The sequence below is a fragment of the Streptomyces sp. NPDC048288 genome, assembly GCF_043201555.1.
Lineage (GTDB): Bacteria > Actinomycetota > Actinomycetes > Streptomycetales > Streptomycetaceae > Streptomyces.
In genome coordinates, this window is sequence record NZ_JBICZD010000003.1 from 255,422 (window position 1) to 363,488 (window position 108,067).

A 108,067-nucleotide genomic window follows, 5' to 3' on the forward strand; every position below is an offset into this window, starting at 1 on the left:
TCAGCTCGATCTCGGCGCCCAGCTGGTGCTCGGCGCAGAAGTCGAGCATCTCCTGGGTCTCCTGGATACCGCCGATGCCGGAGCTGCTCAGCGTGCGGCGGTTGCCGAACACGGAGGACAGGAGGATGTGGACCGGCTCCTCGGGGATGCCGACGTTCACCATGGCGCCGTCGGTGCGCAGCAGCGACAGGTAGGCGTCGAAGTCGAGGGGGGCCGAGACCGTGTTGAGGATGATGTCGAACGTGCCCTTGAGGTCCTCGAAGGTCTTCGGGTCGCTGGTCGCGCGGTAGTCGGTGGCGCCCAGCTTCAGGCCGTCGTCCTTCTTGCGCAGGGACTGGGAGAGCACGGTGACCTCGGCGCCGAGCGCCGCCGCGATCTTCACGCCCATGTGGCCCAGGCCGCCGAGGCCGACGACCGCGACCTTCTTGCCGGGGCCGGCGTTCCAGTGCTTGAGCGGGGAGTACGTGGTGATGCCGGCGCACAGGAGGGGGGCCGCCACGTCGAGGGAGAGGCCGTCCGGGATGCGGACGACGAAGCCCTCGTCGACGACGATCTTCTGCGAGTAACCGCCGTAGGTCGGCTGCCCGTCCTTGCCGACGCCGTTGTACGTCCAGGTGGGGCCGCCGCCGGTGCAGTACTGCTGGAGACCGGCCCTGCAGTTGTCGCACTCGCGGCAGGATTCGACCATGCAGCCGACGCCCACCCGGTCCCCCACCGCGTACTGGGTGACACCCGGGCCGACCTCGGAGACGACGCCCGCGATCTCGTGACCGGGCACCATCGGGAAGATCGCCGTGCCCCAGCCCTCGCGGGCCTGGTGGATGTCGGAGTGGCAGATTCCGGCGAACTGGATGTCGATCAGGACATCGTGTTCGCCGACCGCGCGCCGCTCGATCGTGGTCCGCTCCAGCGGAGCCTTGGCGGCGGGCGCGGCGTAAGCAGCAACAGTGGTCATGAGGGGGGTTCTCCTAGAGGTGTCTTCGCGCCCGGTCGCCTTCTTCCGCCCCGGGCACGTCTACAGACTCCTCCACGCTACGTCCGTCACCCAGCCCCCGCCTCTGCGTACGTCCGCCGTTCCTACCACTGGCGGGGTCAGGTACCTGTACGTACGACCGTGAATACTGGATGTATGGAAGACCATCCCCTGCCCTCCTCCGAACCGGCGTCCCTGGACCGGCGTGCCGAGCTCAGCGAGTTCCTGCGCACCCGCCGGGCCCGGCTGCTCCCCTCGGACGTGGGGCTGCCGGACTTCGGGCGGCACCGCAGGGTGCCCGGGCTCCGGCGCGAGGAGCTGGCGCAGCTGGCCGGGGTGTCGGTGGCGTACTACACGCGCCTGGAGCAGGGCAACGGCCGCAACGTGTCGGCGGAGGTGCTGGACGCGATCGCCCGTGCGCTGCGGCTCACCGACGCCGAGCACGCGCACCTCATGCACCTCGCCAAGGGCAAGCAGCACAAGAAGAAGGGGCCGGCGCGGCCGCAGCAGGTGCGGGCCGCGCTGGCGCAGCTGCTGGAGGCGATGGACGGCGTACCGGCCTACATCGTGGGGCGCCGCTCGGAGATCCTGGCGTGGAACCCGATGGCGGCGGCGGTCTTCGGTGACTGGGGGGAGCTGCCGGCCGCGGAGCGCAACTGGGCGCGGCTGACGTTCCTGCGCCCCCAGTACCGGGAGCTCTTCGTGGACTGGGAGCAGAAGGCGATCGACATCGTCTGCCAGCTGCGGATGGACGCGGGCTGCTATCCCGACGATCCCCGGCTGTCCGCGCTGGTCGGCGAGCTCTCCGTGAAGAGCGAGGAGTTCCGCCGGCTGTGGGCGACGCACGACGTCAAGGAGAAGAGCCACGGGCTGAAGCGGATGCGGCACCCGCTGGTGGGTGAGCTGTCGCTGAACTTCGAGTCGTTCCGGATGCCGGACGACGCGGACCAGGCCCTGGTCACGTACCACGCGGAGCCGGGTTCGGCGTCGGCGGACGCGCTGCGGCTGCTGGCCAGCTGGGGCACGGACGCTACCCGGGTCGCCGCCACGCCCTGAGCCACGCTCCGCACCACGCCCCGGACCCTCGGACATGGGGAACGGCCCGCCGGAAGCCGCGCTTCCGACGGGCCGCTCGCTGGGGGTCTACTCAGCGGTCGACGCGCTCACTTGGCGTAGTACGCGTTGTAGATCGAGATCGTCGACTTGTTGCCCTTCTTGTCGGCGATCTTGGCGTGGAACGAGATGGCCTTGCCCTTGGCCGGGTTCTTGACGGTGATCTTGCCGTGGCTGACGGTCAGCTTCTTCCAGGTCTTGCCGTAGTCGTACGACACGTACACCGAGAGGGACTTCAGGTTGCGGCCGGCGGCCGCGCCCTCGACGGTGACCGGGAACGTGACCTTCTTGCCCGCCTCGACGCGGCTGTCCAGGCCGGTCTTGGCACCGAAGTGGACGGTGGAGGCCGGGAGCTGGGCCGGGATCAGGCCACTGGGCTTCTTGGAGTGGAAGGTCCAGCTGGCGTCGATCCGGGTGGAGGCGGCGGCGACCTTGACCGAGCGGATGACCGAGGTGGTCAGCTTGTACTCCGCGTCGGCGGACGGCACGGTGAACGCCTCGCCGCCGAACAGCGGGTCCTTGTTGGAGCCCACCTTGGTGCCGTTGCGGTACAGGGTCGTGTTCACCGACAGGAAGTCGGAGGACCCGGGGTGCTTTGCGCTGTCGGAGAACAGCGGGACCACACCGTAGATCTGGTTGCCGTCGCGGAAGAGACCGAACTCGGACGACAGGTGCGGGCCGAAGACCGCCTCGTTGAACGTGTTCTTGTAGGTCTGGCCCGCCTTGTACGTCTTCGGGTCGCCCAGCGTGTAGAAGGCGTCGGCGACCGGGAAGCCCTGGGCGTCGTGGCCGGAGTACTGGGCGACGTCGAAGGCCCACTGGGCGCCGTCGACGGTGGAGACGTGGAAGGTACGGGTGCCGGGCAGCTTCTGCTCCACCGCGTCGCCCACGACGAAGTCCTCGCCGACGATGCCCCACGGGCTGACCGCGCCGGTCTTGTTGGAGGCGGAGGCGCCGACGGTGTTCTTCACCGTGGCGAGCTCGGAGGTCTTGAAGTGCCGGACCTTGCCGCCCTGGAGCTTCTTGACCTGGGCGCTGGTGGCGACGTCGTACTCCTCCTTGTCGCCCTTGGTGAACTGGCCGCTCCAGGTCTGGGTCAGACCGCTGGCGACCTCGCCGCCCAGACCCGCGACCCGGATCTTCTCGAAGGAGTCGAAGCCGATCCCGAAGCCGATGCCGGCCGGGTCGTACATGTAGTCGATCACCGCGGTGCGCGGCTTCGCCTGGGTGTCCGGCACGGTGATGTCGGCCGCCTTGGTGGTGCGGGCGTCGATCGTGACCGTGAGGTCCTGGGTGACGCTCAGCTTCGGCTGGACCAGCCAGTCGAGACCGCCGTCGAAGGTGGTGAAGTCCTTCGCGATCCAGGCGTCGAGCAGGTACGTGCCCTTCGGCACCCGGATCGTGGTGGTCCCGGAGTCGGTCGGCGGGACGTTGATGGCCTGTCCGTTGCCGATGCCCGAGTACCCCATCAGGGCGGTGTTGTAGACGCCCGTCGGGTTGCCGTCGCGCCCGATGTGCTTGACGGTGACGCTGTACGACTGCACCTCACGCTGCACGGCGGCGGCGGTGCGGACGGTCTGGCCGCCGCCGGTCGCCGTCACGTACGCCGAGTAGCCGCCGTCGAGGGTGCCGCCCAGCTTGGTGTTGACGGTGACGTCGACGGAGGCCGTGCCGCCCGCCGGGACGGTCACCGTGCTCGCGCCCAGCGTGAAGAAGCCGGCCGGGGCCGCCGCGCCCTTGGGGTCGGTGGCGGTCGACTTCAGGGTGAGCGTCACATCGGAGGTGCCGAGGTTGCGGTAGGTCAGCTGCTTGGTGACCGGGGTGTCGTCGGTGTGCGGCCACTGCTGCACACCGAAGTTCACCGACGACGGGTCGGCGAGCACGGTCTGCTTGATGGCCTTGTCGACGGCGATCCGGCCGGAACCCTGCTCGAACGGCGTGTACTTGCCGCCCTTCGCGGAGCCCGTCAGGGCCGACTTCAGCTGCTGGTAGCCCCAGTCCGGGTGCTCCTGCTTCAGGATCGCCGCCGCGCCCGCCACGTGCGGGGTCGCCATCGACGTACCGGAGATGGTCAGGTAGCCGTCCGGGTTCTCGCCGACCTCCTGGTCGATGACGCTGCCCTTGGCCGCGGCCGCGGTGATGTCGACGCCGGGCGCGGTGACGTCCGGCTTGATGGAGCCGTCGGCGGCCGGGCCCGTGGAGGAGAAGTCCGCCAGCTTGTCGTTGCCGTCGACGGCGCCGACGGTGAGCGCGGACTCCGCGCTGCCCGGCGAACCGATCGACTGGGGGCCCTCGTTGCCCGCGGCGATCGCGAACAGGATGCCGTTGTCCTTGGAGAGCTTGTTGACCTCGGCTTCCAGCGGGTCGATCTCCGGGGTGTCGTAACCGCCGAGGCTCAGGTTGACGATGTCGGCGCCCTGGGCGGCCGCCCACTCCATGCCGGCGAGGATCCCGGAGTCGTCACCGGAGCCGGTGTCGTCCAGGACCTTGCCGTTGAGGATCTTCGCGCCGGGCGCGACACCCGTGTACTTGCCGTGCGACTTGGCGCCGGTGCCCGCCGCGATGGACGCGACGTGCGTGCCGTGGCCGAAGTGGTCCGTGGCGTCGGCGGCCGAGGTGAAGTTCTTGGACTCGATCACCTGGTCCTTGAGGTCCGGGTGGGTGGCGTCCACACCGGTGTCCAGGACGGCGATCTTCACGCCCTTGCCGTTGTAGCCGGCCGCCCACGCGGTGGGCGCGCCGATCTGCGGCACGGACTTGTCGAGGCTGGCCTTGCGGACGCCGTCGAGCCAGACGTGCGCGATGCCGGAGGCGGCCTTGTCCCCGTTGGTGACCGCGTCCCACAGCTCGGGCGTGTCCTTGACCGGGGTCTGCACGGCGTCGGCGTTGAGCGTCCTGAGGCTGTGCCGCAGGGTGCCCGCGTCCCGGACGTCGGCCTTGGTGGCCGCGGCGGCGCCGGTGTAGCCGACGATGACCTTCAGGCCGTTCTGCTGCGCCTTTCGGGTCGCGGACTTGTTCAACTCCGTGACGTCGAACAGGCGTTGGTCCAGCTTGCCGGAGGCGACCAGCTGGACGGCGTCGCCGGGGACGACGAGCGTGTGCCCGTCGACCTTGCTGATCCGGAACGGTATGTGCTCGCGCCCCTTGGCCCGGTCCAGGCCGACGACCCGGCCCTTGGCGTCGAGGGCGACCCGGTCGCCGGTGATCAGGGTGACGTGGTGCTTGGCGGTGAGCGAAGAGGCGGCCGCGGCGGTCGCGGCGGCACGCTGTTCCGGCTTCGCCGAGGCCGGGCTGGTCATGCCCGCGGCGAGGGCGACGGCTGCCGCCGTGGCCACCGTGGCCGCGGCGGCTCTTTTCACTTGTCTGCGCAAGACTCCCCCTGGAGACGGTGTGCCGGGCGAATTCCCCGTTCACCCGGCCGGGGGCAGCCTCGTACGCACATGCGTCAACCCCCCGGTATACGGAGTATGCCGGGGGGTGATCAGCGGGCTCAAGAGATGAGAGGCCGGTAAGAAGAGTGCGTGAGAACTGTTACGCGCCGGGGTGAACACCGTTACACAACCGCGCGGTCGTGCGCGAGGGTTCGATGCTATGCGCCGGCGTTCTCCTTGACGGTGATCTTGCCCTTGCGGATGGTCGCCAGACGCGGGGCCTTCTTCGCGATCGCGGAGTCGTGGGTGACCATGATGAAGGTCAGCCCGTGCTCCTTCCACATGCGCTCCAGTACGTCCATGATCTCGTCGCGCATGCCCTCGTCGAGGTTGCCGGTGGGCTCGTCGGCGAGCAGCACCTTGGGCTGCTTGACCAGGGCCCGGGCGATGGCGACACGCTGCTGCTGGCCGCCGGACATCTCGCCGGGGAGGTGACCGAGGCGCTCGCCGAGACCGACCGACGTCAGCGCCTCGGCGGCACGTTCGCGGCGTTCCTTGGTCTTGACGCCGAGCGGGACGAGGGCGGTCTCGACGTTCTCCTGGGCGGTGAGCGTCGGGATCAGGTTGAACGACTGGAAGACGAAGCCGATGTTCTCGCTGCGGACCGACGTGAGCTTCGCCTCGGAGAGCTTGGCCATGTCGGTGCCGTCGAGCACGACTTCGCCGGAGGAGGGGCGGTCGAGCCCGCCCAGCATCTGCAGGAGGGTGGACTTGCCGCCGCCGGTCGGGCCCTGGATGACCAGACGGTCGCCGTCGGCGATGGTGAGATCGATGCCGTCGAGGGCACGGATCGTGTCCTTGCCCCGTGAGTAGAGCTTGGTGACGTTTCTGAGTTCGTACATGGTGGCTCCTGGAGGGTTTTTGGGGTGGGGCGGTTACGTCGTCGGCCGCGGGCGGGTGGGGGTTGGTCGCGCAGTTCCTCCCCCAGCCTTCGGCCGGGGGGACCCCCAGCGCCCCTGACGGGGCGCTGCAATCGCCGCAGCTTCTTAGCTGCGGGCATGCGTGCCGCTAGGGGCGGCACGGGTGGGCGCAGCGGCACCCGGCCAGCGCCGGTAAGCGTCCCCACCCCCGCCCCCACCGGACGTCGGCTACTCGACGCGCCGAAGTGCGTCCGCCGGCCGCAACCTGGACGCGCGCCAGCCGCCGAAGGCGCCGGCGATCAGGCCGCCGGCCACGGCCAGGCCGACCGCCACTCCGATGGTGGTGATGCTGACCGGAGCCGTGAGGGCGACCTCCAGGGTCTTGGCGGCCTGCCGGCCGGGGCCGCCGAAGCCGCCACCGCCACCCGGGCCGCCGCCCGTGTTGCCGCCACCGCCGCCGCTGCCGAGGGAGGCCTCCAGGGTGGGGCTGATCTCGGTGACGACGTACGCGCCCGCGAGGCCGAGCGCGATCCCGAGCGCACCGCCGACCAGGCCGTTGACCATGGCCTCGCCGACGACCTGCCGGGTGACCCGGCCGGACTTCCAGCCCAGCGCCTTCAGCGTGCCGAACTCGCGGACCCGGCGGGAGACCGCCGAGGAGGTCAGCAGACCGGCGACCAGGAACGCGGCCACGAGCACCGCGATGGACAGCCACTTGCCGACGTTGGTGGCGAGCGAGGACGCCGTGGACAGCGAGCCGGAGACGGTGTCCGCGAGGTCGGCGGAGGTGGTGACCGTCGTACCCGAGACGTTGCTCTGGATCGTCTTCTTCACCGAGGAGATCTGCTTGGAGTCGGTCGCCTTGACGTAGATCGTGGTGACCTTGTTCTTCTCGTCGGCGAGCGTCTGCGCCTGCTTCAGCGGCATGTACAGGTTGGCCGCCGCGTCACCGCTGTCGGCGGTCGCGATGCCGACGATCTTGAACTTGACCTTGTTGATGGTGACGGTCGAACCGACCTTGTACTTCTTCTCCTTGGCGTAAGCCGAGTCGGCCACCAGTACCTTGGCGTCGGTCTCGGTGGTCTTGAAGGTACGGCCACTGGTGATCTTCGAGGAGGTCAGCGGGCCGATGCCGGTCTGGGTGACGTCGGTTCCGTAGATCGAGTACGAGTTGACGTCGAAGTTGGCGCCGCCGCCCTGGACCTCGCCCTGCGGCTGGCTGTTGCCGCCGCCCTCGGGTCCGCCCTGGCCGCCGCCGGAGTTCCCGTTCCCGTTCTGCTGGAACTGACCGCGGGTGAACTGGCCGCTGATCTTGACGACGTTGAGGTTCAGCCCGCCGACCGCGGTCGCGACGCCCTTCTGGTCGCCGACCTTGGTGACGGTGGAGGAGGCGAGGGTGGTGAACCCCTGCACCATGACGCGGTCACTGCTCTGCGTGCTCGACGAGCCGTTGTTCTGCGCGTCGAAGTTGAAGCGGGGCCGCTGGGACGCGCTCGTGGACGCCGACGCGGCCTTGGTGACCGTCATGTCCGTACCCAGGCCGTACAGCGACTGGAGAACCTTGTCCTGTGCCTTCCCCATGCCGTTGGACACGGAGTTGACCACGATGACCAGCGCGATTCCCAGCGCGAGGCCGGAGGCGACGACGAGAGCCGCCTTTCTGCGGCGGCGCAGTTCGCGCCTCAGGTAGGTGAAGAACATGACCGCAAGTTAGGGACGCACCGTGATGGCTCGATAAGGCCCAAATAAGAGATGCATGAGAAGGCTGTACGGAGGCCAGGAAAGTCCCCGCACCGAGCTGTCAGCGCCGGCCCGGGACGGGTGGAGAGCCGGGCGGGGCGGGGGAGTTGCCGCCCCGGGCCGCTCACCCGGTCCGTCTCGGCACCCGGTCCGTCGTCTCGGCGGCCGGCAGCAGGTGCCGCAGCAGCGCGAGGCCGGGCAGGAGCACGACCAGACCGCAGACGCCGTTCCAGCCGAAGGCGGAGTACGCGCGCACGCCCAGCCAGGAGCCGGCGCTGCCACCGAGGAACGCACAGGTCATGTAGGCGGTGTTGAGCCGGGCGCGGGCCTCGGGGCGGAGGTGGAAGATACGGGCCTGGTTGGCGACCTGGCCGGACTGCACGGCCACGTCGAGCAGGAGCATGCCCGCGGCCAGCCCGGCCAGGCCGACGGCACCGCCGAGCCGGCCGGTCAGCAGCAGGGCGCCGGCGGCGACGGCACCCACCATGCACACCAGGTTCACGGCGTCGGGCCCCCGCCGGTCGGTGCGGCGCCCCGCGACCGGTGTGGCGAACATGCTGGCCGCCCCCACCAAAGCGAGCACGCCGACGGCCGGGGTGCCCAAGTGGTAGGCCGGGCCGGTGAGATAGAGGGCGAGGGCCGTCCAGGCGGCGCTGAAGGCGGCGAACACCAGTACCTGGTACAGGGCCGAGCGGCGCAGCAGCGGCTCGGTGCGCAGCAGGCGCACCGAGGCCGCCAGGAGGGCCGGGTAGGGCTGGTCGGTGCTCGGTGTGGTGGCCGGGAGCGCGGCGGCCAGCGCCAGGGCGAGGACCAGCACCAGGCCGGCGGCCACCAGGTAGGGGGCGCGCCAGCCCAGCCACTCGCCGAGGGTGCCGGAGAAGGTGCGGGCCAGCAGGATGCCGCCGATCAGGCCCGACAGCAGGGTGCCGGTGACCGCGCCGCGGCGCTCGGGGGCGGCCAGGCCCGCCGCCATCGGGATGAGGATCTGCGGGACCACGGTGGTCAGGCCGACCAGCGCGCCGGCGACGGCGAGGACGGGCAGGGAGGTCGCGGTACCCGCGAGGACGAGTCCGGCGCAGGTCAATAGGAGCAGGGTGGTGACCAGGCCGCGGTGGCGCAGCCGGTCGCCGAGCGGGACCAGCAGGAAGATGCCGGCCGCGTAGCCGAGTTGGGCGCAGGTGACCACGACGGCCGCGGACTCCGGGGACACCCGCAGGTCGTCGGCGACGAGCGGGCTGATCGCCTGCGGGAAGTAGATGTCGGCCACCGCGACACCGCAGGCGACGGAGAGCAGCACGAGCAGACGCCGGCTCGGCGCCGGCGCGGCAGTGGAGGAAGGTCCGGCGGACACGGCACACCTCTCGCCAGGAAGGGGAGGAAGAGGGAGGAAGAGGGAGGAAGCACACAACTTCAGGAACCGCTTTAACCGGTTCCCGACGGTACCAGTAAAACCGGTTCCCCAGTAGGGTGGTTGGCATGCCCGACGCGCCCGTGCCCGTGCCCCCGGCCCCCCGCTTCCGTACCGGCGCCGGCCGGATCTGCCTGGACTTCATGCGCACGCTCCGGCTGCGCGGCGCGGCGGACGCCACCGAGGAACTGGACACCCCCGGGGCCCTGACCGCCTGGGTCGCCCAGCTGGGCCCCTACCCCGACGGCACGGCCGTCCCGGCCCCGGCCGAGGAGGTGCTCCACCGGGCGCGGGCGGTACGGGAGGCGGTGCACGCCCTGCTGACGGCGGCCCGCTCGCCCGCCGGACCCGGCGGCTGCCCGGCGGACGAGCGGAGACTGCTGAACGAGGCCGCCGCCGCGGCACCCCCGGTGCCGGTGCTCGACGCGGACGGCACCGTGACGTACACCGCCGCGGATCCGGTGGGCGCGGTGCTCGCCGACATCGCGCGCGACGCGCTCGCGCTGGCGACCTCCCCCGCCCTGGACCGGGTGCGCGCCTGTTCGGGAACCCACTGCGCCGCCTGGTTCCTGGACACCTCACGCCCGGGAAACCGCCGCTGGTGCTCGATGGAGACCTGCGGCAACCAGGCCAAGAAGAGCACCTGGCGCACCAGGCACGCCTCGGCGCACGGGACCGCGGCCCCGAACGCGTGAGGCGGCCGCCCCGGGAGGGGCGGCCGCCTCAGGCGCGTGCGGGCGGAGGGCTCAGACGGCCGAACCGGCCTTCCAGTCGGCCCAGTTCATGTTCCAGCCGTTGAGACCGTTGTCCGGGGAGACGGTCTTGTCGCCGGTGTTGGAGACGACCACGACGTCACCGACGATCGAGTGGGTGTACATCCAGTAGGCGGGCGTGCTGGTGTCGTTGGCGCCCTTGGTGTCGGACAGGCCGACGCAGCCGTGGCTGGTGTTCACCGCGCCGAAGACGGACTTGGCGCCCCAGTAGTTGCCGTGCAGGAAGGTGCCGGAGCTGGTGAGGCGGATGGCGTGCGGCACGTCCTTGATGTCGTACTCGCCCTTGCCGTCGCTGTCGGTGAAGCCCACGGTCGCGCCGTTCATGCGCGTCTCCTTGTACTTCTCCGACATCACCATGATGCCGTTGTACGTCTTGTTCTCGGGCGAACCGGCCGAGATCGGGATGGTCTTGACGACCTTGCCGTCCTGGGTGATCTTCATCTGCTTGGTCTTGGCGTCGACGTAGGAGATCTGGTTGCGGCCGATGTGGAAGGTGACCGTCTTCTGCTGCACGCCGTAGACACCGGAGGCGCCCTCGACACCGTCGAGCGACAGCTTCAGCGTGACGGTGGAGTTCTCCTTCCAGTAGTCCTCGGGGCGGCAGTCCATGCGCTGGGTGGAGAACCAGTGGCAGGCGACCTCCTGGCCGCTGCTGGAGGTGACGGTGACGGCCTTCTGGACGGCGGCCTTGTTGGTGATCGCCTTGTCGAAGTTGATCGACACGGGCATGCCGACGCCGACCGTGGAGCCGTCGTCCGGGGTGAAATAGCCTATGAAGCTGTTGGACGGCGAGACCGTGGTGAACGAGGCGTTCTCGTGGGCGACCAGGCCGGCGGAGTCCTTGGCCTCGGCGGCGACCTTGTAGGTGGTCGACCGCTCCAGCTGGGCGGAGGGCTTCCAGCTCGTCTTGTCGGCGGACAGCGCGCCGGCGACCGTCTTGCCGTCGGCGGCGGTCATGGTGACACCGGTGAGGGTGCCTTTGCTGACCGTGACCGCGGCGGAGTTGTTGATGGACGCGCCGCTGGAGCCGTCCTTGGGTGTGATGGTGATCTGCGCCTGGGAGGACTTCTTGGCCGCGGCCTCGTCCGCCTGGGTCTGCGAGGTCTCACCGCTGCCGGACGCCTTGTCGTCGCTGCCGGAACACGCCGTGAGCACCAGAACACCGCCGAGCAGTGCGGACGCGGCCACCAGGCCCTTGCGCCGCTTACTGTCCGTCATCACACGCTTCTCCATCGTTGCCGAGTCCGCGAACACACCGGAAATCCCCGTCAAGAACCTTCAACGCCACGACCGTGCCGTCCCGTTCCACATTCTTCGGATCTGTGGGGCACACCACGTCCGCCGGGGCGGCTGGTGCGGCAGGGACCGGTCCGTGCGTCCTCCGAGACGACGAAACCCCGGACGGCGGTTGCCGTCCGGGGCCACAGGTTCCCCGGATCGCTCAGCCGATGCCGACCTCTTCTTCGTCGTCGCGCTCGTCATCATCCTCGTCGAGATCCCAGTCCGGCGAATCCGGATCGTAGGAAATCCGCTCGCTGGACCAGGAGGCCTGCTGGAGATCGACTCCCGGCACCTCGCTGACCAGGTCGAACGGATCGACGAGATAGGCGAGGGCCTCGGCGGTGTCTTCCGTCACAGCGGCCTCGGCCTGGGCCCGCTCCTCGCCCGGCAGGTCGGGGTCGTCGGCGATCCGCAGCAGCGCCGCCTTGGTGACCGCGTCGGTGTCCTCCACCTCGACGACCAGCTCCACCCGAAGCCGCACAAAACGTGATGTCTCTGGAGTGCTCATGCCCGGAGCGTACGACTGAAACCTCCCGTGACTTTCCCGTGACCCGCGACTTTCACTAACATCGCCTCACACGGCCAATTCGCCAGCGTCACAAGGGGATCGATATTCCGTGTCATCCGCTCGCCGCCCGTTGCTGACCGCCACCGCCGCAGGCACGCTCCTGTGCGCGCTGTGGTTCGTCCCGTCCGCCAACGCGTCCCAGGACTCCACGGCGAGAACCGGCACGTCGGAGAGTACGGCGGCCACGGTCACCCAGCAGGCCAAGGCACTGTCCGAGGCCACCTCCGAGGCGACCGGGGACGCCACCCGGCTCGCCGACACCGGCAGCCCGGACACCACCCCGTACGTCGTCGGCGGCACCCTTTTCCTCGCCGTCGGCGCGGGCTTCGTGGTCTATTCGGTCCGCCGCGAACGGCTGGAATTTTAAATAACTTGACCGTTCTTTGACCGCGGACTCACAGTCCTCTCATGAAGAGATCATCGGGCGTGCGGATCCGCGCCCTCGCCGTCGGCGGCGCGCTGTCCCTCGCCCTCATCGCGGGCTGCTCCGAGGGGAGTTCGAAGGACACGGACTCCGCCGGCTCCGCCCCCTCCTCGGTGCGGGCGCTGAGCACCGCACAGCTGAAGCAGCGCATCCTCACGCAGGACGAGGTGGACGGCTACAAGGTCAACGCCGTCGGCGAGGCCGCGCCCGGCAGGAGCGGCATCAGGAGCAGCGACGAGAAGTGCCGCCCGCTCGCCTACGTCCTCACCGGCCTCGCCCCGGCCGCCCCGGTCACCGAGATCGGCCGCACGGTACGCGAGGACAAGAAGGACCCGACCGACGACGCGACCTCCCTCGACGACCTGGCCGACGGCACGTTCGAGTCCTCCCTCAAGGACTCGATGAACCTGGACATCACGTCCCTCGACCTCTCGTCGTACGACGGAGACGGCGCCGAACAGGCCCTCAAGGCCCTCTCCACAGCGGTCGGATCCTGCGCGGCCGGCTTCACCGGCGGCACCTCCGACGACGAGCAGAAGGTCACCAAGGTGACGGCGACGAAGCCGTCCGGCACCGGCGACGAGTCGGTGGCCTTCACCGCGATCACCGACCTGGACGGCGACAAGGCCCCCCTGCACGCCGAGGTGGTCCGCCACGGCAACACCCTCGCCACGTACTTCACGATGAACATCGGCGCGATGATGGCCGATAAGACGTACACCGTGCCGACGGCGGTGATCAGGGCACAGTCGGCGAAGCTGGGCTGAGCGATCCCCCCCAAGGGGCGCGGGGCTGTATCGATATGCGGCTGCCGCCGCGTGGGCGCGACCAGCCCCCACGCCCCCGCGCCCGACGAACTACCGCAACGGCCCGGTCACCGTCTCCGCCGCGGCAACCAGCGCCCCGGCCCGCACGAACTCCTCCGCGGCCGCCAGATCCGGCGCGAGGAACCGGTCCGGCCCAGCCCCCCGCACCCCCGCGGAGCGCGCCGCCTCGATCACGGCCTGGGACGCCGGTGCCGGCGTCAGCCCTTCCCGCAGCTCGATCGCCCGGGTCGCCGCGTACAGCTCGACCGCGACGATCCGCGCCAGATTCCCCACGGTGGTCCGCAGCTTGCGCGCGGCCGACCACCCCATGGACACGTGGTCCTCCTGCATCGCCGAGGAGGGGATCGAGTCGGCCGACGCCGGAACGGCGAGCCGCTTCATCTCGCTGACCAGCGCCGCCTGTGTGTACTGGGCGATCATCAGCCCGGAGTCGACGCCCGCGTCGTCCGCGAGGAACGGCGGCAGCCCGTGGCTGCGGTTCTTGTCCAGCAGCCGGTCGGTGCGCCGCTCGGCGATGGACCCGAGGTCGGCCGCCGCGATGGCGAGGAAGTCGAGGACGTAGGCGACCGGCGCGCCATGGAAGTTGCCGTTGGACTCGACCCGCCCGTCGGGCAGCACCACCGGGTTGTCGACGGCGGAGGCCAGCTCCCGCTCGGCGACCAGCCGGGCGTGCGCGAGCGTGTCCCGCCCGGCCCCGGCGACCTGCGGAGCGCACCGCACCGAGTACGCGTCCTGCACGCGCGGCGCGTCGTCCTGGTGGTGCCCGGTGAGCTGGGAACCCTTCAGCACGGCGAGCATGTTGGCGGCGCTGTCGCCCTGCCCCGGATGCGGGCGGATGGCGTGCAGCTCGGGCGCGAGCACCTTGTCCGTGCCGAGCAGCGCCTCCAGGCTCAACGCGGCGGTGATGTCGGCGGACTTGTAGAGCATGTCCAGGTCGGCGAGGGCCATCACCAGCATGCCGAGCATGCCGTCGGTGCCGTTGAGGAGGGCCAGCCCCTCCTTCTCGCGCAGTTCGACGGGCGCGATCCCGTGCTCGGCGAGCAGCTCGCCCGCGGACCGTACGACCCCGTCCGGGCCCTCGGCCTCCCCCTCGCCCATGAGCGTCAGAGCACAGTGCGACAGCGGGGCCAGGTCGCCGGAGCAGCCCAGCGAGCCGTACTCGTGGACGACCGGGGTGATCCCGGCGTTCAGTACGTCGGCCATGGTCTGGGCGACCTCGGGACGCACACCGGTGTGTCCGGAGCAGACGGTCTTCAGCCGCAGGAACATCAGGGCCCGTACGACCTCGCGCTCGACCCGCGGCCCCATGCCGGCGGCGTGCGAGCGGACGATGTTGCGCTGCAGCCGGCCCCGCAGCTCCTGGCTGATGTGCCGGGTCGCGAGGGCGCCGAAGCCGGTGCTGACGCCGTAGACCGGTTCCGGCTTGGCCGCCAGCGCGTCCACGATCTCGCGGGCCGCCGCGAGCGCCGCGACCGCCTCCGCGGAGAGTTCGATCCGGGCGCCGCCGCGCGCCACGGCGAGAACGTCGGACGCGGTGACACCGGACGTCCCCACCACCACAGTGTGCATATCCATATTCAGGAGCGTACGCATTGAATGCAGCCGCTGTCACTAGTGGGGTACGGGGTTGCCCCTTACTTCTCCCTGACGTCTACGTCACAGCCCCCGGCGCCCGCGGAAGCTGCGCCGCTCGGCCCGCTCCGGCGGAGGCGCGTCGGCCAGCCGTACGACCGGATCGTCCGGGCCCTCCCGGCCCGCCACCACCGGCCGGTCCGCGCGCAGCGCCTTCGCCCGGTACTGGGCCGCGTCCGCGAGCCGGAACAGACGGCGGGCGGAGCGCACCGGCCCGATCGGGTCCGCGGTCGAGGCGACCCCGCAGGCGACCCCCTCACCGAGCTCCAGCTCCCCGGCCCGGCGGCAGAGTTCGCCGGCCGCCTTGACCACGTCGTCGGCCGGCGGGCCGACCGCCAGCAGACAGAACTCGTCCCCGCCGAGCCGCGCCGCGAGCGCGCCCGGGAGCATCGCCCCGCACAGGGACAGCACCGAGCCGAACCGCTCCAGGAGACGGTCGCCGACGGCGTGCCCCTGACTGTCGTTCACCTTCTTCAGCCCGTTGAGGTCACAGACCACGAGGCTGACCACGGCCCCTTCGGCGCGGTGCCGTTCGACCGCCTCGTCGAGACGGACGTCGACCGCGCGGCGGTTGGCGAGCCCGGTCAGCGCGTCGGTGTACGCGAGCCGGCGGGCCTCCTCCAACTGCTCGGTCTGCGCGATCCCGGCGGCGACGACGGAGGCGAGCACGGTGGCGAAGTCGGCGTCGCCGCGGCCGAAGACGGGGGCGCGGACGGCGCGGGCCACGTACAGCTCGCCCCAGGCCCTGCCGTGCAGCACGATCGGGGCGACCAGACAGCAGCCGCGGCCCCGGCGGCGCAGGGCGGCGACGCGCTGGTGCGAGTAGCCGGGGCGGCCGGCGGCGGGACCCTCGGCCGTCTCGACCCAGGCGTTGGGACCGCCGCCGCCCGCCCAGCGTTCGTGCAGGAACTCGGTGATCTCCGGGAACTGGTGCACCGGATAGGCCTCGGCCTCCGGGAACTCCTCCTCGCCCGGGGCGCGCTCGCCGACGTTCACCAGGACCCGGAGCCGGCCGAGCTCGCGCTCCCAGACGGAGAGCGCGGCGAAGCTGCCGTCGAGGGCACGGCAGGCGCCGGCGGCGGCGGCGCGCCAGCACTCACGTGGGGTGTGAGCGGCGGCCATGCCCTGCGCCAGCGTCACTACGGCGGCGAGCCGGTTGTCATCACCCATTACTCCAGGTTAGGGATGGTTTGGATGATTTGGGGCGTTGGTGCGGCGAACAGGTGTTGCGGCAGCGGGGTCGGCTGCGGGCCGGTGGGGGCTGGTCGCGCCCACGCGGCGGTAGCCGCATATCGACTACAGCCCCGCGCCCCTTACGGGGCGCTTCACTCCCCGGGCCACTCCGGCTTCCGCTTCTCGTTGAAGGCGGCGACGCCCTCCGCGCGGTCGCCGGAGAAGGCGACGGCTCGCCAGGCGGCGTCCTCGACCTCCAGGCCGGTGCGCAGGTCAAGGCCGTGGCCGAGGCGCAGGGCCCGTTTGGCCGCGCGGAGGCCGACCGGGGAGTTGGCGGCCATCCGGCCCGCCAGCGCCAGGGCCTCCTCGCGGTCGCGGCCCGCCTCCACCAGCTGGTCGACCAGGCCCAGCTCGTGCGCCTCGGCGGCCTCCACCCGGCGGGCGGAGAAGATCAGCTCGGCCGCGCGGGCCGCGCCGACGCGGCGGGGCAGCAGCTGGGTGCCGCCGCCGCCCGGGATCACGCCGACCGACACCTCGGGCAGGCCCACCACGGCGGTGCCGTCGGCCACGATCACATCGCAGGACAGGGCCAGTTCGAAGCCGCCGCCGAGCGCGTAGCCGTGCACGGCGGCGATCGTCGGCATGGGCAGCTCCAGGACGCCGGTGTACGTCCCGCGCGACAGCGGCCGGGACCGGAGCAGCTCCGCGTCGGTCATCCCGTTGCGTTCCTTCAGGTCCGCGCCGACGCAGAACGCCCGCTCGTGCGAGGACGTCACCACCACCACGCGCGCGTCCCGGTCGGCGCCGAGCGCGGCGCACGCGGCGATGACCGAGCGGGCCATCGCCATCGACACCGCGTTCATGGCCTTGGGCCGGTCCAGTACGAGCTCCGCGACGTGACCGTGCCGCCGTACCAGCACGAACTCCCCGTACCGCTCCTCGCTCATGTCACCCTCCGCTCGACGTACCCACCAGTTAACGCCTGTTAACTCCCCGATCATCGCAGCCGGGGCGGCCCCGGGGAAAGAGGCACCGGCCGGTCCCGTGTCCCCTCGCGTCCCCTCGTTCGGGTGACATCCCGGGAGACTCCCGGCGCAGGCCCCACAGCAGCGCATAACGTGCGCTCGCCACGGCGCATCGGAGGCGCGCGACGGGAGCGAAGGTGTGGGGAGGGAAGCGTCATGACAGGAATGTCCGCAGTCGGCCGCCGGGGACGCCATCGCAAGCCCCGGCCGCGCAAGGTGCTGCTCGCCGCCGGCGGGCTGGCGCTGGCCGCCGGTGTGCTGAGCCTCGTACGGATGACACCGGACGGCGGCGGCGTCGGGGGGCCCGGCGCCGCGGAGGCCGAGCCCCGGCTCGATCCGACCGCGCACGCCACGGACCGCCCGGTGAACACGGCGGCGACCCTCGGCGCGGCCCCCACGGCCCCGCCCTCGGCGACCTCCCTCATGGACAGCGAGCGCCCCACCCCGACGGCCGCGCCCCGCACCGCGCCGTCACCGACGGCCTCCCCGACCGCCCTGCCCGGCGCGACCACGGTCCCGACCACCATCCCGACGGGCCCGGCCCGCCCGACGAGCCCGCCACCGGCACCGGCCACCACCACCCCGCCGGCCACACCCACCACGGCCCCGGCCCCGGCCCCGAGCACCCAGCAGCCCGGCGACGGCGTCTGCCTGCCGATCGTCGGCCTGTGCGTGAACCCGCTGCCGCGGTCCGGCCGAGGCTAGAGGCCGTCCGGGGCGGCTACGGCTCCCCGTCGCGGCGGGTGAGGAGCCAGGGCTCCACGACGCCCAGGCCACGGACCGGGCGCTGCCACATCGGCTGGAGGGCGAAGCGGTACGTCGGGGGCTCCTCGCCCTCCTTCTCGGCGGCGGCCGCGGCCTCGGCGGCCTCCGCCTCCGAGGCGGGCGCCTCACCGCTGCGGATCAGTTCCTCGGCGAAGGCGGAGTCGACCAGGACGGCGTCCCGGGGGGCTATGGAGGTCAGCCGGGAGGCGAGGTTCACCGTCGTACCGAAGACATCGCCCATTCGGGTGGTCACCGTGCCGAAGGCCATGCCGACGCGCAGCTCCGGCATCGTCTCGTCGTTCGCCATGGTCTCGACGAGGCGCAGCGCGATGTCGGCGGCGATACCGGCGTCGTCGGCGGCGTAGAGGACCTCGTCGCCCAGGGTCTTGATGAGCCGGCCACCGCGGGCCGCGACCAGGTCGGCGGCGGTGGTCTCGAAGGCCTCGACCAGCTCGCCGAGCTCCTCCTCCTCCATCCGGCGGGTCAGCCGCGTGAACCCGACGAGGTCGGCGAAGCCGACGGCCAGCCGGCGGTCGACCATCTCCTCGTCGTCGGTGGCCTGCACGACCCGGCCGGCCGAGGCGGCGAGCTGGCGGCGCCAGACGTAGACGAGGAACTCCTCCAGTTCGGGCAGGAGCAGTTCGACGATCGGGTACGTGACCTCGGTACGGGTCATGCCCGGCTCGGGCGGCTCGGTCAGGCCCTCCAGGAAGGAATCCATCTGCCACTCGGCCAGACGGGCGGTGGTCTGCCCGGTCGACCGCGCCACCTGCACCGCCATGGCCTCGCTGAGCAGGCCCGCCTCGACGAGACCGGCGAGCCGGCGCAGTGCCAGCACGTCGGCCTCGGTCAGCGCCTTGGCCTGTCCGATGTCGGCGAAGCCCATCGCCCGCCAGAACCTCGACGCCAGCTCCATGGAGACGCCGGCGCTGCGGGCGGCCTGGAACGGGGTGTAACGGCGGTCGGCCCCGAGGATCAGGCCTTCGAGGCGCAGCGCGAGCGGGTCCTCGCCGGAGTCGGCGGCGTCCGCGCCCTCGCCGGAGCCCGTGTCGTCGACGGTCACGCCTGCTGCCCTTCCGATCTACCGCGGTCGCATACCGACCGGCCTCAACTCTACGGCAGCTGTGCGGTAGCTCACTTCGTGAGGTAAGCCGACATTGGGGTGGTGGGCGGTGGAGGTCGAGTTCCGGGTGATGGCCTCACGCCGGACGCAAGTGCACGATGTCTCCCGCGCCCACCGGTTCCCGGACGCCGGTCCCCGTCGCGATCACCAGTCTTCCGTCGCCGTCGATCGCGACCGCCTCGCCGACCACCGACCGGTCGCCGGGCAGCTCGGCCCGGACCGTCCGGCCCAGCGTCGCGCAGCCCGCCGCGTACGCCTCCTGGAGGCCGCTGGCGGCCGGGTCGCCGCCTGCCGCGCGCCAGCGCCCGTACCAGTCCTCCAGGGAGCGCAGGACGGCTCGCAGCAGGGTCTCGCGGTCGGTGCTGACCGCGTCGGCCAGGGCCAGCGACCCCGCCTGCGGGACGGGCAGTTCCTCGGCGCGGAGCGAGACGTTGATGCCGACGCCGACGACCACACCGTCCTGGCCGGCCCGCTCCGCGAGGATGCCCCCGGTCTTGCGTTCCTCGTCACCCACGGTGACCAGGAGGTCGTTCGGCCACTTGAGTGCCGTGTCGACGCCCGCCGCCCGCGCCAGCCCCGTCGCCACCGCCACCCCGGTCAGCAGCGGCAGCCATCCCCAGCGGGCCACCGGCACCTCGGCCGGCTGGAGCAGCACCGAGAAGAACAGGCCCGAGCGGGCCGGTGCCGTCCACTGCCGGTCCAGGCGGCCGCGCCCCGCCGTCTGCTCCTCGGCGACCAGCACCGCCCCCTCGTCCGCGCCGCCCGCGAGTGCCCGCGCCACGAGGTCGGAGTTGGTGGAGCCGGTGCGCTGCACGACCTCGACGTCGCGGTAGAGCCCCTCGTGCCCGCCGTCCCGCACCAGGGCCCGGCGCAGCCCGGCACCGTTGAGCGGTGGACGGTCCAGGTCGGACCAGCGATTGTTGTTCTCGTCTGCTGCATCTCGCGGCGTCATGCAAGCCACCCTAGGTGTGGTGTACGCCGCACCGCCGTTTGGTAGGCGCCCCACTACTCTACGAATGAGTAACCGTCCCCCCTTTTGAGCAGGCAGGGAGCCGCATCCCGATGTCCGAGCCGGAAGAGATCGACATTCACACGACCGCGGGGAAGCTCGCGGATCTCCAGCGTCGTGTCCACGAGGCGACACACGCCGGTTCGGAGCGCGCCGTAGAAAAGCAGCACGCCAAGGGCAAACTGACGGCCCGTGAGCGGATCGAGCTGCTCCTCGACGAGGACTCCTTCGTGGAGTTGGACGAGTTCGCCCAGCACCGCTCCAGCAACTTCGGCCTGGAGAAGAACCGCCCCTACGGCGACGGCGTCGTCTCCGGGTACGGCACCGTCGACGGCCGCCCCGTCGCCGTCTTCTCCCAGGACTTCACCGTCTTCGGCGGGGCGCTGGGCGAGGTCTACGGCCAGAAGATCGTCAAGGTGATGGACTTCGCCCTGAAGACCGGCTGCCCGGTCATCGGCATCAACGACTCCGGCGGCGCCCGCATCCAGGAAGGCGTCGCCTCGCTGGGCGCCTACGGCGAGATCTTCCGCCGCAACACCCACGCGAGCGGTGTGATCCCGCAGATCTCGCTCGTCGTCGGCCCGTGCGCCGGCGGCGCGGTCTACTCCCCCGCCATCACCGACTTCACGGTCATGGTCGACCAGACGTCCCACATGTTCATCACCGGCCCGGACGTCATCAAGACGGTCACCGGCGAGGACGTCGGCTTCGAGGAGCTCGGCGGCGCCCGCACCCACAACTCGGTCTCCGGCGTCGCCCACCACATGGCGGGCGACGAGAAGGACGCCGTCGAGTACATCAAGCAGCTGCTGTCCTACCTGCCGTCCAACAACCTCTCCGAGGCCCCGGTCTTCCCCGAGGAGGCCGACCTCACGGTCACCGCCGAGGACCTGGAGCTGGACACCCTGGTCCCGGACAGCGCGAACCAGCCGTACGACATCCACACGGTGCTCGAACACGTCCTGGACGACGCCGAGTTCTTCGAGACGCAGTCGCTGTTCGCCCCGAACATCGTCACCGGCTTCGGCCGCGTCGAGGGCCACCCGGTGGGCATCGTCGCCAACCAGCCGATGCAGTTCGCCGGCTGCCTGGACATCAAGGCGTCCGAGAAGGCGGCCCGCTTCGTCCGCACCTGCGACGCCTTCAACGTCCCCGTCCTCACCTTCGTCGACGTCCCGGGCTTCCTCCCCGGCGTCGACCAGGAGCACGACGGCATCATCCGCCGCGGCGCCAAGCTCATCTACGCCTACGCCGAGGCCACCGTCCCCCTGATCACCGTCATCACCCGCAAGGCCTTCGGCGGCGCCTACGACGTCATGGGCTCCAAGCACCTGGGCGCCGACCTCAACCTCGCCTGGCCCACCGCCCAGATCGCCGTCATGGGCGCCCAGGGCGCCGTCAACATCCTGCACCGCCGCACGATCGCCGAGGCGGAGGCGAACGGCGAGAACGCCGAAGCCGTCCGCGCCCGCCTGATCCAGGAGTACGAGGACACCCTCCTCAACCCCTACACGGCGGCCGAACGCGGCTACGTCGACGCCGTCATCATGCCCTCCGACACCCGCCGCCACATCGTCAAGGGCCTGCGCCAGCTCCGCACCAAGCGCGAGTCCCTCCCGCCCAAGAAGCACGGCAACATCCCCCTGTAAGGAGAGCCGCTGTGACGATCAAAGTCATACGGGGCAACCCCACCCCGGAGGAGCTGGCCGCCGCACTCGCGGTCGTAAGGGCACGGGCAGCCGCCATGGCCGCCACCCCCACCGGCCCCGCGACAACAAGGGACGCCTGGTCCGACCCGAGCCGCATCGCCCAGCACCGAGTACCACGCCCGGGCCAAAGCGCATGGACCCGCACCTACTGGCCGGCCTAAACGTTCAGGGGCGCGGGGCTGTATCAATATGCGGCTCCGCCGCGTGAGCGCACCCAAGAGGAACCCCGCCCACCAATTTGAGTACCCCTACTCAGGCGCCCGCCCCGGCCAAGCCGCACGCTGGTGACATGCTGTGGTCGGACCCTGATGACGAGCCGCCGAAGGAACTGCGAGACATGCAGAACACCCTCCGGCGGCTCGGCGTCCTCCTGGCCCTGGCCATGCTGCTGGCGATGATCGTGCTCGGCGTGAGGTGAGAACCCCTCTGTCGGCCCCCACCGATACGCTGGCGCCATGCGCAGACTCGTCCTCGCCTCCCAGTCCCCCGCCCGGCTGAACCTCCTGCGCCAGGCAGGCCTCGCCCCCGAGGCGATCGTCAGCGGTGTCGACGAGGACGCCGTCACCGCCCCCACCCCGGCGGACCTGGCTCTCGCCCTCGCCGAGGCCAAGGCCTCCGTCGTCGCCGCCCGCCCGGACGTCCAGGGCGCGATCGTCATCGGCTGCGACTCCGTGCTCGACCTCGACGGCCAGGCCCTCGGCAAGCCGGCGGACGCCGAGGAGGCGACCGCCCGCTGGAAGGCCATGCGGGGCCGCGCGGGCACCCTGCAGACCGGGCACTGCGTCTGGGACACGACGGCCAAGCGGTACGTGTCGGCGACCGCGTCCACCGTCGTCCGGTTCGGCGAGCCCTCCGACGAGGAGATCGCCGCGTACGTCGCCTCGGGCGAACCCCTCTACGTGGCGGGGGCGTTCACCCTGGACGGCCGCAGCGCGCCGTTCATCGACGGCATCGACGGCGACCACGGCAACGTGATCGGCATCAGCCTGCCCCTGGTCCGCCGGCTGCTGGCCGACCTGGGCATCGGCATCACGGAGTTGTGGGCGCCGACGGAGTGACCGGCGCGGCGGGCGGCGCGTCCTCCGTCACCGGCTCCGGTTCTGGTGCCGGGCCGCCGCCCTCCAAGCCCGAGCCCGAGTCCGAGCCCGAGTCCGAGGCGTCCGCGCCCTCACCGGTGTCACCCCCGCCCGCGTCGCCCCCGGCGGCCGCCACCGCCCCGTTCTCACGGTCGTACGTCATCAGCAGCAGCACGACGAGCGCGAGGACGACCACCATGTACAGGAAGGCCTTCCAGCCGACCAGGCCCCAGGCCACCGCGCCCAGCAGGCCGTGGACGACCGCGACGCTGATCAGCAGGACCCGGCCGAGGCCGGCGGGCGCGCGGTTGCGGATGGCGACCAGCAGGGCCACCAGCGCGCACAGCGCGAAGTAGAGGCCGAAGACCACACCGCCGATCTTCGCGGACATCGACATCTTGTCCGGGTCGAGGCCGGCCATCGACATGTTCTGCCGGTCGACGACCACCCCCATGAACCAGTTGAGTGCCGCGATCCCGAGCGCCTCGGCGAAGAGTACGACCGCCACGATCCACGCCACCGGTCTGCGCACCACCGGTCCCCACCCACTTTCGTCCCCGACCCGCTGCGAGCCGGTGTTACTTGAAGTTCGTTCAAGACATCGCGAACGCTACTAACGGGTAAACCGGGGGACAAGGGTCCGGGCGGCAGCAAAGATTCGTTGGGCCATTCGTAGGGACTCAACAAAGAAACGCTGTGGGGCGCGGCACGCTCTCACAGAGACCTTGAGCACATCGCGGGGCTAGGGTTTTCCGAAGGAGTCCTGCGTACCTCGGTGCGACAAGGGCTTTCGCGGGTCGGGCGAGCCTCGCATCACGCTCCGTGTGGGCAAGCTCACCAGTGGGGACGGGTCGAAGTGCCGTGTCGGCAGTCCCTAAACTCGGCTTGTTTCAAGGAGGGAGCCTCAATCGTGCGCAAGGTGCTCATCGCCAACCGTGGCGAAATCGCTGTCCGCGTGGCCCGGGCCTGCCGGGACGCTGGAATCGCGAGCGTGGCCGTCTATGCGGATCCGGACCGTGACGCTCTGCATGTCCGCGCCGCGGATGAGGCGTTCGCCCTGGGCGGTGACACCCCGGCCACCAGCTATCTGGACATCGACAAGGTCCTGAACGCGGCGCGTGAGGCGGGGGCGGACGCCGTCCACCCGGGCTACGGCTTCCTCTCGGAGAACGCCGAGTTCGCCCAGGCGGTCCTGGACGCGGGTCTGACCTGGATCGGCCCGCCGCCGCAGGCCATCCGCGACCTGGGTGACAAGGTGGCGGCCCGTCACATCGCCCAGCGTGCCGGTGCCCCGCTGGTGGCCGGCACCCCCGACCCGGTCTCCGGCGCCGACGAGGTCGTCGCCTTCGCCACCGAGCACGGCCTGCCGATCGCGATCAAGGCGGCCTTCGGCGGCGGCGGACGCGGCCTGAAGGTCGCCCGCACCCTCGAAGAGGTCCCCGAGCTGTACGAGTCCGCCGTCCGCGAGGCGGTGGCCGCGTTCGGCCGTGGCGAGTGCTTCGTCGAGCGCTACCTCGACCGCCCCCGCCACGTGGAGACCCAGTGCCTGGCCGACAAGCACGGCAACGTGGTCGTCGTCTCCACCCGCGACTGCTCCCTCCAGCGCCGCCACCAGAAACTCGTCGAGGAGGCCCCCGCGCCGTTCCTGTCCGACGCCCAGGTCGACGAGCTGTACCGCGCCTCCAAGGCCATCCTCAAGGAAGCCGCCTACGAGGGCGCCGGCACATGTGAGTTCCTGGTCGGACAGGACGGCACGATCTCCTTCCTGGAGGTCAACACGCGTCTGCAGGTCGAGCACCCGGTGACCGAGGAGGTCGCGGGCATCGACCTGGTCCGCGAGATGTTCCGCATCGCCGACGGCGAGGAACTCGGCTACGGCGACCCGGAGCTGCGCGGGCACTCCTTCGAGTTCCGCATCAACGGCGAGGACCCGGGCCGCAACTTCCTGCCCGCCCCCGGCACGGTCACCCGCTTCGACGCCCCCTCCGGCCCCGGCGTCCGCCTCGACGCCGGCGTGGAGGCGGGTTCGGTCATCGGCCCGGCCTGGGACTCCCTCCTGGCCAAGCTGATCGTCACCGGCCGCACCCGCGCCGAGGCCCTGCAGCGGGCCGCCCGCGCACTGGACGAGTTCCAGGTCGAGGGCATGGCCACCGCCATCCCCTTCCACCGCGTCGTCGTCCGCGACCCGGCGTTCGCGCCCGAGCTCACCGGCTCCGAGGACCCGTTCACGGTCCACACCCGCTGGATCGAGACCGAGTTCGTCAACGAGATCAAGCCCTTCGCCGCCCCGGCCGACGCCGAGGCCGAGGAGGACAACGGCCGTGAGACGGTCGTCGTCGAGGTCGGCGGCAAGCGCCTGGAGGTCTCCCTCCCCGCGTCCCTGGGCATGACCCTGGCCCGCACCGGTCTGGCCGCCGGCGCCAAGCCGAAGCGCCGGGCCGCGAAGAAGTCCGGGCCGGTCGCCTCCGGCGACACCCTCGCCTCGCCCATGCAGGGCACGATCGTCAAGGTCGCCGTCGAGGAGGGCCAGGAGGTCAAGGAAGGCGACCTGATCGTCGTACTCGAAGCGATGAAGATGGAACAGCCGCTCAACGCGCACAAGGCCGGCACCGTCAAGGGCCTCGCCGCCGAGGTCGGTGCCTCCCTCACCTCCGGCGCCGTGATCTGCGAGATCAAGGACTGACGACGCCCCGAACCGCATCGCCCGGCGAACGGCATCCGCCCGTTCGCCGGGCGCCGAGTTCTCCGGAACGGCCCATGCGCGCCGACGCCCGCCGCAACCACGACCGGCTGCTCGCCGAGGCCCGCACCGTGTTCGCCGAACACGGCACCGACGCCTCGCTGGAGGACGTGGCCCGCCGGGCGGGCGTGGGCATCGGCACCCTCTACCGCCACTTCCCCAACCGGCACGCCCTGATGAGCGCGGTCTTCGAGGGCGCGGTGAACGAACTTCTGGACCGGGCACGGGAGTTGCAGTCGGCTTCCCACCCCTGCCAGGCCCTGCTGACCTGGCTGCACGAGGTGGTCGTCCACGCGGCCGAGTACCGGGGCCTGTCGAAGGCCCTGATGTCGGCGTCCTCGGACTCGGCCCTGTCCCGCTGCGGCACCCCGATGACGGAGGCGGGTACGGCTCTGCTGACCCGCGCTCAGGAGGCGGGGACGGTACGGCCGGACGTACGGATCGGTGATCTCCTCCGACTCAGCCACGCCATCGCCCTGGCAGTGGAGGAGTCACCCGGAGACCCGGATCTGGCGGACAGACTGCTGCAGCTGACGCTGCGAGGACTGACTTGAGGCTGAGGGGCGCGCGCCCTCACCGCCGCCGGAGATCGGCGACCCGCGCCCGCTCGGCCCCCGTGGGCGGCTCGCCGAGCACCGAGGCCGAGCGCAGCCCGTTCCCCGGCACCTGGCCCCGCCGCGGCCCCGGAAGGGACACGTCCCGACGCTGTTGATGCTGTTGCTGGCGCGTCGGGACCTGATCACCCCCCGGGTTTCCGGACGCCCCGGCCACGGCGATCTGCACCCCCTGGTCGGCGAGGGCCTGAAGCTCGGTGGCGGCACGGTCGTCATGAGCCGGCGGCTCGTCCGTGACCAGCCGGGTGATGACATCGGTCGGCACGGTCTGGAACATCGTGTCCGTACCGAGCTTGGTGTGGTCGGCGAGGACGACCACCTCCGCGGCGGCCTGCACCAGCGCCCTGTCCACCGAGGCGGACAGCATGTTGGACGTGGAAAGCCCCCGCTCGGCGGTCAGGCCGCTGCCGGACAGGAAGGCCTTCGACACGCGCAGCCCCTGCAGGGACTGCTCCGCGCCGGAGCCCACGAGGGCGTAGTTGGACCCGCGGAGCGTTCCGCCGGTCATCACGACCTCGACCCGGTTGGCATGGGCCAGCGCCTGCGCCACCAGCAGCGAGTTGGTGACGACGGTGAGTCCGGGAACTCTCGCCAGCCGGCGCGCGAGTTCCTGGGTGGTGGTCCCCGCCCCGACCACGATGGCCTCGCCCTCTTCGACGAGACCCGCGGCGAGATCGGCGATGGCCGTCTTCTCGGCGGTCGCGAGATGAGATTTTTGCGGAAAGCCGGACTCCCGCGTGAACCCGCCCGGCAGTACCGCACCGCCGTGCCGGCGGTCGAGGAGTCCTTCTGCCTCCAGTGCGCGCACGTCCCGCCGTACGGTCACTTCTGAGGTCTGGACGACGCGGGCGAGCTCACGGAGCGACACGGCCCCGTTCGCTCGCACCATTTCGAGGATCAATTGGCGACGTTCTGCAGCGAACACGAAACTGACAGTAACCCCAACGACCGTCTGCTTTCAGCAGTTTGCGCCGAATAGCAGAAGTTGTTCGCACAGCAGGGTCAGAAGTGGTATAGGGCCCAGACCGCCCGACTATGCCGTACGCATGCTCGACAACTCCCCGTGACCAGCGGGGAGTCGGTTCCGGCCGTCAGAGTTCGCTGCCGGTCTTCCGGGTGTGCAACTGCCGTGCGACCTCCGCGATCGACCCCGAAAGGGACGGATACACGGTGAACGCGTTCGCGATCTGTTCGACCGTCAGATTGTTGTCGACGGCGATCGAGATCGGATGGATCAGCTCCGAAGCCCGGGGCGACACGACCACACCGCCCACGATGATCCCCGTGCCCGGCCGGCAGAACAGCTTCACGAAGCCGTCCCGGATGCCCTGCATCTTCGCGCGCGGGTTGCGCAGCAGCGGCAGCTTCACGACCCGGGCGTCGATCTTCCCGGCGTCCACGTCCGCCTGCGTGTACCCCACCGTCGCGATCTCCGGGTCGGTGAACACGTTCGACGACACGGTCTTCAGGTTCAGCGGCGCCACCGCGTCGCCCAGGAAGTGGTACATGGCGATCCGCCCCTGCATGGCGGCCACCGACGCGAGAGCGAAGACCCCGGTCACGTCACCGGCCGCGTACACGCCCGGCGCGCTCGTCCGGCTCACCTTGTCGGTCCAGATGTGCCCGGAGTCGCGCAGCTTGACGCCCGCCTCCTCCAGCCCCAGCCCCGCACTGTTCGGAATGGCACCGACGGCCATCAGACAGTGCGTGCCGCTGATGACCCGCCCGTCCGCGAGGGTGACCTCGACCCGGTCCCCCACCCGCTTCGCCGCGGCCGCACGCGACCGGGCCATCACGTTCATCCCGCGCCGCCGGAAGACGTCCTCCAGCACGGCCGCCGCGTCCGGGTCCTCACCGGGCAGCACGCGGTCCCGCGACGACACCAGCGTGACCTTCGACCCCAGCGCCTGGTAGGCACCCGCGAACTCGGCACCGGTCACACCCGACCCGACCACGATGAGCTCCTCGGGCAGCTCGGTCAGGTCGTACACCTGCGTCCAGTTCAGGATCCGCTCGCCGTCGGGCAGCGCGTCGGGCACCTCCCGCGGATGCCCGCCGGTGGCGATGAGCACCGCGTCCGCGACAAGAGTCTCCTCGCTCCCGTCCGCAGCGCTGACGACCACCTTCCGCGACCCGTCCAGGGCCTGCATGCCCTCCAGCCGCCCCCGCCCGCGCATGACCCGCGCCCCGGCCCGCGTCACCGAAGCCGTGATGTCATGCGACTGCGCCAGCGCCAGCCGCTTCACCCGCCGGTTGACCTTCCCCAGATCGACCCCCACCACCCGGGCGGCCTGCTCCAGCGGCGGAGTGTCATCGGCGACGATGATCCCCAATTCCTCGTACGACGAGTCAAAGGTCGTCATGACCTCGGCCGTAGCGATAAGGGTCTTCGACGGCACGCAGTCGGTCAGCACCGACGCTCCGCCCAGACCGTCGCAGTCGACGACGGTCACCTCCGCGCCGAGCTGCGCGGCCACCAGCGCCGCTTCATAGCCGCCGGGTCCGCCACCGATGATCACGATCCGAGTCACGTACTCCATTGTCCCGCACGCTTCAAGGTGCTACTGCCCGGGGGCGCCCTGGGACGGGAGTGACCCACGGGACGGCTGCCGTACCCTCTCCCCATGTCGTCGCTCTACGCCGCCTACGCCGGCAATCTCGACGCGCGGCTGATGTCCCGCCGCGCCCCGCACTCTCCCCTGCGCGCCACCGGATGGCTGAACGGATGGCGGCTGACCTTCGGCGGCGAGCACATGGGCTGGGAAGGCGCGCTGGCGACGATCGTCGAGGACCCGATGTCCCAGATCTTCGTCGGCCTCTACGACATCGCCCCGCCGGACGAGGAGTCCATGGACCGCTGGGAGGGCGTGGCCATGGGCATCTACCGCCGCGCGCGCGTCCGCGTCCACACGCTGGAGGGCGAGGAGACGGCCTGGCTCTACGTCCTCAACGGCTACGAGGGCGGCCTTCCCTCCGCCCGCTACCTCGGCGAGATCGCCGACGCGGCCGAGTCCGCGGGCGCCCCCCACGACTACGTGATGGAACTCCGCAAGCGCCCCTGCTGAAGTCGCACAGACCATCCACAGCCGACACAAAAGTCACCTGCGTCACACCGCTCGTTGGAAACGACAAGACAACGATCGCCATCCCGTGAGCTCCGTCATCTACGCGCGTAGGCCCGGACCGGCTACTCTCATCCGCGTGAACGCATCTCTTCTTCCGGACGACATCCAGGGCGACCCCCACGCCGCCGCCGACGCGGCCGCCGCTCGCCTGCGCGAGCTCACGGGCGCCGACACCCACGACGTCGCCCTCGTGATGGGCTCCGGCTGGGCTCCGGCCGTCGACGCCCTCGGCGCTGCCGACGCCGAGTTCCAGGTCACCGAGCTGCCCGGCTTCCCGCCGCCGGCCGTCGAGGGGCACGGCGGCACGATCCGCTCGTACGCCATCGGTGACAAGCGCGCGCTGGTCTTCCTCGGCCGCACGCACTACTACGAGGGCCGGGGCGTCGCCGCCGTCGCACACGGCGTGCGCACCGCCGTCGCCGCCGGCTGCAAGACGATCGTCCTCACCAACGGCTGCGGCGGCCTCCGCGAGGGCATGCGCCCCGGCCAGCCCGTCCTGATCAGCGACCACATCAACCTGACGGCGACCTCCCCCATCGTCGGCGCCAACTTCGTCGACCTCACCGATCTCTACTCCCCCCGCCTGCGCGCCCTGTGCAAGGAGATCGACCCCTCCCTCGAAGAGGGCGTCTACGCCCAGTTCCCCGGCCCGCACTACGAGACCCCGGCCGAGATCCGCATGGCCCGCGTGATCGGCGCGGACCTGGTGGGCATGTCGACGGTCCTCGAAGCGATCGCCGCGCGCGAGGCGGGCGCCGAGGTCCTGGGCATCTCCCTCGTCACGAACCTCGCCGCCGGCATGACCGGCGAGCCCCTCAACCACGAGGAGGTCCTCCAGGCGGGCCGCGACAGCGCCGCGCGGATGGGTTCACTGCTGGCGCAGGTACTGGGCAGGCTCTGAAGAACGCCGTAGGGGGTGCCACGATCGGTCATAGGCGTCTGCGGGTCCGTCGTGGCTGGTCGCGCAGTTCCCCGCGCCCCTGACGGGCCGCGGACGCCCGTGGCGGGAAGGGGACGGGGTGGGGGGTGTCCGCCCGCAGCGGCCGGCGTAGATCGTCGTTCACGATCCGAGATGCGTCATCGCCGGTCCGAGGACGGACACCCCCCCCGCCCGGGGCCCCGCCCCCCCCCCCCCCCGGGCGGGCGGCCCCGCCCCCCCCCCCCCCCCCCCCCCCCCCCCCCCCCCCCCCCCCCCCCGACCCCCCACCCCCCGTAGGCGCTGCACCCGCCCCCACCGAAGCCGCACAGGCGCCGCAGGCACCCACACGAGACCTGGAGACCCGACCGTGCAAGACGATCTCATCGCCCGGGCCAGGACCTGGCTCGCCGAGGACCCCGACCCGGACACCCGCGACGAGCTGGCCAAGCTCATCGACGCCGCCGACCTCACCGAACTGTCGGCCCGCTTCAGCGGCACCCTCCAGTTCGGCACCGCCGGCCTCCGCGGCGAACTCGGCGCCGGCCCGATGCGCATGAACCGCGCCGTGGTGATCCGCGCCGCGGCCGGTCTCGCCGCCTACCTCAAGACCCGGGGCCAGGGCACCGGCCTCGTCGTGATCGGCTACGACGCCCGCCACAAGTCCGCCGACTTCGCCCGCGACACCGCCGCGGTCATGACCGGCGCCGGCCTCCGCGCCGCCGTCCTCCCCCGCCCCCTCCCCACCCCGGTCCTGGCCTTCGCCATACGGCACCTGGGCGCGGTGGCCGGCGTGGAGGTCACCGCCAGCCACAACCCGCCCCGCGACAACGGCTACAAGGTCTACCTCGGCGACGGCTCCCAGATCGTGCCCCCCGCCGACGCGGAGATCGCAGCCGAAATCGAAGCGATCGCAACCCTGCACGACATCCCCCGCCCCGACACCGGCTGGGAAACCCTCGACGACGCCGTCCTGGAGGCCTACCTGGCCCGCACGGACGCCGTCCTGTCCCCCGGCTCCCCCCGCACCGCCCGCACCGTCTACACGGCCATGCACGGCGTCGGCAAGGACACCCTCCTCGCCGCCTTCGCCCGCGCCGGCTTCCCCGCCCCCGCCCTCGTCGCCGAACAGGCCGACCCGGACCCGGACTTCCCCACCGTCGCCTTCCCCAACCCGGAAGAGCCCGGCGCGATGGACCTCGCCTTCGCGAAGGCCCGCGAGACCGACCCCGACCTGATCATCGCCAACGACCCGGACGCCGACCGCTGCGCCGCCGCCGTCCAGCAGGACGGCGAGTGGCGCATGCTCCGCGGCGACGAGGTCGGCTCCCTGCTCGCCGCCCACCTGGTCCGCCGCGGCGCGCGAGGCGTGTTCGCCGAGTCGATCGTCTCCTCCTCCCTCCTCGGCCGTATCGCCGAGAAGGCGGGCCTCCCCTACGAGGAGACCCTCACCGGCTTCAAGTGGATCGCCCGCGTCGACGGCCTGCGCTACGGCTACGAGGAGGCCCTCGGCTACTGCGTCGACCCCGACGGCGTCCGCGACAAGGACGGCATCACCGCGGCCCTCCTGATCACCGAACTGGCCTCGGTCCTCAAGGAGGAGGGGCGCACCCTCCCCGACCTCCTCGACGACCTCGCCGTCGAGCACGGCCTGCACGCCACCGACCAGCTCTCGGTCCGCGTCCAGGATCTCTCCCTCATCGCGGCCGCCATGCGCCGCCTCCGCGAGCAGCCCCCCACCGCACTCGCGGGCCTCCCCGTCACCAGGGCCGAGGACCTCACCCGGGGCACGGCCACCCTGCCCCCCACCGACGGCCTCCGCTACACCCTCACCGGCGCCCGGGTCATCGTCCGCCCCAGCGGCACCGAGCCCAAGCTGAAGTGCTACCTGGAAGTGGTCGTCCCCGTGACCGACCATGACGCCCTGCCCAAGGCCCGCGAGCAGGCCACCGCCCTCCTCACGGCGATCAAGCACGACCTGTCGGCGGCGGCCGGCATCTGACCCGTAGGGGTGCCCCTCCGTCCAGGGGCACCCCCGCGGCACCACCCCTGCGGCACCCCTACGGGTGATTTCACGGCGGCGACCGCCCCACCCACCGCACCCCGCCCCGGCTCCCGGGGAACGGTGATCCGGTAGCCCGAACCGGTACCCCCACCGGTACCGCCCGCCGCAGCCGTCGTACTGGAGCCGCCGCCGTGTCCCCGACCGCCCCCGACACCGCCCCCCACGGGCACATCCCGGGCACCCGACGACCCCGCCTCCCCACCCCCGCCGCCCCCCGCCTCGCCCTGCGCCACGCGCTGCGCCGCGCGGCCCCCGCCCTCGCCGCGTACCTCGCCGTACGCCTCACCGGCCTGGCGTTCCTCGCCGTCTGGGCGCACCGCCGCCACCACGGCGTGTGGCCGATGCTGGCGACGCAGTGGGACTCCCGCTGGTACCTCGGCATCGCCGACCACGGGTACGCCCACACGCTGGGCCTCGCCTACGACCACAACAACCTGGCGTTCTTCCCGCTGTACCCCCTGCTGGTCAAGGCCGTGGCGGTGGTCACCCCCGGCACCCGGGCCAGCACCGGACTCGCCCTCGCCTGGCTGGCGTCGCTGTTCGCGGCCTGGGGCGTGTTCGCGGTCGGCGACCGCCTGCACGGCCGCCGCACCGGCGTCCTGCTCACCGTGGTGTGGGCGGCGTTCCCCGTGGGCCTGGTGCAGTGGATGGGCTACACGGAGTCCCTCTTCACGGCGTTCGCCGCATGGTCCCTCTACGCGGTCCTGACCGAACGCTGGCTCTGTGCCGCGACGGCCTCGGTCCTCGCCGGACTCACCCGGCCGACCGGCATCGCCGTGGCCGCCGCCGTGACGGTCACCGCACTGCTCTCCCTCCGCGCCCGTTTCTCCCCCCGCGTCCTGGCGGCGGCCCTCACGGCACCCCTCGGCTGGTGCGCGTACGTCGGCTGGGTGGGCCTCCGACTCGGCCGCTGGGACGGCTACTTCGCCGTACAGCGGATGTGGCACAACGAGCTGGACGGCGGGGCGGAGACCCTGCGGTGGCTGCGCAAGCTGTTCGGGCAGCAGTCCCGGCCGGAGCTGTTCCTGGTCCTGGTGAGCGTCACGATCGTCGTGTCGCTCGTCCTGTTCGGGCTCTCGGTGGCGGACCGCCAGCCGGTGCCGCTGCTGGTGTTCAGCGCGGTCCTGCTGCTGATCGTGGTGGCGAGCGGCGGCGTCTACTTCCCGCGCGCCCGCTTCCTCCTCCCCGGCTTTCCCCTCCTGCTCCCGCTCGCCGGGTATCTCGCCCGCGCCACCACCCGTTCCCGCGTGCTCCTGCTGACGGCGGCAGTGGCCGGCTCGGCCTACTGCGGTGCGTACATGCTCCTGGTGTGGCCGAGCGCCCCCTGACCGCCTGCCTCAGTCCCGCACCAGATAACTGAACCCCGTGTCGGGCCCCACGCACGACTGGAGGGTGAGGTCACCCCAGTAGAGCCCGGCGGCCGGGGCGCCGCGGCCCGGGGTGACGTAGTTGGCGTACACGGTGTAGCTCCAGGTGCCGCGCGGGGTGCCGATGGTCACCCGGGTGCCGACGCGCAACGTGGCGAACAGGTCGAACCCGCAGTAGTCGTGACCGACGATCACGACGGTCCGCATCTCGTAGCCGTCCTCGGTGCCGATGGCGGGCCCCGCCCACTGCACGGCGTCCTCGCAGGCGTCGACCTCGTCCTGCCCGCCGCGGATCACGCCCGCGGACCAGGTGCCGATCCGAATGGAGGTACCGGTGGAGGTACCGGACGCGGCCTCCGGGGCTTCCGTGGCCCCCGTGGCCTTCGGGACCGGCGGACTCGCGGCCGGACGACGTGACGACGTGACCGGCACCCGACGGGACAGGTCCGGGCCGGGCACCCGGCCGGCCGCGCTCGCCGACGGACGGGGCGTGCCGGACCGCGGCGCCCGGCGTACCGGCGGCGCGAGGGAGGCAGGAGCAGAGACGGGTGCCGACGCAGCCGCCCGCGACGGCGTCACCGGCACCGAGGGCGTCGCCACCCGACCAGCGGTACCCGAGACCCGCGCCCCACCCCCGGCCCCGCACCCGGCGAGAAGCAGCACCGCCGCCAGCGCCCCGGCGAACCACGCGGCCCCCGCCCCCGCGGCCACCCCCGTCACCCGAAGCGCCCGTTCACATAATCCGACGTCCGCTCGTCCTGGGGGGAGTTGAACATCGCATGGGTGTCGCCGTGCTCCACGATCACCCCGGGCGTGCCGTGCGAGGCGAGGAAGAAGGCGCAGTTGTCGGAGACGCGGACGGCCTGCTGCATGTTGTGGGTGACGATGACGATCGTCACCTCGTCCTTGAGGTCGTGGATGGTCTCCTCGATCCGGCGGGTGGAGGTCGGGTCGAGCGCCGAGCACGGTTCGTCCATCAGCAGCACCCGCGGCCGTACCGCGAGCGAGCGCGCGATGCACAGCCGCTGCTGCTGGCCGCCGGAGAGCGCGCCGCCGGGCTGGCGGAGCCGGTCCCGGACCTCCTTCCACAGGCCCGCCTTGGTGAGGCACTCCTCGACCAGGTCGTCCTTGCCGTCGCGCCCGGTCCTGATGGCGTTGAGCTTGAGTCCGGCGACGACGTTGTCGTAGATCGACATGGCCGGGAAGGGGTTGGGCTTCTGGAAGACCATGCCGATCTCGCGGCGGGCGTGCGTGATGCGCCGGCCGCGGTCGTAGATGTCGGCCTCGTCGAGGAGGACCCGCCCGGCCAGCGAGGCCGAGCCGATCAGTTCGTGCATCCGGTTGAGGATGCGCAGGAAGGTCGACTTGCCGCAGCCGGAGGGGCCGATGAGGGCGGTGACCTGGCGCGCGGGCATGGTGAGCGAGACCCGGTCGAGGACCTTGTGGTCGCCGAACCAGGCGGAGACGGCGTCGGCGCGCAGGGTCGCGGGGCCGTCGCCGAAGCGGGGTCCGCCGTCGCGGACGCTCTCGACGGGCGGCTGGACGACGGTGTCGACGAGATCGGTGTTCTCGGACATTCGGTTGGTCAACTTCCGTGCGGTGGCCGGTGGTTCGTAGCGGGTTCAGAGCAGGTTCGGCAGCAGTGCCGTGAGGGACTGGGAGTCGGCGAGGCCCAGCGCGAGCAGCAGCGGGCCCGCGCAGATCCAGGTCTGCCAGCGGCCCCAGACGCGGAAGGCGATCACCGCGAGCAGCGAGGCGAGCAGCAGGCCCTGGGTCCACAGGAAGACGCCGAGCCAGGCGCCGGGGTCGGTGCCGAGGGCCTGTTCGGAGTCGGCGATCCAGCCCGCCCGCAGATCGCGCGGCGGGTTGGGCTGCACGGCGGTGACCAGCTTGGCGTCGACCCGGAGCACCCCGCTCGGGGTGTACGGCGCCCCGGTCGCGGTGATGAGGGTGAGCCGGCCCTGTCCCTCGGCGACGGGCGCGGGCAGTTCGTCGCCTGCCCGGCGGACGCCGGTGACCTCGTAGACCGACTTGTCCTGGCCGGTGGTGATCTCGATACGGCTGCCGACGGGCAGTTGGTGCAGGTCGTGGAAGGGGCTGCCGTATCCCCACTGGCGGCCCATGATCACCGCGGTGCCGGCCTGGCCGGGCAGCGGGGTGTCCCTGCGGTGCCCGGGTCCCGCCATCAGCACCTCGGAGGTGGTGCCCTCGGCGACGACCTCCTTGAGACCGAGGACGGGGATGCGCAGCAGGGCGACGGGCGCGCCGGTCTTCAGCAGCTTGCCCTCGTAGTCGCGCTGGCCCACGGGGGCGGTGCCCAGGGCGAGTTCCTTGCGCAGTTCGTCGTAGGCGGTCTGCTGGTCGCGGGCGTGCTGGAGGTGGCCGACGATCGTCAGGTTCGCGGCGAAGCCGAAGAGTACGGCGGCGAGAACGCACAGAGCCGCCCCGGCGAGTGCGAGCCCGGGGCGGGCGGGGGGCCGCGGGGTCTCCCGGCGCGGTTCGGCGGCGGGCGGCGGTGGCGGGTCGGGCGGTCCGTCGGCGGGCGCCGGGGCGCCGGCCGAGGGTGGGGCGAGGGTGGTCACGGGGTGCGCTCCTCGAAGCGGAGGGTTCTCTACGGGTTCCTGCGGGGACGGGCGGGCCCGGGGGCACGTCGGCGGGTGCCCCCGGGCCGGCCCGTCGGCCGGTCGGTCAGCGGTGCTGCGGGGTGTCGCCGCCGAAGGTCAGCAGGCCCTTGCGGCGCATGTGGAGCACGAGTGCGCCACCGGCGGACAGGAAGGCGAGGGAGGCCAGGCCGATGGCGCCGACCTGGGCGCCGGTGGAGGCCATGGAGCCGCCGCCGCTGCCGGAGCCGCCGGTGTCCCCGCCGGTGGAACCGCCGGTGTCCGAGCCGCCGCTGCCGGTACCGCCCGTGTCCGTGCCGCCGGAGTCCGAGGCGGAGGCGCTGGGCTCGGGGGACTCGCTGGAGTCGTCGGATCCTGTCGTGAACGCGAAGTCGACGCTGTGCCCGTCGGTCTTGTCCTCGGCGAGGGTCAGGGTGTGGTCGCCGTCCTCGATGTCCTTGGGGACCGTGAACGCGTACTTCTCCACGGTGCCGTCGGAGTCCGCCTTCGCGTCGTCGAACGTCGCGTCGCTGTCGGCGAGGGTGACCTTGACCGCGGCGCTCGCGGTGTAGCCGCGGGCGGTGATCTTCACCTTCTGGCCGGCTTCGAGGCTCGGGTTCGTGTCGAGGGTGTTGCCGTCCTCGTCGGTGACGGTGAGGTCGGGGTTCTCGGTGGGGCTGGGGCTGGAGGTGTCCGCGTCGGTGCTGACGAACTGGTAGTTCGCGCGCTTCGCGGAGGAGACCTCGAAGTACAGGCTGTGCTCGTCGCTGGGCAGGGCGTCGGGCACGGTGAACGCGTAGTCCACGATGGTGCCGTCGGCGTTCGCGGTCGCGTCGGCGAAGGTCGCGTTGCTGCCGGAGACACCCACCTTCGCGATGTCGCCCGGCGTGAAGCCCTGGACGGTGACCTTCACCTTCTGGCCGATGGCCAGGGTGGGCTTGTCGGCGAGGGCCTTGCCGTCGGCGTCCTTGGCGGAGACGGCGTAGAGGATCGTGGCACCCGTGCTGGCCTCCGCGGCGGAGTAGGCGTCTGCGTCGGTGGGCGTGAACGCGGCGGTGTAGGTGGTGGAGCCCGCGACGGCGGGTGCCTTGACCGTGAGTTCGGCCGTGCCGTTCGTGACCTGCGCCGTGCCGAGCGAGATGTCACCGTTCTTGAACTCCACGGAGCCGGCCGCCGCGGCGGGCAGCACCGTGGCGGTGAGCTTGAGGTCGCCGCCCACGGCGACGTCGGTGGCCGCGCTCACCGCGAGCGTCGTGGCCTGCTGTTCGAGCAGGGTCCAGGTGTCGCCCGCGACCCGGACCTTGGCGAGGAAGACCGGGACGTCGGTGCCGCCGCCGCAGCCCAGACCCAGGGTGTAGGTGCCGTCGAGGGATCCGTCGGGGATCCAGGTGCGCAGCCGCGTCTCCAGGCTCTTCGCGGCGGCCAGGGTGGTGATGTCCATCGTGAAGGGAGCCGTACCGGCGACGATCTTGGTGGCGCCCTGGCCGAGGGTGCCCTGCGTGGTGTCGCTGGTGGGGTTGAACACCTTGAGGATGGCCGCCTTGCCGACGGTGTCGTCCGGGCAGCCGGCGGTCGTCGTCACCGACGTGATCATGGGGTAGGTCGAGATGCTGCCCGTGGTGGGCGTGATCGTGAACTTGCCGAGCTGGGTGGCGGCATGGGCCCGGCCCGAGAAGGCGAGGACCCCGGCCAGGGCGGCGCAGATCAGCGCGCAGGCCGTCAACAGCGCTACGGGTGATCTGAGTTGTGCGAGACGGTGATTCATGTGGTGGTCCCCCCGCGGGGTCTGGGTCCGGGTTGTGGATGAATACGCCGACAGGGCCGGACACCCATGGGGTGCCCGGCCGTTGTGCGGCTATGGGACGGTGATCAGCTCTCGCCCTTGAGGGTGGTGCTGCCGCAGTCGCTGCCGAGGGTGCCGAAGCCGTAGTCGGTGATGGTGGTGGTGTTCGCGCAGACCTTGGAGCCGGTGCCCACGAAGGTGTCCGCGATCAGCGTGTCCGACAGCTTGGCGGTCGGGACGACGTTGTAGACGTTCCGGAGGTAGGGGAAGGAGAGGTTCAGGGACAGGTCGTCCTCGTTCCGCGGGCCCTGGCCGTCGACGGAGCCGAGCACGGCGTCACCGCGGCGGTCGTCCACCACGGAGGTCTCCTGAGCGGTGTACTGGGCCACGGAGTACGGGAAGATGTCGCCCGCGCTGTCGATGACCGAGCCGTCGTTCTCCTGGATGGTGGAGTTCGAGGTGACGCAGGAGCCGGGGGTGGTCACGCCGATGGAGCTGAGGAAGAAGGCGCGGGTGCCGGAGGCCGACTGCGGCAGGATCGGGGTGAGCGCGACACCGTTGAGCGTGGTCAGGCTGCAGGTGTAGATCGCCTGGAGCTGGGCGGTCGTCAGGTTGTCGGGCAGCGCGCTGCCGTCCTGCTTCACCCAGGACACCGCGTCCTTGGCGTACGGGATGAAGGTCAGGTCCGTGGTGGTGGTGTTGTTCGGGCCACGCGAGGAGCGGGCGAAGTCCACACAGCCGGTGCTGCCGTCCAGGGCGGTGTTCAGCGCGGTGATGCCGGCGCCGGAGCCGTCGGGGCGGTTGATCGTGCAGCTGCCGGTGGCCTTGGTCGTGATCGTGGAGGTGCCGGTGGCGTTCCACGAGGCGATGACCTTGCCGTTGCTGTTCGTGATCGCGTTGCCCAGAGCGTTCATCACGTCCTGGGTCGTGTCGGAACCGACACCGGCCAGCTGACGGTAGTCGGTGGCCGAGCTCGGGTCGGCGTAGGCGGCGGGAGCGGCCAGGGCACCCAGGCCCAGGGCGACCGTACCGACGGCGGCACCGATACGCACGCGGGACTTGACGTTCACTTGATTTCTCCTCCGTTGAAACGGATCGAGCAATGGACGTGCAAGCAAATCCGGATTCTTTTTTCGCCACCGACCCGTCGGCCGGCCACGCAGAACAATTCCGCAGACTCGAACCAGCGGCCACAAAATCCAGCCGGTCTTCAGGTTACGAATCTCTTACCTAGGTGAATCCAAGGGAGTTCACCGAGTGGTACGCGAATTCCCGGGGTCTGAATGGACCCCGGGAATCGGAATCCGTCGACTACAGCAGGGAGTTCACAGTTCGCCCCTGATGTCGATCCGGCCGCAGTTGCTGATGGGCAGGAAGGCGAAATCGCGGATCATCTGGGTGTGCGCGCAGACGTACGAGGCCTGGCCCACGAAGGTTTCCACGTACCCGGGACCGAACAGCCTGGCGGTCGGGACGACGTTGTAGACGTCGTGCACGAAGGGGAAGGCCGCGTTCAGTGTGTAGTCCTGGGTCCAGGGCGCGACACCTTCGATGTCGCCGAGCACCGCCTCCCCGTGGCGGTCGTCCACGATGGCCAATATCTGTTCGAGGTACTGGGCCGCGGAGTACGGCATGATGTCGCCCGCGCCGAGCAGCTCCCAGCCGTTGTTCTCCTGGATCTGGCGCCCCATGGTGACGCAGGGGCCCGGGGTCCGCACGCCGATGAAGGTGAGGAATCTGAGCTCCTCGGGGACGCTCAGCGGCAGGATCGGAGTGAGCGGGACGCCGTTCAGCGACGTCAGGGTGCATGAGTAGATGTCATGGAGCTGCAGGATCGTCAGGTTGTCGGGAAGCGGGCTGTCCGAGCGCTTCGCCCAGGACAGGGCGTCCTCGGCGAACGGGATGAACGTCAGGTCCGGACCGGAAAGGTCGACCGGGCCACGGGTGGAGCGGGCGAAGTCCACACAGCCGGTGCCGCCGCCCACGGCGTCCTTCAGGGCGGCGATGCCGGCCCCGGAACCGTCGGGGCGGGCGAACTCACAGCCGGTCGGCTTGGTCTTGATCACGGAGAAGCCGGTCGCGTTCCACGAGGCGATGACCTTGCCGCTGCCGTTCGTGATCTCGGTGCCCAGGGCGTTCATGATGTCCTGGGTCGTGTCGGCGCCGACCCCGGCCAGCTGGCGGTAGTCGACGAGCGGGTCCGGGTCCGCGGACGCGGGCGCGGCCAGGGCCCCCAGACTCAGCGCCAGCGCCGCCGCGGCGACGCCCAGGCTCCTGCTCAGGCGGGACTTGACGTTCATTCGGCTCCTCCTCCGTGGGTCGCCCTGCGTACCGACAGCCGCAGCATCACCGGCCCGGCGAGGGCCGCCACTCCGCCGGCGACGAGGACGCCGAGCAGCACCCAGCGGATGAGCCCGAGGACCTCCGCGGGGGTGGAGCCGCCGGACTGGGCCACGTTCTGCTGGGCCGGGTCGGTCTCGCTCGGGGCGGCGGAGGGCCGGGCGGTGTCCGAGGCGCCGCCGGTCGCGGCGCCCGACGTTCCGGCGGAGTCACCGCCGGTGCCGGTGCCGCCGGCCGCGCTTCCGCCGGCCGCGCCGCCGCTTCCGGTGCCGCTCAGGTCGCCGCCCCCTGAGGACGTGCCGTCGGACGACTCGCCGGCGTCCGGTACGCCCTTCTCCAGCCGGTCCGCGGCCTGCTCCGCCTGCGTGCGCATGGCCTGGGGCAACGGGGCGTAGCCGTAAGGCAGTTCGCCCTTCGCGGTGCCCTGGGTCTGCCCGGCCGCGGCCGCGTAGCGCATCACCTTGGCGTAGTCCTGGCGGGCGTCCTTGGCCTGGTCGAGGGAGGAGGCCGCGTAGACGACGGCGGTCAGCGGGTAGGCGCCGTTCTTCATCTTGCCGGGGTCGGGGGCCTTGACGCCCGCCACGTCGGAGTCGGGCATCTCGGAAACGGCCTTGAGCAGGGAGGCGTTCGTCGGCTTGACGTACTCCCCGTCGGCGTTCGGCAACGCGGCGGCGCCCAGCTGGTAACGCGTGGCGGACGCGTTGTCGACGACGCCGAACTGACGCTGTTGCGTGGGAAGCGGACGGGCTTCCGCCGTCAGTCTCGGCAGGGGATCGCCCTGCGCACATGTGTACGCGGTTCCGATGGAGCCACGGCGCACCTTCAGCGCCGCGTCATGCATGTCGTTGGCATAGGGGACCACGTCCTGCGGACTGCGCGTCACATTGCCGGCCGCACAGACGACCTGCGTCGGTGTGAGATCCGCCTTGGGGAAGAAGTCCAGGGAATCCGATATCGCCCCGTCCTTGTACGCGGGGTTGATCTTCATCCCCCAGGGATCGGGCTTCCCGTCGACGAAGTCCTTGGCATCACTGTCCGCCAATATGTATTTCCACACCAGACGCGCGGAGTCGGTGTTGTCCAGGGTGACGGCCAGACCCAATGGGCTGTTCACGGCCGCCTGCCCGTCAAGCCCGGGATTCAGCTTGAGGAATTCCGGGTCCTTGACGAGGGAAAGCGGATTGCCCGACAGGTAATCGGGAGCTCCGTCCAGCGGCTGGACCACGCTGTAGGGGTAGGACTGCGTGAGCACCTTGGCCAGCAGCCTCTGGTTCAGCTTGAGCTCCGTCAGCGGCAGACTCCCGTTGTCCTGGGTGCTGTACATCCAGACGAACCCGATCGTCAGACCGGTGACGGCGACAGGAGCGTGAACCACCTGTGCCGCCCCGTCGACCGGCTCCACGGGATCGACTGTCATGGCGAGACCCGCCACCGAGTCGCCCGAGGTCACGGCGTCCCTGGCCTGCCCCTCACCGGACTGGGTGAAGCTGAACCGATAGGTGCCGGTCTTGCACAGCGCGCTCTGCCACGACGTGATGGCGTCGGTGGCCAGTTCCGAGCCCATGATTCCGCGCTCGGGCTTGTCCGGGTCGCAGTTGTCGGTGACCGGGGCGAAGCCGAGCCGGAAGACGATGCGCTGGTCCCAGTTCGACTGACTGAGCGAGGAGGCGACGATGTTGCCGCCGCCGTGTGTGCTCCCGTTGGGGTCGTGGGTGCCGTGGGGCACCACCACCAGCCAGCACGGCTGGATCTCGCCCGCCGATGTGGTGCGGGCACCGCAGCCCAGGGCGGGTTGCTCCACTGCCGACTTCACCTCGAAGGAGATGTCGCCACCGCCATCACCGTCGTTCGGCAGGAACGCGACGGCGTTGGTGTCCCCGTCCGTGAAATACGTGGTGTCCGTGCCGGCCGTGGTGGCGCTTCCCTGGCCCTCGACCGGCTGGAACGGCACGTAGTGGTCGCCGCTCTTGTCGACCGGGGTCGAGGAGGACCCGGTCTCCAGCGGGTCACCGACCGAAGAGGTGCCCTGCGCCTGGAAGACGTACCGGCCGTTCGCGGCCTGTGCGCCCGACGCCAGCCCGTACTCGCACTGCGTGCGGTCCGGCCCGGAGTCCTCGTCGCCCCAGCACTGCATGACCGACAGGAAGTCCGAGTACGTGTTCTTGGACGGATCCCCGCCCGTCCACGTCACCCGCACGCCCTGCCCGGTCAGGTCCTCCGTCTGATGCACCGTGACCTTGAGCTGGGAGAAGTCGTCACCGTTCGCCGCCTTCGTCCCGCTCTTGGTCACCGCCGAGCTCTCGGTCGTGGCCGCCTGCGCCTGGTCCACGCCCCGGGGCAGCGGCAGCACCGCCAGCACCACCGCGGACAGCAGGCAGCCCACTCCCGCGGTCACCCGTCGGCGCCGGCCGGGTGACATCCGTACCGTCGTCGTCCGTCTCATCACAGCTCTCCCTTACGGCGCGAACGTCCCGCGAGCAGCCGCGCGGTGAGCGGTGGCCCCACGACCACCGCGACGAGCAGGACGGCGGACAGGGCCATCAGGGCGCCGCGCATCCCGAGGCCGTTGTCGGAGGCGAGGGCGACGGGGTTGGCGGCCACGTTCGTGTCGCCGGTGCTCGCTCCGTCGCCGCTGACCACCTCGCCGGTGTCGGGGTCGACGGTGCCCCCCGAGGTACCGCCGGCGGCGGCACTGGCGCTCGCGTCGGGCTTGCCGTCGCCGTTGGTGTCCGTACCGCCGGTGCCGCTGCCGCCCGTGGCGGAGGAACCGCCGGAGGACGAGCCGCCGGACGACGAGCCGGAGCCGCCGGAGGAGTTACCGCCCGTCGCGCCCGGCTTCACCGGGGTGTCGGTGCCCGCGGCGCCGGCCGTGCCGGTGGTGCACTGCGTCGGCCCCTTCTTGTCGCAGGACTTGGGGTAGGGCGCGTTCTTGGTCAGGGTGTTGACCCCGCCGGAGAAGGTGGGGTTGCGGCAGTTGTTGATGTTGATGCTGCCGGTGGGCGCGCCGGGGACCTTGCGGAGCTGGTCGAAGCCGGCCTCCACGAGGTTCTTCGGCAGCGGCGAGTAGCCGAGGTCGTCGGCCTGCTGCTGGCCGTCGCAGAGGAAGTAACGGCCGAACGTGCCCAGCGAGTTGCCCTTGGCCGCGGTGAAGCCGGACTCCACCTTCGTCGGCAGGATCATGTAGCTGTAGCTGGACAGCGGGTAGGTGCGGGCGTCGGCGTTGGTGTAGACGCCGTCGAGGATCTGGGTGAGGTAGTTGACCGACGACTTGTTCTCGTTGATCTCGGCCTTGGTCAGCGCGACCGCGACGCTCGCGGCCGTCGGCTCCACGTAGTAGCCGTCCTTGTTGAGCACCTTGGCCACCGGGAAGCCGGTGTTCTTGGCGTAGGAGTACTCGACGTAGGTGATGGCGCCCTCGCCGGAGGGCTGGCGGACGTGACCGGAGACGCCGAGCGAGGTGGACTTGGCGATCATCGCGGAGCCGCTGAGCAGCGGGTAGTTGGAGGTCATGCCGCAGTTGCCGCTGCCGCGGCCGGTGCGCGAGCAGTAGTCGGCCCACAGGGAGCCGTACTGCTTCGACATCCACATGGTGAACTGGGCGCTGGTGCCGGAGCCGTCGGAGCGGACAACCGGGACGATCGTCCGGGCCGGCATGTTCAGGCCCGGGTTGTCCGCGACGATCGCGGGGTCGTTCCAGCGGGTGATCTTCCCGGTGAAGATCTTGGTGACGACTTCGCCGGACAGGCGCAGGTTGGTCACCATCTTGCCGTTGATCTTGAGGTTGTACATGAACGCCGTGCCACCGGCCACGATCGGCATGTAGGCGTAGCCGCGGCTCGGCGGGGTCTCCGTGACGCCCTGTTCCTTCAGGCCGTAGGGGATCTCGGAGACCGCGAAGTCGACGGTGTTGTTCTTGAACTGCTCACGGCCCTGGGAGGAGCCGTTGGCGGTGAAGTTGACCGTCATGCCGTAGTTGGCCTTGACGTTGCGGACCCACTGCTGGACCGCGTTGGAGCTCCAGGTCGAACCGGAACCGGTGATCTTGGCGTAGGAGGCCGCGGCGGCGGGCTGCGGCTGGACGGCGAACAGGGCGCCCAGCAGGGACACCAGTGACAGCGCGGTGGCCGCCAGACGGAAACGAGTGGCGGGTTTCACGACGAACTCCCGGAATCGGATGCGACAGGGGTGGAGACGAGGTCGGCCGTCGGGCGGCGCACGGCGAATCGACGCGCGTCACGCCGGGACGCGAGGACGCGCCGGTGTTCCTGACGGCGCGTGAGATGGCCGGGGCCCCGGCCGCCGACGATGCGGGCGGCGACGAACAGCAGCAGCACCAGCGCCATGAGCAGCGCCGCCGTACCGAAGCCGCGCGAGATCATGTTCGGCTCGGGCGACTTGACGAACTCGAAGGTGACCAGCGGCAGCGAGACCATCGGGTCGTGGAAGGGGTTGAGGTTGAGTTCGTTGGTGAAGCCCGCGGTGAGCAGGACCGGGGAGGTCTCGCCGATGCCGCGCGCGGTGCCGAGGATGACGGCGGTGGTCAGTCCCGAGCGGCAGGTCGGCAGCACCACGTGCCAGACGGTGCGCCAGCGGCTCGTGCCCATCGCGTAGCTGGCCTCGCGCAGGGTGCCGGGGACCAGCCGGATGACGACGTCGGCGGCCCTGATGATGATCGGCAGCATCATCACCGAGAGGGCGAGGCCGGCGGCGAGGCCGGACTGGTCCAGGCCCAGGCCCAGGATCACGGTGGCGTAGATGAACAGACCGGCGACGACCGACGGCAACGCTGTCATCGCCTCGACGATGGTCCGCACGAACCGGGCGTAGGGACCGGGGACCTCGCTGAGGAAGACCGCGCAGACCAGCCCGGCCGGCACGGTGATCAGCAGCGCGATGGTGATCATGATCAGGGTGCCGGCCGCCGCGTGCAGGGCGCCGCCCACGCTGAGCGGCTCCAGCGGGCCGGCCAGCTCCATGCTCTGGGTGAAGAAGTTCAGGTGCGTCAGCGCCTTGCGGCCCTGGACGAGCGCGTAGAACACGACGAAGACGAGGATCACCACGAGCAGCAGACCCATCGACCGCACGATCGCCGCCATGATCCGGTCGACGATCGCGGGCCCGTCCTCGTCGAAGGAGACCAGCAGGGCGTAGACCAGCAGGAAGAGGCAGTACGCGATGACGACGAAGCCGACGGCGCCGTTGAACGGCAGCAGCCAGTGGAACAGCAGCCAGGTCAGCGAGAGCGCGGAGGCGGCCGCACCGAGCATGGCGTACACGTCGGTGGCATGCAGCTGCGTCAGGGCGCGGCGGCGCTCACCGGCCGGGTCGGCGCCGCGGGCCGGGCCCGGCAGCGTGGTGCCCGGGCGTCCGGTCGCCTGACGCGCGCCGGGCGCTTCAGGGGCAACGGTCATGGTCGCTCATTCCTGTATGGCGTAAGGGACTGCGGGCGCCGTGGGGGGTTGGCGATACCGGGGAGGAAGGGCTCATCAGGCGTCGCTGGCCGCGCCCGAGCGGGAGCGGGCGACGATGGACGAGGCCGCGAAGTTGACGATCAGCGTCATGACGAACAGCGCGAAACCGGCTGCCATCAGCGCGGACATGCTGAACTTGCTGGCCTCTCCGTAGTACAGGGCGATCAGCGAGGAGACCGAGCTGGTGCCGGCCTGCAGGATGTGCCACTGCACGTTGAAGGTGACGGAGATGATCATGAAGATGGCGATGGTCTCGCCGAGCGCGCGGCCGAGCCCGAGCATCGTGCCGCCGATCATTCCGCCGCGCCCGAAGGGCAGGACGACGCTGCGGATCATGCCCCAGCGGGTCGCGCCGAGCGCGTAGGCGCCCTCGCGCTCACCGGCGGGCGCCTGCGAGAAGACCTCGCGCATGATGGAGCAGATGATGGGCGCGATCATCATCCCCACGACCAGTCCGGCGATGAAGGTCGAGGACGTGTAGATGCTCTCGGGCGCGAGCGGATCGCTGGGGCTGGCGCCCTGCACGTCGAAGACGGGGATCCAGCCGAAGTAGGTGGAGATCCAGCGGGCCGTGGGCAGGACCTTGTCCTGGAGGAAGAACAGGCCCCACAGCCCGTAGACCACCGAGGGCACCGCGGCCATCAGGTCGACGACGCTGATGAGGGTCCGGCGCAGCCGTGGCGAGGCGTACTCGGAGATGTACAGCGCCGCGCCGGTGGCCAGCGGTACGGCCACCAGGACCGCGACGGTCGCGATCAGCACGGTGCCGACGAGCACCGCCTTGATGCCGAACCGCCCCTGGTCCGGGGCCCATTCGGCGGTGGTCAGGAACGCCCAGCCGACCCGGTCCAGGGCCAGCCACGCCCGGTAGAGCAGGAATCCGCCCACGAGCAGCATCACGGCCAGCACGGCACCGCCGCCGGAGCGCAGCACCGTGCGGAACACCCGGTCGGGCAGCCCGGGATCGGCGTACAGGCGTCGGCGTACGTCGGGTTCGCCGACGTCGGCTCCGGCGTCGACGGAGCCGACGCCCGCGATCACGGGCTGCGGCTGTCTGGTTCTTCTCAGCGAAGGCACGGTCCCGACACTCCGTGTCATCGGTTGACATGCACATCCTGAGGTGTGAACTACAGGTTCCCTAAGGGCAACATCGGCCCCCGCCGCACAGGCACACCTCACCCCCAACCAGGGCCTCTCCAGGCCCGGTTGACGTGCGGATCAGCCGCGGCTCACTCGCCCCATAACTCGGGCCCGGCATATACCAGTTCGGCGATCATCGCGCGGAACCGGTCGTAGGACGCACGGCAGGTCGCATGCCGCTCGTAGGTCCGCGCCGAACCGGCCAGATGACGGCCGGAGTCGTCCCAGACCACCCACACCCAGCCGCCCCCGTCCGAGCCGTGCTGCACTCCGCCCCCCGTTCGGGAGTGCAACGCGCACATGCGGTGGAACGCGGCGCGGCATCGGGCATGGCTGTCGTGCGCGGTGAGCGAGACCGCCACCGATCTCCCGTTCGGCGCCACCAGGCGCCAGCCGAACCTGCCCTGCCCGTCGATGTCCACCTGGCATCTCATGCCCGTCGCCCCAGCGGCAGGTCTTGCCGCCCTCTCGGACCGCTCCATGTCCCCACCCCCACCGCCCAATAGGTAAGTAAAATCCGCAGGTACGGCACTCCGGGGCGGCACCAGCAATCTACTGAGGCGTCGGTGGCGACGCCCGGACAAAACTGACTGCCGAGGCCACGCTTCATGTAGAGGTATCCCCTAGGTAACCCGTAGGCAAGACACAGGGAAAGCGCTCCCACCCGGACCGGGACAACGTTGCCAATTGGGGCGCCCGGCATCCGGCGGCCGCCCTGTCAGCGCCCCGCCGGGCTCGCCAGTGCCCCCAGCCAGGGGTGCCCTGGATGTACGCGCCGCAGCCACCCGCCGAGGGCCGCGCGCCGCGCCCCGCCCAGCAGCGGCAGCACCCCGTCGAAGTCGGCCTGGTCCTTGGGCCGCGTCCCCTGCGCCTTGAACAGCAGCACCAACTCCGGTACCAGGTAGGGAATGCCGTCCGCCGTGTGTTCGACGACCGCGTCGTACGGCAGCCGCAGGCTCTCGTCCCGCCGGCAGATCCAGGTCCCGCCCTCGTGCGGCTCGCGGAAGACGTCGAAGAGGAACCGGCCGCTCGCCGGATCCCGCACCCAGGTCTGGTGGGTGGCCGCGAGTTCCCCGGCCCCCGCGTCCGCCCAGATCCGCCCCGAGCCCACCGCGTCGAAGGCGTACGCACGAAAGCGGTTCCGCACCTCCGCGAACCCCGCCGCGGGCACCGCGATCTCCAGATCACCGTGGCGCCGCGACTCCTCGCCGCGGAACAGGTCCAGCGCCCACCCCGCCGCGACACACCAGGGCGTCCCGACCCCCTCCAGCCGCTCCGCGACCCGCTCCGGCCGCCAGGCGTCCGCCCATCGGGCAGCGAGTTCGTCCGCGCCGAGAACCACACCGCCAGGCGTCGAGGCATCGGTCATCGAAGCACCGTAGCCCCCCTGCGGGCTCCCGGGCAGGCACCCCGTCAGGCACCCCGTCAGGCACCCCGTTTCTGGACTTGCCGGTCCATTTTCCTCGGCGCACAGTGGTCCGCACCCGACGGGAAACCAAGTGCGACGGAGATCTGATCATGGCCATGCGACTGGCGGGAAAGACCGCGCTCGTGACGGGTGCGACCAGCAACATCGGGCGGGCGATCGCGGAGGCGTTCGCGGCGGAGGGGGCGCATGTCGTCGTCTCGGGGCGCAGCGCCGGGCGCGGTACGGAGGTGGTGGACGGGATCCGGGCGCTCGGCGGACGTGCCGACTTCGTCCGGGCGGACCTGGACGGCAGCGCGGACGCCTCGCGGGCGCTGGCCGAGGAGGCGGCCCGGGCGCTGGGCGGCCGTATCGACGTGCTCGTCAACAACGCGGGCATCTACCCGGGAGACGCCACCGCCGCCACCGACGAGAAGACCTTCGACGAGGTGTACGCGGTCAACGTCAAGGCCCCGTTCTTCCTGACGGCGGCCGTGGCACCCGTCATGGCGGAGGCCGGCGGCGGGGCGATCGTCAACCTGGGGTCCTGGATCGCCCGCCTCGGCATCCCCGTCGGCGCGCTGTACAGCTCCACCAAGGGGGCGATGGAGACGCTCACCCGCGCCTGGGCGGCGGAGTTCGGGCCCCGGGGCGTGCGGGTGAACGCGATCTCCCCGGGCGTGGTGCTGCCGGCCGGCGCCGAGGACGCCGGGATCGCCGAGGCCATGATGAAGGGGACACCCGCGGGCCGGATGGGCACACCGGAGGAGATCGCGAGCGCGGCCGTGTATCTCGTGGCCGACGAGTCGTCCTTCGTGCACGGGGTCGTGCTCGACGTGGACGGCGGCCGTACGACGGCTGCGGTCGTCGCCGCCTAGGGCCTGTCCGGCGGATCATGCCGGAGACGCGGGGTCCGGCACGCACTCCCCCGGAGGGGGTACCCCCAGCGGCGTTGTCGTCGGCTGCCGACGTCCCCCAGCCTTCGGCCGGGAGGTGCCCCCACCGCGTCGACGCCCTCCTCCGCCTTGCAGCCGGACGCACCAGACCCCGCTCACGTGCGCTGATGAGGCGCCGCTGCTTTCCTCCGACCTGATCCGCCGGACAGGCCCTGGCCGCGCCCCGCCGGCGTCAGGTCGGCGTCAGGTCGCGCCGCAGGTCCGCGATCCCCTGGTCGAGGGCGGCGCGGAGGTGGGCGGAGTCGCCGGTCGACAGCAGGATGGACACCCCGCCCTGGATCGCGGCGAGCAGGGCGGCGGCCCGTGCGTCGATGTCCACCTCGGTCCCCGGGCCGGTGCTCGCGCGCACCGCGCGGATGCCCGCCGCCAGGCTCTCCTGCCACTGCCGCAGCAGCCCGACCACGATCGCCCGCGCCCCCGGTGTCGACCGGCCGACCTGGAGGAAGAGCGACCCGAGCGGACAGGTGTCCCCCTGTTCCTCGTACCGCGCGACCACCACGTCCCGCCACCGCTCCCAGTCCGCCCAGGACTCCAGGCGGCCCAGATACGGCTGCTGGTCCTCCAGCACCTGCTCCGCCTCGAACTCCGCGACGGCGAGCAGCAGTTGGTCCTTGCCGGCCGGGAAGTAGTGGAAGAGCTGGCTCTTGCTGCTGCCGGTGCGCGCCATGACGTCGTCCAGGGTGACCGTCCCGACGCCCCGCTCCCGCAGGACCTCGGCGGCCCCCTCGACGATCCGGCGCCGGGTGGCCCTGCCCTTGGCCGTCAGTTCCTTGCGCATCGGCCGACCTCCACGGAGTGGACTGTGCGGTCCACTGTAGGGGTCAGCCGGCGAAGACGGTGCTGGCCAGGGCCACGGAGACGACGGTGCCGCCGATGATGCTCAGCAACGCGTTGCGGCGCCACAGGTGCAGCCCGACGGTGACCGCCAGGGCGGCCAGGGGCGCGAGCGCGCGGGGCTGGGTCAGCGGGAGGTCGCGCAGGCAGTAGACGAAGAGGATCACCATGACGCCGGCGGGCATCCGCGCCCCCAGGTACCGCACGGTCCGGCTGGCCCGCAGCGAGGCCAGGACGGTGAACGGCAGTGCGCGCAGCGCCCAGGTGACGGCGGCCGAGACGCCGACGGCCAGCAGCAGGTAACGGGTGTCAGGCACGGGACTCCTCCTTGCGGCTCCGGACCAGCAGCGCGGCGGTGAACAGGGCGAACGCGACGAGCAGCATTTGGCCGGGCAGCACCAGGCGCGCGACCAGGGCGCTGAGCAGTGCGAGCACCGGCGTGGGCAGATCGCCGCGCCGCTCCCGGACCGCGTCCAGCGCGAGGACGGCGAACAGGGCGGTCATCGCGAAGTCCAGCCCGCCGACGCCGTCCGGCACGGCCGAGCCGAGCAGGGCGCCGACGGTGGCGCCGCCGACCCAGTACGACTGCATGAACAGCTGCAGCCACAGGATGCGGGCGCCGGACCAGGACCGGGCCCGGTCACCGGTGGTCAGGGCGTAGGCCTCGTCGGTCAGGGCGAAGGTGCCGTAGGCCTTGCCGAGCCGCCCGGGTATCCGGTCGAGAGGGAAGGACAGCGCGTAGAACACGTGCCGGACGTTGACCAGGAAGGCGGTCAGCGCGACCGTCGCCAGCGGGGTGACCGCGAGGGCCAGGTTCACGAGCAGGAACTCGAACGAGCCCGCGTAGACGACGGCGGTGAACAGGCTCGCGCACCACCACGGCAGACCCGCGTGGACGATCAGCACCCCGAAGGCGAGGCCGAGCGGAAGCAGGCCGAGCCCCACGGAGGCGGAGTCCCTGAGGGCGGCGAGGGCCTTCGCCCGGCGCCCCGGCAGGGAGGCCGGAGCGGGGGCGGGACGAGGGGGATCGCCCTCGGCGACCGAAACCGTACGCATGCTGAAATTTTAGGAGGATTGTCGCCACATATGGTTTCCCATCATTCCCTTAAGCTGATGGTGTGCGCAATGAACTGCACCTTGATGCCATCGACCGGGACATTTTGTTTCACCTGCGACAGGACGGCCGCCTGACCAACGTCGAACTGGCCAAGCGGGTGGGCCTCACCCCGCCCCCGTGCCTGCGCCGCCTCAAGCGCCTGGAGGACGCCGGCGTCATCACCGGCTACCGGGCCGTCATCAACCCGGAGGCCGTCGGCCGGGGCCTGGAGGTCATGATCGACATCGAGGTCTCCGCCAACGACCTGCGGACCATCGAGAACCTGGAGAAGACGCTCTCCTCCTACGAGGAGGTCATCGAGTTCCGCCGCATGTACGGCCGCCCCGACTACTTCCTCCGCGTCGCCGTCGCCGACGACGCCGCCTACAACACCTTCCTCACCGGCAAACTCACCGGCCTCCCGGGCATCCTGCGCGTCGAGTCCCACCTGACCATGAAGAAGATCAAGGCGGACGACTGACCACCGCTCCAGGCCCCGTCACCCTCCTGGTTCAGCCGCCGAGCACGGCCCGCACAGTGCGGCGGAAAGCCTCCAGTCCACGCCTCGTCTCATTCAGCCGAGCCGCGTTCTCCCTGATGAGGCGACGCTGTATCGCGCCTTCCGCCCGCGACCAGATCCGCACCGTAGCGACGGTTTCCTTGCACGTGACGTCGGCGAGCGCAGTCGCTCTTTCCCTGCTTCCGACGACCGGGGAATCCAGGTGCCACGCCGGGTCCGCGATCGCCTTCTCCGGGCTTTCATAGCGATAGCCGCGCGACCTCATGCATTTCTCCCAGTCCCGTCGGGCCGAGATCACGTGCGGATCCTTCCGGGACATTTCCAGCGAGACCCAGGAGAGCTGAGCACCGATATCCCCGCGGTAGCCGTCGGCTCCGGCCATGAGTTTCCGCTGGGCGAGAGAGGCACACCCCGCCCCGCCCCGGCCGGTGTTCTTCCCGGCATTCCTGTCGGCGTTCTTGGCCCCCTGGGAACCGAAGTAGGCGACATCGGCGCCGGGCTCGGAAAGTATCCGCTCGCGGCGCCGCGCGATCTCCCCGGAGGACTTGTCGGCCGGCGGGTGGTAGCCGTACCGCTCCGCCGTCCGGCGCTCGACGACCCCGTACCGCCGCGCCAGCGGATCCGGCTTCGGCCGGGGCTCGGCCGGCACGTACCAGGTGAAGCCGGCCCTCTCCATGCAGGAGCGGACGAGGAGTTGCAGCGCCTGATCGGCGTCGGCCTGTTCCCTCGGGGTGAGCTGGTAGGCCTGGAGCGGCAGGGACACCCGCAGGTCCGACGCGATGTCCCGGGCGCCCGCGCGCGGCGGGGAGGATCCGGCACCGGCCGGGACCAGCAGATGTCCCCCCAGGCACAGGGCAGCCAGCAAGGCCGCTCCGGCCACCGTCCCCACCGCACGCCTTCGCATCGCCGGTCAGCAGGAGATGACGTGGCCGCTGGCCACGTTGTTCCAGTCCGAGTCGGGATCCCGGTAGACGTAGCGCAGATCCGGGAGGTCGGCGCCCGCGTCGATCGTGATGGCCGATCCGGTGCGCCCCTGCCCGGAATAGATGGTGGCGGTACAGACGGTCGCGTTGAACCACGAACTCGACGAGTCGTCCACCGGATATCCCGCGTGCAGCGGGTACTCGTTGTTGCTCCAGTCGACATCGGACGTCGTGAAGTCGGCGGCCCAGTCGAAGTTTATCTGCCGGAAGGCGCAGAATTCGCCGTCCTCACAGACACCGTTCTGCCCCTGCGCGACGGCCGTACCGCCCAGGAGCGCAAAGCCCGCGACCAGGGCGGTGACGCAGGTCCCCATTCTTGCCACTGCTTTTCTCACGAAGTCTCCCGTCATGGCGTGATGGCCCGGCCAGCCTCGGCACGACGAGTGAATTCACCTTGAACGAGAGGAGGCCGATTGCCCCCCGGGGGACAACGACGATTAACCACGGAGGAATGGGAATCCCCCTACCGGCCACCCCGTACCGGTCACCCGTACCGGTCGCCCTCTCCTCAGAGCACCGCCAGCAGAATCACCAGCAGCACCGCGCCCGCCACCGCCGGCGCCATCACCTCGTACGCCCAGCGCACCACGATCTCGCCCTGTGCCGACTCCGTCTCGCCCCTGGTCTCCAGCCTGGTGCGCAGGTCGTCCATCACCTTGTCGGTCTCGGCGCGCACCGGCCCGGCCGGCTCGTCCGTACCCCGCAGGCCACCGCCGAAGCCACCGAACCCGCCCAGCCCGCCGCCCGCGCCCGCGCCGGACCCCGTCCGCCCGCGCCGCGCGTCCGTCTCCGCCCGCGCCTGTCGGCGGGCCGCCTTCTTGCGGCTGCGCAGGGACACGGGGATCGCCCACAGCTGGTACTTCGCGCCCGACTTGACGATCACCTCGTTCGAGTAGCCGGAGCGCAGCGACGCGATCTCCCCCCACGGCAGCGTGATCACCCGGAACGGGTTGCGCACCCGCAGCCGGTCCTCGCCCGCGAACACCGCCGGGCGGAGCGTGAAGGCGACGACCAGCGGCACGATGAGGATGAGCGCGGCGAGCGCGAGCCAGGGGGTGTGGCCGCGCCCCCGGAACAGGGCGTCGATGCCGAGCCAGCCGACGATCACGAGGAGCAGGACACCACCGATCAGCGCCTGGGGCGAGCGGTAGATGTGGTCCTTGACGAGGGGCGTGGTCATGTCGCCGATTCTGCCTCAGGCGGGCGCGCGGGCGCCGTGGGGTGTGCGCCCGGTGCGCGGGTGCGGATCGTGAGTGGTTGCCCGCGCGGTTCCCCGCGCCCCTGACGGGGCGCCTGCCGTACCGCCCTACACAAGAACCGTTCCTCGGGGTGTACAGCCGCTACGCGCGTAGATATGCTCGGCTGGTGACCATGCCCACCACCGCACCCCACGCACTTGCTGACGTCACCGCGTCCGACAGCACACTGCGCCGCTTCCTCCACGGGCTGCCCGGCGTCGACGCGGTCGGCCTGGAGGCGCGTGCCGCCTCGCTCGGCACCCGTTCGATCAAGACCACCGCGAAGGCGTACGCCATCGACCTCGCCATCTCGATGGTCGACCTGACGACGCTGGAAGGCGCGGACACCCCGGGCAAGGTCCGGGCGCTCGGCGCCAAGGCGGTCCACCCGGACCCGACGGACCGGACGACCCCCGCCACGGCCGCCGTCTGTGTCTACCCCGACATGGTGGCCACCGCCAAGGAGGCCGTGGCCGGCTCGTCCGTCAAGGTCGCCTCCGTCGCCACCGCCTTCCCGGCCGGCCGCGCCGCGCTCGACGTGAAGCTGGCCGACGTGCGCGACGCGGTCGCCGCCGGGGCCGACGAGATCGACATGGTCATCGACCGCGGCGCGTTCCTCGCGGGGAACTACCTGAAGGTCCACGACGAGATCACCGCCGTACGCGAGGCCTGCGGAACGGCGGCCCGGCTCAAGGTCATCTTCGAGACCGGCGAGCTGTCGACGTACGACAACATCCGCAGGGCCTCCTGGCTGGGCATGCTCGCGGGCGCCGACTTCATCAAGACCTCCACCGGCAAGGTGGCGGTGAACGCGACCCCGGCGAACACCCTCCTCATGCTGGAGGCCGTCCGTGACTTCCGGGCGCAGACCGGTGTCCAGGTGGGCGTGAAGCCCGCCGGCGGGATCCGGACCAGCAAGGACGCGATCAAGTTCCTCGTCCTCGTCAACGAGACGGCCGGTGCGGACTGGCTGGACAACCACTGGTTCCGGTTCGGCGCCTCCTCGCTCCTGAACGACCTGCTGATGCAGCGTCAGAAGCTGGCCACCGGCCGCTACTCCGGTCCCGACTACGTGACGGTGGACTGATCACCATGGCCAAGGAAAAGATGACCACCGCATTCGAGTACGCGCCGGCGCCCGAGTCCCGCTCCGTCGTCGACATCGCGCCCTCCTACGGCCTCTTCATCGACGGCGAGTTCACGGACTCGGCCGACGGCAAGGTCTTCAAGACCGTCAGCCCCTCCACCGAAGAGGTCCTCTCCGAGGTGGCCCGGGCCGGTGCCGAGGACGTCGAGCGTGCCGTGAAGGCCGCCCGCAAGGCCTTCGAGAAGTGGTCCGCGCTGCCGGGCTCCGAGCGGGCGAAGTACCTGTTCCGCATCGCCCGGATCATCCAGGAGCGCAGCCGCGAACTGGCCGTCCTCGAAACCCTCGACAACGGCAAGCCGATCAAGGAGACCCGCGACGCGGACCTCCCGCTGGTCGCCGCGCACTTCTTCTACTACGCGGGCTGGGCCGACAAGCTCGACCACGCGGGTTACGGCGCCGACCCGCGCCCCCTGGGCGTCGCCGGGCAGGTCATCCCCTGGAACTTCCCGCTCCTGATGCTGGCCTGGAAGATCGCCCCGGCGCTCGCCACCGGCAACACGGTGGTCCTCAAGCCCGCCGAGACGACCCCCCTGTCCGCCCTCTTCTTCGCGGACATCTGCCGCCAGGCGGGCCTCCCCAAGGGCGTCGTCAACATCCTTCCCGGCTACGGCGACGCGGGCGCCGCGCTCGTCGCCCACCCCGACGTGAACAAGGTCGCCTTCACCGGCTCCACCGCCGTCGGCAAGGAGATCGCCCGGACCGTCGCGGGCACCCGCAAGAAGCTCACCCTCGAACTGGGCGGCAAGGGCGCGAACATCGTCTTCGACGACGCCCCCATCGACCAGGCGGTGGAGGGGATCGTCACCGGGATCTTCTTCAACCAGGGGCAGGTCTGCTGCGCGGGCTCCCGTCTCCTCGTCCAGGAGTCGATCCACGACGAACTGCTCGACTCCCTCAAGCGCCGGCTGTCGACGCTCCGCCTCGGCGACCCGCTCGACAAGAACACGGACATCGGCGCGATCAACTCCGCCGAGCAGCTGGCCCGGATCACCACCCTCGCCGACCAGGGCGCGGCGGAGGGCGCCGAGCGCTGGTCCCCGGCCTGCGAACTCCCCTCCTCCGGCTACTGGTTCGCCCCGACGCTCTTCACGAACGTCACCCAGGCGCACACGATCGCGCGGGACGAGATCTTCGGTCCGGTCCTGTCCGTCCTCACCTTCCGCACCCCGGACGAGGCCGTCGCCAAGGCCAACAACACCCAGTACGGCCTCTCCGCGGGCATCTGGACCGAGAAGGGATCGAGGATCCTCGCCGTGGCCAACAAGCTGCGCGCGGGTGTCGTCTGGTCCAACACGTTCAACAAGTTCGACCCGACCTCGCCGTTCGGCGGGTACAAGGAGTCGGGCTTCGGCCGCGAGGGCGGTCGCCACGGCCTGGAGGCGTACCTCGATGTCTGACCGACTCAGTGTGTTGAAGACCTACAAGCTGTACGTCGGCGGGAAGTTCCCGCGTTCCGAGAGCGGCCGGGTGTACGAGGTGACGGACTCCAAGGGCAACTGGCTCGCCAACGCACCGCAGTCCAGCCGCAAGGACGCCCGGGACGCCGTGGTCGCCGCGCGCAAGGCGTTCGGCGGCTGGTCCGGGGCCACCGCCTACAACCGGGGCCAGGTCCTCTACCGCGTCGCGGAGATGCTGGAGGGCCGCCGGGACCAGTTCGTGCGCGAGGTCGCCGACGCGGAGGGCCTCGGCAAGTCCAAGGCGGCCGCGGTCGTGGACGCGACCGTCGACCGCTGGGTCTGGTACGCGGGCTGGACCGACAAGATCGCCCAGGTGGTCGGCGGCGGCAACCCGGTCGCGGGCCCGTTCTTCAACCTCTCCTCCCCCGAGCCGACGGGCGTCGTCGCCGTGCTGGCCCCGCAGGAGTCGTCCTTCCTGGGCCTGGTGAGCGTCCTGGCCCCGGTGATCGCCACGGGCAACACGGCGGTGGTGATCGCGAGCGAGAACTCCCCGCTCCCGGCCCTCTCCCTCGCCGAGGTCCTCGCCACCTCCGACGTCCCCGGCGGGGTCGTCAACGTCCTCTCCGGCCGTACGGCGGAGATCGCGGCGCCCCTCGCCGCCCACCAGGACGTCAACGCGATCGACCTCGCGGGCGCCGACGAGGCGCTGGCGAAGGAGCTGGAGATCGCGGCGGCCGACAACCTCAAGCGCGTCCTGCGTCCACAGCCTGTGGATTACTCCGCGACCCCGGGGACCGACCGCATGACGGCGTTCCTGGAGACGAAGACGGTGTGGCACCCGACGGGGGCGCTGGGAGCGTCGGGTTCGTCCTACTGAGCACAGTGGGGAACTGCGGGCCGGTCGTGGCTGGTCGCGCAGTTCCCCGCGCCCCTTACGGGGCGCTCAGCTCCCGGCGCCTCCGAGGATCTGTCCCACCACCGGCAGCGACCCGATCGACGGCGCCTGCGCCAGCGGTCCCGTCAGCATCTTCGACGTCAGCGGCTTGAAGTCGGCCAGCTGGGTGCCGATGCCGTTGTCCAGCGGGTCCACGCCCGTGCCCGCGAGGGGGTTGGGCTTGAGGCCCGCCACCGGTCCGGTGACGTACGGCAGTACGCCGCCCAGCGCCTGCATGCCCGCCTGCGGGTCGATCTGGCCGAGCGAGGTGGGCCGGGTGCGGACCACGTCCAGGACGGGCTGGGCGTCCGCGGCGGCGGTCGCGGCGCCCGCGCCGAGCGCGACGCCTGCCGTGGCGAGGGCGGCCAGGGCACGCCGAGCGGTCGGGTTCGGGGAGGACGCGTGTCGGGACATCGCTGGTGCCACCTTCCGGTGCGCAGGGTAATGAGGTCGGCACACAGGGTAGTTGAGGTGTGACTCACGCTCCAAAGCCGACCCGCGGGGTCGGCAGGAGGCCCACCATGCGTCAAACTGGTGTTCCGTGAGCATTCATCCCCCGTCCCCCGCCCGTGTCGTGCTGCTGTGCGGCCCCTCGGGCTCGGGCAAGTCACTGGTCGCCGCCCGTTCCGGGCTGCCCGTCCTGCGCCTCGACGACTTCTACAAGGAGGGCGACGACCCGACCCTGCCGTCGGTGGCGGGGAGTTCGGACATCGACTGGGACCACCCGGAGTCCTGGGACGCGGAGATCGCGGTCGAAGCCATCGGACGGCTGTGCGCCACGGGCTCGACGGCCGTACCGGTATATGACATATCACTGAGCGCCCGCACCGGCGAGGAGACGCTGGACATCGGCCGCACCCCCCTCTTCATCGCGGAGGGCATCTTCGCCGCCGAGATCGTCGAGCGCTGCCGTGAGCTGGGGCTGCTGGCCGACGCGCTGTGCCTGAGCCGGGGGCCGGTGAAGACGTTCCGGCGCCGCTTCCTGCGGGACCTCCGGGAGGGCCGCAAGTCGGTGCCGTTCCTGCTGCGCCGCGGCTGGCGGCTGATGCGCGCGGAACGCACGATCGTGGCCCGCCAGGTGGCGCTGGGCGCGCACCCCTGCGACCGGGACGAGGCACTGGGCCGGATGGCGGCGGCCGCGGTGGGCCGGCAGAGCCGCGACCGCACGCCCGCGTAGGCACGAAAAAAAGCGGGACTGGATGGACCCCCCGGCCCTCCAGTCCCGCTTCCCCCGTTGCTCCGCCGAACACCCCCGTGTCCCCCGTGGCGGAGCTCCCCCGTGCTTTCCCCCAGGTCCCCCCGGACCCGCTTGTCCCCCGTGTATCCCCCGTGAGTCCCCCCGGACCCTCCCCCGGTCCCCCGTGTTCCCCCGGTTTCCCCGTCAGGATCCCCCCGGATCCCCTTACCTTCAGGCGACGAGCTCCCCGAAGGCGTTCTCCTCGTCACGGCCGAAGCTGAGGACCTCGTCCTCGCGCAGCCGGCGGAGCGACCGCCAGATGCTGGACTTCACCGTGCCGACACTGATGTCGAGGATCTCCGCGATCTCCGGGTCCGTGCGGCCCTCGTAGTAGCGCAGGACCAGCATGGTGCGCTGGAGTTCGGGGAGCCGGGCGAGCGCCTGCCACAGGACCGCGCGCAGCTCGGTGCCGCTCATCGCGTCCGTGTCGCCGGGCGTCTCCGGCAGTTCCTCGGTCGGGTACTCGTTGAGCTTGCGGCGCCGCCAGGCGCTGATGTGCAGGTTGGTCATGGTGCGGCGGAGGTAACCGCCGACCGCGGCCTTGTCGCTGATCCGGTCCCACGCCTTGTACGTCGAGAACAGCGCGCTCTGCAGCAGGTCCTCGGCCTCGTAACGGTCGCCGGTCAGGTGGTAGGCGGTCGCGTACAGGGAGGCGCGGCGCTCCTGGACGTAGGCGGTGAACTCCGCCTCGGTCAGCGAGCGACGCTCCCCCGTGTCCTCCCCGTATGCGCTTCCCCCGGTTCCCCCGTGTGCTTCCCCCGTGAAGCCGTCAACCACCGTCATGTAACCGGTGTGCTGACGCCCGGTGCCGCGAGCGCACCCCCGCCCGCTCACGGCACCGGACTTCTCGGAACCCCGGTGCACGTCGTGCAGACGCGTGATCACTGCGCTGGTGCTGTGACCGATCAGCGTGTTCATCTCGCGCCCCCCGTCGTGGACTTCCGGTAGTTCGGCTTGCCCAGGCTCCGTGCCGCCCGGTTCTTGGCCGGTGGCCCGCTTGCCTGTGCCGAGAACTCTGCCGGGCCACCTTCACGGCCGTATCCGCCGACTGTCACAGACCTGTCACAGGGGTCCGGCACAGAGAGTCGACAGGGGGTGCACAGGTCGTGGCGCTAGCGAGGTTCGCGGAGGGCTACGAGCCGCACAGGTCGTACGACGGGGCCCGCATGGGCCAGAATGAGCCCGTGCCTTCCCTGTTGCTGATCGAGGACGACGACGCCATCCGCACGGCCCTGGAGCTCTCTCTGACCCGCCAGGGACACCGGGTGGCCACCGCTGCGACCGGTGAGGACGGTCTGAAGCTGTTGCGCGAGCAGCGGCCCGATCTGATCGTCCTCGATGTCATGCTGCCCGGCATCGACGGGTTCGAGGTGTGCCGGCGCATCCGGCGCACGGACCAGTTGCCGATCATTCTGCTCACCGCGCGCAGTGATGACATCGATGTGGTGGTGGGCCTGGAGTCCGGCGCCGACGACTATGTCGTCAAGCCGGTCCAGGGGCGGGTGCTCGACGCCCGGATCCGGGCCGTGCTGCGGCGCGGGGAGCGGGAGTCCACCGACTCGGCGACGTTCGGCAACGTCGTCATCGACCGCAGCGCGATGACCGTGACGAAGAACGGCGAGGACCTCCAGCTCACCCCGACCGAGCTGCGGCTGCTGCTCGAACTGAGCCGGCGGCCGGGGCAGGCGCTGTCCCGGCAGCAACTGCTGCGGCTGGTCTGGGAGCACGACTACCTCGGTGACTCCCGGCTGGTGGACGCCTGTGTGCAGCGGCTGCGCGCCAAGGTCGAGGACGTGCCCTCGTCGCCGACCCTGATCCGTACCGTGCGTGGTGTCGGCTACCGCCTGGACGCCCCTCAGTGACCGACCGGCAGGAGGGTTTCCGCGGCTGGGCCTCGGATCGCAAGGGAGCCGTGTCCCGGCTGCGTTTCACCAGTCTGCGGCTGCGGCTGGTGGTGGTCTTCGGGCTCGTCGCGCTGACCGCCGCCGTCTCCGCGTCCGGCATCGCGTACTGGCTCAACCGCGAGGCCGTGCTCACCCGTACCCAGGACGCGGTGCTGCGCGACTTCCAGCAGGAGATGCAGAACCGGGCCGGCGCGCTGCCCGTGCACCCGACCCAGGACGAACTGCAGCGCACGGCCGGGCAGATGGCCAACAGCAGTCAGCGGTTCAGCGTGCTGCTGGTCGGCGAGGACGGCAACGGCAAGACGGTGTACGGCAGTTCGGACGGGCTCAGCGCGTTCGCGCTCGACGACGTACCGACGTCGCTGCGCAAGGCCGTCGACAAGCAGCAGAAGGTGACCGACTCCAACAAGTCGGCGTACCACCTGTACTGGCAGCGGGTAGTCGACCACGGGACGCCGTATCTCGTCGCCGGGACGCGGCTGATCGGCGGCGGGCCGACCGGCTACATGATGAAGTCGCTGGAGCCGGAGGCGAAGGACCTCAACTCGCTGGCGTGGTCGCTGGGGATCGCCACCGGGCTGGCGCTGATCGGCTCGGCGCTGCTCGCGCAGGCCGCCGCCACGACGGTGCTGAAGCCGGTGCACCGGCTGGGGGTGGCCGCCCGGCGACTCGGCGAGGGCAAGCTGGACACCCGGCTGCGGGTGTCGGGCACGGACGAACTCGCCGATCTCTCCCGGACGTTCAACGACGCGGCCGAGGCGCTGGAGAAACGGGTCGACGACATGGCCGCGCGCGACGACGCGTCCCGGCGGTTCGTCGCCGACATGAGCCATGAGCTGCGGACCCCGCTCACCGCGATCACCGCCGTGACGGAGATCCTGGAGGAGGAGCTGGAGGCGGAGTCGGGGTCGATGGACCCGATGATCGAGCCCGCCGTCCGGCTGGTCGTCAGCGAGACGCGCCGCCTCAACGACCTCGTCGAGAACCTCATGGAGGTCACCCGCTTCGACGCCGGTACGGCCCGTCTCGTCCTCGACGACGTCGACCTCGCCGACCAGATCACCGCCTGCATCGACGCCCGCGCCTGGCTGGACGCGGTGGATCTGGACGCCGAGCGCGGCATCCACGCCCGCCTCGACCCGCGCCGCCTCGACGTCATCCTCGCCAACCTGATCGGCAACGCGCTCAAGCACGGCGGTTCGCCGGTGCGGGTGTCGGTGCGGATCGACGGGGAGGAACTGGTGATCGCCGTACGGGACCACGGGCCCGGTATCCCGGAGGACGTGCTGCCGCACGTCTTCGACCGGTTCTACAAGGCCAGCGCCTCCCGGCCGCGGTCCGAGGGCAGTGGCCTGGGCCTGTCCATCGCGACGGAGAACGCCCGGATCCACGGCGGCTCGATCACCGCCGCCAACTCTCCCGAGGGGGGCGCGGTGTTCACCCTGCGGCTGCCCCGGGACGCCTCGGCGCTGGCCGAGGAGAGCAAGGACGGCGGGAACACCGGGGCCACGGGGACCACCGGGGCCATCGGGGCCGCCGGGGAGTCCGGGGCCGCCGGGGAGAAGGACGCCTGATGCATGTACGAAGACTCCTCGCCGTCGCCGGGCTGGCGCTGGCGCTCTCCGGGTGCGGGATCCGGGCCACGGAGGTGCCGACCGACTTCGGCGGGGCGCCGTCGCGGGTGCCGTGCTCGATGACCCAGCCGGATCTGTCGGCGCAGACCGCGCGCGGGGTGCCGGTGCAGGTGTTCCTGCTGTGCGGCGCCTCGCTGGTGACCGTGGACCGGGAGGTGCGGGTGCCGGAGGGCACGGCGGACGCGCAGCGGCGGGTCATCGTCGCCCAGGGGCTGCTGGACCAGCTCGCCGAGACGCCGTCGGCCGCCGAGAAGGACGCCGGTTACACGACGTATGTGCGGGGCGGGATGAGCGTCGGCGGGCCGCGCGCCGGGGACCCCGACGACACGCTGCGGCTGAGCACGTCGCCGCCGCAGCTGACGTCGTACGCGCTCGCCCAGATCGTGTGCACGCTCTCCGACTCGGCGGCGGCGGAGGGGGACGGGTCGGTGATCCTGGGCGGGCCGGGGACGGAGCCGTTGCGGCGGTACGAGTGCACGGACGCGGTGCGGAACGCGCCGAGCGGGAACCGGCCGCCGTCCACTGATGTTGCTTCCGGGTGAGGTGAGGGGCGGTTCGGCGCCTCAGGGGGTGCCACCGAGGGTTTCGGGGCGGGTGCGGGTCGCGTTCGGTTGCTCGCGCAGTTCCTCCCCCAGCCTTCGGCCGGGGGTACCCCCAGCGCCCCTAAGGGGCGCTTTCCGTATCGTGTGTCCGAGGCCTCATCGTCGGATCCGGAACCGATCGTGTGCGCGGGCGCGTCTTGTGGGGCGTGCAGCGTCAAGGCTCCATCGGCGGGAGCGCCGGGATTCGCGTCCGTGTGACAGGGGGTGTCCTCCTTGTCGCACATCTCGCGTTCGTCGCCTGGTTGATGCTGCGGCCGCTGGACGTGCCCTGGGTGATGCCCGCCAACCTGCACCCGTTCGCCGGTATCCGCGCCGATCTGGCACTGGGCTGGCGCGAGGCCGCGCACCGGATCGGTGAGGGGCTGGCGCTGCTCGCCCCGCTGGGGGTGCTGCTGCCGATGGCGCACGGCAGACTCCGGGTCTCCCCGCTCGCCTCCCTGGTCCGTACGGCCACCGCGGGCGCCCTGATCTCGCTGGGCATCGCCCTGCTGCAGACCGGGGTGCCCGGCCGTGTGGTGGACGTCGACTCGGTTCTGCTCAACACCGTCGGCGTGGTCCTCGCGCATCTGGCGGTGGTTCCGGCGGCCCGCTCCCGGCTCCGCCGGCAGGGTGAGCGGCGGCGCCCCGCGGCCCTCCCGCAGGAGGAAGCGGCTCAGGGTCGTACCCCGACGATTCCCAGGGTCGGGATCGCACCGTAGAGCGACGCTTCGACCCGGTTCGTCTCCGTAGCGTAGAGGGCATACGAGGGGCCGCAGGGGCCGCCTCGGACCGGACGCTCACGAAGGAGCCGCGGATGTCCAGCCTCGCCCGCCCCACCCATGGCCGCATGATCGGCGGAGTGTGCGCCGCGCTGGCCCGGCGCTTCGGCACCTCCGCCACCACGATGCGGGTGATCTTCCTGCTGTCCTGTCTGCTGCCGGGGCCGCAGTTCGTTCTCTACATCGCGCTGTGGATCCTCTTCCCCTCGGAGGAGAAGGCCTCCACCGCCTGGTGATGCGCGCGCGGGTCGCCCGTGGTGCGACAAACGCCGTCGGGGCGCCCCGGGCACATGTCCGGGGCGCCCCGACGGCGTCGCGTCGGCCGGGCGGGTCAGCCGAGCGGGATCCCGTTCACCGGCAGGCCGTGGGTGGGCAGGCCCTGCAGCGGCAGCCCGCCGAGGAGGCCGGCGACCGGCTTGGTCGGGCCGTCGGCGAGAACCTGCTGGACGGCCGGCTGGACGGCGGTCAGCCCGCCGCCGAGGGCGCCCTGCGCCTGCTGGACGGCCTCACCGGCGCCCGGCAGGGCCTTGGAGACGTTCTCGGCGGGCAGCGTCCTGGTGACGGTGTCCAGGGCCTGCGGGGCGTCCGGGACGGCCGGGGCCGCGTTGGCCGCGCCCGCGCCGACGGCGGCGAAGGCGGCACCGAGGGCGGCGACACCGAGGGTCTTGGCAGCAGACTGCTTCATCTTCAATGCGTCCTTGGAATGCGGTGACGGGGATCGATAACGCGCTGAGCGGTCCACGACCGTAAACATGCCGGACCGCCCGCCGCAAACACCGAAATGCGGACGACTTGTGAAAGCCTGTCCGTATTCCGCTCCCCGTCCGAACGCCCGCTCAGTCCTCCGAGTCGACAGAACCGCTGGTGGAGGCGGTCTGCCGGAACAGCCATTCGGATTTGAGTTCCGCATATCCGGGCTTGACCACGTCATTGATCATGGCCAGGCGTTCATCGAAAGGAATGAACGCTGATTTCATCGCATTGACGGAGAACCACTGCAGGTCGTCGAGCGTGTAACCGAACGCCTCGACGAGATGCTCGAATTCCCGGCTCATGCTGGTCCCGGACATCAGCCGGTTGTCCGTGTTCACGGTGGCCCGGAAGTGCAGCCGGCGCAGCAGCCCGATCGGGTGCCCGGCGTAGGAGTCGGCGGCCCCGGTCTGGAGGTTGGAGCTGGGGCACAGCTCCAGCGGGATCCGCTTGTCGCGGACGTAGGAGGCGAGGCGGCCCAGCTTGACCGTGCCGTCCTCGTGGACCTGGATGTCGTCGATGATCCGCACCCCGTGCCCGAGCCGGTCGGCGCCGCACCACTGGAGCGCCTGCCAGATCGACGGCAGCCCGAAGGCCTCGCCGGCGTGGATGGTGAAGTGGTTGTTCTCGCGCTTGAGGTACTCGAAGGCGTCGAGGTGCCGGGTGGGCGGGTACCCGGCCTCGGCGCCGGCGATGTCGAAGCCGACGACACCCAGGTCCCGGTAGCGGTTGGCGAGTTCGGCGATCTCCAGGGAGCGGGCCGCGTGCCGCATCGCGGTGAGCAGGGCGCCGACCCGGATCCGCCGGCCGTTCTCCCGGGCGAGCGCCTCGCCCTGCCGGAAGCCCTCGTTGACCGCCTCGACGACCTCTTCGAGGGTAAGCCCCTGCTCCAGGTGCTGCTCGGGGGCGTAGCGCACCTCGGCGTAGACGACACCGTCCTCGGCGAGGTCCTCGGCGCACTCGCGCGCCACCCGGACGAGCGCGTCCCGGGTCTGCATGACTCCGACGGTGTGCGAGAACGTCTCCAGATACCGCTCCAGCGAGCCGGAGTCGGCGGCCTCGCGGAACCAGATGCCGAGCTTGTCCGGATCGGTCTCGGGGAGCCCGGCGTACCCGGTCTCCCGGGCGAGGTCGGCGACGGTGCCGGGGCGCAGGCCGCCGTCCAGGTGGTCGTGCAGCAGAACCTTCGGTGCCCGGCGGATCTGCTCCGGCGTCGGGGTGTTGGCGGTGCTCTGGCTCGTCATTTCCGCACTGTAACTCCTACGCGCGTAGATCGCCGGGTACTCGATGAATTCCCTTTGCCGTCGATACGCAACGGTGACCGCACGGACGGGTCGCGTACACCGCTTCTTCTGACACTGTTCTGTCATGGCACAGCAAGCGACGCCGGTCCGAACGGCCAGCCTGAGCAGGGCAGTCGGCCAGGAGCCGACGACGGTGAGCGGGGCGGTCCTGCTCCTCCCCGGCGGGGAGGAGGTCTCCGCGCGCCGCCCGTCCCTCGTATGGGCGACGGCCTTCGTCCGCGCGCTCGGCCGCCGGCTCGCCCGGGACGGCCGGGACGAGGGACTGGCCGCGCACGTCGTCCACTACCGCTACCGCGGCTGGAACGGCACCGAGGCGAACCTCGCGGAGGACGCGGGCTGGGCGACCGACGAGGTCGTACGGCGGTACGGCGATGTGCCGGTGTGCCTGCTCGGGGTGGGGATGGGCGGCCGGGCCGCGCTGCACGCGGGCGGGCACGAGGCGGTCAACTCCGTCGTCTCCATCGCCCCCTGGCTGCCGGAGGCGGATGTGGCGGCACCCGAGGAACCGGTTCGCCAGCTGGCGGGGCGGCGGGTGCTGTTCGTGCACGGCACGAACGACGAACGCACCGACCCCGAGCTGTCGTTCCAGCTGGCGGCGCGCGCGAAGAAGGCGAACCGGGAGGTGTGCCGGTTCGAGGTGCACTCGGACGGGCACGGGTTGCATCAGCACCGGGACGAGGTGCTGGCGCTGGCGTCGGACTTCGTGATGGGGGCGTTGTACGGGCACGCCGTGTCGCGGCCGGTGGAGGACGCGCTGGCGGCGCCGCCGCCGATCGGGTTGCGGATGCCACTTGCCGCGGGGTTCGGGCGGTCGCTTCGTAAGGGCTGAGGTTCGGGTTCGGGGTGCGAGTACGTGGGTGGTTTTGCGCAGTTCCCCGCGCCCCTAGGCAAGAAGACTCCCCCGCCTTGAAAGCAAGAACTTCTTGAAGGCGGCCACTGGGGGCGTGTCCGGATGGCCCTCCAGCCACGCCACGCCGATCTCTCTCGCCGCCCGTGGGGCCGTGACCGTCAGTTCGGCGACTCCCGGGCGGGGAAAGGCCGGTGGGGGCAGGAGCGCCACCCCCAGCCCGGCCGCCACCAGGCCCCGCAGTGTCTCCGCCTCCTCGCCCTCGAAGGCGATGCGGGGTTTGAAGCCGGCCTCCTTGCAGAGGTCGTCGGTGATGCGGCGAAGGCCGTAGCCCGGTTCCAGGGTCACGAAGGTCTCGTCGGCGACCTCGGCGAGGCGGATGCGGCGGCGGGTGGCGAGGGGGTGGTCGGCCGGTACCACCAGGCGGAGTTTCTGTTCGTCGAGGCGGCGGGCGACGAGGTCCGGGGCGTCCGGCACCGGCGAGGTGAGGCACAGGTCCAGTTCGCCCGCGCGGAGTTTCTCGATCATCGCCTCGCCGTAGTTCTGGACGAGGCTGAAGCGGATGCGGGGGTGGTCGGCGCGGAAGGCGTGGAGGAGGCCGGGGACGGTCTCGGCGCCCATGGTGTGCAGGAAGCCGAAGGCGACCTTGCCGGTGGTGGGGTCGGCGTCGGCGCGGACCTCGTCGGCGGCGCGCCGGATCTCGGCGAGGGCGCGTTCGACCGAGGTGAGGAAGGTGCGGCCGGCGGGGGTGAGGGAGACCGTGCGGCCGTGGCGGGCGAAGAGGTCGACGCCCAGGTCCTGCTCCAGGCGGGCCATCGCGCGGGAGAGGGTGGACTGGGGGACCTCGAGTTCCTGGGCGGCCCTGGTGACATGCTCCGTGCGGGCCACGCCGGCGAAGTACGCGAGGCGTGGAGCCAGCAACATCGTCATGTCTTCTGTGTCACTGGACGGTGACAGGCGCCCCGCCGACCTCTGCTGATGCTCCATGGGAACGATTATGGCGATTCCATGCATTGGACGGATCAGCGGGCGGGTCCGTACGTTCGAGGCATGTCTCCCGCCAGTACCGGGGCGTCCACCACCCTGGACGCCGTCTCGTCCCCCGCCGCCTCCGACTCCCGTCTGACGCCGGGCGGTCCCGGCTACCGCCGGATGAGCTTCGCGCTCTTCCTCGCCGGTGTCGCGACCTTCGCCCTCCTCTACTCCACGCAGGCCCTGCTCCCGCTGATCTCGGACGGCTACGGCGTCTCCGCGAGCGACGCGAGCTGGACGGTGGCGGCGGCGACCGGCGGTCTGGCGCTGTTCGTCATCCCGATGAGCGCGCTGTCGGAGCGCTTCGGACGCCGTACGGTCATGACGGCGTCGCTGGCGGTGGCGGTGACCGTGGGTCTGCTGGTCCCCTTCGCGCCCTCGCTCGGCGTGCTGGTGGTGCTGCGCGGTGTGCAGGGCGCGGCGCTGGCCGGGCTGCCGGCGTCGGCGACCGCCTACCTGGCGGAGGAGGTCCGGCCGCGGGCGCTGGTCACGGCGATCGGTCTGTTCGTCGCGGGCAACAGCGTCGGCGGGATGAGCGGCCGGGTCATCACCGGCTGGGTCGCGCAGGAGTGGGGCTGGCGGGTCGCCGTCGGCACCATCGGCCTGATCGCGGTGGGCTGCGCGGTGGCCTTCCGGCTGCTGCTGCCCGCGCCGAAGCACTTCAGGGCGGGCTCGCTGCACCCGCGCCGGCTGCTCGCCACGGTCCGCGACCACCTCGCGAACCCGCTGCTGCGCCGCCTGTACGCGATCGGCGCGCTCTTCATGACCGTCTTCGGCGGGGTGTACACGGTGATCGGCTACCGCCTGACCGAGGAGCCGTTCTCGCTTCCTCAAGGCGTCATCGGCTCGATCTTCCTGGTGTACCTGGTGGGTACGGTGTCGGCGTCCACGGCGGGCCGACTGGTCGGCCGCCTGGGCCGCCGTGGGGCCCTCTACCTGGGCGGCGGTACGACGGCCACCGGCCTCCTCCTCTCCCTGGCCGACTCGCTCCCGCTGGTCCTGCTGGGCCTGGTCCTGATCACCGCGGGCTTCTTCGCGGGCCACGCCGTGGCCTCCTCGGCGGTCAGCAAGACGGCGACCCACGGCAGGGCCCAGGCCTCGGCCCTCTACCAGTCGGCGTACTACATCGGCTCCAGCGCGGGCAGCACCATCGGCGCGCTGGCCTTCCACGCCAGCGGCTGGTCCGGCACGGTCGGCGTCGGCCTGCTGGCGATCCTGGGCGTCGTCACGATCACGGCCCTGGGCACACTGGCGGCCCGCCGCCAGATCCTGGCCGACGCCCACTGACGAACGCCCCGCCTTTGTCAGTCCCCTGCGCTAGCTTTCAAGTGCTGGAGCGCAATGGCGCGCGAACAGGAACGGCCACAGGGGTGGGTGGACGGCAATGAGTGACAGCACGGCGACGGCGGAGCTGGACGTCGCACTGGAGAAGCACCGGACGGAGCTGACCGGGTACTGCTACCGCATGCTCGGCTCGTCCTTCGAGGCCGAGGACGCGGTGCAGGACACCCTGGTGCGGGCCTGGCGGAGCTACGAGAAGTTCGAGGGCCGCTCCAGCCTGCGGTCGTGGCTGTACCGGATCGCGACGAACGTCTGCCTGGACATGCTGAACGCGGGCAACAAGCGGGCCCGCCCGATGGACCTCTCCGAGTCGACGCCGCTGGCCCAGGCGGCGCTCTCGCCCCGCCCCGACAACACCTGGCTGGAGCCGGTGCCCGACGCGCGCGTGCTGCCGTCCCTGCACGACCCGGCGGAGGCGGCCGTGGCCAAGGAATCCATCCGGCTCGCCTTCATGGCCGCCCTGCAGCAACTGCCGCCCAAGCAGCGGGCGGTGCTGATCCTGCGCGAGGTGCTGGCCTGGAAGGCGAGCGAGGTCGCCGAGCTGCTCGGCACCTCGGTCGCCTCGGTCAACAGCGCGCTGCAGCGGGCCCGCGCCACGCTGGCCGAGCAGCAGCAGTCGGGCGCCGATGCCGAGGTCTCCAACGCCCTCGACGAGGAACAGCAGAAGCTCCTGGAGCGCTATGTCGCGGCCTTCGAGGGCTACGACATGACCGCCCTGACCGCGCTCCTGCACGAGGACGCGATCATGACGATGCCGCCGTTCGACCTGTGGCTCACCGGCCACGAGGACATCGCCGGCTTCATGACCACCATCGGCTCCGCCTGCGAGGGCTCGCGGCTGTTCCCGGTCCAGGTCAACGGCCTGCCCGGGTTCGCCCAGTACAAGCCCGACCCGGACACCGGCGGCTGGAGCCCCTGGTCGATCCAGGTCCTGGAGATCTCAGACGGCCGGCTCACCGGGTTCCACTTCTTCCTCGACACCAAGCGCTGGTTCCCGCTCTTCGACCTCCCCCTCCAGCTGGAGGCGAAGGCCGACGAAACGGAGGAGGGAGCGTAGCGCCGGGTCGGGGTCCCGCAGCCGGATCCGTCCGCCGGCCCGGCGGGCCGTCAGCTCCAGCCGGGCCAGCAGATCCACCGCGGCGAGCCCCGGCGGCCCGAGACCGCCCACGTCGCAGACGACGGTCCGGGCCGCGCCGGCCCCGAGCAGCACTCGCACGTCGTCGCAGAGCCCCGGCACCTCGTCCCTGGCGACGGGGCCCGACAGCATGAGCACGGCGGGGGTCACGGCATCCACGGGCGGTAGACCGCCGAGGGTCTGACAACTCATCGGCAGGGGGCGGTTCTCCGTACCGTCGCGCAGATCACAAGGATCACAACGTTGACCTGCACCTGACCGCACCCGAGGGTTAGCTGTATGCCCCACGGATCAGTACCGCCCCCGATGTCCGACGGCCTTCCGGCTCCCGCCGAGGGGGTCCCGTGCAGGGGGTGCTGAGCGGTTTCGCGGTCATCGCGATCGTCATCGCCGTCGGCTATGTCCTGGGCCGCGGCGGCCACCTGGGCGTGAACGGCCGCGAGGTCCTCACCAAGCTCGCGTTCCACGTCGCCTCCCCCGCCCTGCTCTTCACCACCCTCGCCCGGGCCGACCTGGCGGTGATCTTCTCCAGCCGTCTCCTGGTGACGGCGCTGAGCACGGCGGCGGCGGCCGGCGCGTTCGTGGCGGTGGGGGTCGGGCGCCACTGGGGCGTGGGCCGCACCACGATCGGCGCGCTCTGCTCCAGCTACGTCAACTCCGGAAACCTCGGCATCCCGATCGCGGTGTACGTCCTGGGCGACGCGTCCCTGGTGGCACCGGTACTGCTCTTCCAGGTGGTGATCCTCACCCCGGTCGCCCTGACGATCCTGGACGTGTCCGGGATGGGCGAGAAGGGCCCGTGGTGGCGGCGCCTGCTCGCCCCGCTGCGCAACCCGATAGCCGTGGGCTCACTGTCCGGCGTCGCGGTGTCCGGCCTGGGCGTCCATGTCCCCGGCCCGGTGATGGACCCGCTCACCCTGATCGGCAACATGTCCGTCCCGGCGGTCCTGCTCGCCTTCGGCATCTCCCTGCACGGCAGCACGCTCCCCGGCCGGGGCCGCGACCGCCACCCCGTCCTCCTGTCCGTCGCCCTGAAGTCGGTCGGCCAGCCGCTCGCCGCCTGGGCGCTGGCCTCCACCGTCTTCGACCTCCACGGAGCCCCCCTGCTCGACGTGACGGTCACCTCCGCCCTCCCCGCCGCCCAGAACCTCTACACCTACGCCAGCACCTACCGCGTCGGCGAGGAACTGGCCCGCGACTCGATCCTGCTCTCGACGGTGCTCGCGGTACCGGTCCTGGTGGTCGTGGCGGCGCTGCTGGGGTGACACCCCGGCAGCGCCTTGCCGCACCCTCGTCAGGCGATACGTTCCAGCACCACGGGCGACGCGGTGAACTCGGTGCCCGCCGCCGCGATGTCGTACGAGCCCTCGACCGACTGGAGGGCGTACTCGAAGCGTTCCGGGGTGTCGGTGTGGAGGGTGAGGAGGGGCTGGCCGGCGGTGACCGTGTCGCCGGGCTTGGCGTGGAGTTCGATGCCGGCGCCGGCCTGCACCGGGTCCTCCTTGCGGGCGCGGCCGGCGCCCAGGCGCCAGGCGGCGACGCCGATGTCGTAGGCGTCGAGGCGGGTCAGGACGCCGGAGGACGGGGCCGTGATGACGTGCTGCTCGCGGGCGACCGGCAGGGCCGCGTCCGGGTCGCCGCCCTGGGCCGCGATCATCCGGCGCCAGACGTCCATCGCCGAGCCGTCGGCGAGGGCCTTCGCCGGGTCGGCGTCCTTGACCCCGGCCGCGTCGAGCATCTCGCGGGCCAGGGCGAGGGTGAGTTCCACGACGTCGGAGGGGCCGCCGCCGGCGAGGACCTCGACCGACTCGCGGACTTCGAGGGCGTTGCCGGCGGTGAGGCCGAGCGGGGTGGACATGTCGGTGAGGAGGGCGACCGTCTTCACGCCGTGGTCGGTGCCGAGGCCGACCATCGTCGAGGCCAGCTCGCGGGCGTCCTCGATGGTCTTCATGAAGGCGCCGGTACCGACCTTGACGTCCAGGACCAGGGAGCCGGTGCCCTCGGCGATCTTCTTCGACATGATCGAGGAGGCGATCAGCGGGATCGCCTCGACCGTGCCGGTGACGTCACGGAGCGCGTAGAGCTTCTTGTCGGCGGGGGCCAGGCCGTCGCCCGCCGCGCAGATGACCGCGCCGGTGGTGTCCAGCACGTTCAGCATCTCCTCGTTGGAGAGCAGGGCGCGCCAGCCGGGGATCGACTCCAGCTTGTCGAGGGTGCCGCCGGTGTGGCCGAGGCCGCGGCCGGAGAGCTGGGGGACGGCCGCGCCGCAGGCGGCGACGAGGGGCGCCAGCGGCAGCGTGATCTTGTCGCCGACGCCGCCCGTCGAGTGCTTGTCGGCCGTCGGGCGGGACAGCGAGGAGAAGTCCATGCGCTCGCCGGAGGCGATCATCGCGGCGGTCCAGCGGGCGATCTCGCGGCGGTTCATGCCGTTGAGGAGGATGGCCATCGCGAGCGACGACATCTGCTCGTCGGCGACCTCGCCGCGCGTGTAGGCGTCGATGACCCAGTCGATCTGCTGGTCGCTGAGCTCACCGCGGTCGCGCTTGGTGCGGATGACGGAGATGGCGTCCATGGCGGCCATGGCGTTCCCTTCGAAGATGTGCGAAGCGCACGGCCCCTCCGCGCGGACGGGCGGGGAGGGGCCGTACGGGATTACTTGGTGAGATGGGCCGGGCCGAAGGCCTGGGGCAGCATCTCGGAGAGGGGCAGGACGCCCTCCGGGGTGTCCAGGAGGAGGTCCGGGCCGCCGAACTCGTAGAGCAGCTGGCGGCAGCGGCCGCACGGGACGAGGAGCCCGCCCGTGCCGTCCACGCAGGTGAAGTGGGTGAGGCGGCCGCCGCCCGTGCGCTGGAGCTGGGAGACAAGGCCGCACTCGGCGCACAGGCCCAGGCCGTAGGACGCGTTCTCCACGTTGCAGCCGGTGACCGTGCGGCCGTCGTCGACCAGGGCCGCGACCCCGACGGGGAAGCCGGAGTACGGGGCGTAGGCGTGCGACATGGCCTCCCGTGCCTCGGCCCGCAGGGGCTCCCAGTCGAAGTCCGCGGCCGCGGTCGTCACTTGCCCTGTCCCTTCCGGTAGGGCAGACCGTCCGCCTTCGGCATCCGCAGGGACTGCGCGGACAGCGAGAGCACCAGCAGGGTCACGAGGTACGGGGTCGCGGTCACGAGCTGGCGCGGGACCTCGTTGGTGGAGGCGTACCAGATGAACATCAGGACCGAGATCACGATGGTGATCGCCGCCGGGATGTACTTCTTCTTCCAGGCCAGGTAGGCGGCGCCGAACACCAGCAGGATCGCGATCAGCAGGATCAGCGCGTGGACGTTCACCGTGCCGCCGCGCAGGTTGAGGCTGTCGGTGTAGCCGAACAGGCCGGCGCCGAGGGCCAGGCCGCCCGGCATCCAGTTGCCGAAGATCATCGCGGCGAGGCCGATGTAACCGCGGCCGGCCGTCTGGCCGTCGAGGTACACGTTGGAGGCGACGATGGAGAGGAAGGCGCCGCCGAGGCCCGCGAAGCCACCGCTGATGATCACCGCGATGTACTTGTACTTGTAGACGTTCACGCCGAGGGACTCGGCGGCGACCGGGTTCTCACCGCAGGAGCGCAGGCGGAGGCCGAAGGCCGTGCGCCACAGGACCCACCAGGTGATCGGTACGAGGGCGACCGCGACGACCGTCAGCGGGGACAGGTCGGTCAGCAGCCCGCCGACCAGGCCGGCGATGTCGGAGATCAGGAACCAGTGCTTCTCGTTGAGCGTGTTCAGCCAGTCGGACAGTCCTGGCACGCTGAACGTGCCGATCGAGTCGATCGGCGGGGACTGCTTGGAGGAGCCGCCCTCCGCGTTCTCGAAGGTGAACTTCGACAGGTAGCGGGTGGTGCCCAGGGCGAGGATGTTCAGGGCCACACCGGAGACGATGTGGTTGACGTTGAAGGTGACGGTGGCGACGGCGTGCAGCAGGGCGCCGAGCGCGCCGCCGAGGATGCCGAAGACCACGCCGACCCAGGGTCCCCACTGGTAGCCGGCCCAGGCGCCGAACCAGGTGCCGAGGATCATCATGCCTTCGAGGCCGATGTTGACGACGCCCGCGCGCTCGGCCCACAGGCCGCCGAGACCGGCGAGGCCGATCGGCACGGCGAGGCGCAGCGCGGTGGACATCTGGCCGGTCGAGGTGATGCCGTCGGCGCCGGTGATCAGGCGGACGGCCGAGGTGAGGATCAGGACGCCCGCGATGACCAGCAGGAGTACCGGGAGCGACATTCGGCGGCCGCCCTTGCCGGGCTGCTTCGCCTGCGGCTTGGCGATGGTCGCGGTGGACATCAGGCCGCCACCTCCTTCTTGGTGTTCTGGGCGGCGGCCGCGGCGAGCTCCGCGCCGACCTGGCGCTGCTGGCGGCGCAGGCCCCACTGGCGTACGGCTTCGTAGGAGATGACGACGGAGAAGACGATCAGGCCCTGCATGATCGTGGCGATCTCCTTCTCGTACGCGACCGGGGTCGCGTAGTCGAGGGCGGGCGAGGCCTTGTCGAGGAAGGCCCACAGGAGGGCGGCGAAGGCGATGCCGCCGGGGTTGTTGCGGCCGAGCAGGGCGATGCCGATGGCGGTGAAGCCGAGGCCGGCCGGGAAGCTCAGGCTGTAGGTGTGGGTGTCGCCGAGCAGCAGCGGCAGGCCCGCGAGGCCGGAGACGGCGCCGGAGATCAGCATGGAGATCAGGACCATGCGCTTGGCGTCGACGCCGGAGGCGGCCGCGGCGGACTCGGAGGCGCCGGTGGCGCGCAGGTCGAAGCCGAAGCGGGTGCGGTTGAGGACCACCCAGTAGGCGATGCCGAGGGCGATGGCGACGAACACCATGCCGTAGATCTCGCCGACGTCGGAGCCCAGGTTGATGCCCGGGAACCAGCCGGACTTCTTCATGTCGCCGGTCGTCATGTTGTTGCCGACCTGGACGCCCCACACGTTCGCGAGGGTGACGTAGCCGATGACGCTGGTGGCGATGGCGTTCAGCATGATCGTGGAGACGACCTCGCTGACCCCTCGGGTGACCTTGAGGACGCCCGCGATACCGGCCCAGAACGCGCCGGTGAACATGGCGACCAGGAGCAGCACCGGGATCTGCAGGAAGGCGGGCAGTCCAATGTTGGCGCCGACCACGGCCGTCATCACGGCGGCGAGCCGGTACTGGCCGTCGACGCCGATGTTGAACAGGTTCATCCGGAAGCCGAGGGCGACCGCGATGGCCGCGATGTAGTACATCGCCGCCTGGTTGATGATCAGGACCTGGATGTCCGAGTACGGCAGCTGCTGGAGCATCAGCACGTACGGCTCGAACGGGTTGCGGTTCGAGGCCAGCAGCACGATCGACGTCAGCGCGATCGCCAGCACGAGCGCGATGACCGGTCCGGCCACCGCGAGGAGCACGCGCTCCTTGTCGAACTTCTTCATCAGTCCTGGTCCTCCCCGGACACATCGTTCGCGTCGTGATGCTCCAGGTGGCCGCTGGCGGCACCTGTCATGGCCGAGCCCAGTTCCTCGGGCGTGATGGTGGCCGGGTCGGCGTCCGCGACCAGCTTTCCGTCGTAGATCACGCGCAGGGTGTCCGACAGGCCGATCAGCTCGTCGAGGTCGGCGGAGATCAGCAGCACGGCCAGGCCCTCGCGGCGGGCCTCGCGGATGCGGTCCCAGATCTGCGCCTGGGCGCCGACGTCCACACCGCGGGTGGGGTGGGCGGCGATCAGGAACTTCGGGCTGTGGCTCATCTCTCGGCCGACGATCAGCTTCTGCTGGTTGCCGCCGGAGAGGGAGGCGGCGGTGACGTCGATGCCGGGGGTGCGGACGTCGTACTCCTCGACGATCCGGCGGGTGTCGGCCTGGGCGCCCTTGATGTCCAGCCAGAAGCCCTTCGCGTTGGGCTTCTCGGTGACATGGCCGAGGATGCGGTTCTCCCAGAGCGGCGACTCCAGGAGCAGGCCCTGGCGGTGGCGGTCCTCGGGGATGTAGCCGACGCCGGACTCGCGGCGCTTGCGGGTGGCCCAGCCGGTGATGTCCTCGCCGAGGAACTCGATCGCGCCGGAGTCGGCGTTGCGGGTGCCGATGAGCGCGTCGATCAGCTCGGTCTGGCCGTTGCCCTCGACACCGGCGATGCCCATGACCTCACCGGCGTGGATGGTGAAGGAGACGTCGTCGAGGACGCGCTTGGCGGCGCCGGGGGTGGTGGCCTCGTCGAGCACGTCGCCGCGGGCCGTGGCGCCGGCCGAGCCGACCGTGGCGGTCTCGGGCTGGGCGCCGACCTCGCCGAGGGAGGCGATGCCGCCGCTGGCGTAGACGGTGAGGTTCTTCACCGTGACGACGGCCCGGTCGGTGACGGTGGACTCGGCGGTCTCCGGGGTGGGCAGCTCGCTGCCGACCATCAGCTCGGCGAGCTGGCGCGGGGTGGTCTTCGAGGGCACCGCGGTGCCCACCGTCGTACCGCGCCGGATGACGGTGATGTCGTCGGCGACGGACAGCACCTCGCCCAGCTTGTGGGAGATGAAGATGACCGAGAGGCCCTCCGACTTCAGCTCGCGCAGGTTGTCGAAGAGTGCGTCGACCTCCTGCGGGACCAGGACGGCGGTGGGCTCGTCGAGGATCAGGGTCTTGGCGCCGCGGTAGAGGACCTTGAGGATCTCCACGCGCTGCCGGTCGGCGACACCGAGGTCCTCGACCAGGGCGTCGGGGCGGATGCCGAGGCCGTACCGGTCGGAGATCTCCTTGATCTTCTTCCGGGCGCTGCCGCCGATGCCGTACAGCTTCTCGCTGCCGAGCGCGACGTTCTCCAGGACCGTCAGGTTGTCCGCGAGCATGAAGTGCTGGTGGACCATGCCGATGCCGCGCGCGATGGCGTCGGCGGGGGACGAGAAGGTGACCTGCTCGCCGTCGATCGCGATAGTGCCCTCGTCCGGCTTCTGCATGCCGTAGAGGATCTTCATCAGGGTCGACTTGCCGGCCCCGTTCTCACCGACCAGGGCATGGACGGTGCCCTTGCGGACGCTCAGGTGGATGTCGTGGTTGGCTACGACACCCGGGAATCGCTTGGTGATCCCCGCCAGCTCGACCGCGGCTGTCGTCTCTGCGGTGAGCGGAGGGCTGCTGGACGCGTCGATGGCGCACTCTCCTCGGGAAAGGGGCCGCTCTACGCGCGTAGCGCCCCTGCTTTAAATAGTGCCCGGACCTGACCGAGCTTTTTCGACTCTCGATCCGTTCCGAGCATTCTGCCGCGCGAAGGGGGATTGCCCCCGCCGCACCGGGATCACCGGACGATCCCCGGACCCGCACCCGAGCTTCCTGACCGAACGCTCGGACCCGCGTCCGGGACCCCACCCGGGTCACCGGATTCCCGGGGCACCGGATCCCCGGATCCCTGGATCTACGGCAGAGGCGCGGGAAGGTCATCCTTCCCGCACCCCGTTCCGTGGCCGTAACGCTGCCATTACGGCGCGCCTTTGACCATGCCTACGACAAGGTCATGACCCCTGGGTCAGGAGGTCTTGACCGTGATCGAGCCGTCCTTGATACCGGCCTCGGCCTTCTTGAGCGCGGCCTGGATGTCGGCGTTGTTCTTGAAGGTCGGGTTGGAGTCGGCGAGGCTCACACCGCCGGTGGCCAGGCTGGCGCGGATCTCACCGGTCTCCGGCTTGCCGTCGTGGACGGACTTGGCCAGGTTGTAGACCGCGCCGGCGACGTCCTTCATCGCCGAGGTGAGGATGTAGTCCTTGTACTTGGCCAGCGCGTCCTGCTTGTACTGGTCCGAGTCGACGCCGATCGCCCACACCTTGTGCTCGGCGGCGGACTGGATGACGCCCTGACCGGACAGGCCGGCGGCGGCGTAGACGACGTCGGCACCGGCGTCGATCTGGCCGTCGGCGGCGGTCTTGCCCTTGTCCGGGCTGGAGAAGCCACCCTCGGCGGCGGTCTCGGTCAGGTACTGCGACTTGACCTTGACGCCCTTCTTGGTGTCCGCGACGCCCTGCTCGAAGCCGGCCTCGAACTTGTGGATCAGCGGCACGTCCACACCGCCGATGAAGCCCACGGTGTTGGTCTTGGTGGCCTTGGCGGCGGCGACACCGGCGAGGTAGGACGCCTGCTCCTCGTGGAAGACGAGGTCGGCGACGTTGTCGGCCTTGATGGTGTTGTCGTCGATGATGCCGAAGGTGACCTTCGGGAACTTCGCCGCGACCTCCTTGACGGCGGGCGCGTAGGAGTAGCCGACACCGATCACCGGGTTGTAGCCCTGCTTGGCGAGCGTCTCCAGGCGCTGGACCTTGTCGGCGTCCGACTCGCCGTCCTGCGGCTCGACGGCGGTGGACTTGTAGCCGTACTCCTGGTCGGCCTTGTCCAGGCCGGCGGTCGCGGCGTCGTTGAAGGACTGGTCGCCCTTGCCACCGACGTCGTAGGCGAGAGCCAGACCGAGGTCCTTGCCCTTGCTGCTGGAGGACGAGGTGGATGAGCTGCCACAGGCGGATACGGTGGCAGCGAGGGCTGCGGTTGCAACGCCCGCAACCGCGATACGGGACACCCGGCGCATGGAACTTGACTCCTTCGTGCACGCGCCCAAACCAGGCGCTGGTTCCGCCGCAGCGTAACGCGCGTAGACCAGACGGAAAACCCCCAATGTCCGGTCCGTTATCTAGCTGTGGCCACAGTCACGGCCAAGGTTACGGACAGCGCTGCGCCCCTTGCGGGAGGCAAGGGGCGCATGAACTGCAACGGCGCGTGCGCGGACGTCAGCCGAGGGGCGACCGATCACCCGGCCGTATATGCAGGTCGCATTACTTGGTGTTGACGGTCACCTTGCCGTCGACGATGTCCTGCTTGGCCTTGTCGACGGCCGCGACGACCTTGGTCAGGGCCTTGTACTTCGGGTTGGTGTCCGCGAAGCCGACGCCGCCGGTCTTGAGGGTGCCGTTGACGACACCGCTCTCCGGCTTGCCCTCGTAGACCGACTTCACCAGGTCGTACACGGCGCCGCCGACGTTCTTCAGGGCCGAGCCGAGGATGTAGTCCTTGTACTTGGCGAGCGCGTCCTGCGCGTACTGGTCGGAGTCGACGCCGATCGCCCACACCTTGGCGGTGGCGGCGGCCTCGATCACGCCCTGGCCGGAGAGACCGGCCGCGTGGTAGATCACGTCGGCGCCGGAGTCGATCTGCCCCTGGGCGGCGGTCTTGCCCTTGTCCGGGCTGGAGAACCCGCCCTCGGCGGCCGTCTGCGTGAGGTACTGCGACTCGATCTTGATCTTCGGGTTGACGGACTTGGCGCCCTGGTCGAACCCGGCCTCGAAGGTGTGGATCAGCGGGATGTCCACGCCGCCGATGAACCCGATGTGGTCCTTCTTGGTGGCGGACGCGGCCGCGACACCGGCCAGGTACGAGGACTGCTCGGCGGCGAACACCATGTCGACGACGTTCTTCGCGTTGATCGTCGAGTCGTCGATCATGCCGAAGGTGATGTTCGGGTACTTCGCGGCGACCTCCTTGACGGCGGGCGCGTAGGAGTAGCCGACCCCGATGATCGGGTTGTAGCCGGCCTTGGCGAGCGTGTCGAGGCGCTGCACCTTGTCGGCGTCGGACTCGCCGTCCTGCGGCTCGATGTCCCGGCCGCCGATGCCGAACTCCTTCTCGGCCTTCTCGAAACCGGCGTAGGCGGCGTCGTTGAAGGACTGGTCGCCCTTGCCGCCGATGTCGTAGGCGAGGCCTATGCCCTTGCCGTTGTACTTTCCGGACGAGTTGGTGCTGGTGGCACCACTGTCCGAGCTGGACTTACCGCACCCGGCGGCGGCCAGGGCGAGGACCGCGACGGTCACCGCTGCCTGGGAGAACCGTGTCCTCCGACCCGAGATATGACGCACAGCAAGCACCCCTTCGTCCCCACGGCACCGTCACCGGCCCGCTTCCCCAACCGGCCACCCGCGGTGGCGATTTCGGCGCACAGTAACGCGCGTAGAAGCGGAGGGGAACGGGGTTTCTCCGGGCCGTTATCGAACCGTGCCGACTCCGGGTTACAACCGGAGATCGCCGGTTACGGCGGGGTGACACAAGGGGGCGAAAGGGTGCCGACCGGACACACCTTCGCCCCCTGCGGAGAACCGTGGGCAAGCTGACCGTTTCTCCCGCCGTCTGATCCGACGACCGTCGATACGACTACCTGGTCGCGTCGATCAGGGCGGCGGCCGTGAACAGCTCCACGCCCACGGTGATGGCCCGCTCGTCGGCGTCGAAGTCGCCCTGGTGCAGGTCCCGTACCGTCCGCTCCCCCGGGGTGCGCACCCCGAGCCGCGCCAGCGCGCCCGGCACGTGCTCCAGGTACCAGGAGAAGTCCTCCCCGCCGAGGCTCTGCTCGGTGCTCTCGATGGAGTCGCTCCCGCGCCGGGCGATCATCGCGTCCCGCAGCAGTTCGGTGATCACCGGGTCGTTGACGACCGGCGGCACCCCGCGCACGTAGGTGATCTCCGACTTGGCCCGGTGCAGGGTGGCGACCTCGTCGATCGCGGCGTGCACCACGTCCGGCGCCTGCCGCCAGGCCTCCAGGTCCAGGCAGCGCACGGTCCCGGACAGCTCGGCGTGCTGCGGGATCACGTTCGGGGCGTGCCCGGACTCGATCCGTCCCCAGGTCAGGGCGAGTCCGCTACGGCTGTCCACGCGCCGCCCGATGACCGCGGGCACGTCGACCGCGACCCGGGCGGCGGCGGTGACCAGGTCGGTGGTCAGATGCGGCCGGGCGGTGTGGCCGCCGGGGCCGTCCAGCGCCACCTCGATCCGGTCGCAGGCGCTGGTGATGGCGCCGGTCCGCAGCCCGATCCGCCCCACGTCCACCCGGGGGTCGCAGTGCACGGCGATGATCCGCCCCACCCCGTCCAGCACCCCGGCCTCGATGGCGTCGGCGGCACCGCCGGGCAGCACCTCCTCGGCGGGCTGGAAGAGCAGCCGCACGGGCCGCGGCAGCAGGCCCCGGCGGTGCAGGTCGGCGAGGACGAGGCCGGCGCCCAGCACCACCGCGGTGTGCACGTCGTGCCCGCAGGCGTGGGCCCGGTCCGGGACGGTGGACCGGTAGGCGCACTCGGTCTTCATGTCCGGGATGGGCAGGGCGTCGATGTCGGCCCGCAGGGCGAGCACGGGCAGCCCGTCCCCCACCGGCCCGATGTCACAGATGAGCCCGGTTCCCAGGGAGAGGACGCGGGGCCGGAGGCCGGCCTGCTCCAGCCGTTCCTTGATCGCGGCCGTCGTGCGGAACTCCTGGTTGCCGAGCTCGGGGTGCATGTGCAAGTCGCGCCGGAAGGCTACGAGTTCGGCGTGCAGCTCCTCGCTGAGCACGCCGGGGAGCACATCCCCGGGGAGGTCGGCCTCGGACTCTAGGGACATCAATTGGTTCACCCTCTGAAGGGTAGGACGCCCGGAGGGTCAACTGACCCGAGATCAACAAAAGTTCAGCCCGTTAGGGGAAGAAAATCTGACCGCGGAGGCATGACCCCGGACGTGACTGGGTAAAACCTGTGCTTCCTCTTCCACGGATACCACGCCCCGCTACGATCCCGCCCGTCCTGTCCACCCACCGAAACGGGACCGGAACGGAACGGCGACTTCGCCACACGGCCCCCGTCCGCCCGGTAGCGTGCGCGACCGTGACGGACTCGGACACCACCGATTTCATAGAGACCACCCGTACGTCCTACGACATGATCGCCAAGGACTACTCCGCCGCCTTCCCCGGCCTCCCCGAGCGCCCGGTGGACATGTCGATGATCGCCGCCTTCACCGCGCTGGTGAAGGCGAACGGCACCGCCCCCGTGGCCGACCTGGGCAGCGGCCCCGGCCACATCACCGCCCACCTCAACGACGACCTGGGCGTCCCGGCCTTCGGTATCGACCTCTCCCCCGCGATGGTCGCCCTGGCCCGCGAGGCCCACCCCGGCCTGCGCTTCCACCGCGGTTCGATGACGTCCCTGGACCTCCCGGACGAGACCCTCGGCGGCATCCTCGCCCTCTACTCCATCATCCACATCCCCGACGCCCACCTCCCGGCGACCTTCGCCGGTTTCCACCGCGCGCTGGTCCCCGGCGGCCATGTCCTCCTCGCCTTCCAGAAGGGCGAGGCCTCCGGCCTCCACCTCACCGAGCGCTTCGGCCACGAGATCGACCTCCACTACCACTGGCGCCCCGCGTACGCCGTCGGCGACATGCTCGCCAAGGCCGGCCTGGACGTGGCCGCCACCCTCATCCGCGAACCGGTCGAGTCCGAGAAGTGGCCCCGCGCCTTCGTCCTGGCCCGCAAGCCGGGCTGAAGGGGGCGGCGGCGCCGGACGGAGGGGGACGCTCTGAAAGGGCTCCCCTCGCCACTGGAACGGCTCGCCGAAGCGGACCGCCTCGTCGCCGCCCTGGCAGGATGGCCGCATGGAACGTGTGCTTGGAATCGGTGGCTACTTCATGAGGGCCGGCGACCCGGCGGCGCTGGGTGCCTGGTACCGCGACTGTCTCGGCATGGACGTCGACGGGCACGGGGTGTGGCAGCAGGAGACCGGGCCCACGGTGTTCGCGACGTTCGAGTCGGGGACCGACTACTTCGGCGCCCGCACCCAGCGGACCATGCTCAACTTCCGGGTCCGCGACCTGGACGCGATGCTCGCGCAGCTGCGCGCCCAGGGCGCGGACGTGGCCGAGGAGACCCAGGAGATGGACGGCGTCGGCCGCTTCGGCTGGGTCACCGACCCGGAGGGCAACCGCGTCGAACTGTGGCAGCCCGCCTGAGCGTGTCGTCCCGCCCGGGGTTCCTACCGGGTGCCGGGCCGGTTCAGTTCCACGGTGCGTTGAAGGAGCGGCCCGGGGCCGGCTTCGCGATCAGGGCGATCGGGATGAAGAAGTTGACCTGGCCGATGACGAACATGAGGGTCGCGAGGGCCTTCGGTTCGTAGTGCTCGGCGGCCTGGGCGTACAGGTCGTCGGAGACGCGCTCGCCGTGCGCCGAGGGCCGCAGCACCGCTTCCACGAGGGCCAGGGCGGCGCGCTCCGGGGCCGTGAAGTACGGCGAGTCCTGCCAGGAGGCGACGGAGGTGATCCGCTCCTCCGGTTCCCCGGCCTTGCGGAGGAAACCCGTGTGCAGGACGGTCAGGTAGGTGCTGCCGACGATCTGGCCGGCCCTCAGCTGGACCAGGCCGATCGTGGGGCGCGGTACGGAACCGTTGCCGGCGGCCCTGAAGAGCGCCGCCGACACCTCCGCCAGTTCGGGGACGAGCTGGGCGGGGTCCTCGGACATCCGCGGACCGGTCGGGACCTCTGCCGTGATCGAACGCGTTGCCATCGTCGTCTCCTTTGTCGTTCCCGTGTCGCTGTCACTGCGCTGACGGATCTCGGCGGGCGAATGTGACCGGCGTGTTCGACGACGCCTGTAGATTCGTCGGGCAGGCAGCGGCTGGCGAGAGGGGTTGGTCGAGATCGCGACGCAGGCCGGTGCCGTCGCCCGGGCTCGGGTGCCCCTGAACCGGACCCGGGTACTGAGCGCGGCCGTCGCCCTCGCCGACGAGGGCGGGGTCGACGCGCTCAGCATGCGCAGGATCGCGCAGGCGCTCGGTGTCGTACCCATGGCGCTGTACAAGCACGTGGCCAACAAGAACGAGCTGCTGGACGGCATGATCGACGTCCTGGTCGGCGAGATCGACCCGCCGGTCGAGGGGATCGGCTGGAAGGCGGCCGTACGGCGCCGGGTGCTGTCGGCCCGGCGGATGCTGCTGCGCCACCCGTGGGCGCCCGAGGTCATCGAGGCGCGGATGAAGACGCGCGCCGCCCCGACCCCGGCCCTCCTGGAGTACCTCGACTCGATGATCGGGGTCTTCCGGGCCGGGGGGTTCCCGGTCGACCTGGTCCATCACGCCCTGCATGTGATGGGCAGCCGGCTGCTGGGTTTCTCCCAGGAGCTGTTCGAGGACAGGCCCGGCCGTCCGGCGGACGGGGACGCGCTCGCGCCCGAGGAGATGGCGGCGCGCTTCCCCCACCTCGCCGAGCTGGCGATGGCGGTCGCGCACGACCCGGAGTCCGTCGTCGGGTCCGGCTGCGACGACCAGTTCGAGTTCGAGTTCGCCCTGGACCTGACGCTGGACGGCCTTGAGCGGCTGCTGAACGCTTCCTGATCGCTTCCTGATCGCTTGTCGAACCTCGACCCCGGCCCCTTGACGGGTGTACGGCGTACACCTACCTTGCCTTCAAGGGGGTGTACGCCGTACACCGCGCGCCAGGGGGTTTCTGATGACCATGAAGGCGATCGTGCAGGAGCGGTTCGGGCCGCCGGACGTGCTGCGGATGGCGGAGGTCGAGCGGCCGGAGGCCGGGGACGGGCAGGTGGTGGTGCGGGTGCGGGCCGCGGCCGTCAATCCGTACGACTGGCACATGCTGCGCGGGGATCCGTACGTGGCGCGGCTGATGGGCGGTGTGGGGCTGCGGCGGCCGAAGTCGCGGGTGGCCGGGATCGACGCGGCCGGGGAGGTGGTGGCGGTCGGTGCCGGTGTCGGCGGGCTGCGGGCCGGCGACGAGGTGCTGGGCTTCTGTCCCGGCGCCTTCGCCGAGTACGCGTGCACCGCCGCCGACCTGCTGGTGCCGAAGCCCGCCGGGCTCACCTTCGAGGAGGCCGCGGCCGTACCGATGGCGGCGGTGACCGCCCTGCGCGGCCTGCGGACCGTGGGCGGGCTGACGGCGGGTCAGCGGGTGCTGGTGAACGGGGCCGGGGGCGGCATCGGCACCTTCGCCGTGCAGATCGCCGTGGCCTCGGGGGCGGAGGTCACCGGGGTGTGCGGCACCGGGAACGTCGAGCTGGTGCGCTCGCTCGGCGCCGCGCACGTCGTCGACTACACCCGTGCGGACTTCACCGGCCGGGGCGAGCGCTACGACGTGATCCTCGACAACGTGGGCGGCCGACCGCTGCGGCACCTGCGCCGGGCGCTCACGCCGGCCGGGACGCTGGTGGCCAACGGCGGCGGTTCGCCCGGCCATGTCCTCGGCGTGCTGGGCTCGCTGCTGCGGGTCGTCGCCACCGACCCGTTCGTCCGGCAGCGGCTGCGGCCGCTCCTCCCGTCGGTCCCGGACGGGCCGGTCCACCAGGAGCTGCTCGACGTGACCACACTGGTCGAGGCCGGCCGGCTCACCCCGGTCGTCGACCGGACGTACCCGCTGGCCGACACGGCCGCGGGCGTCCGCCACGTCGAGCAGGGCCACGCCCGCGGCAAGACCGTGATCACCGTCGCCTGATCCGGGCGAGCCGGACTACGGGGAAGTCGCGGTCACAGCCCGCTGGTCACCGTGCGGGTGATGTGGGCCCGCAGGCGGGCGGCGTCCTGGGCGGGTGGGAGGCCGTAGGCGGTGCGGTACTCGCGGTTGAACTGGGTGGGGCTGACGTAGCCGACGGCCTGGGCGATCTGGGCCGCCGAGGCGTCACCGGCGACGAGGCGGCGGCGGGCCTCCTGGAGGCGCAGGTGCTTCTGGTAGCGGAGCGGGCTCATGCCGGTGGCCGCCTTGAAGTGCCGGTGCAGGCCGGCCGGGCTCATGTGCGCCACCGCCGCGATCTCGTCGATGCTGAGCGGCTCCGTGTAGCGGGCGCGGATCCAGCGGGCCGCCTCGCGCACCCGGGTCGCGGTGGAGTCGGCCAACGACCACTGGCGCAGGACGGAGCCGAGGGAGCTGCGCAGCAGCCGGTAGAGGATCTCGCTCTCGACGCGGGCGGCGAGCGGGCCGATGTCCTCGGGGGTGTCGAGGAGTTCGACCCAGCGGGTGACCGCGTCGGCGAGCTCGGGGGACATCGGGGCGGCGGCCTGCGCGGGGGCGGCCGACGGGGTGGCCGTCGGGGGCGTGTCGGCCAGCTCCAGCAGCAGTTCGGTGAGCGGCTCGCCGTCGAGGCGCAGGGACGCGGACCGGTACGGCACCTGCTCCAGGTCGGCGGTGACCGGCAGGTCGATGCTGGTGAGGAGCATCTCGCCGGGGCGGGCCACCCGGATCAGCTCGCCCGCGGTGGTGCGTTTCGTGCCGGCGGCGACGAAGCAGATCATCGGTTCGTACAGCAGATGGGCGGGCTCGACCGGCTCGTCGACGGAGGCCAGGGAGAGCCGGGGTACGGCGGTGTCCGTGCCCGGTGTCACGCAGTGCCGGTCGACGGCCGCGACGAGTCGGTCCAGCACGGTGCGCTCCGTCCCTGAAGGGTCCCTGAGAGGATCAGGCAATTCTATGCGAGCGGCGGCCCATGACCGCCGGGGTCCGCGTGCCTAGCGTTGACGGCATGGCAGAGCACACCACACACCTCCCGCGGCGCACCCTCGGCACCCAGGGCCTCACGGCCGGCGCGATCGGTCTCGGCACCATGGGCATGACGATGGCCTACGGCACCCCGGACGAGCGGGGCAGCCTCGACACCCTCCACCGGGCCCATGGGCTCGGGGTCACCCTCTTCGACACGGCCGAGCTGTACGGCCTGGGCACCGGCAGCAACGAGCAGCTCCTCGGGCGGGCCGTGAAGGGCTTCCGGGACGAGATCCTGATCGCGACGAAGTTCGGTTTCGACCTGTCCGACCCGACGCGGATCGGGCACTCCCTGGACAGCCGTCCCGAGCACATCCGCGAGGTCACCGAGAACAGCCTGCGGTACCTGGGCACGGACCGGATCGACGTGCTCTACCAGCACCGCGTGGACCCCGACGTCCCCATCGAGGAGGTCGCGGGGACGGTCGGCGAGCTGATCGCCGAAGGCAAGGTCCGGTTCCTCGGGCTGAGCGAGGCCGGGCCGGAGACGATCCGCCGGGCGCACGCCGTGCACCCGGTGTCGGTGCTCCAGACCGAGTACTCGGTGTTCGAGCGGGCCGTGGAGGCCGAGATCCTGCCGGTGCTCCGGGAGCTGGGCATCGGCTTCGTGCCGTACTCCCCGCTGGGGCGCGGCTTCCTCACCGGAGCGGTCAAGCCCGCCGCCGAGTACGAGGCGGGCGACATGCGGCACACCATGGACGAGCGCTGGAAGCCCGGCAACTACGAGCGGAACGTCGCCGCGGTGCGCGAGCTGACCGCCCTCGCCGAGGGCAAGGGCTGCACGGTCACCCAGCTCGCGCTGGCCTGGCTGCTCGCGCAGGGCGACGACATCGTGCCGATCCCGGGCACGCGGAGCCCGCGGCGGCTGGCCGAGAACGTGGCCGCGGCGCACGTCGCCCTCACGCCCGGGGATCTGGCGCGCGTCCAGGAGATCCTCCCGCACGGGGCGGCCGGCTCCCGCTACCCGGCGGGGGTCATGCCCACCTGGCAGTGATCCGGAGGGGCCGGCGCCCCCGGTGCCCTACGCCGGGCTGGTCACCGCCGCCAGTCGGTGCACGTCCTTCGCCGTGCCGGTGACGCCGGAGAGGAATCCCTGCGCCCGGGGGGACGCGTTCTCCGTCAGCCAGGCCGGGTCGATGTCGCAGACGGCGACGCGGACGCCCGTGCCGACCAGGGCGAGCGGCAGGGTGTGCACGACCGTCGACGGGAAGCTCAGGATGGTCCGGCCGATGGGGCCCCTGCGGGCGATCAGCTCCAGGGGAAGGTCCGGGCGGACTATCTCCAGGCCGGTCTCGGCCGCGAGCCGGTGCAGCTTCTCGGTGCTCTCGCGGCGGTGCGCGAAGTAGCGGGTCGCGCCGTGCGCCTTCGCCAGGGTCTGGACGGCCTCCAGGTAGCGGTCGCCGTCCACGACGCCGGTCTCCACCAGGGAGGTGCCGACCAGGTCGGCGCCCTTGGTGATGCGCGGCGGGCCGAAGCGGGCCCGGGTCCAGCCGAAGTCGTTCGCGGTGACCGTCACCCCGGCCGGCGTCTCCGTCATCGGCATGGAGGAGAAGACCTCCACCCGGCGGCGGTCGCTGGGGGTGAGGCGGCGGCGGGCCGAGGAGGACACCGGGGCGAACAGCAGGTCCCGGGCGCCGGGTCTGCCGCCCTTGCGGTGCCAGCGCACCAGGCGTTCGCCGCGCGCCAGTTGGGCGACGAACTCCATCGTGGCCGTGCCGTCGTCGACCACGACCAGGTCGCGGGCGCGGGTGATGGTCAGGAGCAGTTGTACATAGCGGGAGAACGGGTCTCCCATGACGATCCGGTCGGCCCGGCGGAGGGAGCCCGCCAGGCCGCCGATCGTCTGGAAGGGGGCGGTGGTGCCGCCCCGTGCTTCCTCCCAGCGGACCCGGTAGCCCTCGTCACGGGCCAGGTCCGCCATGCGGCGCAGCTGGCCCCGGGTCATCGGGTCCGTCGGGGCCAGGACGACGATCGTGAGTTCCGCGCCGGGTGCCGCCGCCGATATGGCGGCCGATGCGCGACGGGCCTGGGCAGGCACCGTCGGCACCGGCTCCGCCGCCCCGCGCAGGGCGTGGACATGCGCCCACTCCAGCACGTTCAGCAGCTGCACCGGACTCTCGACGAACGCGAGGGTGTGGGGGCCGGGGTTCCCGGCGCGGGGGCTCATCGACGTACGACCGTCCCGTCGTCGTAACAAGTGGGTCAGACCTGGACCGGCTCGCCGGCGGCCGCGGCGATCTCCGCCTCGGCGACGACGCCGGTGACGCGGCGCAGCTTCTTCATCGGGCCGAGCTCGGAGTCGTAGACCTTCTTGACGCCGTCGCCGAGGGACTCGGAGATGATGCGGATGTCGCGGACCAGGCGGGTCAGGCCCTGCGGCTCGACCGAGGCGGCCTGGTCGGAGCCCCACATGGCGCGGTCGAGGGTGATGTGACGCTCGACGAAGGTGGCGCCGAGCGCGACCGCGGCGAGGGTGGTCTGCAGACCCGTCTCGTGGCCGGAGTAGCCGATCGGCACGTTCGGGTACTCCTTCTCCAGCGTGTTGATCACGCGGAGGTTCAGCTCGTCGGCCTTCGCCGGGTAGGTGGAGGTGGCGTGGCACATGAGGATGTTGTCCGAGCCGAGGACCTCGACCGCGTGGCGGATCTGCTTCGGGGTCGACATGCCCGTGGAGAGGATGACCGCGCGGCCGGTGGCGCGCAGCGCCTTGAGCAGCTCGTCGTCCGTGAGGGAGGCGGAGGCGACCTTGTGGGCGGGGACGTCGAACTTCTCCAGGAAGGCGACGGCCTCGGTGTCCCACGGGGAGGCGAACCAGGCGATGTTCTTGCTCTTGCAGTACTCGTCGATCTGGCGGTACTCGTCCTCACCGAACTCCACGCGGTGGCGGTAGTCGATGTAGGTCATGCGGCCCCAGGGGGTGTCGCGCTCGATGTCCCACTGGTCGCGCGGGGTGCAGATCTCCGGGGTGCGCTTCTGGAACTTGACGGCGTCGCAGCCGGCCTCGGCGGCGACGTCGATCAGCTTGAAGGCGTTCTCCAGCTCACCGTTGTGGTTGATGCCGATCTCGCCGCAGATGTAGACGGGCTTGCCGGGGCCGACCTCACGGGAACCGAACTGGCGCAGACGGGAGTTGCTCATGACTGTGGGGTGTCCTTACTTCGGGAGGGAATCGAGAGAGGGGCCGAGGATCCAGCTGGCGATCTCTCGGATCGCGCCGTCACCACCGGGGAGGGTGGTGACCGCGCGTGCGGCGCCGCGTACGACGTCGTGGGCGCTCGCGACCGCCACGGGCCAGCCGGCTACGGCGAAGCACGGGAGGTCATTGACGTCGTTTCCGACGTAGAGCACGCGCTCGGGAGCGATGCCCTGCTCCTCGCACCACTGCTTGAGTGCGAGGTCCTTGCGGTCGATGCCGTGCAGGACCGGAATCTGTAGCTTCCGGGCCCGGGCGGCGACGACCGGGTTCTGCTCCGTGGAGAGGATCAGCATCTTCAGCCCGCTCTTGCGCAGGGCGGCGATGCCGAGTCCGTCGCCGCGGTGCACGGAGACGAACTCCTTTCCATCGGCATCGATCAGCACCCGGTCGTCGGTCTGGGTGCCGTCGAAGTCCAGTACGACCGCGTCGACGTCGTCGGCGGTCGGGAGGGCGCCGGGGCGGTCCGCGTCGAAGAGCGGGGCCAGGGCGCGGGCGCGCGCGAGCTCGTGGTGGTCGTCGATCTCCAGGACGCGCGCGGGGTCGGTCCGCACCAGTTCGGTGTGGCCGAAGAAGCGGTGCTGGTGCTCGCGGAAGCCGTCGGCGCGCATCGCGTAGGCGGCGCCGGTCTCCAGGAAGTCCTGGGGGCGGTCCTGCCGGCGCGGCCGGAACGACTTGTCGTGGTTGACGCCGAAGCCGCCGCTGGCGGACGCCTCGTCGGCGCCGGCCGGCACCGGGGCGTGCACCTCGTCGCGCCAGACGAAGCCGTGGAAGGGGGCGACGGTCAGGGCCGTGTCGGCGCCGTTCTCGACGATCGCGCCGACCACCCCGTCGACGTCCTCGCGGACGATGAACGGGCTGGTGCACTGCACGAGCAGGACGACGTCGACGGTGGCGCCGTGCAGCGCCTCGTGGGCGTCCATGGCGTGCAGGACGGCGGCCTCGGAGGTGGCGGTGTCACCGGCGATGGCGGCGGGGCGCAGCACGACCTCGGCGCCGGCCGAGCGGGCGGCGGCGGCGATCGCCTGGTCGTCGGTGGAGACGACCACGTCGGTGACCAGCCGGGAGGCGACGCACTCGCGGACCGCGCGGGCGACCAGCGGGACGCCGCCGACCGGGGCGAGGTTCTTCGCGGGGACGCCCTTGGAGCCGCCCCGGGCGGGGATCACGGCGAGGACGCGGGGCAGTACGGCCCCTTCGGGGTGGGACATCGGCTCTGTTCCTTCAGGTCCGTCAGGCGCCGAGGACGCCTGGTTCGGGATCCGGTCGCTCACAGCTCTCCCATTCGTCGGATCACGGGGGCCACCCGCTGGACGCCGTGGCGGTAGGCGCCGCGCGCGGCCCGGCGCACGATCTGGCGGACGGGTCCCGGGGCCTTGTCGGCGGCGGGCGCACCGGGGAGCGGGACGCCGTCGGGGCCGAGGTGGTGGCGGGCCAGGATGCCGGGCAGATAGCCGGACGCGGTCTCGGGTGTGTAGTACGGGTTCAGGGGCGGCAGCCCGCCGGGCCGGGCGAGCAGCTTCGCGATCCGCTCGCGGCCCGCGTCGAACGCGGTGGCGTACGTGCCGTCGGCGGCGACGCCCTGCCGTGAGACCCACTCGGCGTCGGGCACCGGGCGGTGTCCGGCGTCGAGCTGGTCCCAGGAGGCGAGGCAGCCGGAGCCGACGAAGTGGTGGTTGCCGAGTCCCTCGCGGATGCCGAGGTCGGTGAGGACCACGGTCGGGATCCGCCGGTGCAGCGACTCCAGGGCGGCCGTCGAGCTCATGGTGACCAGGAGGTCGGTGCGGTCGAGGACCTCGCCCATGTGCCCGTACACGAGCTGGAAGTTGGCGGGCACGTCCTTGCCCTGGACCAGCTTCTGGTACGGCAGTTCCTCGATGTGGGTGGTGTGCTCGCCGGGCTTGGAGCGCAGCTTGAGCAGCACCTCGCGCTCGGGGTGCTGCCGGGCGTGCCGGATCAGCCGGTCGAGCAGGTACGTACGGTCCTTGCGGCTCTCCGGCACCGAGGGCTGGGCCGCGAACACCACGGTGTACGGGTCGTGTTCACCTTCGTACGGCGCCCCGCCGAGGAAGGGCAGCGCGACCTCGGTGACCGCCGAGGAGTCGGCGCCGACCCCGTCGTACACCTCGCGGAATCGGTCCGCGTCCTGGCGGGAGTTGGCGAGGACCAGGTCCGCGCCGTGCCGCAGCAGCAGGCCGTCGGCGAGCTTCTCGTAGACGACGCCGACATAGCCGGTGACGACGACGGGCCGCTTCTCCCGGCCGGCGAAGGCGCTGCGCAGCCCGTGCAGCATGGCCTGGACCCCGCCGCCGACGAGGGAGAGCACGAGGATGTCGTACGACTCCGCGCCGTCGGGGGCGGCTTCCGTGCCCGAGGGCCCGGCTTCCATGGCACGCAGGAACTCGACGGCGGTCACCTCGCGGAGCGAGTCCGCGTGGACGCCGACCTCCTGGAGCTGACGGGCGGTGGGGGTGGCACGGCCCCGCAGGAGGAAACCGTCGAGCCGAATGTCCGATCTGTCGCTTTCGTTGGGAATCAGGCGCTTCGCGGTGAGCGCCCCCCACTTCCACCGAGTGTCGGAATCCGCCAGGACGGCCACCCGCAGAGACTTCGTTGCACTTGCTGGCACGTCTCAGACGCTAGGAAGCCATTCCGAGGATCTCCCCAACCCGAATCCAACAAAAGGTTAACAACACATCTCCGGACGGCGAATCAGCCCAGGATTACCAATCAAAAAGTCCTGGTTCATGACTTCGCCACATGTCGTTCACCTGGTATCAAGGCGCCGGTCAAGACTCGCGACGGAGGCTCCTCTAACGTCCCCCACGTGGTCAAGCTCTCCGTCATCGTGCCGTTCTACAACGTGCAGCAATACGCGCCCGACACCCTGAGGAGCCTGCGCGCGAACGCGCGTGAGGACTTCGAATTCATTCTCGTCGACGACTGCTCGACCGACGGGACACCAGAGATTCTCGCGCGAGCCGAGCGCGAGCTCCCTGGCGCCGTCCATGTCAGACACGAGAAGAACGGAGGGCTGGCCACCGCGCGCAACACCGGCATCGACAAAGCGCGCGGTGAGTACGTCACCTTCCTCGACGGCGACGACTGGCTCGCGCCGGGTTACTACCCCCAGCTGGTGGGTGCCATCGAGTCGCTGGGCTGCGACTTCGTGCGCACCGACCATGTGCAGTGCACCGCCCGGGCCCGCACCGTGCACCGGGTGCCGGTCGGCCGCCGGGGTGTCGTGCTCAACCCGCGGGACGCGATCCTGCCGACCGACCGGACCACCTCCGTCGACTACGCCTACGCGTGGGCGGGGGTCTATCACCGCCGTCTGGTGGACAAGGGCCTCGTGCATTTCACGGACGGCCTTCGGACGGCCGAGGACCGGCCGTGGATCTGGAAGCTGCACCGGGAGGCCGGTTCCTTCGCGGCGGTGAACCTGCTCGGCGTCTTCTATCGGCGTGGCGTAGCCTCGTCACTCACGCAGATCGGGGATGTCCGTCAGCTCGATTTCATTCGCGCGTTCGACCAGGTGATCGAGGAAACCGCACAGGACGCGGACGCGAAGGAGCTCCTGCCGAAGGCCGTCCGCACGTATTGCGCCATCATTTCCCATCACCTGGGATCCATCGAAAGGTTCGAGCCCGCGGTGGCGAAGAAGCTGAAATCAATGAGTGCCGCGGCACTGCGGCGCATGCCGCAGGACGTGCTGGACGACGCGCTGGACTCCATGGACCTCCAGCGCGCCACCAAGCTGCGCCGGCTGCGCCGCCGTCCCGCCCCCGCGGGAGCCGCCGCGTGACCACCCAGATCTTCCAGGCGTCCACGCTCTACGGCACGGCCACCCTCGCCGCCGCCCTGGACTCCGGCGCCTTCCGCCCGGCCGACCGGCGCATCCTGCTGGTCTGCAACAACGCGGCGACCCCCGAGACCACCCCGGGCCTGGACGAGGCGCCCGGCTTCGAGCGACTGCGCGACCGCTTCGACGACGTGATCTCGTACAACGAGACGATCTTCCCGTTCCACCCCGGCGGCTGGGCCCCCCGGCCGGAGGACTTCCCGCTGTGGGAACGCTTCCTGCGCCACGAGTGGCAGCTGGGCGACGACGACATCGAGTTCGCCGTCGAGTCGATCCAGGTCAACCCTTCGCAGAGCCTCACCCAGATGTTCACCGGCGCCCCGGTCACGGTCTACGCCGACGGCCTGATGAGCTACGGCCCGACCCGCAACAAGATCGACCCGCTGGTCGGCACCCGCGTCGACCGGGTCCTCCACCTCGACCTGGTGCCGGGCCTCAAGCCCATGCTGCTCACCGAGTTCGGCGTCGACGGCGAGGTCGTACCGACCGCCGCGTTCACCAAGGTGCTCGCGGAGCTCGCGCCCAGCGGCGACGAGCTGCCCGAGATCGACGAACCGGCCCTGCTGCTCGGCCAGTACCTCTCCGCGCTCGGCATCCTCTCCGCCGAGCAGGAGGAGCACCTGCACGTACGGATGCTCAAGGGCGCCGTCGAACTCGGCCACACCAAGGTCGTGTTCAAGCCGCACCCCTCCGCCCCGGCCCGGTTCGCCCGGACGCTGGAGCAGGAGGCCGAGAAGCTCAAGGTCGACCTCACCGTCCTGGACACCACCGTCCTGGCCGAGGTGCTCTACCAGCGGATGCGTCCCGCCCTGGTCGTCGGCTGCTTCTCCACCGCGCTGCTCACCGCGTCCGCGCTGTACGGGCTGCCGACCGCCTGTGTCGGCACCGACACTCTGCTGGACAAGCTGACGCCCTACGAGAACAGCAACCGGGTGCCGGTCACCGTCGTCGACGCGCTGATCCCCGAGCTCACGGACCGCAAGGCGGTCAAGGAGCAGCGGCCGCGGATGAGCGTCGAGGCGCTCGGTGAGCTGATCCGGGCGGTGGGGTTTGCGATGCAGCCGAGGATCCATCCGCAGTTGCGGGCGGAGACCGAGCGGTATCTGACGAAGCATCTGAACGACACGACCATCCGGTACTTCAAGCGGAAGCGGCTTACCTCGCTGGGGCTGCCGGGTGGGGTGCCGTCGCAGTTGTCGTTCCCGTTGCGGAACGCGACGGTGCGGCGGATGGCGCGTAAGGCGCGGAACCTGCGGCGGGTCGTGCGGCGGTAAGTTCCGCGGCTTGTCGTTGTTCGGCTGCGGCGCCGTGGGGGCTGGTCGCGCCCACGCGGCGGTAGCCGCATATCCAATACAGCCCCGCGCCCCTTCGGGGCGCGCTGTCGAACCGCTTCTCGAAAGGGGCGGGTCCGGATCTTCCGGGCCCGCCCCTTCGGCGTCAGCGGCCCAGGATCTTCCTGATCGTGGCGCGGTTGTCCTCGGTGACCTTCCAGAGCTGTTCCTGGCGGTCGTGGACGTCGGCGACCGTGCGGCTGTGGTTGTCGAGGATGCCGATGGCGCGCTCGGTGAGGATGTCGCCGAGGTTCTTCTCGTGGACCGAGACGCCCCACTCGGGCCGCTCGATGTCGTTGAGGAAGTACGCCATCTTGGGGTGCGAGATGAGCGAGATGATCGGCGTGCCGACACCGAACGGGATCATGCCGGCGTGTCCGCGCATGCCGATGACCAAGCGGGTCTTGGCGTACGTCTCGCGGATCTCGTCGTTGGAGAAGTCGTACATCGGGATGACCGGGAGCGAGATGCCGTGCTCGCGGCGCAGGTCGAAGGCGATCTTCTCGTCGTCGAGGGAGTGCGCCACGCACTTGACCTCGGTGTGCTCGCCGATCTTGCGGACGGCCTTGGCCATCTCGGCGAGGAAGTGGCCGTAGTCGTGGCCGAAGCGCAGCCCCGCGCGGTCGTAGGCCGCGTTGAGCATGACCGTGTCCTCGCGGTACAGCGGGTCGGTCCAGCCGGCCACCAGCTGGCGCATGACCGTGGTGGGGCAGGGCTGGAAGACGACCTTGTCCTGGAGCCCCGGCGGGAGCATGCCGCGGACCTTGGCGATGGAACCGTGGTTGCGCAGGCCGAAGAAGGAGGACTTCTCGACCAGCAGGCGCAGGCTCTGGTTGAACCGCTGGGCCCGGTAGGACTGGCCGTCGAAGGCGTTGAAGCCGACGGCGTAGATCATGATCGGGACGTCGATGGCGCGCAGGTGCTCGTCCGGGACGTTCCACTGCCAGGCGCTGTTGCCGTTGGGCATGGTGTCCGGGATGAACAGGCCGCCGCCGCCGATGACCAGACCCCGGCGGGCGTTGACGCGCTCCAGGGCGGCCTGGTCGAAGTAGCGGTGGGCGTGCACGGAGTGCCAGCGCCGGGAGGTGGTGTCCGGGCCGAAGCCGAGGCGGACGGTCTCCGGGAGCAGCTTGTCGCCCGCGTTGCCCTGCCGGTCCATGTAGAACGCGACGTGCGCCAGCTGGTCCTCGGCGCTGCCCTGCTCCTGGGAGGGGACGGCGGCCGCGCGCTGGGCCCACAGGCGGCTGGAGCGGTGCGTGGGGTCGACGGTGAGGCCGGCCGTGGCGTACTTCAGGGCCTCGGTGTTGTCGCCGTGCACCCAGGCGATCTGGGCGAGCCGGGAGAAGGCGGTGGCGGCCCGGTTGGGGGCGGCGCTGGCGAGCAGCAGCTGGGTCTTGGCCTCGTCGTAGCGGGAGACGCTCATCAGGGCGTGCCCGAGGACCTCGTGCGGCCAGGCCTCGTCCAGCGGGATGTGGACGCTGCTCATGACGTCCACGGCGTCCTGGTAGTCGCCGGCGGAGATGTGCGCGGCGGCCACCTTGCGGGCGATCTCGACGTCACCGGTGCGCTTGACGTGCGGGGTGCCGTAGTGGACGACCAGGTCGTGGTGGAGGCCGCCGGAGGAGGCGAAGTAGGCCGCGTGGAACTCGGCGTCGGTCATCTCGAACTCGCGCCAGCGGTCCTCGGCCTGCGCGTAGCCGGACTCGCCGCCCTGCCAGGGCTTGTGGCGACCGGTGAAGTGCAGGATCTTCGTCTCCTCGGGGACCGGGAGGTCGCCGGAGAGCCGCCGCTTGACGAAGTTGTACTTGGCGTCGAGGCGGACGAAGTCGCCGTCCAGGACGGCGTTCAGGATGCCCTGGTCGTGCTTGTCCAGCTCGTAGTCGCCGCTGCGGCCGGTCTTGTCGATCTTCGCGCAGAACTCGTCGGACAGGTACTCCTTCTGGATCACCAGAAGACCGGAGTTCAGCTTGTGCTGGCCGTAGAAGAACTGCGGGACGGCCGCGAGGCCCTCGCGCAGCTCCAGGAGCTCGCCGAGACCGCCGAGGACGACCATGTCGGTGTCCAGGGTGATGACCGTGTCGTAGTCCCGCAGCCGGAAGATGTCGAGGATGAAGTACGCCTTGCGGACCAGGTAGTTGTCCTGGTCGCCCTTGACGTACGAGTCGTAGTGCGTGTCGTTGACCCGCTGGAGCACGATGCGCGGGTGCAGGGCGCGGATCTTCGCGATGGAGGCCGGGCGCAGGTCGTCGTAGAGCACGACGAAGTCCTCGCAGACGCCCGGGTTGGACAGGGCGAGGCTGCGCAGCAGGACCAGGAAGCCGGGCAGGTAGTTCTCGTCCACGTAGGACGCGAAGGCGACCCGGCGCTTCTTGGTGAGGGCGGTCGCGTCGGTGTTCGGTACCGCCGAGGTGAAGGTGGTCGTCATCGCAGGGAGATCCTCATGTCCGTCACGCTCTGGGCCCGCTGCATGACCCAGTCCTTCTCGCTGGTGTATTCGTGCACGGAGGTGATGGCGAGCTTCATGGCCTCCTGCACGCGGTACGCGCCGCTCTCGTAGAAGTCGAAGCCGATCAGGTCCAGGGTCGGGCTGACGTCCAGGAAGTCCAGCAGCCAGAGCATGTTGAAGCCGGAGGTCGGGATGCCCGACCAGGCGTCGGCGCCGATCTGCCCGATGTTCCGCATCGGCCAGCGCAGCGACTCGTCACCGAGGTACTTCTGCGCGCCGGGGACCAGCTTGTTGCGCAGCGAGTGCTTCCAGTCGCCCGAGACACCACCGAAGATCAGCCGGGTGGTCACCGGCTTCTCCCAGTTGAACGCGTGCTTGTGGATGCTGACGTGGATGTCGGTGCGCTCACCGGTGTTCTTCGGGTCGATCTTGTACGAGTTGAAGCGCACGACCAGGTCGTAGTTGTCGATCTCCCTGCCCATGCCGCTCGCGCCGACCCGGCCCGAGTTGGCGATCAGGCAGACCGACTTGCCGGCGATCTGGTTGCGGAACTCGCCGAGGCTGATCCACTGCACGCCGTCGACGGTCGGGTTGCCGACCGGGCCGCGCATCCGGATGCGGCGCTGCTCGGCGTAGAGCGCGACGGCCTCGGTGATGCCGGCGTCGTTGCCCTCGGCGAGGCGCAGGTCGAGGTACTGGCTGAGCAGCTCCTGCCGGTCGTTCACCGGCGCCTCGTCCTCGGCGAGGGCGAGCAGCGCGCCGACCAGGCGGGGCTCGGCGGCCTGCCAGTCGCCGACGGCCTGCAGGGCGAGGCCCTCGGCCCAGGTGGCGGTGGAGGGCGCGCGGACGTGGTCCACGGCGGCCGGGACCTGGCGCTTGAGGAGGTCGAGGAGTTCGCTTTCGCGTTCGCCGGCGCGGCGCAGGCCGGATATCCGGTTGGCGACGCCGAAGCCGTCGTCCTTGGTGAGCTCCAGGTAGCGCTCGTAGGCCTCGATGGCCTCGCGCTCCTCGCCGAGCCCCTCCAGGATGCGGGCGCGCAGCCGCCAGCCGGCGCGGGAGTTCTTGCGCTGGGCGAGAACCGTGTCGCTGATCACCAGGGCGAGGTTCAGCTCGTCGTTGTAACCGCACTCCAGCGCCTTGTTGGCAACCGCGAGCAGAGCGTCCAGCAGGTCGTTGTTGATACCGCCGGAGGGGCTGGCCGCGCCCTTGACGGCGCGCTTCAGAAGCGCCGTCGCACCGCCGGCCGGGGCGGGCGCGGGAGTGGTGGTGCCTTCCGTGGCGACGACCACCAGCAGCTTGCGCAGCTGCTCCGCGAGTTCCGCGCGACGGCGGTCGAGGCTGCCGACCACTTTGCCGCTGTGCACAGCGCAGGCGTGCAGGCAGTCGTCCAGCTCCCCTCCGCGCGCAGGTGCCCGCCTGTTCTGGACCCTCGTCATAACTCTCCTGATTTTGCCAAGCAAAGCTTGTGCAACCGCTGTGTGTGGTGGGGTGACCCGCATCGGGGGGATGGATGGAGAAACTAGGAAGCCAAAACGACTATATGGTTAACGAACCCCTACGGGTAAGAGAATGGTTAGCAGGTTCACCGCACACTTTCTATGATTCCCCCAGGTGACGGTATGGGACTTCCCACGTCCCGGGGACTTCGGAAACAGATCGGATGATTAGCCGCCCGGCCCCGGGTAGGCATCCCGGACCATGTCTCTCGCGACCCCCACACTGGCGCCCCCGCCTGCGCAGATCCCGGTCGTCCCGGCCCCACCCGGACACCCCCGCACCCGACTTCTCGCCCTCGACGGACTGCGGCTCGTCGCCGCCCTGATGGTCTGCCTCTACCACTACGCGGGACGCGGCGGAGTGGTCTCCGCGTCCTGGCACCAGAACCCCGCCCACGTCTTCCCGACCCTGTCCGGGGCGGCCGTCTACGGCTGTCTCGGCGTCGAGTTCTTCTTCGTCATCAGCGGCTTCGTGATCTGCATGAGCAGCTGGGGCCGCCCCCTCGGCGACTTCTTCCGCTCCCGCGTCGCCCGCCTCTACCCCGCCTACTGGGTCGCCGTGGCGCTGGTCACCGGCGCGTCCCTGGTGCTGCCGGCCGTCGTGCACGCGGTCCGGACCGACGAGTTCCTGGTCAACCTCACCATGCTGCAACAGCCGTTGGGCGCGCCCCGCGTCCTCGGCGTCTGCTGGACCCTCTGGGTCGAGGTGCGCTTCTACGCCCTGTTCGCGCTGCTCGTCGTCCTGCCCGGGGTCACCTACCGCCGGGTGGTGCTGTTCTGCTCGGTGTGGACCCTGGCCGCCGTGCTGAGCACCTCGGCCGGCGGCCCCTGGACCGAGCTGGTCGTCATGCCCCATTACGCCCCATACTTCGTCGGCGGCCTGGCCCTCTACCTCGTCCACCGGTTCGGGAACCGGCTGCTGCCCTGGGGCATCGTGGCGCTCTCCTGGATCCTCGGGCTGCGCATGGCCACGGAGGGGCTGTGGCAGGCCGGATCGCCCCGCGACCCGCACGTCGTGATGCTGGTCGTCACGCTCGCGTTCGCCGCGGTGGCGGCGGTCGCGGCGGGCTGGACCAGGTGGGCGGCCTGGCCCTGGCTGACCACGGCCGGGGCGCTGACGTATCCCTTCTACCTGGTGCACGAACACCTCGGATGGTTCGTGATCCGGGTGCTGCACCGGGGCTGGGGAGTACCCCCCTGGCCCACCCTTCTGATCACGGTGTGCGGAATGCTCGGACTGGCCCGGCTGATCCACCGTTTCGTGGAGACACCGGTGGGGCCGCGATTGAAAAGGGCATTGCGAAATTCATGATTCAGCCTGAATTCACTTCTCGTTAACTTTTGGGGGACTTGGCCCGCCGTTCATCTCTCCGTCGATTTCGGAGCTGTGCGGCGGGCATGCGCCCCCTATGGCCACCCCCCAGGAAACGACCCGCCCGCCCCGCCGTCTCGACGACGTGCCCGGCTGGTTCCCCGTACTCGACCAGGTGCTCTTCGACTGGTTCCTCGGCCGGCAGGAGAGCGCCGGCCTGCGTGGCGACCTCCTGGAGGTCGGGGTCTACCTGGGCAAGAGCGCGATCTTCACCGGCCGGCACCTGCGGTCCGGCGAGTCCTTCACGGTCTGCGACCTCTTCGAGGGCGACGCGCCCGACGACGCGAACCGGGCGGAGTCCACGAAGTCGTACGGCCGGCTGACCCGGCGGCTCTTCGAGGAGAACTACCTCGCCTTCCACGACGAACTGCCCCGGGTGCTGCAGGGCCCCAGCACCGTGGTGCCGGCCGAAGTCCCGCCCCGCTCCTGCCGGTTCGTGCATGTCGACGCCTCGCACCTGTACGCGCATGTGCACGGTGACATAGGGGCGGCGCACGATCTGCTGCTGCCCGACGGGATCGTGGTCCTCGACGACTTCCGCTCCGAGCACACGCCCGGCGTCTCCATAGCGGCGTGGGAGGCGGTCCTCAACCGGGGGCTGAGCCCGGTCTGCCTCAGTACGCAGAAGCTGTACGGGACGTGGGGGGACCCCGGGCCGGTGCAGGAGGAGTTGATCGAGATGGTGCAGGGGCGGGACGACTGCCATCTGAGCATGCAGGAGGCGGCGGGGCACCGGATCATCCGGCTGAAGTCGAAGGGGATGCGGGAGGTGGGGTTTCCGGGGTCCCGGTACGCGGATCTGCCGGAACCTCCGGTGGAGGCGCCGGCTCCCGTGGTGACGCCGGGGGCGGTGGCGCGGGGGCGGGGGCGGAGCCGGGTGCGGCGGGTGGCGGTGGATCTGCTGCCGCCGGTGCTGACGCGGGCGCTGCGGAGGGTTGTGCGGTAGCGCCTGCGGGGGTGCCGCGAGGGGTGGTCGGGCGGGTGCGGGTGTGTGGGGGCCGGTCGCGCAGTTCCCCGCGCCCCTTACGGGGCGATTTCGTACCGTGCGCCGATTCCGGCGAGCACCAACTCCAGGCCCTCCTCGAAGTGGGTGTCGTAGTCGGTGAAGATCTCTCGGCCCGCGGCGGCCGAGAGGGGGAAGTCGGCGAGGAGGCGGGCGCGTTCGTCGGGGTCGTAGCCCTCTCGGCGTTCGCCCGGGAGGGGGTGGACGCCCTGTTCCTCGGTGACGAAGCCAATGGTGTAGGCGTTGGCCGTCATGCCGGCCCGGGCCGCCTGGGCGAGGGTGAAGCCGGCCTCGGTCATGGCATGCAGGTAGGCCTCCTGGGCGGGGGCGTGCGCGATGCCCGTGAAGCGTGAGCCGCTGTAGACCTTGGCGCCGTCGCGGTAGCCGAGGAGGGCCGTGCGCAGGGCGCGGCTCGTGGTGCGCAGCCGGTCCTGCCAGGTGTCGGCGGGGTCGTGGGCCGCGCTCGCGAGCATCCGGCGGTACATCTCGGTCGCCATCTCGTCGAGCAGCGCCTGCTTGTCCTTGAAGTGCCAGTACAGGGCCGGGGCCTTGACGTCGAGTTCCCGGGCGATGGCCCGGAGGGTCAGGCCGTCGAGGCCGGTCTCGTTCAGCAGGCGCAGGGCCGTGTCGGCGACCCGCCGGCGGTCGAGGGGCGCGCGTCGTTCCGTACTCACACTTGACAGCTTAACAGCGTTAAGGGCAGCCTTGTCGGCGACGGCACTTAACAGCGTTAAGGAGATATGCGATGGATGCGCTGGATGTTCTGGTGGTGGGCGCGGGTCCCACCGGGCTCACCCTCGGCATCGACCTCGCCCGGCGCGGGGTGGGCGCGCTGGTCGTGGAGGCGGGCGAGAGGCTGTTCCCGGGGTCGCGCGGCAAGGGGATCCAGCCCCGGACCCAGGAGGTCTTCGACGACCTCGGGGTGCGCGAGGCGATCCGCGCGGCCGGCGGGCCCTATCCGCCGCGGCTGGTCTGGAAGGACGGCGAACCGCAGAAGGCGGGGCCGATGTTCGACGCGGTGGCGGCGGACGAGGGCGCGCCGTACACCGAGCCGCTGATGGTCGCGCAGTGGCGGACGCAGGAGGTCCTGTACGCGCGGCTGCGGGAGCTGGGCGGCCGGGTCGCCTTCGGGCGCGCGGTGGTGGACCTGGAGCAGGACGCGGAGGGGGTGACGGTCCGCTTCGCCGACGGTACGACGGCTCGCGCGCGGTACGTCGTGGCGGCGGACGGCGGGCGGTCGGCCGTCCGGCGCGCGGTGGGCGTGGGGATGACCGGGGAGTCGGTGGACCCGAGCCCGTATCTGGTCGCCGATCTGCGGGTGCGGGGGCTCGACCGCGACCACTGGCATGTCTTCATGGGCGGCGACGGCTACGGCGTGGCGCTCTGCCCGCTGGCCGGCACGGAGGACTTCCAGCTGGCGGCGAAGCTGCCGGAGGGCACGGACGCCGACCTGTCCCTGGCGGGCGTACGGCGACTGGTGTCGGCGTACGCCCCACTGGCCGCGTCCGATGTCACCGAACTCCGCTGGGCCTCCGACTTCCGTCCGCGTGCCGCCCTGGCCGACCGCTTCCGGGCGGGCCGGGTCCTGCTGGCCGGTGACGCGGCCCATGTGCACTCCCCGGCCGGCGGCCAGGGGCTGAACACCAGCGTCCAGGACGCCTACAACCTGGGCTGGAAGCTCGGCGCGGTGCTCGGCGGAAGGGCCCCGGAGGGGCTCCTCGACACCTACGAGGAGGAGCGCCGGGCCAACGCCGCCGCCATGCTGGACCTCTCGACGGGCGTGCACCGGGGCGAGGTGCGGCGGGGCGAGGCGACGGTCCAGCTGGGGCTCGGCTACCGGGAGTCCTCGCTGACGGAGGAGACCCGGCGGGACCCCGGCCCGGTGCGGGCCGGGGACCGTGCGCCCGACGGGCGGAACGCGGCCGGGGTGCGGATGTTCGACGCGTTCCGGGGACCGCACTGGACCCTGCTGACCCCCGCGCCGGTCGACGGGGTGCCCGGCCTGCCGGCCCCGGAGTCGTACGGCCCGGGTCTGTTCCTGGTCCGCCCGGACGGCTATGTGGGCTGGGCGGGCGACACGGCCGAGGGGCTGCGGGCGTACGCGGCGCGCACCGGAGCCCTGGACGCGGGGTAGGGCGGGAGGGCGACCGCGGTGCGGGCTCAGGCAGCGGCGGCGGTCCGGGGCGTGCGCCGCAGGAGGCGGAGGCCGGCCCGTATCGCCGGGAGCAGCGCCCAGCACAGGGCCGCCCAGTGGGTGACCAGCGCGACCGGGATCGAGATCAGGAAGGCCACGATCATCGCGGTCAGCCAGCTCATGATGTCCGACACGGCCTCCGGTGACGCGGAGGTGCGCAAGCCCCCCGACCTGCGCAGGTCCGTGAAGGCCAGCCGGAAGAACAGGCCCGTGAGGACCTGGTTGGCCGCGTACACGATGAACTGGACCTGGAACGCGTCGGCCTCGCTGGTCAGCAGCTTCGTGGTGAACGGCGTGACGACGATCGCGAGCAGCCACAGCAGGTTCCACCGGATGGCACCGCCCGAGAGCCCGGTGACGTACCGGAACAGCCGCTGGTGGATCAGCCAGTGCACGGCGATGGCCCAGAAGCTGACCAGGAACGCGGCGTACTCCGCCAGATGCTCGCGCAGGAAGTGCAGCACCTCGCCGTTGCCGTGGACGTCCCCGGTGGGGACCGGCAGTTCCAGGGCGAGCAGGGTGATCGCGATCGCCACCACCGCGTCCGAGAAGTAGATCAGCCGCTCCGGACTCGCCGGCCGGTCCCCGGCCGCTTCCCCGGCCGCTTCCTCGGCCCTCTCCACCGCCTCGGCGGTCGCGGTCGTCGCGGTCTCCTGGGGTGTCCCGGCGGTGTTCTCTGCGCGGGTGTCGGCCATCGTCGGTTGCTTCCTTCTGCGCGGCGGAAAGGGCGGCGTAAGGCGAGAGTCCAATGTTGGACGGTCCAAGCATGGCCGGTCGATCTTGCTCTGTCCACTACTGACCGGTGAATTCCGGAACGGTAGGGTGAGGCCATGAGCCTGCCCCACGCCCTTCTCGGTCTCCTGGCCGAGCAGCCCGCCAGTGGATACGACCTGCTCAAGCGGTTCGAGACAGGCCTGGCCATGGTCTGGCCCGCGCAGAAGAGCCAGGTCTACGGCGAGTTGGCCAAGCTCAGCGAGAGCGGGCTGATCGAGGTCACCGGGACCGGCGCACGCCAGCGCCGCGAGTACGGCATCACCGAGGCGGGGCGCGCGGAACTGCGCCGCTGGCTCACCGAGCCCGGCCTCGACCTCGCGTTCCGCAGCGCGGCCCTGCTCCGCGTCCTCTTCCTGTGGACCCTCACCCGCGAGGAGGGCGTCGACTACCTGGAGAAGTTCGCGCAGACCAACCGCGAGCGGCTCGCCGCGCTGCAGTCCCTCCACGACGACGCCGAATGGGTCGGCGACCCCGTCCAGGTCTGCGGCTGGCTCATCCTCGAGTACGGGCTGCGCGGCTCCAAGACCTCGCAGGAGTGGGCCGACTGGGCCGCCGAGCAGCTCACCGAGCGCCTGTAGGCGCCGCGCTCAGGCGCTGGCCAGCGTCAGCTTGACCGCGAAGCCCAGGAACAGCACGCCCGCCGCCGAGGTGGCCGTCGCCGACATCCGCTTGCGGCGGCGGAACGCGTCGGCCAGCCGGGTGCCGCTGAATATCAGGGCGCTGAGGTAGAGGAAGCTGGCCAGCTGGGCGAAGGCGCCCAGGACGACGAAGGACAGGGCCGGGTAGGCGTACCCGGGGTCGACGAACTGCACGAAGAAGGCGACGAAGAACAGGATCGCCTTGGGGTTGAAGAGGCTGATCACCAGAGCCCGGCGGTACGGCCGCTCCGCCGCCGCGGCGGCGACCGGGGCCGCCTCCACCACCGCCCGCTCCTTCCGGGACCGCCACATGCGCCGGGCCGCCCGCAGCATCCCGATCGCCAGCCAGGTCAGATATCCGGCGCCCGCGTACTTCACGATCCCGAACAGCACGGCGTTGGCCTGCAGCAGCGAGGCCACCCCGGCCGCCGACAGTGTCATCAGCACGGTGTCGCCGCACCACACGCCCGCGGCGGCCGTGTAACCGGCCCGGACGCCCTGGCGGGCGGCGACGGACAGCACGTACAGCGAGTTGGGGCCGGGCAGCAGGACGATCAGGACGAGTCCTGCCAGATAGGTGGGGAGATCGATGACGCCGAACATGCGAAGAAGTCTCGCACGGGGGTACGACAACGCCCCCGGCCCGGGTCAGAAGGCGTCCCGGGTCAGAAGACGTCGGTGGGGACGTACACGCCCCACACCTCCCGGAGCGTGTCGCAGACCTCGCCGACCGTCGCCCGGGCCCGCAGCGCCTCCCGCATCGGGGGCAGCACGTTGTCGTCGCCGCCGGCCGCCTCCCGCAGGGCGGCCAGCGCCGAGTCGACGGCCGGCCGGTCCCGTCCGGCGCGCAGCCGGGCGAGGCGTTCCGCCTGCCGGGCCTCGATGGCCGGGTCGACGCGGAGCGGCTCGTAGGGCTCCTCCTCGTCCAGCCGGAACCGGTTGACGCCCACCACCACCCGCTCCCCCGCGTCGGTCTCCCGCGCGATGCGGTACGCGTTCCGTTCGATCTCGCCCTTCTGGAAGCCCCGCTCGATCGCCGCCACCGCGCCGCCCAGGTCCTCGACCCGGCGCATCAGGCCGACGGCCGCCTCCTCCACGTCGTCCGTCATCCGCTCGACCGCGTACGAGCCCGCGAACGGATCCACCGTCGCCGTCACGTCGGTCTCGTGCGCCAGCACCTGCTGGGTGCGCAGCGCCAGCCGCGCGCTCCTGTCCGTGGGCAGGGCGATGGCCTCGTCGAAGGAGTTCGTGTGCAGCGACTGGGTGCCGCCGAGGACCGCGGCCAGGCCCTGGACCGCCACCCGGACCAGGTTCACCTCCGGCTGCTGCGCCGTCAGCTGGACCCCCGCCGTCTGGGTGTGGAAGCGCAGCATCATCGACCGGGGATCCCGGGCCCCGAACTCCTCCCTCATCACCCGCGCCCAGATCCGGCGCGCGGCACGGAACTTGGCGACCTCCTCCAGGAGCGTCGTACGCGCCACGAAGAAGAAGGACAGCCGGGGGGCGAAGTCGTCCACGTCCATCCCGGACGCGACGGCCGTCCGCACGTACGCGATGCCGTCGGCGAGGGTGAAGGCGATCTCCTGCGCGGGCGAGGCCCCCGCCTCGGCCATGTGGTAGCCGGAGATGGAGATGGTGTTCCACCTCGGGATCCCGGTCCGGCAGTAGCGGAAGATGTCCGCGGTGAGCCGCAGCGACGGCTGGGGCGGGTAGATGTACGTCCCGCGCGCGATGTACTCCTTCAGCACGTCGTTCTGGATCGTGCCGGTCAGGGCGCCGGCCGGCACGCCCTGCTCCTCCGCCACCAGCTGGTACAGCAGCAGGAGCACGGCCGCCGGGGCGTTGATCGTCATCGACGTCGACACCCGGTCCAGCGGGATCCCGTCGAACAGCACCCGCATGTCCTCGACCGAGTCGATCGCCACGCCCACCTTGCCGACCTCGCCGTGCGCGATCGGCGCGTCCGAGTCGTAGCCCATCTGGGTGGGCAGGTCGAAGGCGACGGACAGGCCCGTGGTGCCGTGGGCGATCAGCTGCCGGTAGCGGGCGTTGGACTCCGCCGCCGTACCGAACCCCGCGTACTGGCGCATGGTCCAGGGGCGGCCGGTGTACATCGTCGGGTAGACGCCCCGGGTGAAGGGGTACGACCCCGGGTCGCCGAGTTTCTCCGCCGGGTCCCAGCCGGCCAGGGCCGACGGGCCGTAGACCGGGTCGACGGGCAGTCCGGACTCCGACTCACGGGCCATGGTGGGTGACCTCCGCGGTGCGCCTGTACGCCGGTGTGTCTCCTTCTTCCCACCATGCCCTCTTGTTCGACGGCGGTCACGCGGGGAAGCATCCTCGGCATGAAGGTCACCGGGTTCTCGGACGCCTCCCGGATCGTGGGGCGGCCCGCCGTCGCGGTCGCCGCCCTCGCCGTGCTCGTCGGCTGCACCGCGCAGCCGACGAACGGGGACGCCAAGGGGCACTCGCCCATCCACATCGAGCTCCCGCACAGCTCCCCGCCCGGCCGGACGGCCGGAGCGAAGCCCACCCCCGCCCCCACGCCGTCCGCCGTCGAGACCACCCCGCCGCACATCGTGTACACCCGCGGCGACACCGGTACCGGCGTCCGCGAGCTGCAGGCCCGGCTGCGCCAGGTCGCCTGGCTGTTCGACGGGCCGACGGGGACCTACGACGACCTCACGGCCCAGGCGGTCAAGGGGTTCCAGGGCAGGCGCGGGCTGCCGCGGACGGGTGAGACCGACGCCGTGACCTGGCGGCGGCTGGTCGCGATGACGCACCGGCCGGGGAAGTGGGAGCTGTACCTGATGGGCGGTCAGCCGGCCGCCGCGCCGGACCGGCGCTGCCTGACCGGGCGGGTGCTGTGCATCAGCAAGACCAGCCGGACGCTGCGCTGGATGGTCGACGGGCGGACGGTGTCGACGATGTCGGTGCGGTTCGGGACGCAGTTCACCCCGACCCGGGAGGGGGTGTTCCACGTCTACTGGAAGTCACGGCACCACTTCTCGACGCTGTACCACTCCTCGATGCCGTACGCGATGTTCTTCAGCGGCGGCCAGGCGGTGCACTACTCGTACGACTTCGCGGCGCGGGGCTACGCGGGCGGCTCGCACGGCTGTGTCAACGTGCGGGACGAGGCGGCGATCTCGGATCTGTACGCCCGGGTACGGAACGGCGACAAGGTCGTCGTGTACTGGTGAGCGGGGGGGGATGGAGACGTGTGGGGCGGGGGGGGGGGCCGGGGCGCCCCCCCCCCCCCCCCCCAAAGACCAGCCCCCCGGCACGGGGGCACCCCCCCCCGGTGCGCCCGGCCCAGACCCAAAGGCGCAAACA

General features: G+C 71.1%; 101 protein-coding genes (1 of these 101 only partly in view). 42 read left to right on the top strand and 59 right to left on the bottom strand.

Annotated elements, in window-relative coordinates:
- Nucleotides 1-955: the 5' portion of an NAD(P)-dependent alcohol dehydrogenase gene (locus ACGFZS_RS12415; RefSeq protein WP_393795046.1), read on the bottom strand. 89 nt of this gene lie to the left of the window's left edge; only the first 955 of its 1,044 coding nucleotides appear in the window; it begins with the start codon at nucleotides 953-955; its stop codon lies off the left edge, out of view.
- A 174-nt stretch (nucleotides 956-1,129) separates the two neighbouring features.
- Here ACGFZS_RS12415 and ACGFZS_RS12420 point away from each other — a divergent pair, with 174 nt between their 5' ends.
- Nucleotides 1,130-2,029 carry a helix-turn-helix domain-containing protein gene (locus ACGFZS_RS12420; protein ID WP_393795047.1) on the top strand — a complete coding sequence of 300 codons (900 nt, stop codon included), beginning with the start codon at nucleotides 1,130-1,132 and terminating at the stop codon, nucleotides 2,027-2,029.
- A gap of 107 nt (nucleotides 2,030-2,136) precedes the next feature.
- Here ACGFZS_RS12420 and ACGFZS_RS12425 read toward each other — a convergent pair whose 3' ends face one another.
- The 4 genes from ACGFZS_RS12425 to ACGFZS_RS12440 all read right to left on the bottom strand — a co-directional run bounded on the left by ACGFZS_RS12425 (nucleotide 2,137) and on the right by ACGFZS_RS12440 (nucleotide 9,468).
- Nucleotides 2,137-5,445, bottom strand: coding sequence for a S8 family serine peptidase (locus tag ACGFZS_RS12425; RefSeq protein WP_393795048.1), 3,309 nt, complete (start codon nucleotides 5,443-5,445; stop codon nucleotides 2,137-2,139).
- A gap of 230 nt (nucleotides 5,446-5,675) precedes the next feature.
- Nucleotides 5,676-6,359: an ABC transporter ATP-binding protein gene (locus ACGFZS_RS12430; RefSeq protein ID WP_359222259.1), complete on the bottom strand. Its 684-nt coding sequence runs from the start codon at nucleotides 6,357-6,359 to the stop codon at nucleotides 5,676-5,678.
- 246 nt (nucleotides 6,360-6,605) lie between these two features.
- Complete coding sequence (locus ACGFZS_RS12435) at nucleotides 6,606-8,078, bottom strand: ABC transporter permease (RefSeq protein ID WP_393795049.1); 1,473 nt, start codon at nucleotides 8,076-8,078, stop codon at nucleotides 6,606-6,608.
- A 163-nt stretch (nucleotides 8,079-8,241) separates the two neighbouring features.
- A complete protein-coding gene (locus tag ACGFZS_RS12440) occupies nucleotides 8,242-9,468 on the bottom strand; it encodes an MFS transporter (protein ID WP_393795050.1) in 1,227 nt (408 codons plus the stop codon).
- 125 nt (nucleotides 9,469-9,593) lie between these two features.
- On the opposite strand from ACGFZS_RS12440, the gene ACGFZS_RS12445 reads away from it, so the two are divergent.
- Nucleotides 9,594-10,220 carry a CGNR zinc finger domain-containing protein gene (locus tag ACGFZS_RS12445; protein ID WP_393795051.1) on the top strand — a complete coding sequence of 209 codons (627 nt, stop codon included), beginning with the start codon at nucleotides 9,594-9,596 and terminating at the stop codon, nucleotides 10,218-10,220.
- A gap of 51 nt (nucleotides 10,221-10,271) precedes the next feature.
- Here ACGFZS_RS12445 and ACGFZS_RS12450 read toward each other — a convergent pair whose 3' ends face one another.
- Both ACGFZS_RS12450 and ACGFZS_RS12455 read right to left on the bottom strand, forming a co-directional pair.
- Entirely contained in the window at nucleotides 10,272-11,516 is a 1,245-nt protein-coding gene (locus tag ACGFZS_RS12450) for an Ig-like domain-containing protein (RefSeq protein ID WP_365687213.1), read from the bottom strand.
- A gap of 223 nt (nucleotides 11,517-11,739) precedes the next feature.
- Entirely contained in the window at nucleotides 11,740-12,087 is a 348-nt protein-coding gene (locus ACGFZS_RS12455; protein WP_393662947.1) for a hypothetical protein, read from the bottom strand.
- Between the two features lie 109 nt (nucleotides 12,088-12,196).
- On the opposite strand from ACGFZS_RS12455, the gene ACGFZS_RS12460 reads away from it, so the two are divergent.
- The gene (locus tag ACGFZS_RS12460; protein WP_365687217.1) at nucleotides 12,197-12,514 is read left to right on the top strand and encodes an LAETG motif-containing sortase-dependent surface protein; all 318 of its coding nucleotides are present in this window, start codon (nucleotides 12,197-12,199) and stop codon (nucleotides 12,512-12,514) included.
- A gap of 41 nt (nucleotides 12,515-12,555) precedes the next feature.
- A complete protein-coding gene (locus tag ACGFZS_RS12465; protein ID WP_393795052.1) occupies nucleotides 12,556-13,338 on the top strand; it encodes a hypothetical protein in 783 nt (260 codons plus the stop codon).
- Between the two features lie 90 nt (nucleotides 13,339-13,428).
- Here the strand turns inward: ACGFZS_RS12465 and hutH are convergent, their stop codons facing one another.
- From hutH to ACGFZS_RS12480, 3 genes are all read right to left on the bottom strand, one after another.
- Complete coding sequence (gene hutH / locus ACGFZS_RS12470) at nucleotides 13,429-14,967, bottom strand: histidine ammonia-lyase (RefSeq protein WP_393795459.1); 1,539 nt, start codon at nucleotides 14,965-14,967, stop codon at nucleotides 13,429-13,431.
- 87 nt (nucleotides 14,968-15,054) lie between these two features.
- Nucleotides 15,055-16,200, bottom strand: coding sequence for a diguanylate cyclase domain-containing protein (locus ACGFZS_RS12475; RefSeq protein WP_393795053.1), 1,146 nt, complete (start codon nucleotides 16,198-16,200; stop codon nucleotides 15,055-15,057).
- A gap of 155 nt (nucleotides 16,201-16,355) precedes the next feature.
- Nucleotides 16,356-17,150 (bottom strand): enoyl-CoA hydratase/isomerase family protein, encoded by a 795-nt coding sequence (locus tag ACGFZS_RS12480; protein ID WP_393795054.1) that lies wholly within the window; start codon nucleotides 17,148-17,150, stop codon nucleotides 16,356-16,358.
- 234 nt (nucleotides 17,151-17,384) lie between these two features.
- Here ACGFZS_RS12480 and ACGFZS_RS12485 point away from each other — a divergent pair, with 234 nt between their 5' ends.
- Nucleotides 17,385-17,933, top strand: a complete 549-nt coding sequence (locus ACGFZS_RS12485) for a hypothetical protein (protein WP_393795055.1) — start codon at nucleotides 17,385-17,387, stop codon at nucleotides 17,931-17,933.
- A 16-nt stretch (nucleotides 17,934-17,949) separates the two neighbouring features.
- Here the strand turns inward: ACGFZS_RS12485 and ACGFZS_RS12490 are convergent, their stop codons facing one another.
- Entirely contained in the window at nucleotides 17,950-19,056 is a 1,107-nt protein-coding gene (locus ACGFZS_RS12490; RefSeq protein ID WP_393795056.1) for an adenylate/guanylate cyclase domain-containing protein, read from the bottom strand.
- 136 nt (nucleotides 19,057-19,192) lie between these two features.
- A complete protein-coding gene (locus ACGFZS_RS12495) occupies nucleotides 19,193-20,068 on the bottom strand; it encodes a biotin--[acetyl-CoA-carboxylase] ligase (protein ID WP_393795057.1) in 876 nt (291 codons plus the stop codon).
- Between the two features lie 110 nt (nucleotides 20,069-20,178).
- On the opposite strand from ACGFZS_RS12495, the gene ACGFZS_RS12500 reads away from it, so the two are divergent.
- The 4 genes from ACGFZS_RS12500 to ACGFZS_RS12515 all read left to right on the top strand — a co-directional run bounded on the left by ACGFZS_RS12500 (nucleotide 20,179) and on the right by ACGFZS_RS12515 (nucleotide 22,892).
- The gene (locus ACGFZS_RS12500) at nucleotides 20,179-21,774 is read left to right on the top strand and encodes an acyl-CoA carboxylase subunit beta (protein WP_393795058.1); all 1,596 of its coding nucleotides are present in this window, start codon (nucleotides 20,179-20,181) and stop codon (nucleotides 21,772-21,774) included.
- A gap of 11 nt (nucleotides 21,775-21,785) precedes the next feature.
- Nucleotides 21,786-21,995, top strand: a complete 210-nt coding sequence (locus tag ACGFZS_RS12505; protein ID WP_393795059.1) for an acyl-CoA carboxylase epsilon subunit — start codon at nucleotides 21,786-21,788, stop codon at nucleotides 21,993-21,995.
- Between the two features lie 128 nt (nucleotides 21,996-22,123).
- Nucleotides 22,124-22,252, top strand: a complete 129-nt coding sequence (gene mmpB / locus ACGFZS_RS12510; protein WP_355728804.1) for a morphogenic membrane protein MmpB — start codon at nucleotides 22,124-22,126, stop codon at nucleotides 22,250-22,252.
- Between the two features lie 37 nt (nucleotides 22,253-22,289).
- Nucleotides 22,290-22,892, top strand: coding sequence for a Maf family protein (locus ACGFZS_RS12515; protein WP_393795060.1), 603 nt, complete (start codon nucleotides 22,290-22,292; stop codon nucleotides 22,890-22,892).
- Here ACGFZS_RS12515 and ACGFZS_RS12520 read toward each other — a convergent pair.
- The gene (locus tag ACGFZS_RS12520; RefSeq protein ID WP_393795061.1) at nucleotides 22,864-23,445 is read right to left on the bottom strand and encodes a hypothetical protein; all 582 of its coding nucleotides are present in this window, start codon (nucleotides 23,443-23,445) and stop codon (nucleotides 22,864-22,866) included. The genes ACGFZS_RS12515 and ACGFZS_RS12520 overlap by 29 nt on opposite strands.
- Before the next feature lie 375 nt (nucleotides 23,446-23,820).
- Between ACGFZS_RS12520 and ACGFZS_RS12525 the strand changes: the two genes are divergently transcribed.
- Both ACGFZS_RS12525 and ACGFZS_RS12530 read left to right on the top strand, forming a co-directional pair.
- Nucleotides 23,821-25,593, top strand: a complete 1,773-nt coding sequence (locus tag ACGFZS_RS12525) for an acetyl/propionyl/methylcrotonyl-CoA carboxylase subunit alpha (protein WP_393795062.1) — start codon at nucleotides 23,821-23,823, stop codon at nucleotides 25,591-25,593.
- Between the two features lie 74 nt (nucleotides 25,594-25,667).
- Nucleotides 25,668-26,204 (top strand): TetR/AcrR family transcriptional regulator, encoded by a 537-nt coding sequence (locus tag ACGFZS_RS12530; RefSeq protein ID WP_393795063.1) that lies wholly within the window; start codon nucleotides 25,668-25,670, stop codon nucleotides 26,202-26,204.
- 19 nt (nucleotides 26,205-26,223) lie between these two features.
- Here ACGFZS_RS12530 and ACGFZS_RS12535 read toward each other — a convergent pair whose 3' ends face one another.
- Complete coding sequence (locus tag ACGFZS_RS12535; protein ID WP_365694779.1) at nucleotides 26,224-27,189, bottom strand: DeoR/GlpR family DNA-binding transcription regulator; 966 nt, start codon at nucleotides 27,187-27,189, stop codon at nucleotides 26,224-26,226.
- A 166-nt stretch (nucleotides 27,190-27,355) separates the two neighbouring features.
- Nucleotides 27,356-28,804: an NAD(P)H-quinone dehydrogenase gene (locus ACGFZS_RS12540; RefSeq protein ID WP_365694781.1), complete on the bottom strand. Its 1,449-nt coding sequence runs from the start codon at nucleotides 28,802-28,804 to the stop codon at nucleotides 27,356-27,358.
- An 84-nt stretch (nucleotides 28,805-28,888) separates the two neighbouring features.
- Between ACGFZS_RS12540 and ACGFZS_RS12545 the strand changes: the two genes are divergently transcribed.
- From ACGFZS_RS12545 to ACGFZS_RS12560, 4 genes are all read left to right on the top strand, one after another.
- Nucleotides 28,889-29,329 (top strand): gamma-glutamylcyclotransferase, encoded by a 441-nt coding sequence (locus ACGFZS_RS12545; protein WP_365694784.1) that lies wholly within the window; start codon nucleotides 28,889-28,891, stop codon nucleotides 29,327-29,329.
- Between the two features lie 136 nt (nucleotides 29,330-29,465).
- Nucleotides 29,466-30,290, top strand: a complete 825-nt coding sequence (locus ACGFZS_RS12550; RefSeq protein ID WP_355715536.1) for a purine-nucleoside phosphorylase — start codon at nucleotides 29,466-29,468, stop codon at nucleotides 30,288-30,290.
- A gap of 385 nt (nucleotides 30,291-30,675) precedes the next feature.
- Nucleotides 30,676-32,307 (top strand): phospho-sugar mutase, encoded by a 1,632-nt coding sequence (locus tag ACGFZS_RS12555; RefSeq protein ID WP_393795064.1) that lies wholly within the window; start codon nucleotides 30,676-30,678, stop codon nucleotides 32,305-32,307.
- Nucleotides 32,308-32,501: 194 nt separating this feature from the next.
- Nucleotides 32,502-33,698 (top strand): hypothetical protein, encoded by a 1,197-nt coding sequence (locus ACGFZS_RS12560; protein ID WP_393795065.1) that lies wholly within the window; start codon nucleotides 32,502-32,504, stop codon nucleotides 33,696-33,698.
- A gap of 9 nt (nucleotides 33,699-33,707) precedes the next feature.
- Here ACGFZS_RS12560 and ACGFZS_RS12565 read toward each other — a convergent pair whose 3' ends face one another.
- The 12 genes from ACGFZS_RS12565 to ACGFZS_RS12620 form a co-directional block, all read right to left on the bottom strand.
- Nucleotides 33,708-34,034, bottom strand: coding sequence for a hypothetical protein (locus ACGFZS_RS12565; RefSeq protein ID WP_393663662.1), 327 nt, complete (start codon nucleotides 34,032-34,034; stop codon nucleotides 33,708-33,710).
- A 419-nt stretch (nucleotides 34,035-34,453) separates the two neighbouring features.
- Entirely contained in the window at nucleotides 34,454-35,314 is an 861-nt protein-coding gene (locus tag ACGFZS_RS12570) for a phosphate ABC transporter ATP-binding protein (RefSeq protein WP_393795066.1), read from the bottom strand.
- Between the two features lie 45 nt (nucleotides 35,315-35,359).
- The gene (locus tag ACGFZS_RS12575) at nucleotides 35,360-36,319 is read right to left on the bottom strand and encodes a sortase (protein ID WP_393795067.1); all 960 of its coding nucleotides are present in this window, start codon (nucleotides 36,317-36,319) and stop codon (nucleotides 35,360-35,362) included.
- 106 nt (nucleotides 36,320-36,425) lie between these two features.
- A complete protein-coding gene (locus ACGFZS_RS12580) occupies nucleotides 36,426-38,102 on the bottom strand; it encodes an Ig-like domain-containing protein (RefSeq protein ID WP_393795068.1) in 1,677 nt (558 codons plus the stop codon).
- A 104-nt stretch (nucleotides 38,103-38,206) separates the two neighbouring features.
- Nucleotides 38,207-39,190, bottom strand: coding sequence for a substrate-binding domain-containing protein (locus ACGFZS_RS12585; protein ID WP_393795069.1), 984 nt, complete (start codon nucleotides 39,188-39,190; stop codon nucleotides 38,207-38,209).
- Between the two features lie 255 nt (nucleotides 39,191-39,445).
- On the bottom strand, nucleotides 39,446-40,420 hold the full coding sequence (locus tag ACGFZS_RS12590) for a hypothetical protein (protein WP_393795070.1): 975 nt from the start codon (nucleotides 40,418-40,420) through the stop codon (nucleotides 39,446-39,448).
- Nucleotides 40,417-42,903 (bottom strand): hypothetical protein, encoded by a 2,487-nt coding sequence (locus tag ACGFZS_RS12595; RefSeq protein ID WP_393795071.1) that lies wholly within the window; start codon nucleotides 42,901-42,903, stop codon nucleotides 40,417-40,419. Before ACGFZS_RS12595 ends, ACGFZS_RS12590 begins: the two co-directional genes overlap by 4 nt.
- Nucleotides 42,903-44,615 (bottom strand): phosphate ABC transporter substrate-binding protein PstS, encoded by a 1,713-nt coding sequence (gene pstS / locus ACGFZS_RS12600; RefSeq protein ID WP_393795072.1) that lies wholly within the window; start codon nucleotides 44,613-44,615, stop codon nucleotides 42,903-42,905. Before pstS ends, ACGFZS_RS12595 begins: the two co-directional genes overlap by 1 nt.
- A complete protein-coding gene (gene pstA, locus ACGFZS_RS12605) occupies nucleotides 44,612-45,871 on the bottom strand; it encodes a phosphate ABC transporter permease PstA (protein ID WP_393795073.1) in 1,260 nt (419 codons plus the stop codon). The genes pstS and pstA overlap by 4 nt, the downstream gene beginning before the upstream one ends.
- Before the next feature lie 75 nt (nucleotides 45,872-45,946).
- Entirely contained in the window at nucleotides 45,947-47,008 is a 1,062-nt protein-coding gene (gene pstC / locus ACGFZS_RS12610; protein ID WP_393795074.1) for a phosphate ABC transporter permease subunit PstC, read from the bottom strand.
- A 152-nt stretch (nucleotides 47,009-47,160) separates the two neighbouring features.
- Nucleotides 47,161-47,505 (bottom strand): hypothetical protein, encoded by a 345-nt coding sequence (locus ACGFZS_RS12615; RefSeq protein WP_355715568.1) that lies wholly within the window; start codon nucleotides 47,503-47,505, stop codon nucleotides 47,161-47,163.
- Between the two features lie 284 nt (nucleotides 47,506-47,789).
- Nucleotides 47,790-48,440 carry a nucleotidyltransferase domain-containing protein gene (locus tag ACGFZS_RS12620; protein WP_393795075.1) on the bottom strand — a complete coding sequence of 217 codons (651 nt, stop codon included), beginning with the start codon at nucleotides 48,438-48,440 and terminating at the stop codon, nucleotides 47,790-47,792.
- A 149-nt stretch (nucleotides 48,441-48,589) separates the two neighbouring features.
- On the opposite strand from ACGFZS_RS12620, the gene ACGFZS_RS12625 reads away from it, so the two are divergent.
- Complete coding sequence (locus ACGFZS_RS12625; RefSeq protein ID WP_393795076.1) at nucleotides 48,590-49,354, top strand: SDR family NAD(P)-dependent oxidoreductase; 765 nt, start codon at nucleotides 48,590-48,592, stop codon at nucleotides 49,352-49,354.
- A gap of 250 nt (nucleotides 49,355-49,604) precedes the next feature.
- Here the strand turns inward: ACGFZS_RS12625 and ACGFZS_RS12630 are convergent, their stop codons facing one another.
- Genes ACGFZS_RS12630 through ACGFZS_RS12640 form a run of 3 tightly spaced genes read right to left on the bottom strand, consistent with a single transcriptional unit; the run spans nucleotide 49,605 to nucleotide 51,211 of the window.
- Nucleotides 49,605-50,210, bottom strand: coding sequence for a TetR/AcrR family transcriptional regulator (locus ACGFZS_RS12630; protein ID WP_393795077.1), 606 nt, complete (start codon nucleotides 50,208-50,210; stop codon nucleotides 49,605-49,607).
- Nucleotides 50,211-50,253: 43 nt separating this feature from the next.
- Nucleotides 50,254-50,583: a branched-chain amino acid transporter permease gene (locus ACGFZS_RS12635; protein WP_393795078.1), complete on the bottom strand. Its 330-nt coding sequence runs from the start codon at nucleotides 50,581-50,583 to the stop codon at nucleotides 50,254-50,256.
- Entirely contained in the window at nucleotides 50,576-51,211 is a 636-nt protein-coding gene (locus tag ACGFZS_RS12640) for an AzlC family ABC transporter permease (protein ID WP_393795460.1), read from the bottom strand. Before ACGFZS_RS12640 ends, ACGFZS_RS12635 begins: the two co-directional genes overlap by 8 nt.
- A gap of 173 nt (nucleotides 51,212-51,384) precedes the next feature.
- Here ACGFZS_RS12640 and ACGFZS_RS12645 point away from each other — a divergent pair, with 173 nt between their 5' ends.
- Complete coding sequence (locus tag ACGFZS_RS12645) at nucleotides 51,385-51,843, top strand: Lrp/AsnC family transcriptional regulator (RefSeq protein ID WP_393795079.1); 459 nt, start codon at nucleotides 51,385-51,387, stop codon at nucleotides 51,841-51,843.
- Nucleotides 51,844-51,874: 31 nt separating this feature from the next.
- Here the strand turns inward: ACGFZS_RS12645 and ACGFZS_RS12650 are convergent, their stop codons facing one another.
- The 3 genes from ACGFZS_RS12650 to ACGFZS_RS12660 form a co-directional block, all read right to left on the bottom strand.
- Nucleotides 51,875-52,762 carry a hypothetical protein gene (locus ACGFZS_RS12650; protein ID WP_393795080.1) on the bottom strand — a complete coding sequence of 296 codons (888 nt, stop codon included), beginning with the start codon at nucleotides 52,760-52,762 and terminating at the stop codon, nucleotides 51,875-51,877.
- A gap of 30 nt (nucleotides 52,763-52,792) precedes the next feature.
- Nucleotides 52,793-53,179: a peptidase inhibitor family I36 protein gene (locus tag ACGFZS_RS12655; RefSeq protein ID WP_393795081.1), complete on the bottom strand. Its 387-nt coding sequence runs from the start codon at nucleotides 53,177-53,179 to the stop codon at nucleotides 52,793-52,795.
- A 194-nt stretch (nucleotides 53,180-53,373) separates the two neighbouring features.
- A complete protein-coding gene (locus ACGFZS_RS12660; RefSeq protein ID WP_393795082.1) occupies nucleotides 53,374-54,045 on the bottom strand; it encodes a PH domain-containing protein in 672 nt (223 codons plus the stop codon).
- A 191-nt stretch (nucleotides 54,046-54,236) separates the two neighbouring features.
- On the opposite strand from ACGFZS_RS12660, the gene deoC reads away from it, so the two are divergent.
- The 3 genes from deoC to ACGFZS_RS12675 are packed head-to-tail and all read left to right on the top strand — an operon-like array spanning nucleotide 54,237 to nucleotide 57,524.
- A complete protein-coding gene (gene deoC / locus ACGFZS_RS12665) occupies nucleotides 54,237-55,190 on the top strand; it encodes a deoxyribose-phosphate aldolase (protein ID WP_365694911.1) in 954 nt (317 codons plus the stop codon).
- 20 nt (nucleotides 55,191-55,210) lie between these two features.
- Entirely contained in the window at nucleotides 55,211-56,647 is a 1,437-nt protein-coding gene (locus tag ACGFZS_RS12670; RefSeq protein ID WP_393795083.1) for an aldehyde dehydrogenase family protein, read from the top strand.
- Nucleotides 56,640-57,524, top strand: coding sequence for an aldehyde dehydrogenase family protein (locus ACGFZS_RS12675; RefSeq protein WP_393795084.1), 885 nt, complete (start codon nucleotides 56,640-56,642; stop codon nucleotides 57,522-57,524). The genes ACGFZS_RS12670 and ACGFZS_RS12675 overlap by 8 nt, the downstream gene beginning before the upstream one ends.
- Nucleotides 57,525-57,590: 66 nt before the next feature.
- On the opposite strand, the gene ACGFZS_RS12680 is transcribed toward ACGFZS_RS12675, so the two are convergent.
- Nucleotides 57,591-57,995, bottom strand: a complete 405-nt coding sequence (locus ACGFZS_RS12680) for a hypothetical protein (RefSeq protein ID WP_393795085.1) — start codon at nucleotides 57,993-57,995, stop codon at nucleotides 57,591-57,593.
- A gap of 127 nt (nucleotides 57,996-58,122) precedes the next feature.
- Here ACGFZS_RS12680 and ACGFZS_RS12685 point away from each other — a divergent pair, with 127 nt between their 5' ends.
- The gene (locus ACGFZS_RS12685; protein ID WP_355715589.1) at nucleotides 58,123-58,758 is read left to right on the top strand and encodes a uridine kinase; all 636 of its coding nucleotides are present in this window, start codon (nucleotides 58,123-58,125) and stop codon (nucleotides 58,756-58,758) included.
- A 231-nt stretch (nucleotides 58,759-58,989) separates the two neighbouring features.
- On the opposite strand, the gene ACGFZS_RS12690 is transcribed toward ACGFZS_RS12685, so the two are convergent.
- Nucleotides 58,990-59,736, bottom strand: coding sequence for a SigE family RNA polymerase sigma factor (locus tag ACGFZS_RS12690; RefSeq protein ID WP_359218093.1), 747 nt, complete (start codon nucleotides 59,734-59,736; stop codon nucleotides 58,990-58,992).
- Between the two features lie 266 nt (nucleotides 59,737-60,002).
- Between ACGFZS_RS12690 and afsQ1 the strand changes: the two genes are divergently transcribed.
- From afsQ1 to ACGFZS_RS12715, 5 genes are all read left to right on the top strand, one after another.
- Complete coding sequence (gene afsQ1 / locus ACGFZS_RS12695; RefSeq protein WP_177232965.1) at nucleotides 60,003-60,680, top strand: two-component system response regulator AfsQ1; 678 nt, start codon at nucleotides 60,003-60,005, stop codon at nucleotides 60,678-60,680.
- Nucleotides 60,677-62,296, top strand: a complete 1,620-nt coding sequence (locus tag ACGFZS_RS12700) for an ATP-binding protein (protein ID WP_393795086.1) — start codon at nucleotides 60,677-60,679, stop codon at nucleotides 62,294-62,296. Before afsQ1 ends, ACGFZS_RS12700 begins: the two co-directional genes overlap by 4 nt.
- Nucleotides 62,296-62,898 carry a hypothetical protein gene (locus ACGFZS_RS12705; protein ID WP_393795087.1) on the top strand — a complete coding sequence of 201 codons (603 nt, stop codon included), beginning with the start codon at nucleotides 62,296-62,298 and terminating at the stop codon, nucleotides 62,896-62,898. Before ACGFZS_RS12700 ends, ACGFZS_RS12705 begins: the two co-directional genes overlap by 1 nt.
- 206 nt (nucleotides 62,899-63,104) lie before the next feature.
- On the top strand, nucleotides 63,105-63,656 hold the full coding sequence (locus ACGFZS_RS12710; protein WP_393663699.1) for a VanZ family protein: 552 nt from the start codon (nucleotides 63,105-63,107) through the stop codon (nucleotides 63,654-63,656).
- Nucleotides 63,657-63,751: 95 nt separating this feature from the next.
- Nucleotides 63,752-63,952 (top strand): PspC domain-containing protein, encoded by a 201-nt coding sequence (locus tag ACGFZS_RS12715; RefSeq protein WP_365694833.1) that lies wholly within the window; start codon nucleotides 63,752-63,754, stop codon nucleotides 63,950-63,952.
- 95 nt (nucleotides 63,953-64,047) lie between these two features.
- Here the strand turns inward: ACGFZS_RS12715 and ACGFZS_RS12720 are convergent, their stop codons facing one another.
- Together ACGFZS_RS12720 and ACGFZS_RS12725 are read right to left on the bottom strand one after the other, a co-directional pair.
- Nucleotides 64,048-64,401: an ATP-binding protein gene (locus ACGFZS_RS12720; protein WP_355715606.1), complete on the bottom strand. Its 354-nt coding sequence runs from the start codon at nucleotides 64,399-64,401 to the stop codon at nucleotides 64,048-64,050.
- A gap of 151 nt (nucleotides 64,402-64,552) precedes the next feature.
- Nucleotides 64,553-65,710 (bottom strand): adenosine deaminase, encoded by a 1,158-nt coding sequence (locus ACGFZS_RS12725; RefSeq protein WP_393795088.1) that lies wholly within the window; start codon nucleotides 65,708-65,710, stop codon nucleotides 64,553-64,555.
- Between the two features lie 124 nt (nucleotides 65,711-65,834).
- Here ACGFZS_RS12725 and ACGFZS_RS12730 point away from each other — a divergent pair, with 124 nt between their 5' ends.
- Nucleotides 65,835-66,599: an alpha/beta hydrolase gene (locus ACGFZS_RS12730; RefSeq protein ID WP_393663702.1), complete on the top strand. Its 765-nt coding sequence runs from the start codon at nucleotides 65,835-65,837 to the stop codon at nucleotides 66,597-66,599.
- A gap of 54 nt (nucleotides 66,600-66,653) precedes the next feature.
- Here the strand turns inward: ACGFZS_RS12730 and ACGFZS_RS12735 are convergent, their stop codons facing one another.
- A complete protein-coding gene (locus ACGFZS_RS12735) occupies nucleotides 66,654-67,604 on the bottom strand; it encodes a LysR family transcriptional regulator (RefSeq protein ID WP_393795089.1) in 951 nt (316 codons plus the stop codon).
- Between the two features lie 63 nt (nucleotides 67,605-67,667).
- On the opposite strand from ACGFZS_RS12735, the gene ACGFZS_RS12740 reads away from it, so the two are divergent.
- Nucleotides 67,668-68,936: an MFS transporter gene (locus tag ACGFZS_RS12740; protein ID WP_393795090.1), complete on the top strand. Its 1,269-nt coding sequence runs from the start codon at nucleotides 67,668-67,670 to the stop codon at nucleotides 68,934-68,936.
- Nucleotides 68,937-69,033: 97 nt separating this feature from the next.
- A complete protein-coding gene (locus tag ACGFZS_RS12745) occupies nucleotides 69,034-70,047 on the top strand; it encodes a sigma-70 family RNA polymerase sigma factor (protein WP_393795091.1) in 1,014 nt (337 codons plus the stop codon).
- Here the strand turns inward: ACGFZS_RS12745 and ACGFZS_RS12750 are convergent.
- Complete coding sequence (locus ACGFZS_RS12750) at nucleotides 69,931-70,317, bottom strand: STAS domain-containing protein (protein ID WP_393795092.1); 387 nt, start codon at nucleotides 70,315-70,317, stop codon at nucleotides 69,931-69,933. The two genes, ACGFZS_RS12745 and ACGFZS_RS12750, sit on opposite strands and share 117 nt — an antisense overlap.
- 152 nt (nucleotides 70,318-70,469) lie before the next feature.
- Between ACGFZS_RS12750 and ACGFZS_RS12755 the strand changes: the two genes are divergently transcribed.
- On the top strand, nucleotides 70,470-71,390 hold the full coding sequence (locus ACGFZS_RS12755; RefSeq protein ID WP_365694846.1) for an AEC family transporter: 921 nt from the start codon (nucleotides 70,470-70,472) through the stop codon (nucleotides 71,388-71,390).
- 29 nt (nucleotides 71,391-71,419) lie between these two features.
- Here ACGFZS_RS12755 and ACGFZS_RS12760 read toward each other — a convergent pair whose 3' ends face one another.
- From ACGFZS_RS12760 to ACGFZS_RS12795, 8 genes are all read right to left on the bottom strand, one after another.
- The gene (locus ACGFZS_RS12760) at nucleotides 71,420-72,697 is read right to left on the bottom strand and encodes a thymidine phosphorylase (protein ID WP_393795461.1); all 1,278 of its coding nucleotides are present in this window, start codon (nucleotides 72,695-72,697) and stop codon (nucleotides 71,420-71,422) included.
- Between the two features lie 80 nt (nucleotides 72,698-72,777).
- Entirely contained in the window at nucleotides 72,778-73,182 is a 405-nt protein-coding gene (locus ACGFZS_RS12765) for a cytidine deaminase (protein ID WP_355715629.1), read from the bottom strand.
- Nucleotides 73,179-74,441: an ABC transporter permease gene (locus ACGFZS_RS12770; protein ID WP_365694848.1), complete on the bottom strand. Its 1,263-nt coding sequence runs from the start codon at nucleotides 74,439-74,441 to the stop codon at nucleotides 73,179-73,181. Before ACGFZS_RS12770 ends, ACGFZS_RS12765 begins: the two co-directional genes overlap by 4 nt.
- A complete protein-coding gene (locus ACGFZS_RS12775; protein ID WP_393795093.1) occupies nucleotides 74,441-75,562 on the bottom strand; it encodes an ABC transporter permease in 1,122 nt (373 codons plus the stop codon). The genes ACGFZS_RS12770 and ACGFZS_RS12775 overlap by 1 nt, the downstream gene beginning before the upstream one ends.
- On the bottom strand, nucleotides 75,562-77,259 hold the full coding sequence (locus ACGFZS_RS12780; RefSeq protein ID WP_393795462.1) for an ABC transporter ATP-binding protein: 1,698 nt from the start codon (nucleotides 77,257-77,259) through the stop codon (nucleotides 75,562-75,564). The genes ACGFZS_RS12775 and ACGFZS_RS12780 overlap by 1 nt, the downstream gene beginning before the upstream one ends.
- A 374-nt stretch (nucleotides 77,260-77,633) precedes the next feature.
- Nucleotides 77,634-78,680: a BMP family protein gene (locus tag ACGFZS_RS12785; RefSeq protein WP_393795094.1), complete on the bottom strand. Its 1,047-nt coding sequence runs from the start codon at nucleotides 78,678-78,680 to the stop codon at nucleotides 77,634-77,636.
- 244 nt (nucleotides 78,681-78,924) lie between these two features.
- The gene (locus tag ACGFZS_RS12790) at nucleotides 78,925-79,956 is read right to left on the bottom strand and encodes a BMP family protein (protein ID WP_393795095.1); all 1,032 of its coding nucleotides are present in this window, start codon (nucleotides 79,954-79,956) and stop codon (nucleotides 78,925-78,927) included.
- A 337-nt stretch (nucleotides 79,957-80,293) separates the two neighbouring features.
- Nucleotides 80,294-81,511, bottom strand: coding sequence for a M20 family metallopeptidase (locus tag ACGFZS_RS12795; RefSeq protein WP_393547176.1), 1,218 nt, complete (start codon nucleotides 81,509-81,511; stop codon nucleotides 80,294-80,296).
- Nucleotides 81,512-81,771: 260 nt separating this feature from the next.
- On the opposite strand from ACGFZS_RS12795, the gene ACGFZS_RS12800 reads away from it, so the two are divergent.
- Complete coding sequence (locus ACGFZS_RS12800; RefSeq protein ID WP_393795096.1) at nucleotides 81,772-82,431, top strand: class I SAM-dependent DNA methyltransferase; 660 nt, start codon at nucleotides 81,772-81,774, stop codon at nucleotides 82,429-82,431.
- A gap of 109 nt (nucleotides 82,432-82,540) precedes the next feature.
- Nucleotides 82,541-82,894, top strand: a complete 354-nt coding sequence (locus ACGFZS_RS12805; protein WP_393795097.1) for a VOC family protein — start codon at nucleotides 82,541-82,543, stop codon at nucleotides 82,892-82,894.
- A 43-nt stretch (nucleotides 82,895-82,937) separates the two neighbouring features.
- On the opposite strand, the gene ACGFZS_RS12810 is transcribed toward ACGFZS_RS12805, so the two are convergent.
- The gene (locus ACGFZS_RS12810; RefSeq protein WP_393795098.1) at nucleotides 82,938-83,444 is read right to left on the bottom strand and encodes a carboxymuconolactone decarboxylase family protein; all 507 of its coding nucleotides are present in this window, start codon (nucleotides 83,442-83,444) and stop codon (nucleotides 82,938-82,940) included.
- Nucleotides 83,445-83,568: 124 nt separating this feature from the next.
- On the opposite strand from ACGFZS_RS12810, the gene ACGFZS_RS12815 reads away from it, so the two are divergent.
- A complete protein-coding gene (locus tag ACGFZS_RS12815; protein ID WP_393795099.1) occupies nucleotides 83,569-84,270 on the top strand; it encodes a TetR/AcrR family transcriptional regulator C-terminal domain-containing protein in 702 nt (233 codons plus the stop codon).
- A 121-nt stretch (nucleotides 84,271-84,391) separates the two neighbouring features.
- A complete protein-coding gene (locus ACGFZS_RS12820) occupies nucleotides 84,392-85,381 on the top strand; it encodes an NAD(P)-dependent alcohol dehydrogenase (protein ID WP_393795463.1) in 990 nt (329 codons plus the stop codon).
- Between the two features lie 32 nt (nucleotides 85,382-85,413).
- Here ACGFZS_RS12820 and ACGFZS_RS12825 read toward each other — a convergent pair whose 3' ends face one another.
- Nucleotides 85,414-86,304, bottom strand: coding sequence for an AraC family transcriptional regulator N-terminal domain-containing protein (locus ACGFZS_RS12825; RefSeq protein WP_393795100.1), 891 nt, complete (start codon nucleotides 86,302-86,304; stop codon nucleotides 85,414-85,416).
- Between the two features lie 98 nt (nucleotides 86,305-86,402).
- Between ACGFZS_RS12825 and ACGFZS_RS12830 the strand changes: the two genes are divergently transcribed.
- Nucleotides 86,403-87,416, top strand: a complete 1,014-nt coding sequence (locus tag ACGFZS_RS12830; protein WP_393795101.1) for an aldo/keto reductase — start codon at nucleotides 86,403-86,405, stop codon at nucleotides 87,414-87,416.
- 27 nt (nucleotides 87,417-87,443) lie between these two features.
- Here ACGFZS_RS12830 and ACGFZS_RS12835 read toward each other — a convergent pair whose 3' ends face one another.
- The 4 genes from ACGFZS_RS12835 to ACGFZS_RS12850 are packed head-to-tail and all read right to left on the bottom strand — an operon-like array spanning nucleotide 87,444 to nucleotide 92,244.
- Complete coding sequence (locus tag ACGFZS_RS12835; RefSeq protein WP_393795102.1) at nucleotides 87,444-88,589, bottom strand: hypothetical protein; 1,146 nt, start codon at nucleotides 88,587-88,589, stop codon at nucleotides 87,444-87,446.
- 35 nt (nucleotides 88,590-88,624) lie between these two features.
- On the bottom strand, nucleotides 88,625-89,560 hold the full coding sequence (locus ACGFZS_RS12840; protein WP_355715680.1) for an N-acetylneuraminate synthase family protein: 936 nt from the start codon (nucleotides 89,558-89,560) through the stop codon (nucleotides 88,625-88,627).
- A 15-nt stretch (nucleotides 89,561-89,575) separates the two neighbouring features.
- A complete protein-coding gene (locus ACGFZS_RS12845; RefSeq protein WP_393663727.1) occupies nucleotides 89,576-90,826 on the bottom strand; it encodes a cytidylyltransferase domain-containing protein in 1,251 nt (416 codons plus the stop codon).
- 59 nt (nucleotides 90,827-90,885) lie between these two features.
- A complete protein-coding gene (locus ACGFZS_RS12850) occupies nucleotides 90,886-92,244 on the bottom strand; it encodes a DUF6716 putative glycosyltransferase (protein WP_393795103.1) in 1,359 nt (452 codons plus the stop codon).
- A gap of 198 nt (nucleotides 92,245-92,442) precedes the next feature.
- Between ACGFZS_RS12850 and ACGFZS_RS12855 the strand changes: the two genes are divergently transcribed.
- The gene (locus ACGFZS_RS12855; RefSeq protein ID WP_393663731.1) at nucleotides 92,443-93,420 is read left to right on the top strand and encodes a glycosyltransferase family 2 protein; all 978 of its coding nucleotides are present in this window, start codon (nucleotides 92,443-92,445) and stop codon (nucleotides 93,418-93,420) included.
- Nucleotides 93,417-94,751 (top strand): polysialyltransferase family glycosyltransferase, encoded by a 1,335-nt coding sequence (locus ACGFZS_RS12860; RefSeq protein WP_393795104.1) that lies wholly within the window; start codon nucleotides 93,417-93,419, stop codon nucleotides 94,749-94,751. Before ACGFZS_RS12855 ends, ACGFZS_RS12860 begins: the two co-directional genes overlap by 4 nt.
- A 163-nt stretch (nucleotides 94,752-94,914) precedes the next feature.
- Here the strand turns inward: ACGFZS_RS12860 and ACGFZS_RS12865 are convergent, their stop codons facing one another.
- Both ACGFZS_RS12865 and ACGFZS_RS12870 read right to left on the bottom strand, forming a co-directional pair.
- The gene (locus tag ACGFZS_RS12865; protein WP_393795105.1) at nucleotides 94,915-97,233 is read right to left on the bottom strand and encodes a glycosyltransferase; all 2,319 of its coding nucleotides are present in this window, start codon (nucleotides 97,231-97,233) and stop codon (nucleotides 94,915-94,917) included.
- The gene (locus ACGFZS_RS12870; RefSeq protein ID WP_393795106.1) at nucleotides 97,230-98,690 is read right to left on the bottom strand and encodes a glycosyltransferase family 29 protein; all 1,461 of its coding nucleotides are present in this window, start codon (nucleotides 98,688-98,690) and stop codon (nucleotides 97,230-97,232) included. Before ACGFZS_RS12870 ends, ACGFZS_RS12865 begins: the two co-directional genes overlap by 4 nt.
- 262 nt (nucleotides 98,691-98,952) lie before the next feature.
- Between ACGFZS_RS12870 and ACGFZS_RS12875 the strand changes: the two genes are divergently transcribed.
- Both ACGFZS_RS12875 and ACGFZS_RS12880 read left to right on the top strand, forming a co-directional pair.
- Nucleotides 98,953-100,062, top strand: a complete 1,110-nt coding sequence (locus ACGFZS_RS12875) for an acyltransferase family protein (protein ID WP_393795107.1) — start codon at nucleotides 98,953-98,955, stop codon at nucleotides 100,060-100,062.
- 97 nt (nucleotides 100,063-100,159) lie between these two features.
- A complete protein-coding gene (locus ACGFZS_RS12880) occupies nucleotides 100,160-101,068 on the top strand; it encodes a class I SAM-dependent methyltransferase (protein ID WP_393795108.1) in 909 nt (302 codons plus the stop codon).
- Nucleotides 101,069-101,145: 77 nt separating this feature from the next.
- On the opposite strand, the gene ACGFZS_RS12885 is transcribed toward ACGFZS_RS12880, so the two are convergent.
- The gene (locus tag ACGFZS_RS12885; RefSeq protein WP_393795109.1) at nucleotides 101,146-101,799 is read right to left on the bottom strand and encodes a TetR/AcrR family transcriptional regulator C-terminal domain-containing protein; all 654 of its coding nucleotides are present in this window, start codon (nucleotides 101,797-101,799) and stop codon (nucleotides 101,146-101,148) included.
- A 71-nt stretch (nucleotides 101,800-101,870) separates the two neighbouring features.
- Here ACGFZS_RS12885 and ACGFZS_RS12890 point away from each other — a divergent pair, with 71 nt between their 5' ends.
- Nucleotides 101,871-103,259 carry an FAD-dependent monooxygenase gene (locus ACGFZS_RS12890; RefSeq protein ID WP_393795110.1) on the top strand — a complete coding sequence of 463 codons (1,389 nt, stop codon included), beginning with the start codon at nucleotides 101,871-101,873 and terminating at the stop codon, nucleotides 103,257-103,259.
- 26 nt (nucleotides 103,260-103,285) lie between these two features.
- Here the strand turns inward: ACGFZS_RS12890 and ACGFZS_RS12895 are convergent, their stop codons facing one another.
- Nucleotides 103,286-104,014 (bottom strand): TMEM175 family protein, encoded by a 729-nt coding sequence (locus ACGFZS_RS12895; protein WP_393795111.1) that lies wholly within the window; start codon nucleotides 104,012-104,014, stop codon nucleotides 103,286-103,288.
- 135 nt (nucleotides 104,015-104,149) lie between these two features.
- Here ACGFZS_RS12895 and ACGFZS_RS12900 point away from each other — a divergent pair, with 135 nt between their 5' ends.
- The gene (locus ACGFZS_RS12900) at nucleotides 104,150-104,671 is read left to right on the top strand and encodes a PadR family transcriptional regulator (protein ID WP_393663748.1); all 522 of its coding nucleotides are present in this window, start codon (nucleotides 104,150-104,152) and stop codon (nucleotides 104,669-104,671) included.
- A 9-nt stretch (nucleotides 104,672-104,680) separates the two neighbouring features.
- Here the strand turns inward: ACGFZS_RS12900 and leuE are convergent, their stop codons facing one another.
- Complete coding sequence (gene leuE / locus ACGFZS_RS12905) at nucleotides 104,681-105,334, bottom strand: leucine efflux protein LeuE (protein ID WP_365694868.1); 654 nt, start codon at nucleotides 105,332-105,334, stop codon at nucleotides 104,681-104,683.
- Nucleotides 105,335-105,396: 62 nt separating this feature from the next.
- On the bottom strand, nucleotides 105,397-106,977 hold the full coding sequence (locus ACGFZS_RS12910; protein WP_393795112.1) for a methylmalonyl-CoA mutase: 1,581 nt from the start codon (nucleotides 106,975-106,977) through the stop codon (nucleotides 105,397-105,399).
- A gap of 99 nt (nucleotides 106,978-107,076) precedes the next feature.
- Here ACGFZS_RS12910 and ACGFZS_RS12915 point away from each other — a divergent pair, with 99 nt between their 5' ends.
- Nucleotides 107,077-107,934: a L,D-transpeptidase family protein gene (locus ACGFZS_RS12915; RefSeq protein ID WP_365694870.1), complete on the top strand. Its 858-nt coding sequence runs from the start codon at nucleotides 107,077-107,079 to the stop codon at nucleotides 107,932-107,934.
- Nucleotides 107,935-108,067: the final 133 nt, after the last annotated feature.

Bases quoted from the DNA above. Each gene is read 5' to 3' on its own strand.
- ACGFZS_RS12465 (WP_393795052.1), top strand. From the start codon at position 12,556: ATGAAGAGATCATCGGGCGTGCGGATCCGCGCCCTCGCCGTCGGCGGC.
- ACGFZS_RS12475 (WP_393795053.1), bottom strand. From the start codon at position 16,200: ATGGGTGATGACAACCGGCTCGCCGCCGTAGTGACGCTGGCGCAGGGC.
- ACGFZS_RS12420 (WP_393795047.1), top strand. From the start codon at position 1,130: ATGGAAGACCATCCCCTGCCCTCCTCCGAACCGGCGTCCCTGGACCGG.
- ACGFZS_RS12845 (WP_393663727.1), bottom strand. From the start codon at position 90,826: ATGTCCCACCCCGAAGGGGCCGTACTGCCCCGCGTCCTCGCCGTGATC.
- ACGFZS_RS12705 (WP_393795087.1), top strand. From the start codon at position 62,296: ATGCATGTACGAAGACTCCTCGCCGTCGCCGGGCTGGCGCTGGCGCTC.
- ACGFZS_RS12720 (WP_355715606.1), bottom strand. From the start codon at position 64,401: ATGAAGCAGTCTGCTGCCAAGACCCTCGGTGTCGCCGCCCTCGGTGCC.
- ACGFZS_RS12455 (WP_393662947.1), bottom strand. From the start codon at position 12,087: ATGAGCACTCCAGAGACATCACGTTTTGTGCGGCTTCGGGTGGAGCTG.
- ACGFZS_RS12670 (WP_393795083.1), top strand. From the start codon at position 55,211: ATGACCACCGCATTCGAGTACGCGCCGGCGCCCGAGTCCCGCTCCGTC.
- ACGFZS_RS12785 (WP_393795094.1), bottom strand. From the start codon at position 78,680: ATGCGCCGGGTGTCCCGTATCGCGGTTGCGGGCGTTGCAACCGCAGCC.
- ACGFZS_RS12450 (WP_365687213.1), bottom strand. From the start codon at position 11,516: ATGACGGACAGTAAGCGGCGCAAGGGCCTGGTGGCCGCGTCCGCACTG.
- hutH (WP_393795459.1), bottom strand. From the start codon at position 14,967: ATGCACACTGTGGTGGTGGGGACGTCCGGTGTCACCGCGTCCGACGTT.
- ACGFZS_RS12590 (WP_393795070.1), bottom strand. From the start codon at position 40,420: ATGAACGTCAAGTCCCGCCTGAGCAGGAGCCTGGGCGTCGCCGCGGCG.
- ACGFZS_RS12620 (WP_393795075.1), bottom strand. From the start codon at position 48,440: ATGACCGATGCCTCGACGCCTGGCGGTGTGGTTCTCGGCGCGGACGAA.
- ACGFZS_RS12890 (WP_393795110.1), top strand. From the start codon at position 101,871: ATGGATGCGCTGGATGTTCTGGTGGTGGGCGCGGGTCCCACCGGGCTC.
- ACGFZS_RS12675 (WP_393795084.1), top strand. From the start codon at position 56,640: ATGTCTGACCGACTCAGTGTGTTGAAGACCTACAAGCTGTACGTCGGC.
- ACGFZS_RS12725 (WP_393795088.1), bottom strand. From the start codon at position 65,710: ATGACGAGCCAGAGCACCGCCAACACCCCGACGCCGGAGCAGATCCGC.
- pstA (WP_393795073.1), bottom strand. From the start codon at position 45,871: ATGACCGTTGCCCCTGAAGCGCCCGGCGCGCGTCAGGCGACCGGACGC.
- ACGFZS_RS12680 (WP_393795085.1), bottom strand. From the start codon at position 57,995: ATGTCCCGACACGCGTCCTCCCCGAACCCGACCGCTCGGCGTGCCCTG.
- ACGFZS_RS12540 (WP_365694781.1), bottom strand. From the start codon at position 28,804: ATGGAGTACGTGACTCGGATCGTGATCATCGGTGGCGGACCCGGCGGC.
- ACGFZS_RS12445 (WP_393795051.1), top strand. From the start codon at position 9,594: ATGCCCGACGCGCCCGTGCCCGTGCCCCCGGCCCCCCGCTTCCGTACC.
- ACGFZS_RS12875 (WP_393795107.1), top strand. From the start codon at position 98,953: ATGTCTCTCGCGACCCCCACACTGGCGCCCCCGCCTGCGCAGATCCCG.
- ACGFZS_RS12735 (WP_393795089.1), bottom strand. From the start codon at position 67,604: ATGGAGCATCAGCAGAGGTCGGCGGGGCGCCTGTCACCGTCCAGTGAC.
- ACGFZS_RS12435 (WP_393795049.1), bottom strand. From the start codon at position 8,078: ATGTTCTTCACCTACCTGAGGCGCGAACTGCGCCGCCGCAGAAAGGCG.
- ACGFZS_RS12570 (WP_393795066.1), bottom strand. From the start codon at position 35,314: ATGTCCGAGAACACCGATCTCGTCGACACCGTCGTCCAGCCGCCCGTC.
- ACGFZS_RS12430 (WP_359222259.1), bottom strand. From the start codon at position 6,359: ATGTACGAACTCAGAAACGTCACCAAGCTCTACTCACGGGGCAAGGAC.
- ACGFZS_RS12760 (WP_393795461.1), bottom strand. From the start codon at position 72,697: ATGGACGCCATCTCCGTCATCCGCACCAAGCGCGACCGCGGTGAGCTC.
- ACGFZS_RS12690 (WP_359218093.1), bottom strand. From the start codon at position 59,736: ATGAACACGCTGATCGGTCACAGCACCAGCGCAGTGATCACGCGTCTG.
- ACGFZS_RS12900 (WP_393663748.1), top strand. From the start codon at position 104,150: ATGAGCCTGCCCCACGCCCTTCTCGGTCTCCTGGCCGAGCAGCCCGCC.
- ACGFZS_RS12910 (WP_393795112.1), bottom strand. From the start codon at position 106,977: ATGGCCCGTGAGTCGGAGTCCGGACTGCCCGTCGACCCGGTCTACGGC.
- ACGFZS_RS12740 (WP_393795090.1), top strand. From the start codon at position 67,668: ATGTCTCCCGCCAGTACCGGGGCGTCCACCACCCTGGACGCCGTCTCG.
- ACGFZS_RS12745 (WP_393795091.1), top strand. From the start codon at position 69,034: ATGAGTGACAGCACGGCGACGGCGGAGCTGGACGTCGCACTGGAGAAG.
- ACGFZS_RS12480 (WP_393795054.1), bottom strand. From the start codon at position 17,150: ATGAGCGAGGAGCGGTACGGGGAGTTCGTGCTGGTACGGCGGCACGGT.
- ACGFZS_RS12595 (WP_393795071.1), bottom strand. From the start codon at position 42,903: ATGAGACGGACGACGACGGTACGGATGTCACCCGGCCGGCGCCGACGG.
- ACGFZS_RS12870 (WP_393795106.1), bottom strand. From the start codon at position 98,690: ATGACGAGGGTCCAGAACAGGCGGGCACCTGCGCGCGGAGGGGAGCTG.
- ACGFZS_RS12730 (WP_393663702.1), top strand. From the start codon at position 65,835: ATGGCACAGCAAGCGACGCCGGTCCGAACGGCCAGCCTGAGCAGGGCA.
- ACGFZS_RS12615 (WP_355715568.1), bottom strand. From the start codon at position 47,505: ATGAGATGCCAGGTGGACATCGACGGGCAGGGCAGGTTCGGCTGGCGC.
- ACGFZS_RS12830 (WP_393795101.1), top strand. From the start codon at position 86,403: ATGGCAGAGCACACCACACACCTCCCGCGGCGCACCCTCGGCACCCAG.
- ACGFZS_RS12580 (WP_393795068.1), bottom strand. From the start codon at position 38,102: ATGAATCACCGTCTCGCACAACTCAGATCACCCGTAGCGCTGTTGACG.
- ACGFZS_RS12840 (WP_355715680.1), bottom strand. From the start codon at position 89,560: ATGAGCAACTCCCGTCTGCGCCAGTTCGGTTCCCGTGAGGTCGGCCCC.
- ACGFZS_RS12880 (WP_393795108.1), top strand. From the start codon at position 100,160: ATGGCCACCCCCCAGGAAACGACCCGCCCGCCCCGCCGTCTCGACGAC.
- ACGFZS_RS12485 (WP_393795055.1), top strand. From the start codon at position 17,385: ATGACAGGAATGTCCGCAGTCGGCCGCCGGGGACGCCATCGCAAGCCC.
- ACGFZS_RS12835 (WP_393795102.1), bottom strand. From the start codon at position 88,589: ATGAGCCCCCGCGCCGGGAACCCCGGCCCCCACACCCTCGCGTTCGTC.
- ACGFZS_RS12770 (WP_365694848.1), bottom strand. From the start codon at position 74,441: ATGTCCACCGCGACCATCGCCAAGCCGCAGGCGAAGCAGCCCGGCAAG.
- ACGFZS_RS12625 (WP_393795076.1), top strand. From the start codon at position 48,590: ATGGCCATGCGACTGGCGGGAAAGACCGCGCTCGTGACGGGTGCGACC.
- mmpB (WP_355728804.1), top strand. From the start codon at position 22,124: ATGCTGTGGTCGGACCCTGATGACGAGCCGCCGAAGGAACTGCGAGAC.
- ACGFZS_RS12530 (WP_393795063.1), top strand. From the start codon at position 25,668: ATGCGCGCCGACGCCCGCCGCAACCACGACCGGCTGCTCGCCGAGGCC.
- deoC (WP_365694911.1), top strand. From the start codon at position 54,237: ATGCCCACCACCGCACCCCACGCACTTGCTGACGTCACCGCGTCCGAC.
- ACGFZS_RS12795 (WP_393547176.1), bottom strand. From the start codon at position 81,511: ATGTCCCTAGAGTCCGAGGCCGACCTCCCCGGGGATGTGCTCCCCGGC.
- ACGFZS_RS12750 (WP_393795092.1), bottom strand. From the start codon at position 70,317: ATGAGTTGTCAGACCCTCGGCGGTCTACCGCCCGTGGATGCCGTGACC.
- ACGFZS_RS12495 (WP_393795057.1), bottom strand. From the start codon at position 20,068: ATGACGCCGCGAGATGCAGCAGACGAGAACAACAATCGCTGGTCCGAC.
- ACGFZS_RS12660 (WP_393795082.1), bottom strand. From the start codon at position 54,045: ATGACCACGCCCCTCGTCAAGGACCACATCTACCGCTCGCCCCAGGCG.
- ACGFZS_RS12775 (WP_393795093.1), bottom strand. From the start codon at position 75,562: ATGAAGAAGTTCGACAAGGAGCGCGTGCTCCTCGCGGTGGCCGGACCG.
- ACGFZS_RS12915 (WP_365694870.1), top strand. From the start codon at position 107,077: ATGAAGGTCACCGGGTTCTCGGACGCCTCCCGGATCGTGGGGCGGCCC.
- ACGFZS_RS12630 (WP_393795077.1), bottom strand. From the start codon at position 50,210: ATGCGCAAGGAACTGACGGCCAAGGGCAGGGCCACCCGGCGCCGGATC.
- ACGFZS_RS12820 (WP_393795463.1), top strand. From the start codon at position 84,392: ATGAAGGCGATCGTGCAGGAGCGGTTCGGGCCGCCGGACGTGCTGCGG.
- ACGFZS_RS12655 (WP_393795081.1), bottom strand. From the start codon at position 53,179: ATGGGGACCTGCGTCACCGCCCTGGTCGCGGGCTTTGCGCTCCTGGGC.
- ACGFZS_RS12895 (WP_393795111.1), bottom strand. From the start codon at position 104,014: ATGGCCGACACCCGCGCAGAGAACACCGCCGGGACACCCCAGGAGACC.
- ACGFZS_RS12810 (WP_393795098.1), bottom strand. From the start codon at position 83,444: ATGGCAACGCGTTCGATCACGGCAGAGGTCCCGACCGGTCCGCGGATG.
- ACGFZS_RS12715 (WP_365694833.1), top strand. From the start codon at position 63,752: ATGTCCAGCCTCGCCCGCCCCACCCATGGCCGCATGATCGGCGGAGTG.
- ACGFZS_RS12805 (WP_393795097.1), top strand. From the start codon at position 82,541: ATGGAACGTGTGCTTGGAATCGGTGGCTACTTCATGAGGGCCGGCGAC.
- ACGFZS_RS12865 (WP_393795105.1), bottom strand. From the start codon at position 97,233: ATGACGACCACCTTCACCTCGGCGGTACCGAACACCGACGCGACCGCC.
- leuE (WP_365694868.1), bottom strand. From the start codon at position 105,334: ATGTTCGGCGTCATCGATCTCCCCACCTATCTGGCAGGACTCGTCCTG.
- ACGFZS_RS12515 (WP_393795060.1), top strand. From the start codon at position 22,290: ATGCGCAGACTCGTCCTCGCCTCCCAGTCCCCCGCCCGGCTGAACCTC.
- ACGFZS_RS12500 (WP_393795058.1), top strand. From the start codon at position 20,179: ATGTCCGAGCCGGAAGAGATCGACATTCACACGACCGCGGGGAAGCTC.
- ACGFZS_RS12545 (WP_365694784.1), top strand. From the start codon at position 28,889: ATGTCGTCGCTCTACGCCGCCTACGCCGGCAATCTCGACGCGCGGCTG.